This window comes from Pseudomonas sp. Je.1.5.c, assembly GCF_051129895.1.
Lineage (GTDB): Bacteria > Pseudomonadota > Gammaproteobacteria > Pseudomonadales > Pseudomonadaceae > Aquipseudomonas > Aquipseudomonas urmiensis.
Genome location: NZ_JBCPSP010000010.1, coordinates 1 through 112,687 on the forward strand (window position 1 = coordinate 1; position 112,687 = coordinate 112,687).

A 112,687-nucleotide genomic window follows, 5' to 3' on the forward strand; every position below is an offset into this window, starting at 1 on the left:
GGGTTGCCCCCGCTATGAGGCCGGCCCAGATACCATCAGAGGTCGGCATCCTCCACCACCCTCACCTGCCCTGCATCCAGCGCATACGCCGCATCCGCCAGGTCATTGCTGACGGTTTCCACCTTCAACGTCCCGCTGACCCACAGCGGCGTATAGATATCATCGATCTTCAACCCGTGCGGATAGCGCACCAGCACCAGCTGGTTGGGCGGCGGCGGCGGCACGTGGATGCAGGCCCCTGGATACGGCACCAGGAAGAACAATGTGCTGTTGCCCTTGGCATCGCTCTCCAGCGGCACCGGATACCCACCCAGGCGAATCTGTTTACCATTCATCGCCGCTACGGTCTTGGTCGAGTACATCACCGCCGGCAAGCCTTTGCTCTGCTTGAGGCCGCCCTTGTCGGTGAAGGTGCCCATCGCTTCCGGCGAGTTGTGATCGATTTCCGGCATCAGCTCCAGCGCCTTCTGGTCCGACTTGGGCATCAGTTCGAGCCAGTCGGTTTCAGGCAGTTCGGCGTGAGCCAGGCTAGCTACCAGCAACATCGGGATAAGGAAAAACGCACGCATAAAAAATGCCCGGCAACTCAGGTGGAATTGCCGGGCATTCTATCTGGAATCAGCGTTTCTTGATCAGACCGTAGATCACCAGGAGCACGACGGCGCCAACCAGTGCGCCGAAGAAGCCTGCCGCTTGCCCGGCCTGGTAGATGCCCAATGCCTGGCCGCCATAGGTGGCCAGCAGGGAGCCGGCGATACCCAGCAGGATGGTCATGATCCAGCCCATGCTGTCGTCCCCAGGCTTGAGGAAGCGGGCCAGCAGGCCGACGATCAGGCCGATGAAGATGGTTCCAATGATGCCCATGGCAATCCCTCTGATATGAAGATGAAACAAGCCAAAGCCTAGTCAGCGCTTTGGCTTGTTGCCATTTCAGAGGCCTTGCTGGCCACAGAGGTTCAATCAGCCGGCGATCAACGCCTCAACTTCGGCGATCTTGTCTTGCAGGGTGGCCATGTCCGAGCAACGCAGGGTGGCGTGACCGACCTTGCGGCCAACCTTGAAGGCCTTGCCATAGTGGTGCAGGTGGCAGTCGTCGAGGGCGACGATCTTGTCCACTGCCGGCACTTCGCCGATGAAGTTGAGCATGGCGCTCTCGCCGACCTTGGCAGTCGAGCCCAGCGGCAAGCCGGCAATGGCGCGCAGGTGGTTCTGGAACTGGCTGCACTCGGCGCCTTCGATGGTCCAGTGCCCCGAGTTGTGCACGCGTGGGGCGATTTCGTTGGCTTTCAGGCCACCGTCGACCTCGAAGAACTCGAAGGCCATCACGCCAACATAGTCGAGCTGCTTGAGCACACGACCGACGTAGTCTTCAGCCAGCGACTGCAGCGGGTGGTCTTCGCTGGCCACCGACAAGCGCAGGATGCCGCTCTCGTGGGTGTTGTGCACCAACGGGTAGAAGCGGGTTTCGCCATCGCGGCCACGCACGGCCACCAGCGACACTTCGCCCGTGAACGGCACGAAGCCTTCCAGCAGGCATGGCACGCTGCCCAGTTCGGCAAAGGTGCCGACCACGTCTTCAGCGCTGCGCAGCACCTTCTGGCCCTTGCCGTCGTAACCCAGGGTGCGGGTCTTGAGCACAGCTGGCAGGCCAATGCTGGCGACTGCCGCATCGAGGTCCGCCTGGGACAGGATGTCGGCGAACGCCGGGGTGGGGATGCCCAGGTCGCGGAACATGCTCTTTTCGAACAGGCGGTCACGGGCGATGCGCAGCGCTTCGGCGCTCGGGTACACCGGGACGAACTGCGAGAGGAAGGCCACGGTCTCGGCCGGGACGCTTTCGAACTCGAAGGTGACCAGGTCGACTTCGTCGGCCAACTGGCGCAGATGGTCCTGGTCGCCGTAGTCGGCACGCAGGTGCTCGCCCAATGGCGCGGCGCAAGCGTCCGGCGCCGGGTCGAGGAAAGCGAAGTTCATGCCCAGCGGAGTGCCCGCCAGGGCCAGCATGCGGCCCAACTGGCCGCCACCGATTACACCGATCTTCATGTCGTAAGCCTCAAGCCTGACGCGGGTCAGGATTGTCCAGGACGGTTTCGGTCTGCTCCGTGCGGAACTGCTTGAGCGCCGCGTGGAACTGCGGGTGCTTGGCACCGAGAATGCTCGCCGACAGCAGTGCGGCATTGATCGCGCCAGCCTTGCCGATGGCCAGGGTGGCAACCGGAATACCGGCTGGCATCTGTACGATCGACAGCAGCGAGTCGACGCCCGACAGCATCGACGACTGCACTGGCACGCCGAGCACCGGCAGGTGAGTCTTGGCGGCGCACATGCCTGGCAGGTGGGCGGCGCCACCGGCACCGGCGATGATCACCTCGATGCCGCGGCCTTCGGCCTCATCGGCATACTGGAACAGCAGATCCGGGGTGCGGTGGGCGGAAACCACCTTCACTTCGTAGGGAATGCCGAGTTTTTCCAGCATATCGGCGGTGTGGCTAAGGGTGGACCAATCGGACTTGGAGCCCATGATCACGCCAACCAGTGCACTCATCGTCGAGCCTCTTCGCTTGTGCGCCCGCAGGCGCGTCAAAAAACAACAAGCCACGCGGGACGACCGGCGTGGCTTGTTTGCTGATCATGACCGGAATCTATCCGGTCGAGGGGCCGCGCAGTATAACGTAACGCGATAGCATCCCGGCACCCCTGGCGACCAACTGTCGGCCTTATTTTTCGGGGGTTTGGCTGACTTTTGGGTCAACTGCGCCACCTTCGAGCTTGCGCCACAGCAAGCGCACGTTGGCCTTGCGCACCAGGGCGCAGCGGTACAGGCGAATTTCCAGCGGCACGTGCCAGGCGCTGCTGCCGCAAACGGCCAGCTCACCGCGGGCCAGTTCGCCCTGCATCGACAGCCGTGGCACCCAGGCCACGCCCATACCCTCGAGGGCCATGCTTTTAAGGCTGTCGGCCATCGCCGTTTCATAGACAGTGGTATAGCGCAGGTTGCGCTGGCGCAGCAGAAGGCTCACCGAACGCCCAAGGAATGCTCCAGCGCTGTAGGCCAGCAGCGGCACGCTGGCGTCACCCTCCAGATCGAACAACGGTTTGCCGTCAGGGCCAACGGCGCACACCGGCAGCATCTCGGTGGTGCCCATGTGCAATGACGGGAAGATCTCGGCGTCCATCTGCAACGCCGCATCTGGGTCATAGAAGGCCAGCATCAAATCGCAGCCGCCTTCGCGCAAGGCATGCACGGCGTCACCGACGTTGGTCGCGACCAGGCGCGTGGCAATGTTCAAACCATCGTTGCGCAACTGCGCCACCCAACGGGGGAAAAACCCCGACGCCAGCGAGTGCGCCGCCGCTACCTGGATAACCTCACCCTGGCCACCTTCGAGATGATGCAAATGGCGTAGAACTTCGCTCAACTGGTCGACAACCGTACGCGCCGTGACGAGAAACAGCTGCCCCGCTTCGGTCAGTTCGATTGGCGTGCGGGAACGATTCACCAAGGTCAGCCCGAGTGCCGCCTCCAGGCTGCGTATGCGTCGACTGAAGGCTGGCTGGGTGACGAAACGTCGCTCCGCCGCCTGGGAAAAACTACGCGTTGAGGCCAGCGCGCTGAAATCTTCCAGCCATTTGCTTTCGAGGTTCATGAAGCCATCTCCCGGCGTGCACCAAAATGGAACACGCTCGAATGTCAATTGACGTCACATCAATCACTATGCCGTTTGTGCATAGGTTAGCGTCTAACAGCATTGGCCGACAAATCTGCCCCGGCCTAGGATTGGCGCCATTCCGGCAGGTGCCGGGTCAAACTCGAGATGATATCCATCATGTCCTCCGCTGCATCGTTCCGCGTCGAAAAAGATCTGCTTGGTACCCTTGAAGTCCCTGCCGATGCCTACTACGGCATCCAGACTCTGCGCGCTGCCAACAACTTCCACCTCTCCGGTGTTCCGCTGTCGCACTACCCGAAACTGGTAGTCGGCCTGGCGATGGTCAAGCAGGCAGCTGCTGACGCCAACCGTGAGCTGGGGCACTTGAGCGATGCCAAGCACGCCGCTATCAGCGAGGCTTGCGCCCGTCTGATCCGCGGTGACTACCATGAGCAGTTCGTGGTGGACATGATTCAAGGCGGTGCTGGTACTTCTACCAACATGAACGCCAACGAAGTGATCGCCAACATCGCGCTGGAGGCCATGGGTCACCAGAAGGGTGAGTACCAGTACCTGCACCCGAACAACGACGTGAACATGGCGCAGTCGACCAACGACGCCTACCCGACCGCGATCCGCCTGGGTCTGCTGCTGGGTCACGACGCCCTGCTGGCCAGCCTCGACAGCCTGATCCAAGCCTTCGCGGCCAAGGGTAAAGAGTTCGACCACGTCCTGAAGATGGGCCGTACCCAGCTGCAAGACGCCGTGCCGATGACCCTCGGCCAGGAATTCCGCGCCTTCGCCACCACCATGACCGAAGACCTCAACCGTCTGCGTTCGCTGGCGCCGGAACTGCTCACCGAAATCAACCTGGGCGGCACCGCCATCGGTACCGGCATCAACGCCGACCCGGGCTACCAGATGCTGGCAGTACAGCGCCTGGCGACCATCAGCGGCCAGCCGCTGGTTCCGGCTGCCGACCTGATCGAAGCCACCTCCGACATGGGCGCCTTCGTGCTGTTCTCCGGCATGCTCAAGCGTACCGCGGTCAAGCTGTCGAAGATCTGCAACGACTTGCGCCTGCTGTCCAGCGGCCCACGCACCGGCATCAACGAAATCAACCTGCCAGCGCGTCAGCCAGGCAGCTCGATCATGCCAGGCAAGGTCAACCCGGTCATCCCGGAAGCGGTCAACCAAGTGGCCTTCGCCATCATGGGCAACGACCTGGCACTGACCGTCGCCGCCGAAGGTGGCCAGCTGCAGCTGAACGTGATGGAGCCGCTGATCGCCTACAAGATCTTCGACTCGATCCGCCTGCTGCAACGCGCCATGGACATGCTGCGCGAGCACTGCATCGTCGGCATCACTGCCAACGAACAGCGCTGCCGTGAACTGGTCGAGCACTCGATCGGCCTGGTCACCGCCCTGAACCCGTACATCGGCTACGAAAACGCCACCCGTATCGCCCGCGTTGCCCTGGAAACCGGCCGCGGCGTACTGGAACTGGTGCGCGAAGAGAAGCTGCTGGACGAAGCGATGCTCAACGACATCCTGCGTCCGGAAAACATGATCGCTCCACGTCTGGTGCCGCTGAAGGCGTAACCGACGACTGCAACCTGTCTCACCAGGTTTGAGGGACTAGACACCTCTCGACCTTTCAAGGGCCCGAGCGCACGCTCAGGGCCCTTTTTTTATCCCGGCCCTGAACAGACGCCCGGCACACAACTTGCTCCATAATGCCTCCCAACCCACGGGATTGCCGAGCATGCTGCACAGCCACCTGACCACCCTCAACGCCGTTTCGCTGATTCTCAAGGTTTTCCAAGAGAGCGGCTGCGATGCGTCGAGCCTGCTAGCCGGCAGCGGCATTGGCCCAGCGGACCTGGGCCATGCCGATGCGCGCATCACCACCCAGCAAGAATTGCAGGTGTGCGCCAACGCCGTGGCCCGGCGCGAGGAGATCGGCCTGGAGCTCGGCCGGCGCATGCATGTGTCGTGCTACGGCATGCTTGGTTACGCCTTGCTCTCCAGTGCCACTTTGGGTGACGCCCTGCGCCTGGCCCTGCGCTATCCGGCACTGCTGGGAACAGTTTTCGAGCTTCGCCTGATCGACGATGGCCAGCGGATCTGGTTCAGCGCCAGCGATTACCGCGACAGCCCAGCGCTGGCGACCTTCAATGCCGAGTTCTGCCTGGTGTCGCTGAAAACCATCTGCGACGACCTGCTCGGCCGCCCGCTGCCGTTGCTGGCAGCACGCTTCGAACATGCCCAGCCCAGCTATCACGCGCTTTATAGCGGTGCATTCCCCTGCCCGTTGGGGTTTGCCGCCGGCGACAACGCCTTTGCCTTCGAACGGCGCTGGTTGGACATGCCGCTGCCGTTGGCCGATCCGGTGACCCACAAGGCCATGAGCGAGCGATGCCGGCAGTTGAACCTTGAGTTCACCGGGCGCCAGGCCTGGCTGGGGCGGATTCGCCAGTTGCTGATCCAGCAGTTGGACGCAGCGCCTGGGCTGGAAGGTTTGGCGCGACAGATGAACTGCTCGTCGCGCACCCTGCGCCGCCATCTGCAAGCGCTGGGCAGTAGTTATCAACAGCTGCTGGATGAGCTGCGCTTCGAGCGAGCCAAGCAGCTGCTGGCCGAGGACCAAATGCCGATCTATCGGATTGCCGAGACCTTGGGCTTCAGCGAGACCGCCAGTTTCCGCCATGCCTTCCAGCGCTGGAGCGGCGTAGCGCCCAGTCATTTTCGCGGTTGATCGGCAGCGACCCCATCGCGGGGCAAGCCCGCTCCCACGCAGTAGCGTTCACGCGTTGAATCCTCGTTGGAAATCCTCATGTGGAATTCACGTGAGGAATGCTCGTGTGGAATTCACGTGGGAGCGGGCTTGCCCCGCGATAGCGAAAGCACAAACGACAACGGCCATCGAACCTGGCCACATCGATCCCCTTTTGGCCACCACCATCGTTCTCCACCACCGGCCAGCCACTGACAATGGACCAACGCCAGTAACCTTCGGAGAACAACAAATGCTGACGATCTATTCCGATGATCACCGCCTGCACCACGGCCGTTGCGAGCTGATCGATGGCAAGCTGATGCCTTGCTTCGAGATGCCCTCGCGCGCCGATCATGTCCTTGATCAAGTCAAAAAGCGCAACCTGGGCCCAGTCCAAGGCCCGACCGATTTCGGCCGTTCACCGCTGCAGCGGATCCACAGCGCCGACTACCTGAACTTCTTCGAGGGCGCCTGGGCGCGCTGGGCCGCACTGGGCCATGACGGCGACTTGCTGCCGTTCACCTGGCCGGCACGCACCCTGCGCCAGGTCAAACCCACCGGGCTGCACGGCGAGCTGGGCTACTACAGCTTCGATGCCGGCGCGCCGATCACCGCTGGCACCTGGCAAGCAGCCTACAGCGCCGCGCAAGTCGCGCTGACTGCCCAGGCAGCCATCCAGCAAGGCGCCCATTCGGCGTTCGCCCTGTGCCGACCACCCGGGCACCACGCCGCTGGCGAAGTCATGGGCGGCTACTGCTACCTGAACAACGCCGCCATCGCCGCCCAAGCGTTTCTCGACCAGGGCCACAGCAAGGTGGCGATCCTCGACGTCGACTACCACCACGGTAACGGCACCCAGGACATCTTCTACAGCCGCAACGATGTGTTCTTCGCCTCGATCCACGGCGATCCGGTCGATGAGTTCCCGTTCTTCCTCGGCTATGCCGACGAGACCGGCGAGGGCGCTGGCGAAGGCTGCAACATCAATTATCCATTGCCCGCCGGTAGCGACTGGGCGGCCTGGAGCCAGGCCCTGGAAGACGCCTGCCAGCGCATCGATGCCTATGCAGCGGACGTGCTGGTGATATCCCTGGGCGTGGACACCTTCAAGGATGACCCGATCTCGCAGTTCAAACTCGACAGCCCCGACTACCTGCAAATGGGCGAGCGCATCGCACGCCTCGGCAAGCCGACCTTGTTCGTGATGGAAGGTGGCTACGCTGTTGAGGAAATCGGCATCAACGCGGTCAATGTGCTGGAGGGCTTCCAGCGCGCCCAACCAGGAGCCAGGCCATGAAACGACTCAAGCGACTGTTTGCCCCCTTGCTGGTCGCCGGCCTTGCCGCTGGCGCCCTGCAAGCCCATGCCGAACAGCGCACCCTGCGCGTCTACAACTGGTTCGACTACATCACCCCGCAGACCCTGACCGACTTCCAGAAGGACAGCCAGGTCAAGCTGGTCTACGACATCTTCGACACCAACGAGGCGCTGGAAGCCAAGCTGCTCACCGGCAACTCCGGGTATGACGTGGTGGTGCCGTCCAACGTGTTCCTGGCCAAGCAGATCGAGGCTGGCGTGTTCCAGCCGCTGGAGCGCAACAAGCTGCCGAACTGGCAGCACCTGGACCCGGCACTGATGAAGCTGATCGAAGCCAACGATCCCGGTAACAAGTTCGCCGTGCCCTACATGTACGGCACCGTGCTGATCGGCTTCAACCCAGACAAGGTCAAGGCCGTGCTCGGCGCCGATGCCCCGGTGGACAGCTGGGACCTGATCTTCAAGGAAGAGAACATCGCCAAGCTCAAGCAGTGTGGTGTGGCCCTGCTCGATTCGCCGTCCGAGATCCTGCCACTGGCGTTGAAGTACCTGGGCCTGGACCCTAATAGCGGCAAGCCGGATGACTACAAGAAAGCCGAAGCACTGTTGCTGAAGATTCGTCCGCACATCACCTACTTCCACTCCTCCAAGTACATGGCGGACATCGCCAATGGCGATATCTGTGTGGCCGTAGGCTACTCCGGCAGTTTCTCCCAAGCCGCCAACCGCGCGCGCGATGCCAAGAATGGCGTGGTGGTGGATATGCGCCTGCCCAAGGAAGGTGCGCCGATCTGGTTCGATATGCTGGCGATTCCGAAAGGCGCGGCCAATCCTGAGGATGCGCATGTGTTCATCAACTACCTGCTGCGCCCGGAGGTAATTGCGCCGATCAGCGACTTTGTCGGGTATCCGAATCCAAACAAGGATGCGACGCAGAAGGTCAGCCCAGCGATTCGGAATAACCCGAATCTGTATCCGACCGAGGAAGCGATGGCCAAGCTGTACACGCTCAAGCCGCTGCCACGGGATGCCGAACGGGCGCGGACTCGGGCTTGGACGCGAATCAAGTCCGGGACCTGATTGGAGATTTTGGGGCTGCGACGCAGCCCATCGCGGGGCAAGCCCGCTCCCACGCAACGATCCCTAGAGCGCTTGAATCGTGGGAGCGGGCTTGCCCCGCGATAGGCCGCAAAGTAGGCCTGGCTACCTCCAGGCCTTACGCAAGCGCATCAACGCATCGGCAATCTGCGCCTGCGGCACCGCCGCAAACCCCAGCACCAGCCCCGCGCGCTTATCCACAGGCACCTCGCTGTCCTCCAACCAATAACTACTCAGCGGATTCACCTCCACCCCTACCGCCTCGGCCTGTGCGACCAATTCACGCTCGCGGGCAAGGTTATCCACAGCCACTTTCACATGCAGCCCCGCCGACACCTCCGGCATCGCCCCCAAGCCGGCAACCCCCTCCGGCCACCCGGCCTTGAGCACATTGCGCCGGCTCAACGCCGCCCGGCGCATGCGACGGATATGCCGCAGAAAATGTCCCTGGGCCATGAACTGGGCCATCACACACTGGGTACCCACTTCCGAATGCCGCACCGCCAAGGCCCGGGCCTGACTGAACGCCTCAACCAAACGCTGCGGCAACACCAGGTAACCCAAGCGCAGCGCGGGAAAGGCAATCTTGCCGAAGGTGCCGACGTACAGCACCCGCCCCTGCCGATCGAGTGCCGCCAACGGCGCCAGCGGCGCGCCGCTGTAGCGGTACTCACCGTCGTAGTCGTCCTCGATGATCCAGCCATCCTGGCGCTCGGCCCAGGCCAGCAGCGACAAACGCCGGGCCAGGCTCATGGTCACCCCTGTGGGGTACTGATGAGCCGGCGTTACATAGGCCAAACGACAATCAGCCAGTTGTGCGAGCTTGGCGCAATCGAGCCCCTCGTCATCCACTGGCACCCCACGCACTCGCCCACCGGCGATGGCAAAGGCGTGCCCAGCGGCGCGATACCCTGGGTTTTCCACAGCCACCGCCTCGCCGGGATGCAATAGCAACTGTGCACAAAGGCTGATGGCCTCCTGTGCGCCACTGGTGATCACAATTTGTCCAGCGCTGCACGACATGCCCCTGGAGCGGCGCAGGTAGGCGGCAATCAGTTCACGCAGCTGAGGCTCTCCTGCCGGGTCGCCATAGCCTAGCTGCGCAGGCTCTGGATTTCGCCAGAAACCCGCTTGCAGCTTGGCCCACACGTCGAATGGGAATAGATCGAAGGCAGGAATACCCACCCGAAACGCCCGCGGTGGACCGCTTCTGGGCGCAGGCAAATGATGATTTTTCAGACGCTCAAGAGGCTCGCTGGAGCGGTCACTGCTGGACAAATCCACAGTGTCATACACAGGAAATGTGGATAAACCTGTTGATAACCCACGGGATAACCCTGTGGACAGTTGTGTGGATAGTTTTGGCAGCTGGCTTACATAGGTGCCGTCCCCTACCCGGCTTTCGATGTATCCCTCGGCATACAACTGGTCGTAGGCGCGCACTACGCTGTTGCGCGAAAGCGCCAACATACTGGCCAGATCGCGGGTGGCCGGCAGCCGTGTGCCGCTGCTCAGGCGCCCATCCAGCACCCGCGCGCGCAAAGCCTGGTAGAGCTGCTGGCTCAGGCCGCGACGCTGGTCGAGCACGATCCCAGCAGGGTCGAAAGGCAACACGATGGGACGTTCGCTCATGGGATTGGACCTATCAAATCTGTCTTGAATGGCTCTTAACCTAGACCAATAGCCTGCCTAGGATGAAGCCATTCGACAAGGAACCTGCCATGTACAACAGCAAACCCCATCAGGAGCACGACCTTGGGCGCCTGCACCAGCAGATGCTGGAAACCCGCCTGGCCGTGCTGGTGACGCATGGCGAGCAAGGCTTGCTCGCCAGCCACCTGCCGGTGCTGATCGACACAGGCGAAGGCGAGTTCGGCACCGTCTACGGCCACTTGGCCAAGGCCAACAAGCAATGGCAGGCGCTGGAGCAAGGCGGCGAAGCGCTAGTGGTGTTCGCCGGCCCCGACGCCTACGTCAGCCCGAGCTTCTACCCAAGCAAGGCCGAGCACCACAAGGTGGTCCCCACCTGGAACTACCTGGCCGTGCATGCCTATGGCTGCGCTCAAGTGATCCACGATGCAGCCGGCCTGCTGGAGATCGTCAGCCGCCTGAGCGACCTGCATGAGCAAGGGCGCAGCGAGCCGTGGAGTGTCAGTGACGCGCCCAGTGACTACATCGACGGCATGCTGCGCGCGATTGTCGGTTTCCGCTTGCCCATCACCCGCCTGCAAGGTGCGCGCAAGCTCAGTCAGAACCGCTCGGCCGAGGACATCGCAGGCGTGCGCGAAGGCTTGGCCAACAGCGCCGATCATCAGGACCAACAACTTGCCGCTCACATGCGCCCACTCTGAAGGGATAGCCCCATGTCCACCGTCACCATCCGCCCGATCAACGCCAACGACCACGCCGCCTGGCTGCCTCTGTGGCAAGCCTATCTGCGCTTCTACCAGACCGAGCTGCCCGCCGAGGTCAGCGCGGTAACCTGGCAACGCCTGCTCGACCCGCAGGAGCCCACCCGTTCAGCGCTGGCCTGGGTCGATGGCAAGGCGGTGGGCATGGTCAACTGGATCTATCATCGTTCCAACTGGAGCATCGAAAATTCCTGCTACCTGCAGGATCTGTACGTAGACGCAGATCAGCGTGGCCTAGGTGTGGGCCGCCAGTTGATCGAACAGGTCTATGCCACAGCCAAGGCCGCTGGCTGCATCAAGGTGCACTGGCTGACTCACGAGACCAACGCTACCGCCATCAGCCTCTACGAGCAGGTCGCGGAACGTCCGGGCTTCATCCAATTTCGCAAAGCGCTGTAAGACAGGAGCCACCTATGAGTCAGCTGTCGCAATGGAAGCCCGCTATCGTTCCTCAGGCCGAGCCCATCGAGGGGCGGTTCATTCGCCTGGAAAAGCTTGATCCGACACGCCATGGCGAAGACCTGTGGGAAGTGCTGCAAGGCCCCGAGTCTGACCCGGTGCTATGGAACTACCTGCCATACGGTCCATTTGCCGAGCGCGCCGCCTTCGATCGTTGGCTGGAGGGCAACGCGGCCAGCCGCGACCCGCTGTTCTATAGCGTCATCGACCGCACCAACGGCCAGGTACAGGGGATTCTCAGCCTGATGTCGATCGTGCCCGAGCATGGCCGCATCGAGATCGGCCACATCGCCTTTGGTGCAGCCATGCAGCGCACACCGAAGGGTACTGAAGCGGTGTATTTGCTGGGCAAGCTGGGTTTTGAGTTGGGCAATCGTCGCCTGGAGTGGAAGTGCAACAACGCCAACGCCCGTTCCAAGCGGGCAGCAGAGCGCTTTGGCTTTACCTACGAGGGGGTGTTCCGCAATCACATGGTGATCAAGGGGCAGAACCGCGATACGGCCTGGTATTCGATTACCGATCAAGAGTGGCCGGCGGTGGCGGCGGGGTTTGAACGGTGGTTGAGCGAGGACAACCAACCGGCCCAAGGGCAGGTGGAATCACTGCAAGCGTGTCGTGCACAGGTGAAGTGAGGCTGTCAGTACCACCGCTATCGCGGGGAAAGCCCACTCCCACGGGTAGGCTTGCCCCGCGATAGCGGTCAAGCACACAAAAAAAGGGGAGCTATCGCTCCCCAATGAGGTTAACCGCTTGTAGATGAAGGCTGGGCTCAGCCTTCGATCTCGATCAGGATCTCGCCCGGGGTTACCCGGTCACCTTTAGCCACATGAATGGCGACGACTTTGCCTGCGATGGCCGCTTGCACTTCGGTCTCCATCTTCATCGCTTCGGTGATCAGTACCGCCTGACCCGCCTTGACCACATCACCTTCCTTGACCAGCACATCGACGATGTTGCCTGGCATGGTGGTGCTGACGTGGCCCGGACCACTGGCCTGCTTGCGCTTGCTGCCGCCACCGCCAACGAAGTCGTTGAGCGGTTCGAACACCACTTCTTCCGGCATGCCATCGATCGACAGATAGAAGTGCCGCTTGCCTTCGGCCTTGACGCCGACACCAGTGATGTCGACGCGGTAGGTCTCGCCGTGTACGTCGATGACGAACTCGGTCGGTACGCCCTCGCCGCCCACCGACGCAGCAGCGCCCGCTTCAGGGATTGGCAGCAGCTCTTCAGGCTTGAGGCTGCCGGCTTCACGCTCTTCGAGGAACTTGCGGCCAATGTCCGGGAACATGGCGAAGGTCAGTACGTCCTCTTCGCTACGGGCCAGGGCACCGATGTCGGCACGCAGCTTGGTCATTTCTGGTTTGAGCAGATCGGCTGGGCGGACGTCGATCACCTCTTCGCTGCCGATCGCCTGACGGCGCAGCTGCTCGTTGACCACGCCTGGCGCTTTGCCGTAACCGCCTTGCAGGTACAGCTTCACCTCGTTGGTGATGGTCTTGTAGCGCTCGCCGGCCAGCACGTTGAAGAACGCCTGGGTACCGACGATCTGCGAAGTCGGGGTGACCAGCGGCGGGAAGCCGAGGTCTTCACGCACCCGTGGGATTTCCGCCAGCACTTCGTTCATGCGGTTGAGGGCGCCCTGCTCCTTGAGCTGGTTGGCCAGGTTGGAAATCATCCCACCAGGCACCTGGTTGACCTGCACGCGAGTGTCCACCGCAGTGAATTCGCTCTCGAACTGGTGGTACTTCTTACGCACCGCGTAGAAGTACAGGCCGATTTCCTGCAGCAGTTCCAGATCCAGACCGGTATCGAACTCGCTGCCCTTGAGCGCGGCGACCATCGACTCGGTGCCTGGGTGGCTGGTGCCCCAGGCGAAGCTGGAGATGGCGGTGTCGATGTGGTCGGCGCCGTTTTCTACCGCCTTGAGCTGGCACATGGCTGCCAGGCCGGCGGTGTCGTGCGAGTGGATGAACACCGGCAGCGACTGCTCGGCCTTCAGCGCCTTGACCAGCTCGCCGGTGGCGTATGGGGTCAGCAGGCCGGCCATGTCCTTGATCGCCACCGAGTCGCAACCCATGGCTTCCATCTGCTTGGCCTGGGCAACGAAGGCATCGATGGTGTGCACCGGGCTGGTGGTGTAGGCGATGGTGCCCTGGGCGTGCTTGCCGGCAGCCTTGACCGCTTCGATGGCCACGCGCAGGTTACGCACGTCGTTCATCGCATCGAAGATGCGGAATACGTCGATGCCGTTGACCGCCGCCTTGGCCACGAAGGCTTTGACCACATCATCGCTGTAGTGGCGATAGCCGAGCAGGTTCTGCCCGCGCAGGAGCATCTGCAGGCGGGTGTTGGGCAGTGCCGCACGCAGTTTGCGCAGGCGCTCCCACGGGTCTTCCTTGAGGAAGCGCACGCAGGCGTCGAAGGTGGCGCCGCCCCACACTTCCAGCGACCAGTAGCCGACCTTGTCGAGCTTTTCGCAGATCGGCAGCATGTCTTCGGTTCGCATGCGGGTGGCCAGCAGGGACTGGTGGGCGTCGCGCAGGATCGTGTCGGTTACGTGAATTTTCTTGGACATTATGGGGTTCCTCACAGGCCTGCGTGGGCGGCGATGGCGGCGGCGATGGCCAGGGCCAGCTCTTCGGGTTTGCGCTTGATCGAGTAGTTGGTCAGTTCTGGGTGGCTTTCAACGAAGCTGGTATTGAACTGCCCGCTACGGAATTCCGGATTACGCAGGATTTCCTGGTAGTACGCGGCGGTGGTCTTGACCCCCTGTACGCGCATGTCGTCCAGGGCCCGCAGGCCGCGGTCCATGGCCTCTTCCCAGGTCAACGCCCAGACCACCAGTTTCAGGCACATCGAGTCGTAGAACGGCGGAATGGTGTAGCCGGTATAGATCGCCGTGTCGGTACGCACGCCTGGGCCGCCCGGTGCGTAGTAACGGGTGATCTTGCCGAAGCTGGGGAGGAAGTTGTTTTTCGGGTCTTCGGCATTGATGCGGAACTGCAATGCATAGCCGCGATGCTGGATGTCTTCCTGCTTGACCGACAGTGGCAGGCCGGAGGCGATGCGAATCTGCTCACGGACCACGTCGATGCCGGTGATTTCTTCAGTGATGGTGTGCTCCACCTGAACCCGGGTGTTCATCTCCATGAAGTACACCTCGCCATCGGCGAGCAGGAACTCCACGGTACCGGCGTTCTCGTAGTCCACCGCCTTGGCCGCACGTACTGCCAGGTCGCCGATGTAGGCGCGCTGCTCTGGAGTCAGCTGTGGGCTTGGGGCGATCTCGATGAGCTTCTGGTTGCGGCGCTGGATCGAGCAATCGCGCTCGAACAGGTGCACCACATTGCCAAAGCTGTCACCCAGGATCTGCGCCTCGATGTGCTTGGGATTGACGATGCACTTTTCCAGGAACACTTCGGCCGAGCCGAACGCCTTGGTCGCTTCGGAGATCACCCGAGGGAAGGCTTGCTCCAGCTCCTCACGGCTGTTGCAGCGACGAATACCACGGCCGCCGCCACCGGAGGTGGCCTTGAGCATGACCGGGTAGCCAATACGCTCGCCTTCGCTCAAGGCTTCGTGGATATCCGCCACGTTGCCTTCGGTGCCAGGGGTCACGGGCACCCCGGCCTGGATCATGGTGCGGCGCGCTTCGGTCTTGTCGCCCATGCGCCGAATGACGTCGGCGGACGGGCCGATGAACTTGATCCCGCGCTCGGCGCAGATTTCTGCCAGTTCGGCGTTTTCCGAGAGGAAACCGTAGCCAGGATGCAAGGCATCACAGCCGGTTTCCACAGCTAGGTTGACCAGCTTGCGCGGGTTCAAATAGCCGGCCAGTGGCTCGGCACCAATGCTGTAGGCCTCGTCGGCGCGCTTGACGTGCAAGGCATGCCGGTCGGCGTCGGAAAAGATCGCCACCGAGCGAATGCCCATTTCAGCGCAGGCACGCACGATCCGAACTGCGATTTCACCCCGGTTGGCGATCAGGATTTTTTTTATCACTGGAGTCTTCCCAAAGCCGATGGAACATACGATCCGGTTCTACCGGTCGGCGCGTGACCAGATGCAGTTGGCCAGTCGCATATTCACCCTAGCGCTGAAGGACGATAAACAAAAATCAATATTTATTAGGGGCAGCATTAGCAAAAGCTTATAGTCACGTAACAAGGTTTTGCCGGAGCCCGGAGAAAAATGCGTAAGTCATTGATGCGTATGACATTGCGTCAATTGCAGATCTTCAATGAGGTGTGCGATTTGCGTTCTTACAGCCGGGCCGCCGAGGAGATGGCGCTGACGCAACCCGCCGTTAGTCTACAGATCCGCCAGCTTGAAGAGCTGGTCGGTCAGCCACTGTTCGAGTATGTCGGCAAGAAACTCTACCTCACCGAAGCCGCCGAGGCCTTGCAGCGCGCCAGCCGGGATATCTTCGGGAGGTTGGAAAACCTCGATATGCAGCTGTCGGACATGCAGGGTTCACTGCAAGGGCAGCTGAAACTGGCGATCGAGTCCAGCGCCAAGTACTTCGTGCCACACCTGTTCGCCGCCTTCAAGCAGCGTCACCCGGAGGTCAACCTGACCCTGACGGTGGTCAACCGCGCCCAGGCCATTCGGCGCCTTTCGGATAACCGCGACGACCTGATCATCATGTCCATGGTGCCGCAGGACATGGGCCTGGAGTTCTTGCCATTCCTGAACAATCCGATCATTGCCGTGGCGCCGCCGGATCATCCGCTGTGCAAACTTGAACAGCTGCGCCTGCAGGACCTGGAACCTCATACCCTGCTGATCCGTGAACAGGGTTCGGGTACGCGCAAGGCCTGCGAGGAATACTTCAAGGACAAGCGCGTGCACTTCACCCAGACCCTCGAAGTGGCCTCCGCCGATGCCCAGCGCGAATGCGTGATCGCAGGCTTGGGAGTTGCCCTGCTGACGCGACACGCGGTGAACATGGAATTGGCCACCGGAGTGCTCAAGGAGTTGCCGGTCGAGGAACTGCCGCTGTACCGCAGCTGGTGCGTGGTGCAGTCCAAGGCCAAGCGGCAGTCGCCGGTGGCCTTGGCATTTCTGGCGTTCATTCGCAGCGAACGTGCGATGATCAGCGCGCTTGTGGAGCGTTTTTCGGGGAAGCTGCCGCCGATACCTGCCACACGGTGATCTCCCTCAGTTCGGGATAATCGGCGATTTCGCGCAGCAGTTGACGTTGCTCGGAGTAGCTTTCGATCGCGCGGCGAAACTCCATCCGGCGCTGATCTTTCTCAGCTTGCTTGCGAGCCTTGGCGTTGGGTTGGTACGAGCCATCGAAGTCACGAGCCATTGCCTGTCTCCCTGATCGAGTGCGGGAGTTTCAGACTGGCTCGAAGATTTTACGATTTAGCTGCCGAAGGGTGACAGATCGATGAAATTTGCAGTGTCAGTGCCGGTCTCACCTGGGAGCGGGCTTGCCCCGCGATGAAACCGCCACCGGCACCCTGAATCAATCGTCCATGGCCTTGATCGACTTGGGCGACAACCTCAGGCTGCGCAAGCTGCGCTTGACGCTCTTGAGGTGATTGACCAGGCTCGGCCCACGCGCCATGGCCACGCCCATGGCCAGCACGTCGATGACCACCAGGTGAGCGATGCGCGAAGTCAGCGGGGTGTAGATCTCGGTGTCTTCATGCACATCGATCGCCAGATTGACCGTGGACAACTCGGCCAACGGCGTCTGGCTCGGGCACAGGGTAATCAGGTTTGCGCCGCTCTCACGCACCAGGTTGGCCGTGATCAACAGATCCTTGGAACGCCCCGACTGAGAGATACACACCGCCACATCGCCAGGCTTCAAGGTCACCGCCGACATCGCCTGCATGTGCGGGTCGGAATAGGCCGCCGCGCTGAGCAGCAGGCGGAAGAACTTGTGCTGGGCATCGGCAGCCACCGCACCCGACGCGCCAAAACCATAGAACTCCACGCGCTGGGCATGGGCCATGGCCGTTACCGCCTGCTGCAGCGCGTGCGGATCGAGATGCTCGCGCACTTCCATCAAGGTGTGCAGGGTGGTGTCGAAGATCTTCAGGCTGTAGTCGGCGACCGAGTCGTCTTCATGGATCGCGAATTGGCCGAAGCTGGCGCCAGCGGCCAGGCTTTGCGCCAGCTTGAGCTTGAGGTCCTGAAACCCAGAGCAGCCAATCGCCCGGCAGAAACGCACGATGGTCGGCTCGCTGATACCGACGTTATGCGCCAGATCCGCCATGGAACTGTGCATGACGGCAGCCGGATCAAGTAGCACATGGTCAGCCACTTTCAGTTCCGATTTGCGCAGCAGATGGCGCGATTGGGCGATATGTTGCAACAGATTCACGGGCTGGACTCGGTTATGATCGGCTGGCCGGGATGTAGCTTTCTTGTAGTTATACTACATGACCGGCGACCCGCCCAGTTAAACGAACGTGGAGAGTGGTGGCTTGACTATTCCTTGCGACATTCTGGTCTTCGGCGGCACGGGCGACCTGGCCCTGCACAAATTGCTGCCGGCGCTCTACCACCTGTATCGCGAGGCACGTCTGCACAATGCGGTGCGGATCATCTCCCTGGCCCGGCGCAACCTGAGCCGTGACGACTACCTGAAACTCGCCGAGCGCCATTGCCGGGCACAGATCGCCCGCCACGATTTCGAAGAAGACGTCTGGTGGCGCTTCAGCGCCAGGCTCGACTACTTCCCCATGGACGCCTCGCAAAGCGCCGACTTCGGCCGTCTGGCGCGCTATCTCGGCGAGCCGGGAGGACTGGCGCGGATCTACTACCTGGCGACCGCGCCCAACCTGTTCGTACCCATTGCCAACCACCTGCGCATCGCCGGGCTGGCCGATCACGAAGCCCGTATCGTGCTGGAAAAGCCCATCGGCCATTCGCTGGAGTCGGCCACCGCGATCAACGAAGCGATCGGCGCGGTGTTCGATGAATCGCAGGTGTTTCGTATCGACCACTACCTGGGCAAGGAAACCGTACAGAACCTGATGGCGCTGCGCTTTGCCAATGCCCTGCTGGAGCCGGTGTGGCGCAATGGCCAGGTCGATCACGTGCAGATCAGCGTCTGTGAAACCCTGGGGGTGGAGAATCGCGGCGGCTACTACGACCGCGCTGGCGCCACCCGCGACATGCTGCAAAACCACCTGCTGCAGTTGCTGTGCCTGGTGGCGATGGAGCCCCCGGCACAGTTCGACGCCGAAGCGGTGCGCGACGAGAAGGTGAAGATTTTGCGAGCGCTCAAGCCGATCACCGGCCAGGATGTGCAGGACAAGACCGTACGCGGCCAATACAGTGCCGGGCGGATCGGTGGCCAGGAAGTGCCGGCCTACTACTTCGAAAAAGACGTCGACAATGACAGCGACACCGAGACCTTCGTTGCCGTCCAGGCGCAGATCGACAACTGGCGCTGGGCCGGCGTGCCGTTCTACCTGCGCACCGGCAAACGCATGGCACGCCGCACCTCGCAGATCGTCATCCAGTTCAAACCGGTGCCGCATGAGCTGTTCAGCGGCGGCCAGGTCAACCAACTGCTGATCCAACTACAACCCGACGAGCGCATCAGCCTGCGCATGATGACCAAAAGCCCAGGCAAGGGCATGCGCCTGGAACCGGTAGAACTTGACCTGAACCTGGCCCAGGTATTCGGCCAGACCCGCCGTTGGGAAGCCTACGAGCGGCTGCTGCTGGATGTGCTCGACGGCGACTCGACCTTGTTCATGCGCCGCGACGAGGTCGAGGCGGCTTGGGCCTGGATCGACCCGATGCTCAAGGGTTGGGAAGAACACTTCCAGGCACCGCGCCCCTATCACGCAGGCAGTAATGGCCCCGAATCTGCCAACACCCTGCTGACCCGCCAGGGAAGAGCTTGGCATAGCTGAAAGATTTCTGACTGCATGTGCAGATCGAACAAGTGAAATATGGCGACTCCGCAACACACGTTGCATTCATGGTAGGAGTACGCAATATGACTATCGAAACCAAAGGTTGGGTTGCACAAATGGACAACATGCCTGGCAGCGTCAGCTTCCGGGTATATGGCTCCGTTGTGGTTGCACACCCGGGACTCAATCCCACCCTCAGCGTTCGCGACATTCAGGACAAGTCCTTTGCGCTGGCCCTGGAGCTCAAGCTGGAAGCTGTCGAGGGTATCTATCCTCAGGTCGTCACGGAAAAAACCGTGTCCTTCAAAATGCCGGGCGATCACAGCAACATTCCTAAAGTGGATATCTTCTACCAAGGGCAGTTGATCCATAGCATCACCGATATTCTGGTCACCCACTGACCCACGCGGTAGGGGCCCTCCTGGGCTCCCTACCTGGTCACACCTTGCAATGCGCTTTGCAACAGTGCCTTGAACGCCCAAGCATCGACAGGGCGACTGATCAAATACCCCTGAGCCTCATCGCAGCCCTGCTCGCGTAAAAAGCTCAGCTGTTCATTGGTTTCCACCCCCTCGGCCACCACGCCCAACCCCAGGCTCTGGGCCATGACAATGATCGCGCGGGTGATGGCGGCATCCTGACTGCCCTCGTGCAGCCCGCGGATGAACGCCTGGTCGATCTTCACGTAGTCCACCGGGAAGCGCTTGAGGTAGCTCAGTGACGAGTAGCCGGTGCCGAAATCATCGATGGCCAACTTCACCCCCAGCTCATGCAGTTGCTCGAAGGTGGCGATGATGTGCTCGACGCTGTCGAGCAATTGGCTCTCGGTCAGTTCCAACTCCAGCAGATGGGGCGCCAGCCCGGTTTCCTCCAGCACCCGGCGCACCAGGCTGACTAGCTTGCCTTGACGCAGCTGATAGACCGACAGGTTCACCGACACACGAATCTGCAACCCTTCGCGCAGCCACTCACAGGCTTGCCAGCAGGCTTGGCGCAGGACGAATTCGCCCATGGGTGCGATCAAGCCGGTCTCCTCGGCTAGACCAATGAATTCGCCTGGCGGGACCATGCCCCACTGCGGATGCTGCCAGCGCACCAGGGCTTCGGCAGCGTGCAGGCGGCCAGTGCGCAGGCACAACTTGGGCTGGTAATAGACCAGCAGTTGGCCTTCATCGATGGCCTTGCGCAGTTGGTTCTCCAACTGCAGGCGCTCGACGGTACTGGCGCGCAGGCTTTCGGTATAGAACTGGAAGTTATCCCCGCCCAGATGCTTGGCATGCTGCTTGGCCATGTCGGCCTGGCTGATCAGGGTATTGCCATCGAAGCTGGCATCGGCCAGCACACTGATGCCTACCGAGGCGCTGATGACCACCTCGTGGCCATCCAGGCGCTGCGGTACACGCAGTTTGTCCAACAGGCGGGTAGTCACCCGCACCAGGCTGGAAAGGTTGCTGTAGCCATCGAACAATACGGCGAATTCGTCACCAGACAGCCGCGCCACGGTATCGGCCTCCGGCACGGCATTGGCGATGCGCTGGGCGATTTTCTTGATCAGTTGGTCGGCCAGTTCATGACCGAGGCTTTCGTTGAGCAGCTTGAAGCGATCCAGGTCGATGTGCAGCAACGCCAGGCTACGGCCATTGACCCGCACCCGTTGGCAGGCCTCATGCAAACGCAGGCGAAATAGCGCGCGGTTGGCCAGACCGCTCAATTCGTCATAGTGGGCCAAGTAACGCAGACGCTCTTCCGATGCTCGCCGCGCCGACAGATCGGTGAAGAAGCCGACCACATTGCTCAGATTGCCGTGGGCATCGCGCACCCCAGTGAGCTGCAACCATTGTGGGTACAGCTCACCATTCTTGCGGGCCTCCACCAGTTCGCCCTGCCAGTGGCCGTGTTGGCGCAGGGCTTGATCGATGGCCAGGTTGTGACGACGCACATCGCTGCTACAAGGCAGCTCGAGCAGGTCACGCGCCAGCAGTTCGGCACGCGCGTAGCCGGTCATCTGGCAAAACGCCTGGTTGACCGCTAGCAGTGAGAATTCGGCGTTGAGGATAACGATGCCTTCATTGCACGCCTCGAACACCGTCGAGGCGAGGCGCTGCTGCTCTTCGAGGGCTTTTTGCGCATAGATGCGCTGCAGGTCCTCGCTCAGCGCCTGGTTCTGGAAACGTCGCACCAGGCTGCGGTCGATCAACCGGTTGACCTGCCAGGCCACCACCATCAGCGCTGCCAGCAAGATCAGGCCAAGCCAGCCCCAGCCACGCTGGTGACCGGCCTCGAAATAGAACAAGTAGGCAATCGGCGGCAGCAGACAGGGCAAGGCAAAACTGAGAAACGCCGGCAGGCTGACGGCATAGGCGACGCTGGCCGACAACGCCGCCATCCCCAGCAAACCGAAGATCCACGCCTGTTCGGCGAAATTGTCCACAGGCACCCAAGCGATTGCGGCGCAGGCCAGGGTCAGGCCACTGAAGGCAGAGCCTGCCAGGAACATGCGCCACCAGTTAGGGCTGGCTTGGCGCTCAGCCGTGGCCCTGTCGAACGCGGCGACCTGGATCACCCGCAGGGCCACCAGCGCCAACAGCCAGACCAGCCATACGGCAACCAGCAGATAGCGCCCAGGGCTCCACAACAGCCAGGCGCAGAGCAAGCCGTTGAGCAGCATGAACAGTGTTGGCAGCAGCGAGCCTTGGTAGAGCAGGCGGGTGCGCTCGATGGAGAGCTGGGTGGCAAATTGCCGTCGCACGCTCCTGGTCTGCGACGATGCGCCGATCGTCGTGCAATCCTGGGTCATAGGGCTGGTTCTTGTTGTGTTCTTGTTAGGGATGACCGCAAACGTGCTGGGAGAATACACAAACGCTGCTTGCGGCCAAACTGCTCTAAGTCATGCCAGGCACACTGACGCATCGGTCAGCCCGATGAATGGCCAGTCTGCCAGGTGAATATTTATACAGTAGAGGTTTGCCCGTTCCCCGACGCCGCCCTAGAATGGCCGGATGCGCACAGATGACCTCTCCCTCCTGCTGAACTCTCTCAACGATGCCCAACGCCAGGCCGTAGCAGCCTCGGTGGGGCGTCAACTGGTGCTTGCCGGCGCCGGTTCCGGAAAAACCCGCGTGCTGGTGCACCGTATCGCCTGGCTGATCCAGGTCGAACAGGCCTCGCCGCACTCGATCCTGTCGGTGACCTTCACCAACAAGGCCGCCGCCGAAATGCGCCAGCGGATCGAGCAGCTGATGGGGATCAACCCCGCCGGCATGTGGGTGGGCACCTTCCACGGCCTGGCGCACCGCCTGCTGCGGGCGCACTGGCAGGAAGCGCGGCTGGCGCAGAACTTCCAGATCCTCGACAGCGATGATCAGCAACGGCTGGTCAAACGGGTGATCCGTGAACTGGGCCTGGACGAACAACGCTGGCCAGTCCGCCAAGCGCAGTGGTTCATCAACGGGCAGAAGGATGAAGGCCTGCGCCCGCAGCATATTCAGCCGGGTGGCGACCTGTTCCTGGGCACCATGCGCAGCATCTATGTGGCCTACGAGCAGGCCTGTGAGCGCGCCGGAGTCATCGACTTCTCCGAGCTGCTGTTGCGCGCGCTGGACTTGTGGCGCGACAACCCAGGTCTGCTTGAGCACTACCAGCGGCGCTTCCGCCACCTGCTGGTAGACGAATTCCAGGATACCAACGCCGTCCAGTACGCCTGGCTGCGCCTGCTGGCCAAAGGCGGCGACAGCCTGATGGTGGTGGGCGATGACGACCAGTCGATCTACGGCTGGCGCGGCGCCAAGATCGAGAACATCCATCAGTACACCGACGACTTCCCCGACGCCGAGATGATCCGCCTGGAGCAGAACTACCGCTCCACCGGCGGCATCCTCAAGGCCGCCAACGCCCTGATCGCCAACAACAGCGATCGCCTGGGCAAGGAGCTGTGGACCGACGTCGGCGAAGGCGAGCCGCTGACGCTTTACGCCGCCTACAACGAGCACGATGAAGCGCGCTACGTGGTCGAGTCGATCGAAAGCGTGATCAAGCAAGGCAGCGCGCGCAGCGACATTGCCATCTTGTATCGCTCCAACGCCCAATCGCGGGTGCTCGAAGAGGCGTTGCTGCGCGAGCGTATTCCGTATCGTATCTATGGCGGCCAGCGCTTCTTCGAGCGGGCCGAGATCAAGAACGCGATGGCCTACCTGCGCCTACTCGAAGGCCGTGGTAACGATGCAGCGTTGGAACGGGTGATCAACGTGCCGCCGCGTGGCATTGGCGAGAAAACCGTCGAGGCTATCCGCGACCACGCCCGCCACAGTCAACTGTCGATGTGGGAGGCGATGTGCCAACTACTCGCCGCCAAAGGCCTCAAGGGTCGCGCTGCCAGCGCCCTGGGCGCGTTCATCGAACTGATCGAGAACCTCGCCGCCAAAGCTGCTGAGATGCCACTGCACCTGATGACTCAAACCGTTATCGAGCAGTCCGGGCTGATCATCTATCACCAGGAAGAGAAAGGTGAAAAAGGCCAGGCGCGGGTAGAAAACCTTGAGGAACTGGTCAGCGCCGCGCGTAACTTCGAAAGCAGCGAAGAAGACGCCGAGCTGTCCCCGCTGTCGGCGTTTCTTGGCCACGCTTCGCTGGAAGCCGGTGAATCGCAGGCGGACGAGCACGAAGACAGCATCCAGCTGATGACCTTGCACAGCGCCAAGGGCCTGGAATTCCCCTACGTGTTCCTGGTGGGCATGGAAGAAGGGCTGTTCCCGCACAAGATGAGCCTGGAGGAGCCCGGTCGTCTGGCCGAAGAGCGCCGCCTGGCCTATGTGGGGATCACCCGCGCCATGCGCCAGCTGTACATGACCTACGCCGAAACCCGGCGCCTGTATGGCAGCGAGACCTACAACAAGGTGTCGCGCTTCGTCCGAGAGATCCCGCCGGGGCTGGTACAGGAAGTACGCCTGTCCAACTCGGTGAGCCGCCCGTTCGGCGGTGCGCAGACACAATCGAGCAGCATCTTCGCCAATGCCAGCATTCCGCAGACAGCCTTCTCCCTCGGCCAGCGCGTGCAGCACTCGGTGTTTGGCGAGGGTGTAATCCTCAACTTCGAAGGCTCCGGCGCGCAGGCGCGAGTGCAGGTGAACTTCGCCGAGGGCAGCAAGTGGTTGATGCTGGGGTATGCCAAGCTCGAGGCAATCTGAAGCCGTACTGGCCTCATCGCAGGACGGATTTTCCCTTTCCCTGTAGGAGCGGGCTTGCCCGCGATGAGGCCAGAACTGACATGGCACGATTTCTCTTACAACCACGAAGCAAAAGCCCTACAACCTGTTTTCCTCTTTCCGTAGAACCATTCAGGCAAAAGCTGGAAACATTATGGCGCTAGCCATGTCTGCTCCATCGTGTGCACCATGACGCGCGTGCAATCCACAATCAGGGGATATCCCACTTATGCAACGTTTTCTTAGCATCGCCCTGGCGCTGTGCGTCGGCCTGACGCTGAGCCTGGACGCCAACGCCAAACGCTTCGGCGGCGGCAAGAGCTCGGGCTCCGCGCCTATCCACCAGACTCGCCAGGCTACGCCAACCACGCCTGCTGCCGCACCGACCGCTCCAGGTCGCGCGCCGGCCGCCGCCAGCGGTGCTTCGCGCTGGCTGGGCCCACTTGCCGGCCTGGCCGCCGGTGGCCTGCTGGCCTCCATGTTCATGGGTGACGGCTTCCAGGGCATGCAGATCATGGACTTCCTGATCATGGGCCTGATCGCCTTCCTGGTGTTCCGCTTCATCGCCGCCCGCCGTCGCCAGCAGCAGGCTCACGCTGCGCCTGCCGGCCACGCCCCGTTCCAACGCGAAGCACACACCCAGCAACCGGCTCAACCGTCGATCTTCGGTGGCGCCGCCGCACCTGCCGCCGCCGCGCCGGTGATCAACGCCCCGGCCTGGTTCAACGAGCAAAGCTTCCTGGCCGCCGCGCGCAACCACTTCCAGTCGCTGCAGCAGCACTGGGATGCCAACGAGATGGACAAGATCGCCGAGTTCGTCACCCCGCAACTGCTCGAGTTCCTCAAGCGCGAGCGTGCTGACCTGGGTGATGGCTTCCAGTCCACCTACATCGATAACCTCGATGTGCAACTGGAAGGCGTCGATGATCGCGCCGACAAGACCATCGCCACCCTGACCTTCCGTGGTCAGTCGAAGACCTCGCGCTTCGACCAGGGCGAAGCCTTCAGCGAAAGCTGGCACATGGAGCGCGCCCAGGGCGAAAACCAGCCTTGGCTGCTCGCCGGTATCCGCCAGAACGGCTGATCCTGACACGTTGCAACAAAAAAACCCCGGGCTTGCCCGGGGTTTTTGCTTTTGCCTCAGCGGGCTACTAGGGTATAACGCGCAGCGTTGTCATCAAGGTAGAGGATGTGAACCGTGGAAGAAGTGATCGAACAACTGCGTGAAGCCAATGAGCCGGTACCGGTACCCCTGGAGCTTCCTGATGAAGATCAGCTGGTTGAGGTCGAGGAGCAGCTGTTCATCAACATTCCGTTCGTGTTCAAGGAATACCTGCTGACCGTCAGCGACGTGGTCTATGGCAGCCTTGAGCCAGTGACCGCGACCGATCCGCAGTCGCACACCTACCTGCCGGAAGTGGCGGCCAATGCCTGGGACGCTGGCGTCCCACGGGAATTGATCCCGATCTGCCAGGATGGCGACGACTACTACTGCGTCGAAGAGGACGGCACCGTGGTGCTGTGGTCCGGCGAAGAAGAGATCGTCACCGAAGAGAGCTGGGAATCGGTCTGGCATTGGGCGCGTGACGTCTGGCTGGAAAGCTGAACGAGAGTTATCCGCACAAACTAATGGCTCTTAGCCATTAATGGCCGTAAAATCGCCAGGCTTTCTGCGCCTGGCGACTCGCTACCGTGTCATCCCCTCGGACTTCGATGAAATCTCGCGCAGAGAGCATTTCTCTGTCAGTGCGAGTGATCACGGTTGTTTTCCAGGGTCTCCAGCAACGCGATCTGCATGCGCGTATGCACCCGAATCAACCAGCGCCACAGCAGCGCCACGACCACTGCCGCTACCACCACTATCACCAGCAGCAACTCATTGGTCGGCAAAATGCTCGCCGACAACGCCGACAGCAGCAGGAAGATCACCAGCAGCGACAGCAGCGGGATTACCTCGGCGATCACCCGACGCACACGCTGGGTATGCCGCCCGGCCATCTCAGGCTTCACGCCCATCTCCGCCAACAGCATCGATAGCGCCTTGAGCTTGCGATAGGCAGCGATCAGGAATGGCAACGACAACAGCAGTGCCGCGCCCCAGATCAGCGCCTTCTGCTGGCCAATGTCGCCCACCCACTCGCTCAACCAACTACCGAGCCGTTCGGCGAAGTAACCGCCACTGAAGAAGATCGCGATCACCAGCGCCAGATTGACCCCGACCTGCAGCAAGATGCGCCGGATCATCGCCGCCAGCATTGCCCCCTCGCCTTGCGGCTGAATACTGCGCAACCATTCGCCATACAGCGACAGCACCCGCGAAAGGCGGCTCGGGACAATTTTGCCAAGCTTGATCGACAGCGGATCGGCCGCACGAATCAAGTAAGGCGTGAGCAGTGTGGTGATCGCCGAGACAGCCACCGCTACCGGATAGAGGAAGTCGCTAGTGACCTGCAACGTCATGCCCAGCGCGGCAATGATGAAAGAGAACTCGCCGATCTGCGAAAGGCCCATGCCCACCCGAAGTGAAGTGCGACCGTCATTACCGGCGATAAAAGCACCCATGCCGCAAGAGAGCATCTTGCCCAGCACCACCGCCAGGGTGATCACCACGATTGGCCAGGCGTAATCGATCAGGACCTGAGGGTCGATCATCAGGCCGATGGCAACGAAGAAAATCGCACTGAACAGGTCGCGAACCGGCTCGATCAGCCGCTCGATCTTCAGCAGTTGGCGCGACTCGGCCATGATCGCACCGATCAGGAAGGCGCCCAGCACCATGCTGTACTCAAGCTTGACCACCAGCAGGCAGAAGCCGAAACACAAGCCCAGCACGGTAATCAGCAGCATTTCGTTGCTTTCGAACTTGGCCACATAGGCCAACAGCCTTGGCACCAGCAAGATACCAATGACCAGCGCGACGATCATGAACAGCGACAGCTTGCCGACGGTGGAGAACACTTCGCCGGAGCTGACCGAACCGCTGACTGCGATACCCGACAACAGGGCAATGATGCCAATGCCCAAGATATCTTCAACGATGAGCACGCCGAAGATCAGCTGGGCGAAGCGCTCGTTCTTCATCTTCAGGTCGTTGAGCGCCTTGACGATGATGGTGGTCGAGGAAATCGCCAGGATCGCGCCGAGGAACAGCGAATCCATGGTGCTCCAGCCGAACCAGCGACCGATTTCGAAACCGATCCAGATCATCAGGACGATTTCCAGGAACGCCGCGATAAATGCCGTCGCGCCGACCTTGAATAACTTGCGTAGGCTGAATTCCAGGCCCAGGCAGAACATCAGGAAGATTACCCCCAGCTCGGCCAGGGTCTTGATCGTGTCTTCGTCGTGAATCAGGCCAAACGGTGGGGTGTGCGGGCCAATGATGAAGCCGGCAACGATATAGCCAAGCACCACAGGTTGCTTGAAGCGATGGAACAGGATGGTGACCACCCCCGCCACCAGCATGATCACTGCCAGGTCCTGAATAAAGCTGATGGCATGCATGGCGTGGTACTCCTTTTCACGTTGCCCGGGCAGACCGCTCCTCTGCCGAGGTCATCCTTAGCGAGCAGCAGATACATACTGTGTTTAATGCAGGAAAGCCCATGTTGCATGGGCTTGCTCAGGTTAACATCGCGCTTCTGCGCAAAACGTTGGTGCAATATGCAGAAACATGTCGGCCGCTTCGCCTCAGCTAATGGCGCGAACCGCGTGACGATGGAGCGTCTGCCGACGTCCCGTACTAGGATGGGAAATTTCAACAGGGGACGAAGAAGTGTCCGAAGATGCCCGCCCCGTTTCAGCGCAACCTCACCGTGAGCACACTATGGAACCTGGAAACGCCCAGCTGACTATGACCGTCCTGATGACTCCGGACATGGCCAACTTCTCCGGCAACGTACACGGCGGCACCTTGCTCAAGTACCTCGATGAGGTGGCCTATGCGTGCGCCAGCCGCTATGCCGGCACTTACGTGGTGACCCTGTCGGTCGATCAGGTGGTATTCCGCGAGCCGGTCCACGTCGGCGAGCTGGTCACCTTCCTGGCCTCGGTCAACTACACCGGCAACACCTCGATGGAGGTGGGCATCAAAGTGGTGACCGAGAACATTCGCGAGCGCTCGGTGCGCCACTCCAACAGCTGCTTCTTCACCATGGTTGCAGTCGATGACAATCGCCGTCCGGTCCCGGTGCCTGCGCGCCTACCGCAGAGCAGCGAAGAGAAACGCCGCTTCCTGCAAGGCAAGCAGCGCCGGCAGATCCGCCAGGAACTGGAAAAGCGTTACCAGGACCTGAAGACCGACGCCATTTAAACCGTCAGGCGCTGTGCTTCGAAGCGCACGCGCGGATGGGCAATACGATCCTGGGCCCGTACCAGCTGCAATTCGTAGCTGGCGCTGGCCTGGGTTTCGAGCAGAACCTCGTGCACGGCGGCAGCGGTGAACTCGAACGCCTGTACCCAGCTGTCACCCAACAGCACCCGGGCCAGGAACAGCCCAGAGGTGAGGTCGCCGACGCCTACCGGCTGACGCGGGAAGCACAGCAGCGGCCGACGCAGGTGCCAGCTTTCCTCGCGGGTCACCAACAGCATTTCAAAGGCGTCTTCAGCGCGGCCCGGGTAGCTTAGGTGCTTGACCAGGACCACTTGCGGCCCACGCTCGAGCAGGCCGCGCGCCATCGCCACACAATCTTCCAGCGACTGCGCCCGACGCCCACTGAAGCTGTCCAGTTCAAGCTGATTGGGGCAGAGGATATCGGCCTTTGAAGCCGCTTGTTCGAGCAGGAACTCACTGACTTCCTCGGGGACGATGCAGCCCTTCTCGGCATGGCCCATGACCGGATCGCACAGGTACAGCGCCTTGGGGTTGACCGCCTTGATCCGCTCGACGCCAGCGAGAATCGCCCGACCTTGCTCGGCACTGCCCAGGTAGCCGGACAACACCGCATCGCAGTGGCCCAGCTCGCCAATGTTGCAAATGCCTTCTACCAACGCAGGAATTTGCGCTGGAGCAAGCACTTCTCCCGCCCACTGGCCATACTGAGTGTGATTGGAGAATTGCACGGTATTGAGTGGCCAGACGTTGACCCCGATCCGCTGCATGGGAAACACCGCGGCGCTGTTTCCGGCGTGGCCAAAGACCACATGGGACTGGATAGCGAGCAGATGCGGTGTACGTTTCATGCGGAGTTTTCCAAAGACGATTCAGGATGAGAGCGTCGCGCAGTATGAACTCGATTGCCACCTGTACGACAGACCAGGGACGCAGTTAAGCTGGATCTACTTGTTTGGAGCCTACGCAAATGTTGACCCTGGAGAACCTCTTCGTCCTGATGCTGCTCGCCACGGTCGGCGCCTGGCTGTGGCACAACCATGGCCTGCGCGAGAAGGCCCTGGTACGGGTCAAGCAGCATTGCGCCAAACTCGATCTGGAGCTTTTGGACGACGCCGTCGCGCTCAAGCGCATTGCCTTCGTGCGTGATGCCAACGGCCGCAAGCGCCTGGCGCGGATCTACAACTTCGAATTCACTGTCACTGGCGAGCAACGCCACCCCGGCACTGTCACCCAGTTCGGTGCACACACCATGCAGATCGAGCTGGCGCCCTACCCGTTCGAGATCAAGACCCCGCCACGCAGCGATAACGTCATCGAGATGCAGCAGTGGCGCCAGGAGCACAATCGCTGGCGCAACGATCAGCGCTAAAGGCGGCAGGCGGCCAGGGCGCTCTGCAGGGCTGGCGTGGGCTGCGGCTGAGCGAAGATCAGCTCGATGCGTGAATCCTTGCGCCATTCGCTTGAGTGCCAAGCCACGGCACTGGCCTGCAGGCCATTGAAGGATTGCCAGCCCTCTGCGCTGTGGATAACTCCCTTGGCCCTACGCCAGGGCCAAGCGCGGAGAAACGCCTGTAATCGCGACACATCGAACCGCTGGCTGGGATGCCAGCGCCAGCCGATACTCCAACCCCCTTCACCTTGTTGCGCCAGGCAAATCGGCTGGGATGGATCTGTCCACAGGGCTGCAAGCGGCGCAGATGTGTTTTCCACAGGCAGCTCAATCTCCGCAGAATTGGCTATATCGCATGTGGAAAACATTGGCAGCTGCGCCAGGGGAAACTCGCCGTGCTCGGTCCAGTAACTGGGAAGGCCAGGCAGCTGTTGAGTTATCAACAACCTCCGCTGTTCATCCACAGCTTGAGATTTGTTAAATATCAACAAGTTAGCGGCCGACAACGCCTGCTTTTGCGTCTCCGGTAATGGTTCACCTTGGGCCAGAGCAAGGGCATCGAGCACCATGATCATGGGCTGCACATTGAGCACTCCCGTCCACGGTGCCTGCCCCAGCTGCTTGAGCAGCTGGAGTGGATGACCCAAACCAGACGGCTCTATGAACAAGCGATCAGGACGGGCTTTGCGCAGCAAGCGAGCCAAGCCGACCTGAAACGGCATGCCGTTGACGCAACACAGACATCCTCCCGCCACTTCGCCAATCGCCACGCCATCCTCGTCGCGGCTGAGCAGGGCAGCATCGAGGCCGATCTGGCCGAATTCATTGACCAGTACCGCCCAGCGCTCGGTGGCCGGACGTTGAGCGAGCAGCTGCCGGATCAGGCTGGTCTTGCCAGCGCCCAGTGGGCCAGCGATAACGTGGGTAGGAATGTTCTGCAACATGGTTGGGCATCGAGACGGAATCAACCTTCACTATGCCCCGTCATGCCAACCAGTCAAGGCTAAGCAGCAGGCGGCGCTCGCCGGGTGCGGTCATCGGTGAGCGGTGCACCAGCCCTGCCCCTTTATTGCCCAGCCACTTCTCGCCCTTGAGTATTGCAACTTCACCGGCCTGCAAGCGCTGAATGTTATCCACAGCCGGCTGAGCGGTGTGAAGTTGTCCACGGTCTATTGCCTCTTCCTTGAGCCACTCGCTGCCGGCACCGGTATACGTGGTCAACAGTCGCAAAGGGACTTTATCCACATGGAAGCGCGGACACATGGCGCCCTCCAGCACCCGCAAGCGCAGGCCAATCCGGCGCGCGCCCAGCAGGCAGGTGTAAGCGGCCACCAACCAGGCCACGTCGGCGACGAAGCTCTCATAGCCATGCAGATCCGCCGCTTCCGGCAGCAGGCCTGGTAACTGCGGCGGGTGACGTTCATCCACATCGATCACCCGTTCATCTGCCAATAGCGGGTCAAGGCTGAGCAGCACTGTGGAAAAGTCTTCGACCTGCGCTGGCAAGCGTCGCTGCCAAGCCGCGAGGTTAACGCCATCCTGCAGTATTTCAGCCAACACCTGCGGCGATTGGCCGAACACCTGGGAGATATCCACAGTGCGAGTGGTACTCATGCCGCCATCTCGTCATGCCAAGCACCGAACGGATCGGGTAAACGTAGCCAAGCCATTGGACCCGTCTCCATCTCTTCATCAGTCAACAAGCAGGCGTCCAGCTCTGTGGATAACCTGGCAAAGTCGATGTTCTGACCAATGAACACCAGCTCCTGCCGGCAATCGCCTACCTCTGCTGTCCACTGCTTGAGAATCGCCGCAGTATTGTCTTCATCCTGTGGCCATTGCTCGCGCGGCACGAAGCGCCACCAGCGCCCGGCCAAACCATGGCGCATCATGCCGCCTGCCTGGGACCAGCTGCCGGCTTCCTGGTACTTGCTGGCCAGCCAGAAGAAGCCCTTGGAGCGCAGCAAGCGGCCATTGCCCCACGGCTTGTGGATAAAGTCGAAGAAACGCTGCGGGTGTAGCGGACGACGCGCCTGCCAGCTGCTGGCAGCGATACCATACTCCTCGGTCTCGGGCACGTGCTCGCCACGCAGCTCTTGCAGCCAACCCGGCGCCTGCGCCGCCTGATCGAAGTCGAACAAGCCGGTATCGAGGATTCGCGCCAGCGGCACTTGGCCCATCACCATCGGCACGATCTGCGCCCGGGCATTGAGGCTACGCAGGATCGCCGTGAGCTCTTCACGCTGATCCCGGCTGATCAGGTCGATCTTGCTCAGCAGCAGCACGTCGGCGAACTCGATCTGCTCGATCAGCAAGTCGCTGATCGAGCGCTCATCCTCTTCGCCCAAGGTTTCGCCGCGGCTGGCCAAGCTCTCGGCCGCTTGGTAATCGCGCAAAAAATTCAACCCGTCGACCACGGTGACCATGGTATCCAAGCGCGCCATATCGGACAGGCTACGGCCTTGTTCATCTCGGAACGTGAACGTCTCGGCCACCGGCAGGGGTTCGGAAATACCGGTCGACTCGATCAGCAGGTAATCGAAACGCCCTTCCTCGGCGAGCCGCGCCACTTCCTCAAGCAGGTCTTCGCGCAAGGTGCAGCAGATGCAGCCATTGCTCATCTCGACCAGTTTTTCTTCAGCGCGGTTGAGGCTCACGTTGCGCTGCACCTCGCTGGCGTCGATGTTGATTTCGCTCATGTCGTTGACGATCACAGCGACGCGCAAGCCATCACGATTGCGCAGGATGTGATTGAGCAAGGTACTTTTGCCCGCGCCTAGAAAGCCGGACAACACGGTGACAGGGAGACGGTTGGACATGGTAGACCTCTTCAGGCGGACGCATTCGAAACGATGCATTGCACAATGTTATAATATAACAATACAATTTCGCCAAGCCGTGCTGCCCAATGGCATTCCTGGAGAAGCCTATGAAACTGCCCTGTGCCTTGGCGCTATTGCTGATTGTGACGCCGGCACACCTGCTGGCGCTGCCGCAAACCAATCTGGCGCTATGTACGCGAAGCGCCACGCTGCTTGCCTGCAAGGATGGCAACGGCAACTACTACAGTGTGCGCAGCGGAGGTAGCTCTCTATATCTGCGCGGCTTCGAAGCGGCGAGCAAAAGACTGTGGGCGCAAACCAACACCGGTTACGGCCCTACGACCTTCTATACCGGTCTGGCGAGCGACGGAGAGGCTTGGTTCGGCTACAGCCGTCGAGTTGGCTGGACCACCTTGAACCGAGTGTCCAGCTCCAGCGGACAACGCTTCAACTTGCACTGCAGCCTGATTGGCGGATGCCGCTGACGATATTTTTGATGGGTACCCTGATGACCAGCTTGAAACTCCCCGATGTGGCAAAACAAACCACTCAGCGCACCCAGCCTTTGGATTGGGTCGGCATGCAGGGCATCGCCTTGCCCGTACAGTTTGAAGGGCGAACGCTAAGTGCTCGTGCCAGTGCAGGGGTTAACCTGGATGACGGCAAGTCGCGGGGTATTCATATGTCGCGGCTGTATCTGGCCTTGGAGAGCCTGGAGCAAAGCGAACTGAGCCCGCAGGTATTAAGGCGTTTGCTGGCGACCTTTCTCGACAGCCATGCAGGGCTTTCTTCTGCCGCTTACCTGAGCCTCACCTTCGAGCATCTGCTGAAAAGGCCTGCGTTGGTCAGCCCACTCTCCGGTTGGAAAAGCTACCCGGTGACGGTTGATGCCAGCATCAAAAATGAGATGTTCCACGTGGAACTATTTGTGCAAATTCCCTATTCATCCACCTGCCCTTGCTCGGCGGCGCTAGCTCGGCAGCTTATTCAGCAGCAGTTTCTAGCTGACTTCAGCCATGCTGACTTGAATCGCGAGGCGCTTTTGCAATGGTTGGGTAGCAGTCAGGGAATCGTAGCCACGCCTCACAGCCAGCGCAGCGATGCACAAGTAAAAGTGCGCCTGCGTGATGCTATGCAAACGTTGCCGATTACAGGCCTGATCGATCGAGTAGAAGGCGCCTTGCGCACGGCAGTACAAACTGCGGTCAAGCGCGCCGATGAACAGGCCTTCGCATTGGCCAATGGACAAAATCTCATGTTCTGCGAAGACGCCGCCAGGCGAGTCCACCTCGCCCTACGGGAAGTGGAATGGTCGAGCGGATTTAACGTGCGCGTGGAACATGCCGAAAGCCTGCATGCCCATGACGCTGTGGCGGTCAGCGAGTGGCAGTGGTAATTGCCGAGGGGCCGCGCTGCGACCCCAAATGACTTAACTTCAAGAACGTGGTTTGACTGTTCCACAGTCGTTGCCCAACCACACCGCTCGCGTATTCATGCTGCCCTGCTGTTGAACACCCGAAGCATTGAACGTGCCGTTGACCTTGGTGGTGAACTCCCGATCGCTAAGAAAAGTCGCCTCCCCGGTACCCTGCGCCTTTGGGCAGCTAAACTGAAACTTCCAGACATTGCCGCTGCGGTCGGTGATCTTTTGCGTACAGCCCGACTGCGGATCCTGCAACGGGATGTCATCAGTCTTGACCTGCTCCGGCGTCAGGCACGAACGCACTCCATTACCTGCCACGGTAATCCCCTGTTTTGCCAACACACCTTCCATCATGGCGCGCTGCTCGGGCGGTAGGTTCTTCAACTGACCGAGCATGAAGCCCATGTCGGGCAACGGCTTGCCGTCGACCTGCATATTGCTGGTGGTCAGCTCCCACAGGCCGGGTTGCAACATCTGCGCATTGACCAGCGGGCTGGCCAGGCCCACGACCAAGGCGAAAAGTGGCAGACGAATCTTCATCGATGGATGCTCCTTAGCATTACCGGCAATCTGGCCGGACAGAGCTTAGACGTCATTTTCGTGATTGGGTTGCAAGCCAGCCCATTAACGTGGTCTGTTAGCTGAAGTGATTTCGGCAAGCAGGATGCGTATGGATTACCACAGCCCCTACTTCTTCGGTTACGTGCTCGGCCTCATCCATTTGCTCGGCATCATTGCCGCGCTCCATGCAGTATTCACCGTGCGCACTGCCCAAGGTGCAATCGCCTGGGCGATGCCGCTGTTCTTCATTCCCTACCTGACCTTGATCCCCTATCTGGTTTTCGGCGCCCGCTCCTTCAATGCCTACATCCAGGCCAGGCGCCAGGCCAACCAGGAAATGCACGTGGCGATGGCCAACCTCAACTGGCGGCCATGGGTCGAGGAAGCACTCACCGCGCGCGAGTCCGACAGTTATGCGGCGCTGCGGGCAATGCCCAAGTTGGGTCGCATGCCGTGCCTGGCCAACAACGACGTCAAACTGTTGATCGATGGACAAGCCACTTTCGATGCCATCTTCGCTGCCATCGCTCAAGCGCGGCGGGTGGTGTTGGTGCAGTTCTTCATCATCCACGACGATGCTATTGGCCGTGAGCTGCAACAGCTGCTGTTGCGCAAGGCGGCTGAAGGTGTGCAGATTTTCGTCTTGTATGACCGGGTGGGCAGCCACGCCCTACCCGCCAGCTACAGCCAGGTATTGCGCGATGGCGGAGTACAGATCAAGGCGTTCGCAACTCGCAGTGGCTGGTTCAATCGCTTCCAGGTCAACTTCCGCAACCATCGCAAGATCGTCGTGGTCGACGGGCTGGAGGGTTTTGTCGGCGGGCATAACGTCGGCGACGAATACCTGGGGGGCCACCCTCGGCTGTCGCCCTGGCGCGATACCCATGTGCAAATCAGTGGGCCGGTGGTGGCGTGCCTGCAAGAGTCATTCGCCGAAGATTGGTACTGGGCCACCCGCGAGCTCCCCCCTCTGATCCTTCCCGACACCTATCCGGACAACGGTGTGCTGTGCCAATTGCTCGCCAGCGGTCCGGCCGACCCGCAGGAAACCTGTTCACTGTTCTTCGTCGAGGCCATCCAATCCGCCACCCACCGGGTGTGGATCACTACCCCCTACTTCATCCCCGACGAAGCCGTGTTCGCCGCCTTGCGCCTGGCGGTCATGCGCGGAGTGGATGTGCGCATCCTGATCCCCGCTCGGCCTGACCATCGGATTGTCTATGCCGCTTCCAGCCTGTTTGCCTTCGAAGCGGTGCGTGCTGGGGTGCGTATGTTCCGCTATCAGCCGGGCTTCCTGCACCAGAAGGTGGTGCTGGTGGATGACGAGGTCAGCGCGATCGGTAGTGCCAACTTGGACAACCGTTCGTTTCGCTTGAACTTCGAAATCACCCTGCTGACCGTAGACCGGACCTTTGCCGATCAGGTGCAGGCGATGCTGCTCAACGACTTTGACCAAGCCAAGGAGATCACTGCCGAGGACAGCCGCGATACCCATCGCCTGCAACAACTGGGGATGCGTATAGCGCGGCTGATCTCGCCGATCCTTTGAGGGTCAATTAGCGGTAGAGGTCTTCGCGGGTCCAGGGCAGGTCATGGTGACCATCCGCGTAAGGCTTCACTGCTAGAATCTGGTGCAGGTTGATCCAGCCCTTGCTGAAGGCATAGGCGCAGCCTGCCAGGTACAGACGCCAAATGCGCAGGGTCTTCTCCGGCACCAGGGCCGCCGCCCGGTGCAACTGGTGCTCGAGGTTTTCGCTCCAGTGATGCAGGGTCTTGGCGTAGTGCAGGCGCAGGCTTTCGATATCCACTACTTCCATGCCGGCTTGGCAAATGCTGCTGGTGATCATCGACAGGTGTGGCAGCTCACCGTTGGGGAATACATAGCGGTCGATGAACTCGCCCGCCCCTCGACCCACCGGACGCCCATCGACGTGTTTGGCAGTGATGCCGTGGTTCATCACTACGCCACCTTCGCGCACAGCGCCAAACAGCCTCTGGCAATACAGGTCGAGATTGGCGTGGCCGACATGTTCGAACATGCCAACGCTGACCACCTTGTCGAAACGTCCATCCTGCGGCAGGTCACGATAATCGAGAATCTGTAGGTCGACGCGCTTGGCCAGGCCTTCCTGTTTGACCCGCTCGCGCGCCAGCTTGAGTTGCTGCTTACTCAGGGTTATGCCGAAGACCTTGGCGCCATATTCACGCGCGGCGAACCGCGCCAGCCCTCCCCAGCCACAACCGACATCGAGCAGGTAGTCGTCCTGTTGCAGTCGAAGCTTGCGGCACAAGTGGTCGAACTTGTCCTGCTGGGCCTGATCGAGGGTGTTGTCCTGTTCCTTGAAGTAGGCGCAGGAGTAGGCCATGTCCTGATCCAGCCAGAGCTGATAGAACGCATTGGAGACATCATAGTGATAGGCGATGGACTCGGCGTCGGTACTTTTGTCATGAGCGCTGCGTACTGGCGAGGCATCCTGTTCATCAGTCAGCAGGGCATCGCTGAGCTCATCGCAGACCCTTATGGCTTCACCGATATCGCCTTCCAGTTCCAGCTTGCCTTCAACAAACGCCGCTCCCAGTTGCCCCATGCTCGGATGGGTCAACTGACTGATCAGCTGAGGCTCCTTGACCAGTATCGTCACTTGCGGGCTTGGCCCCAGATCGAACTGGTTACCGTCCCAGAGCTTCAGGCGTAGTGGCAAATGCAGGCTCTGCAACGCAGGTGGAAGTTGCGCAAGCATGAAATGACCCTCCCTTTGAATTTCGGACGTCTGCGAAATAGGGTAGTTCATTCATGCGAAGTTTCCGTTTAACCCGACCTTGGTCTAAAACTTCCTGGCTGCCAGTAGCGCCCGAAGGATTGTATACAATCTTCGCTGCGACTAATCTTGTGCCCCTCTGCGCTTCCTCATCCTGGAGTAATCCCATGAAATCTTATGATGTCGTGATCATCGGTGGCGGCCCTGGTGGCTACAACGCAGCCATCCGCGCTGGCCAATTGGGCCTGAGCGTGGCCTGCGTCGAAGGTCGCAGTACCCTCGGTGGCACTTGCCTGAACGTCGGCTGCATGCCCTCCAAGGCATTGCTGCACGCCTCCGAGCTGTACGAAGCGGCCAGTGGTGAGGAGTTCGCTCACCTAGGCATCGAGGTCAAACCGACCTTGAACCTGGCGCAGATGATGAAGCAGAAAGACGAAAGCGTGAGCGGCCTGACCAAGGGCATCGAGTACCTGTTTCGCAAGAACAAGGTCGACTGGATCAAGGGCTGGGGCCGTCTGGATGGCGTGGGCAAAGTCATCGTCAAAGCTGAGGATGGCAACGAAACCACCCTGCAAGCCAAGGACATTGTCATTGCCACCGGCTCCGAGCCCACTCCCCTGCCCGGCGTGACCATCGACAACCAGCGCATTATCGACTCCACTGGCGCGCTATCGCTGCCACAGGTGCCCAAGCATCTGGTAGTGATCGGCGCTGGTGTGATCGGCCTGGAGCTCGGCTCGGTTTGGCGCCGATTGGGTAGTGAAGTCACCGTGATCGAGTACCTGGATCGAATCTGCCCCGGCACCGACGAAGAGACCGCCAAGACCTTGCAGAAGGCGTTGGCCAAACAAGGCATGCGCTTCAAGCTCGGCAGCAAGGTTACCCAGGCCACCCCTTCAGCTGATGGCGTCAGCCTGAGCCTGGAGCCGGCAGCAGGTGGCGCCGCTGAAACCCTGCAGGCTGACTACGTGCTGGTGGCTATCGGTCGTCGTCCGTACACTCAGGGCCTCAACCTGGAAAGCGTCGGCATTCAAACCGACAAGCGCGGCATGCTCACCAACGAACATCACCGCAGCAGCGTGCCAGGCATCTGGGTGATTGGCGATGTCACCTCCGGGCCAATGCTTGCGCACAAGGCTGAGGATGAAGCGGTGTCGTGTATCGAGCGAATCGCCGGCAAGGCTCACGAGGTGAACTACAACCTCATCCCTGGGGTGATCTACACCCGTCCGGAACTGGCCAGCGTCGGCAAGACCGAAGAGCAGCTCAAGGCCGAAGGCCGCGCCTACAAGGTCGGCAAGTTCCCCTTCACTGCCAACAGCCGGGCGAAGATCAACCATGAGACCGAAGGCTTCGCCAAGGTGCTGGCCGATGCCAATACCGATGAGGTCTTGGGCGTGCATCTGGTCGGCCCGAGCGTTAGTGAAATGATCGGCGAGTTCTGTGTGGCGATGGAGTTCTCAGCGTCGGCCGAGGATATCGCCCTCACCTGCCACCCGCATCCAACCCGCTCCGAGGCCTTGCGCCAGGCGGCGATGAATGTGGATGGGATGGCGATGCAGATCTGATAGTGCGCAGCCCAATCGCAGCGGCGCGCCGCCGCTGCGATTTACCCGCGCGTTATCACGCTGGCAACACAGGCTGCTGAAAACGAGCCGCCAAAAACGGGGTGATATCCACCGGCGATGTCTCGTTGTGGATAACCTTGTCCAATATCACCCCGGTAATCGCCGATGTCAGAATCCCGGTACGGAAATGTCCACAGGCATTTAAGTATCCCTCCACCTCATCCACAGCCCCAAGGATCGGCAGCTCATCCGGTGATCCCGGCCGCAGCCCCGCCCAGGTCCGCTTGAGGTTCACCTGCGCCAGCTCCGGCACGCAGCGCACCGCGCCCTGCACCAGTCCACTGATTTCCGGGAAGGTGTTGTTGACATCAAAGCCCTTCTCTTCAGTAGTACTGCCAATCAGGATCTCGCCGTTGTCCTTTTGCGCCATGTAGCAATCGCTGGTGGTAATGCAGCCATCCAGCAGTTTCGGCAGGCGTTCGGTGAGCACGATCTGGCCCTTGACCGGCTTGACTGGAATAGCCGTTCCAGTCGCCCACTCGCTCAGCTCGGCAGCCCAGGCACCAGCCGCATTGAGCAGGGTATGGCAGTGGAAGTCTCCCGCTTGTTCGGTGCGCACACCCTTGATCCGCGCCCCTTGATGCATGACACCCGTGACCCGGGTATTCAGATACAAGTCGACGCCATTCTGCCGAGCCGCCTCCAGATAGGCATCGCCCAGGCGGAACGGGCTCACCTGGTGATCGCAGAGAAACTCGAGCGCTCCGGTTGCCTGCAAGGTCACTGCCGGCTCTGCTTCACGCAACGCCCTGCGATCAAGCCAACGTACCTGCTCGGCCAGGTGGGGGATCTGCTTGACGATGTGTTCGGCGTAGAGCTGGTCCTCTTCATCCTGAATCACGTACTTCAATCCGGTACGCTCGAACTTGAAGTCCATGCCATGGCGCTCGATCAGCTCCTGATGCAGCTGTGGATAAAGCGCGTTCGACTGCAGCGCCAGGTCGAAGAAGCACTGCGGGAGGATATGCGGCGTGCTCGAATCCACGGCCACCGCGGCCCCATGGGCTTCACGCTTGGCCCGCGAAGACAGCATGCGAAAGAAGATCACCCCGCAGCCCAGCCCCACCGATTCACCAATGGCCCACAAACCTCCAGCCGACGCGCGAGTGGCATTGCCGGGGCGCTTGTCATCGATCAAGGCAATGCGCAGGTTGCCGCGCTTGGACAGCTGATAGGCGCACGAAGCGCCGATAACGCCGCCGCCGGCAATCACGATATCGTATGTCTTGGTCATGCTCAGGCCTCCGTGGCCAGGTGCTGAAAGGCTGAGAAAGGCACCGGGTCGACCGGAAACCGGGGGCGCAGCCAGCCGACATCGGCCCGGCCGGTAGCCGCCCGAAGGCGATCAGTGCAATAGCCCACGCACATGCGCCCTTGGCAGTCGCCCATGCTCACCCGAGTGCGCATCTTCAAACTGGCCATGTCTTGCACGCCCTGTTCGAGCGCCAGGTCGATAGCGTCGCGGGTAACCTGCTCACAGCGACAGATCAGCGTATCAGCCTGGGGCAACTCAATCTGCGCTGCGCCGCGTGCGGTAAAGCGCTCGACCCCGGAGCGAAAGCGTTGGATCGAAGCCAGCTTGCCCAAGTACAGCTCACGCCGCTCGATCGCCTGCTCGGCGCTGAGCACCGCCAACTGCTGCAATATCGATACGGCGGCTAGACGCCCGGTCAGCATTGCCGCCTCACCCCCGCGTATACCTGCCATGTCACCCGCCAAGTGGATATGCGGCAGGCTGCTTTGCTGCCATACATTAACCTCAGGCCGCAGGTAGCCGTCGTCGCTGAAACCATGCGCCAGCCCCAGTTGCTGGCTGAGCTGAGTACGGGGAATGAAGCCGTAGCCGACGGCGAGCGTTTGCACCCGTTCCCGCTGCAGGCGAGTCAAATCCGGCTGCCAGTCCTGGGTGTAAGGCGCGACGCTCACCTCATTCAGCTCGCCGTCGCCTTGGGCAGCGACCACGCCCCAGCCATAGTGCATGGGAATTCCATTGAGCTTCATGTAGGCCAGCATGCTCAGGCCGTCGAGAAATAGCTGAGGCTTGTTCAACAGCGCCAGGCTCTCGCGCGCTATGCGGTTGAACGCGCACGCTTCGTAAACCCCCGCAACTTCGGCTCCGGCAGCGTGCAACTGGCAGGCCACCAGTGGCAGCAGTGGCCCAGTACCGGCGATCAAAGTACTGCCCAGCGGCTTGACCACCCCACTCTTGATCTGCAGCTGCAGGCCGCCGAGCAGCATCACGCCGGGTAAAGTCCAGCCAGGGAAAGGCACGTTACGTTCATGACAACCGGCCGCCAGCAGCAGTTGGGCATAGTCGATTTCATGCAGGTGCTCGTCACCATCGAGCACCATCAAGCACTGCTCATTGCCTCCAACCACGCGGCTGTTCAGACGCAGGTCGATATGCTCGGCACACAGGGCGAAATCTTCGTGCAGCGTATTCAACGCCTTGGCATAGCGTGCCCCCAGATAGCCGAGGTCGACGCCCGCCCGCAGCGGACCGCGATAGACCACCCCGCCTGGGCGCGAAGCTTCGTCGAACAGCAGGCTGGCGACGCCATGCTCAGCCAGCTCGATAGCTGCCGCCATGCCTGCCGAACCACCACCAACGATCACCGGACGCAGGCTCATGAGTGCTCCTCCGGCGAGATGCGGTTGAACTGGGTTTCGATGTGCATGCCAGCGCGAACCACTGTCTGACAGGCGCGGCGTTTGGCTCGGCCATCAATGGCGACCAGGCAGCAATGGCAAACGCCCATGCCACAGAAAGCGCCACTGACGTGGCCATGATCATTACGCGCCACTTGGCGCAGGCCAACGGCGTTCAAGACACTGAGTACGGTTTCACCCGGAGCGGCGGCAACGGCAACGCCGTTGAGGTGGAGGGTCAGGTGATCTGCCGGAAGGGGCTGGATATCGAGGATTCTTTCCATTGGGTATTACCTTGTCGTCCATGTTCAACAAGGGACACAAGGTAATTCAACTTCGGATAGGAAATATTGATCTATGCCGTATTAAGCCTGTGAGATATTTCCTATATATGTGAAGGAAAAAGTCACCTACACATGAAGGTTAGAGATATCTATGGAAGCCTGACGGTACAGAGCTCCTGTCGTCCCTTAAACGACCGAGGCTTTAATTACTAACTGCTCCCGCACTACTTCGTTGACAGTAAAATAGAAGACTCGCATGCTCGAATAAGGGAATGAAAACCATTCCCAACTAACGCCTTGCAATGAGTTTACCGCTGGATTTTCTCAATCCACCGATCAAGTTATGGGATGCTACAAGCACTTCATAACATTCTATAACTGAATATTATTACAACTAACGAAAGGCCCCCAGTAATGAACTGTATTTTTTGCCAAATTGCCGAAGGGATTTCTCCATCCCATATTATCTGGGAGGACGAAAAACATTTATCGTTTTTATCAATCTACCCCAATACGCCAGGATTCACGGTCGTTATACCCAAGTCACACCATAGTAGTTACGCATTTGAACAAACTGACTTGGTTATTTCCGAGCTGGTGCTAGCAGCCAAGAACACCGCACTGTTGATTGACCGCGCCCTGCCAAACGTGGCGAGAACCGGTATGATTTTGGAGGGCTATGGCGTTGATCACCTGCACGCGAAGTTATTCCCCATGCATGGGACGGGTGAGGACAGTAAATTTAGAAAAATCAGCTCATGCGTAGACACGTATTTTGACAAGTATGAAGGTTATATTTCTTCGCATGATTCAGCCAGAGCTGATGACAGTGCCCTGTCTGAACTTGCTGCGCATATAAAATCTTTTAGTTGAGCGATTTATAATCCAACATGATTTCCCTATCCCCCCTAAGGTTTACGTGGATCATGGTGGCTTTCACGTAGTTGGTTACGAGGTAAGGTAAGGCAGCTTCGGTTGAAAAAGATTGACCTATGCCGGATTAGGGCTGCGTTGCAGTCCATCGCGGGACAAGCCCGCTCCCACAGAGTGACGCTTTCTTTGGATAGGCGCCGTTTTTGTAGGAGTAGGCTTGCCCCGCGCTGGGCGGCACAACGGCCGCCAAATCTAGACTGCACAGTGCACTAGATCACTCCACGGTAACCGACTTAGCCAGGTTACGCGGCTGGTCTACGTCGGTGCCCTTGAGCACCGCAACGTAGTACGACAGCAGTTGCAGCGGGATGGTGTAGAGAATCGGCGACAGCGCATCGCTAACGTGCGGCACCTTGACCACGTGGGTGCCTTCGCCATTGCTCATGCCCGACTGTTCGTCAGCGAACACCACCAGCTCGCCACCGCGGGCACGAACTTCCTGCAGGTTGGACTTGAGCTTCTCCAGCAGTTCGTTGTTCGGGGCCACGGTAACCACCGGCATGTCGCTGTCGACCAGCGCCAGCGGGCCATGCTTGAGCTCGCCGGCCGGGTAGGCTTCGGCGTGGATGTAGGAGATTTCCTTGAGCTTGAGCGCGCCTTCCATTGCCACCGGGTACTGCGCGCCACGGCCGAGGAACAGGGTGTGGTGCTTGTCGGCAAACAGCTCGGCGATCTTCTCGACCGTGCCGTCCATGGCCAGGGCTTCACCCAGGCGAGTCGGCAAGCGACGCAATTCTTCGACCAACTCAGCTTCGACGCCTGCCTCCAGGGTGCCGCGAACCTGGCCCAATGCCAGGGTCAGCAGCATCAGCGAGACCAGCTGGGTGGTGAAGGCTTTGGTCGAGGCCACGCCGATTTCTGGGCCGGCCAGGGTCAGCAGGGTCAGATCGGATTCGCGAACCAGCGAGCTGATGCCCACGTTGCAGATCGCCAGGCTGCCGAGGAAGCCCAGCTCCTTGGCATTGCGCAGGGCCGCCAAGGTATCGGCGGTTTCACCCGACTGGGAAATCGAGACGAACAGGGTGTCTGGCTGCACCACTACCTTGCGATAGCGGAACTCGCTGGCCACTTCGACCTGGCACGGAATGCCAGCCAGGCCTTCGAGCCAGTAACGGGCGACCATACCGGCGTGGTAGCTGGTGCCGCAGGCGACGATCTGCACGTTACGCACTTTGCCAAACAGCTCGGCTGCCTGTGGGCCAAATGCTTGAACCAACACGTGATCACTGCCCAGGCGACCTTCCAGGGTGCGCTGAACGACGGTTGGCTGCTCGTGGATCTCTTTGAGCATGAAGTGGCGATAAGCGCCCTTGTCCGCCGCCTCGGCACCTTCGTGGTACTGCACTGCCTCGCGCTGGACTTTGTTGCCAGCCTGATCCCAGATGTTGATCTGGTCACGGCGGATCTCGGCGATATCGCCCTCTTCGAGGTACATGAAGCGGTCGGTGACCTGGCGCAGGGCCAACTGGTCGGAAGCGAGGAAGTTTTCCCCATGGCCCAGGCCGATTACCAGCGGGCTACCGCTACGCGCTGCAACCAGGCGGTCTGGCTGCTTGACGCTGATCAGCGCCAAGCCATAGGCGCCGTGCAGGCGTTTGACCGCTACCTTGAGGGCGTCGGCCAGATCTGGCGTGCTCTTGAGGGTGTGGTGAATCAGGTGGACGATCACTTCGGTGTCGGTTTGCGAAACAAACGAGTAGCCCAGAGCTTTGAGCTCTTCACGCAGGGCTTCGTGGTTTTCGATGATGCCGTTGTGCACCACTGCCACTTCGTGGCCGGAGAAATGCGGGTGAGCATTGGTCTCGGTAGGTGCACCGTGGGTAGCCCAGCGGGTGTGGGCGATGCCCAGTTGGCCCGCCAGCGGCTCGGCGGCAACAGCGGCTTCCAATTCGCTGACCTTGCCGATCCGGCGACGACGCTCAAGGGTACCGTCTTGGGTGTAGACGGCCAGCCCTGCGCTGTCATAGCCACGGTATTCCAGGCGCTTGAGGCCTTCGATCAGGATGGTAGTAATGTTGCGCTCGGCTACGGCACCGACGATTCCACACATAATTAATGCTCCTGGCTGATCGCGGCGCAGATCAGGTTAATGCCGCGGGCTTTGAATTCTTCGCGTGCCGCTGCTGGCAGGCGGTCATCTGTAATCAGGGTGTTGATGCTGCTCCACGGCAGCTCAAGGTTGGGAATCTTGCGCCCGACCTTGTCTGACTCGACCATCACGATCACTTCGCGGGCCACCTCCGCCATCACCCGGCTCAGGCCGAGCAATTCATTGAAGGTGGTGGTGCCACGTTCGAGGTCGATGCCATCGGCACCGATGAACAGCTGGTCGAAATCGTATGAGCGTAGTACCTGCTCGGCGACCTGGCCCTGGAACGACTCGGAGTGCGGGTCCCAGGTGCCGCCCGTCATCAACAGTACTGGCTCATGTTCGAGCTCGCTGATGGCACGGGCGACGTTCAACGAGTTGGTCATTACTACCAGACCCGGCTGGCGGCCCAGTTCAGGGATCATGGCGGCGGTGGTGCTGCCACTGTCGATGATGATCCGCGCATGTTCGCGAATCCGGGCAACGGCGGCGCGGGCGATCGCTTGCTTGTAGCGCGACACCGGCTGCACGGCTTCGCCGAGCAACTCCTGGGGCACCGGGACAGCGCCGCCATAACGGCGCAGTAGCAGGCCGTTGGCTTCAAGCGCAGCGAGGTCTTTGCGGATGGTCACTTCCGAAGTTTCGAAACGCTTGGCCAAGTTATCCACACTCACTTCACCCTGCTCGGTGAGCAAGGCCAGGATATTGTGACGGCGCTGGGGCGTGTTTCGTTTCGACATGACAGGTTAAGTTTCGATTCGAAAGATAATGATTGCAATCAAAACCTAAGACGAAGGCTTCGTCAATGCCTAAATAGCTCTGTGGATAAAAAAATCGCGGGGCAAGCCCGCTCCCACGCCTAGCTCCGGATGTGGAGTCCAACGTGGGAGCGGGCTTGCCCCGCGATAGGGTCTGTGGATAACCCTCGGTGAAGCAATCAGCTCTTCTTGATCTTCTCTGGACGTTTCCAGCCTTCAATGTTGCGTTGGCGCGCACGGCCCACGGCCAATTGCTTGTCTTCAACGGTCTGGGTGATGGTAGAACCCGCCGCCGTAGTAGCGCCGTCCTTGATTTCAACAGGGGCTACCAGCGAGTTGTTCGAGCCGATGAACACATCCTCGCCCATCACTGTCTTGAACTTGTTGGCGCCATCATAGTTGCAGGTAATGGTGCCGGCACCGATGTTGGTGCGGGCGCCGACCTCGGCGTCACCCAGGTAAGTCAGGTGACCGGCCTTGGCGCCCTCGCCCAAGTGGGCATTCTTCAGCTCGACGAAGTTACCCACATGGGCCTTGGCATCCAGCACGCTACCCGGACGCAGGCGCGCGAACGGGCCAGCATCGCTGCCCTCGCCCAACACCGCACCATCAAGGTGGCTGTTGGCTTTGACTACTGCGCCTTTGCGCAGGGTGCTGTCCTTGATGACGCAGTTCGGACCGATCTGTACGTCATCCTCGATCACCACCTTGCCTTCGAGAATCACGTTAACGTCGATCAGCACATCGCGACCAACGGTCACCTCACCACGGACATCGAAGCGCGCTGGATCGCGCAGGGTTACGCCCTGGGCCATCAACCGACGGCCCTCGCGCAGCTGGTAGTGACGCTCAAGCTCAGACAGCTGCCGGCGATCATTGGCGCCCTGCACTTCCATCGGATCATGCGGCTGTTCGGTGGCGACCACCAGGCCATCGGCAACGGCCATGGCGATCACGTCGGTGAGGTAGTACTCACCCTGGGCGTTGTTGTTGGACAGCCGCCCCATCCAGTCGGCCAGGCGCGCGGCGGGCATGGCGAGGATGCCGGTGTTGCCTTCCTTGATCGCTTTCTGCGCGTCGCTGGCGTCCTTGTGCTCGACGATTGCCGCGACCTGGCCCTGGGCATCACGCACGATGCGGCCGTAGCCGGTCGGATCTTCAAGATTGACGGTGAGCAGGCCCAACTGCTGCTGGTTGGCCTTGGCCAGCAAGCGCTGCAGGGTTTCTACTTCAATCAGCGGCACGTCGCCGTACAGCACCAGCACGGTGTCGGCGGTGAGTGCTGGAATCGCCTGGGCGACGGCGTGGCCGGTGCCCAGCTGCTTGTCTTGCAGGACGAAGTTCAGGTCATCCGCGGCTAACCGCTCGCGCACCAGCTCGGCACCATGGCCAATGACCACATGGATACCGCTAGGCTTCAGCTGGCGCGCGCTGTGGATAACGTGACCGAGCATGGAGTTGCCAGCCACCGGATGCAGCACCTTGGGCAATGCCGAACGCATGCGGGTGCCTTGGCCGGCGGCGAGAATAACGATATCGAGGGACATTGACTGGCTACCAATCCTGGGCGGTCAGCAATGTGACCGATGAGGGAAATTCGGAAAAAGAAAAAGGGTAGCCGAGGCTACCCTTTTACTCAATCGCAACAGCAGTGATCTGGCCGGGGCCGGATTACTTGCCTCTGCGCATTTGCTGGACGGTACGCAGCTGAGCTGCGGCCTCGGCCAGACGTGCGGCAGCGGCGCCGTAGTCGAAATCAGCGCTTTTGCTGTGCAGGGCGTTCTCAGCAGCCTTGAGGGCTTCCTGAGCCTGAGCCTCGTCCAGGTCAGCAGCACGTTGCACGGTATCGGCAAGCACCTTGACCATGTTCGGCTGAACCTCGAGGAAACCACCAGAGATGTAGAACACCTCTTGGGCGCCACCCTGCTTGGTCAGCGTGATCGGACCAGGCTTGAGATTGGTGATCAGCGGCGCGTGGCCTGGAGCGATACCAAGATCACCCAGGTTACCGTGCGCAACTACCATCTCGACCAGGCCGGAGAAAATCTCTCCTTCCGCGCTGACGATATCGCAATGGACTGTCATAGCCATCTGCTTGCCTCAACCTGATAGCGCCCCTTGCGGGGCGCAGGAATTACAGTTTCTTGGCTTTCTCGATCGCTTCGTCGATGCTGCCGACCATGTAGAACGCTTGTTCTGGCAGGTGGTCGTAGTCACCTTTGAGGATGCCGCTGAAGCCAGCGATGGTGTCTTTCAGGGAAACGTACTTGCCTGGCGAACCGGTGAAGACTTCGGCCACGAAGAACGGCTGCGACAGGAAGCGCTGGATCTTACGAGCGCGGGCTACCAGTTGCTTGTCGGTCTCGGACAGTTCGTCCATACCCAGGATCGCGATGATGTCCTTCAGCTCTTTGTAGCGCTGCAGAACATACTGAACGCCACGAGCGGTGTCGTAGTGCTCGTTGCCGATCACGTTCGGGTCCAGCTGACGCGAAGTCGAGTCCAGTGGGTCGACCGCTGGGTAGATACCCAGGGAGGCGATGTCACGGGACAGAACGACGGTGGCGTCCAAGTGGGCGAAGGTGGTCGCTGGCGACGGGTCGGTCAGGTCGTCCGCAGGTACGTATACGGCCTGGACGGAGGTGATCGAACCTTCCTTGGTGGAGGTGATGCGCTCTTGCAGAACGCCCATCTCTTCAGCCAGGGTCGGCTGGTAACCTACTGCCGAAGGCATACGGCCCAGCAGTGCGGATACTTCGGTACCGGCCAGGGTGTAACGATAGATGTTGTCGACGAACAGCAGAACGTCGTTACCTTCGTCACGGAACTTCTCAGCCATGGTCAGGCCGGTCAGCGCTACGCGCAGACGGTTTCCTGGTGGCTCGTTCATCTGACCGTAGACCAAGGCTACTTTGTCGAGAACGTTGGAGTCCTTCATCTCGTGGTAGAAGTCGTTACCCTCACGAGTACGCTCACCCACACCAGCGAACACGGAGTAACCGCTGTGTTCCATGGCGATGTTACGGATCAGTTCCATCATGTTTACGGTCTTGCCGACACCGGCACCACCGAACAGACCAACCTTACCACCCTTGGCGAACGGGCAAACCAGGTCGATAACCTTGATGCCGGTTTCCAGCAGGTCGTTGCCGCCTGCCTGGTCAGCGAACGAAGGCGCTGGCTGGTGGATACCGCGACGCTCTTCCTCGCCGATCGGGCCGGCTTCGTCGATTGGGTTGCCCAGTACGTCCATGATACGGCCCAGAGTGGCCTTACCAACAGGAACGGAAATGGCAGCGCCGGAGTCAACGACTTCCAGACCGCGCTTCAGGCCTTCGGTGGAGCCCATCGCAATGGTACGAACCACGCCGTCGCCCAGCTGCTGCTGAACTTCGAGGGTGGTTTCCGCGCCTTGTACTTTCAGCGCGTTGTATACACTCGGCACGACGTCACGTGGGAATTCCACGTCGATGACGGCGCCGATGATTTGAACGATACGTCCGCTACTCATAGCTGGATCCTCTGAATTTTTGAACCGTTAAACCGCGGCAGCGCCGCCGACGATTTCCGAGATCTCCTGGGTGATCGCAGCCTGACGCGCCTTGTTGTAGATCAACTGAAGCTCTTTGATCAAATCACCGGCGTTGTCTGTGGCGTTCTTCATGGCGATCATCCGGGCCGCTTGTTCAGCAGCGTTGTTCTCGACCACCGCCTGGTATACCTGCGACTCCACGTAACGCACCATCAAGCCGTCCAGCAGCTCTTTTGCGTCGGGTTCGTACAGGTAATCCCAGTGATGCTTGAGATCCTGATCCGGGGTTGCCACCAACGGTACCAATTGCTCGACCGTCGGTTTTTGGGTCATGGTGTTGATGAACTTGTTCGAAACCACCGAAAGGCGATCGATACGGCCATCCAGGTAGGCGTCCAGCATCACTTTGACAGAGCCGATCAGATCGTTGATCGATGGCTCTTCGCCCAAGTGGCTGATCGCTGCTACGACGTTGCCGCCAAAGATGCGGAAGAAAGTTGCACCCTTGCTGCCGATCACGCACAGGTCGATTTCCACGCCCTGTTCGCGGTTTGCGTTCATGTCCTTGACCAGGGCCTTGAACAGGTTGGTGTTCAAGCCACCGCACAGACCACGGTCACTGCTCACCACGATATAACCGGTGCGCTTTACAGGGCGCTCGATCATGAATGGGTGGCGGTATTCCGGGTTGGCGTTGGCCAGATGACCGATCACCTGGCGGATACGCTCCGCGTAAGGACGGCTAGCAGCCATGCGCATTTGTGCCTTGCGCATCTTGCTTACCGCCACTTTCTCCATGGCGCTGGTAATTTTTTGCGTGCTTTTGATGCTCGCAATCTTACTGCGAATCTCTTTTGCGCCTGCCATGTATCACCTATCAGGTTAGCAAGCGGGGGCCTGGGCCCCCGCTGCGGCTTACCAGGTCTGGGTGGCCTTGAACTTCTCGATGCCGGCTTTCAGGCCTGCGTCGATTTCGTCGTTGAAGTCACCCTTCACGTTGATCTTCGCCATCAGTTCAGCGTGATCACGGTTGAAGAAGGCGATCAGTGCTTGCTCGAAGCTGCCGATCTTGGAGACTTCTACGTCAGTCAGGAAGCCACGCTCAGCGGCATACAGCGACAGGGCCATGTCCGCGATGGACATCGGCGCGTACTGCTTCTGCTTCATCAGCTCGGTAACGCGCTGACCATGCTCCAGCTGCTTGCGGGTCGCTTCGTCCAGATCGGAAGCGAACTGGGCGAATGCAGCCAGCTCACGGTACTGAGCCAGAGCGGTACGGATACCACCGGACAGCTTCTTGATGATCTTGGTCTGAGCGGCACCACCTACGCGGGATACCGAAACACCGGCGTTCACTGCAGGGCGGATGCCCGAGTTGAACATGGCCGATTCCAGGAAGATCTGACCGTCGGTGATCGAGATCACGTTGGTCGGAACGAACGCGGAAACGTCGCCAGCCTGGGTTTCGATGATCGGCAGCGCGGTCAGGGAACCGGTTTTGCCAGTCACAGCACCGTTGGTGAACTTCTCGACGTACTCTTCGGAAACGCGCGATGCACGCTCCAGCAGACGGGAGTGGAGATAGAACACGTCGCCTGGGTACGCTTCACGTCCTGGTGGACGGCGCAGCAGCAGGGAGATCTGACGGTAGGCAACAGCCTGCTTGGACAGGTCATCGTAAACGATCAGCGCGTCTTCACCGCGGTCACGGAAGAACTCGCCCATGGTGCAACCGGCGTATGGCGCCAGGAATTGCAGTGCGGCGGATTCCGAGGCGCTGGCAACCACCACGATGGTGTTTTTCAGTGCGTCGTTTTCTTCCAGCTTGCGAACGATGTTGGCAACGGTGGAACGCTTCTGGCCGACAGCAACATAAACGCAGAAAATACCGGAGTCTTTCTGGTTGATGATGGCGTCGATGGCCATGGCGGTCTTGCCGATCTGACGGTCACCGATGATCAGCTCACGCTGGCCACGGCCGACAGGGATCATGGCGTCGACGGATTTGTAGCCAGTCTGTACAGGCTGGTCTACCGACTTACGCCAGATCACGCCTGGAGCAACTTTCTCGACCGCGTCGGTCTCGGTGTTGCCCAGCGGGCCTTTGCCATCGATTGGGTTGCCCAGTGCGTCAACGACGCGACCCAGCAGTTCCTTACCAACTGGAACTTCCAGGATGCGGCCGGTGCACTTGGCGCTCATGCCTTCGGCGAGGGTGTCATAGGCACCCAGGATCACTGCACCTACGGAGTCTTGCTCCAGGTTCAGGGCCATGCCGTACACGCCACCCGGAAACTCGATCATTTCGCCGTACATAACGTCGGCCAGACCGTGAATCCGCACGATACCGTCAGAAACGCTGACGACGGTACCTTCGTTGCGGGCTTGAGAGGCTACATCGAGGTTATCGATGCGGCCCTTGATGATTTCACTAATTTCGGAAGGATTGAGTTGCTGCATTGCTCTGCTGCCCCTTCAAACTCAAGATTTCAATGCTTCGGCCAGTTTCGCGATCTTGCCGCGAACCGAGCCATCGATTACCAGGTCGCCTGCGCGGATGAGGACGCCGCCGATCAGGCTGGCATCCTCCGACGCGTGCAGGCGAACTTCCTGGCCGAGCCGTGCACTGAGAACCTTGGCGAGTTTGTCTTGCTGTTCTTGGTTCAACGCAAAAGCACTGGTGACTTCCACGTCCACGGATTTTTCCAGTTCGGCCTTGTACAGCTCGAACAGGTCGGCAATCTCCGGCAGGAGCAGGAGACGGCCATTTTCCGCGGCAACATGAATGAAATTCTGTGCCTGTGCATCGAACTTGTCACCGCACACTTCAATGAAAGTGGCGGCCTTTTGTGCGCTCGTCAGTCGCGGGGCCTTGAGCAGGCGCTGCATGGTGTCGTCTTGCGACACAGCAGCAGCCAGGCCGAGCATGGCTGACCAATTGGCCAGTTGCTGATGGGCCTGGGCGTGCTCAAAGGCAGCCTTAGCGTAAGGTCGGGCCAACGTGGTCAGTTCTGCCATGATCGCCCTCGCTTAAATTTCAGCGGCCAGTTTGTTAACCAGCTCCGCATGCGCGTTTTGATCGATTGTGGCGCCAAGGATCTTTTCAGCTCCGCCAACAGCCAGGGCACCCAGTTGGGCACGCAGGGCGTCTTTGACGCTGTTCAGTTCCTGTTCGATCTCGGCCTGAGCCTGAGCCTTCACACGGTCAGCTTCGACGCGGGCCTGATCACGGGCTTCCTCGACAAGCTGAGCAGCGCGTTTCTTGGCTTGCTCAATGATTTCGGCTGCCTGTGCTTTAGCTTCACGCAGTTGCTGACCCGCTTTCTCTTGGGCCAGCTCCAGGTCGCGAGCTGCGCGGTTGGCAGCGTCCAAGCCATCAGCAATCTTCTTTTGACGCTCTTGCAGGGCAGTGATGACCGGAGGCCATACGTACTTCATGCAGAAGACGACAAAAATCAGGAAAGCAACGGATTGGCCAATCAGGGTTGCATTAATGTTCACGCCAACACCTCGCTCGGTCTTTGTTCATCACAGCAATCAACTCGTGGGTACGAGTGATTAGCCGGCGATTTGACCAACGAACGGGTTTGCGAAGGTGAAGAACAGAGCAATACCAACACCGATCATGGTTACGGCGTCGAGCAGACCGGCAACGATGAACATTTTGACCTGCAGCATCGGAACCATCTCAGGCTGACGAGCAGCGCCTTCCAGGAACTTGCCGCCCAGCAGGCCGAAACCAATGGCGGTGCCCAGTGCGCCCAGACCGATCAGCAGAGCAACAGCGATAGCGGTAAGACCAACTACAGTTTCCATCTTTCCTCCCGACTTTTACGTCGTATTGGTTAGGTTTTTAGTTTGAAGCGGTAAAACAAATCGTTTGGTACAACTGCCCTTGCGGACTTTTTACAGCCCTCCCCCCAAACGGGCAGGGAAGGCTATCAGACACGCCAGGCGGTCTTAATGGTTATCTTCGTGAGCCATCGACAGGTAGACGATGGTAAGCATCATGAAGATGAAGGCTTGCAGGGTGATGATCAGGATGTGGAACACAGCCCACGCCCATTGCAGCACCACACCCAGGCCGCTGAGCCAGAGCAGGCCGCTGCCGAACATTACCGCGATCAGGATGAACACCAGTTCGCCGGCATACATGTTGCCGAACAGACGCAGTGCCAGCGAGATCGGCTTGGCGATCAGGGTGACGAATTCAAGCAGGAAGTTCACCGGGATCAGCAGGGCTTGAACGAAGATGTTCTTGCTGCCGAACGGGTGCAGGGTCAGCTCGCCGATGAAGCCGCCGATGCCCTTGACCTTGATGCTGTAGAAGATGATCAGCGCGAACACCGAGAAGGCCATGCCCAGGGTGGCGTTCGGGTCGGTGGTAGGCACAGCGCGGAACGCAATGTGCGGATCACCCGAGATCTTGGCAGCCAGCACCGGGATCCAGTCGACCGGGATCAAGTCGATGGCGTTCATCAGGAACACCCAGACGAAGATGGTCAGGGCCAGCGGGGCGATGACCGGGCTACGGCCGTGGAACGAGTCCTTGACGCTGCCGTGGACGAAATCGACCATCACCTCGACGAAGTTCTGCAGGCCGCCAGGTTGGCCGGAAGTGGCCTTCTTGGCCGCCATGCGGAAGATGAAGAGGAAGATCAGACCCAGCGCAACCGACCAGCCCAGGGTATCCAGGTGGAAGGCCCAGAAGCCCATTGCCTTGGCTTCTGCAGCCGAATGGGCCAAGCCCCAGCTGCCGTCTGGTAGTTGACCGTAGGTCAGGTTCTGCAAGTGGTGCTGGATATAGCCCGAAGCGGTTTCTGCTGCCATGGTTGCCTCAAACGCCCTTAGGTCTCGAAAGTCTTTTATTCATTAGCAGGGGCGCGAACCAGCTGACCAATTGGGTCAGCACGAAGACGCCGAATACTGCTAACGGCGCCAATGGCTTCACTCCTGCGAAGGTCAGTGCAAACAGCACTGCCGTCAAAATCAATTTGCCTGCCTCGCCTGCGTAGAACGACTTGACGATGGCCTGCGCTGCCCGGGCTCCGCTAAAGCGAAAAGCCTTCCAGGCGAAATACACATTCGGCAGCCAGGCAATCAGCCCTCCACAGAGGCCTGAATATCCACTGACTGCTCCTTTCCACTGCCACAACACCAAAGTTGCCAGCAGGACTACGACACATTGCGTCAGCAGTACTGGAAAAACTGCCCAGCGATGGAAAGGCAGGCGGTTTGGCGTGCGGATTTCCATCGCATCTACTCCTGGAAAGTCGACCATCAAGTCAGCAACGACTTGGCATAATTTGTGCCGACAAAATGCGCGCAGAGTATAGGGGGGGATTAACCCCTATTCAACTATTGGGTAGTGATTTCCGACTGCGCGCTACAACGGGAATTGTTTCAGCGGATGTGAGCAAGCACGCCTTGCAACTCGTCGAGCGAGTTATAGCGAATCACCAACTGACCTTTGCCCTTGTTGCCATGGCGGATCTGCACCGCCGAGCCCAGGCGCTCTGCCAGACGCTGTTCGAGGCGAGCGATATCCGGATCAGGTTTGCTCGGTTCGACCGGATCAGGTTTGCCGCTCAGCCACTGGCGCACCAGTGCCTCGGTTTGGCGCACAGTGAGCCCACGTGCGACAACATGACGCGCCCCTTCTTCCTGCCGATCTTCTTCCAGGCCCAGCAAGGCGCGAGCGTGGCCCATCTCCAGGTCGCCGTGGGCGAGCATGGTCTTGATTGCCTCCGGCAGCGAGATCAAGCGCAGCAGGTTGGCCACGGTCACCCGCGACTTGCCGACGGCGTCTGCTACTTGCTGCTGGGTCAGTTCGAATTCCTGCTGCAGGCGTTGCAGGGCAATCGCCTCTTCCAGCGGGTTGAGATCCTCACGTTGGATGTTCTCGATCAGCGCCATGGCGATGGCGGCTTCATCGGGTACATCACGGACCATGGCCGGGATGGTGTCCAGGCCCGCCAGTTGAGTGGCGCGCCAGCGGCGTTCGCCGGCGATGATCTCGTAGCGCTGGTCACCGATCGGCCGAACCACGATCGGCTGCATGACGCCTTGGGTGCGAATCGAGGCAGCCAGTTCTTCCAGCGCCTCCGGGTCCATGTCCCGGCGTGGCTGGTACTTGCCACGCTGGATCAGCTCGACCGGCAGGTGTTGCAGTTCTTTCTGGTCGATCTTGACAGCCTGCTCCTCGAGCGAGCTGACGGAAGGACCACTGAGCAGTGCATCCAACCCACGTCCGAGACCCCGTTTCTTAACGGCCATGCGGATTCCTTAAGTTGTTTGTGCAGTGCGTGATTGACGGCGTTGGCGGCGTACCAGTTCCCCGGCCAGGGCCAGATAGGCCAGTGCGCCACGCGATTGCTTGTCGTAGGCCAGGGCCGGCATGCCAAAGCTTGGCGCCTCGGCCAGGCGAATGTTGCGCGGGATCACCGTATCGTACAGCTGCTCGCCGAAGTGCTCTTTGAGCTGCGCCGAAACATCGTTGTTCAGGCTCAGGCGCGGATCGTACATGGTCCGCAGCAGGCCTTCGATCTTCAGCGCCGGGTTCAGCCGGGCTGCGATGCGCTTGATGTTATCCACAAGGTCGCTGAGACCTTCGAGTGCGTAGTACTCGCACTGCATCGGGATAATCACGCCATCGGAAGCGACCAGGGCGTTGAGGGTGAGCATCGACAGCGACGGTGGGCAGTCGATGAGGATGTAGTCGTAATTCTCGCGGATAGGCGCCAGCGCATTGCGCAGACGGCTCTCCTTGACCTGCATCTCCAGCAGCACCACTTCCGCGGCGGTGAGGTCGCGGTTGGCCGGCAGCAGTTGGAAACCGCCGTGCTCGGAGTAGTGCATCGCCTGGGCCAGGTCGCATTCGCCGATGAGCAGGTCGTAGACCGAATGCTCGAGCTCGTGCTTGTCCACCCCGCTGCCCATGGTCGCGTTGCCCTGCGGATCGAGGTCGATCAGCAGCACACGGCGCTTGGTCGCAGCCAGCGATGCGGCGAGATTGATACAGGTGGTGGTCTTGCCCACACCACCTTTCTGGTTCGCGATTGCGAATACCTTAGCCATTGTTGCGTGTAATCCCAGTCATGCCTTGCGGCGCAGTATCAGCAGATGGCGCTGGCCCTGGCAACCCGGAACGGTCAGGGCCTGCTCGCTTTCCACTGTGAAGTCTGCGGGCAATGCTACCAGTTCGTCGGCAGGATGCAGCCCTTTCATTGCAAGCCAAAGCGTCCGCGTGTCGCCCAGGTGGCGAGTCCAGCCGGTGAAGTTCTCCATGCTGCTGAATGCCCGCGAGATGATCCCGCTGAACGGCTGCGCCGGTTGATACTCTTCGACCCGGCTGTGGATAACCTGCAGGTTGTCCAGTTTCAGCTCCATCTTCACCTGGGTGAGGAAGCGGGTTTTCTTGCCATTGCTGTCGAGCAGCGTCACTTGCTTGTGCGGGTGCAGGATAGCCAAAGGAATCCCCGGCATGCCACCGCCGCTGCCGACATCCAGCCAACTTTGCGTGTCGCTGTGGATAAACGGCATGACGCTGAGGCTGTCGAGCAGATGCCGCGAGACCATTTCGTTCGGGTCGCGCACTGCGGTCAGGTTGTAGGCCTTGTTCCATTTGATCAACAGGGCCAGGTAGCCCAGCAGTTGCTCGTGCTGCTGTGGGCTCAACTCGACACCGAGTTGGCGCGCGCCTGTGGACAACTCTTCTGCGTGTTGCGGGGTGACCAAGGAACTCAAGCGCTTTGCTCCAATTCGCGGCCTGCGCCGCGTTTTTTCAGATGAATCAGCAACAGGGAAATCGCCGCCGGGGTCACGCCGGGGATGCGCGAAGCCTGGCCGAGGGTCTCCGGGCGAGTCTGGCCGAGTTTGCCCTGGATCTCCTTGGACAGGCCGGAGATCGTCGTGTAGTCGATATCCACAGGCAGGCGGGTGTCTTCGCTGGCGCGCAGACGAGCGATCTCATCCTGTTGACGGTCGATGTATCCGGCGTACTTGGTCTTGATCTCGACTTGCTCAGCCACTTGCGGGTCAAGTGCCTCACCGCCAGTAGCCTCGATCAGGCCGGCATAGTCGATTTCCGGGCGAGCCAGCAGGTTGAGCAGGCTGTATTCGTGGCTCAGCGGCGTACCGAACTTATCCACAACGGCTTGGCCCATCGGCGTGCCGGGACGAACCCAAGTCGACTTCAGGCGCTGCTCTTCACGCTCGATGCCTTCGCGCTTGGCGCAGAACGCAGCCCAACGCTGGTCATCGATCAAGCCCAGCTCGCGGCCCTTCTCGGTCAGACGCAGGTCGGCGTTGTCTTCACGCAGGATCAAGCGGTACTCGGCGCGCGACGTGAACATGCGGTACGGCTCCTGGGTCCCCAGGGTAATCAGGTCGTCGACCAGTACGCCGATGTACGCCTCGTCGCGACGCGGGCACCAGCTTTCCCGACCCTGCGCACGCAGTGCGGCGTTGGTTCCGGCCAGCAGACCTTGAGCGCCAGCTTCTTCGTAGCCGGTGGTGCCGTTGATCTGGCCGGCGAAGAACAGGCCGCCAATCACTTTGGTTTCGAGGCTGTACTTCAGGTCACGCGGATCGAAGTAGTCGTACTCGATGGCATAGCCCGGGCGCACGATGTGGGCGTTTTCCATGCCGCGGATCGAGCGGACCAACTCCAGCTGCACGTCGAACGGCAGCGATGTGGAAATGCCATTGGGGTACAGCTCATGGGTGGTCAGGCCTTCCGGCTCGATGAACACCTGATGGCTTTCCTTGTCGGCGAAACGATGGATCTTGTCTTCGATCGACGGGCAGTAACGCGGGCCAACACCTTCGATAACCCCGGAATACATCGGCGAACGGTCGAGGTTCGAAGCAATGATTTCGTGGGTGCGGGCATTGGTGTGGGTGATCCAGCAACTGACCTGGCGCGGGTGCATCTGCGCATTGCCCATGAACGACATCACCGGAATCGGCGTATCGCCGGGCTGCTCGGTCATCACCGAGAAGTCCACAGAGCGGCCATCGATACGCGGCGGCGTACCGGTTTTCAGCCGGCCGACGCGCAGCGGCAGTTCACGCATGCGGTGGGCCAGGGCAATGGCAGGCGGATCACCGGCGCGGCCGCCGGTGTAATTCTGCAAGCCAATGTGAATAAGTCCGGCAAGGAAGGTGCCAGTGGTCAGTACCACCGAGTCGGCGAAGAACCGCAGACCCATTTGCGTGACCACGCCCTTGACCTGGTCCTGTTCGACGATCAGGTCGTCGCAGGACTGCTGGAATATCCACAGGTTCGGTTGGTTTTCCAGGATTTCACGGACCACCGCCTTGTAGATAGCGCGGTCAGCCTGGGCACGGGTCGCACGGACGGCCGGGCCTTTGCGGTTGTTCAACACGCGGAACTGAATGCCGCTCTTGTCAGTGGCCAACGCCATGGCGCCGCCGAGCGCATCGATCTCTTTGACCAGATGACTCTTGCCGATCCCACCAATAGCGGGGTTGCAACTCATGTGACCGAGGGTTTCCACGTTATGGGTCAGCAGCAGGGTTTTTACCCCCATGCGTGCAGACGCAAGCGCAGCCTCGGTACCGGCATGGCCGCCGCCGATGACGATCACTTCAAAACGGGAAGGGAAATCCACCACGCACCTCGTGCCTGTTTTTGCGAATAGAGAAGGTAAGCCGACAAGTATAGGGACTTCCTACCTGCTAAAGAAACCTTTTGAGCAAATTTTGACCAGGCTGTGGATGAACGGGGATAACAGAAATTAAAAAGGAAGAAATTAAAAAAGCTTTGTTTTTATGTTTATTCTTATGCACCGCCTTTTCTGTGGATAAAGCTCTACACACCAATATTCATGGTATGTACAGAGAAATTAAACCCTGTGCTTGAGTGGCCATGAGGGCTATGGATAAGCTCATTTAGCCTGTGGATGAAATGCCTATTTACCCACAGGTGGATTTGTCCTCAGCTCTGAAGGGGGTTTATCAACTGAGCTGAAGGCGAGTTTTCCACAGGGCTTAGACGAACGAAAACGCACCTGTTGATGAAATCAAAGGCGTGGGTCTTCAAAGGAAATTGGAAAATAGATGGGGGTTGGCTGTGGAGGAGCGGTTTATCCACCGACGAAAGCGCAGCCCTCGCTATTCATCGGGGTGTGTTCTTCGCGGGGTGAACCCGCTCCCACAGGTACTACCTTGCGGATCGGCGGTAACTGGAGGGGAGCGGTTGTGGATTACTTGCCGATGCAGAAGCTTGAGAAGATACGCCCCAGCAGATCATCGGAACTGAACGCGCCGGTAATCTCTCCCAGCGCCTGCTGAGCTTGACGCAGATCTTCCGCCAACAGCTCTCCAGCGCCGGCCAGGGTCAGCTGGTCACGACCATGCTCAAGGTGCGCGCTAGCCTGGTTCAAGGCCTCCAGGTGGCGTCGACGGGCGCTGAAGCTGCTCTCTGAGGTCTGTTCATAACCCATGCATGCTTTCAGGTGATCGCGCAGCAGCAGCAAGCCGCTGTCATCGCCCTTGGCGCTGAGGGTAACGGTCACATGGCCATCGTCACATTGCTCCATGGCCACCGCTTCCCCGCTCAGGTCTGCCTTGTTACGAATCAAGGTGACTTTGCCAGGATCTGGGCGCGGATCGAGAAACTCTGGCCACAAGGCGAAGGGATCGCTTGCTTCAGGCGCCGTGCTATCCACAACCAGCAACACCCGGTCAGCCTCGCTGATCGCTTTGAGCGCACGTTCCACGCCGATCTTTTCCACATGGTCGTCTGTGTCACGCAGCCCTGCGGTATCGACCACGTGCAACGGCATGCCGTCGATGTGGATATGTTCCCGCAAGATATCCCGGGTAGTGCCGGCGATATCGGTGACGATGGCCGCCTCACGCCCAGCCAGGCGGTTGAGCAGGCTCGACTTGCCCGCATTGGGCCGTCCGGCAATCACCACGTTCATACCGTCACGCAGCAGCGCGCCCTGGCCAGCTTCCTTCTGCACTGTGGACAACTCGGTGCGCACTGCATCGAGCATCGACAGCACATGGCCGTCGGCGAGAAAGTCGATTTCTTCCTCAGGGAAGTCGATCGCAGCTTCGACGTAGATCCGCAGCGCGATCAGTGCCTCGGTCAGCGAGTGAACGCGCTTGGAGAATTCGCCCTGCAACGAACGCAAGGCATTGCGTGCGGCCTGGGTCGAACTGGCCTCGATCAGGTCAGCGATCGCTTCGGCCTGGGCCAGGTCGAGTTTGTCGTTGAGGAATGCACGCTCGCTGAATTCACCAGGACGCGCCAGGCGGCAGCCCAGTTGCAGGCAGCGCTGCAGCAGCATGTCCATCACTACCGGGCCGCCATGACCTTGTAGTTCCAGGACGTCTTCACCGGTAAACGAGTTCGGCCCCGGGAAGAACAGCACGATGCCCTCATCCAGTACCAGCCCGTCCTGATCGCGGAACGGCCCGTAGTGAGCATGCCGGGGCGTGAGAGTGCGCCCGGTAATAGCTTGCCCGGCCTGGCTCGCCAGGGGGCCAGACAGGCGGACGATGCCGACCCCGCCGCGGCCCTGAGCGGTAGCGATGGCGGCAATGGTTTCACGCACAGTGTTCATGCTCGAAAGCCTCTTACGACAAATTCAACAGACAGATAGCAAAAACGCCCCACGAGGGGGCGTTTTTATTCACAGGCTAGCTTAGCAGCCCGTCAAGCGGCAGCCTTCTTGGCCGCAGCTTCGATGCTACGAGTGATGTACCACTGCTGCGAAATCGACAAGCAGTTGTTCACAACCCAGTACAGCACCAGACCCGCTGGGAACCACAGGAAGAAGAAGGTGAAGATGATTGGCATCATTTTCATCACCTTGGCCTGCATCGGATCCGGCGGAGTCGGGTTCAGGCGCTGCTGGATGAACATGGTCGCGCCCATGATGATCGGCAGGATGAAGAACGGATCCTTGATCGACAGGTCGGTAATCCACAGCAGCCACGGGGCCTGGCGCATTTCTACGCTTTCCAGCAGTACCCAGTACAGGGCCAGGAACACTGGCATCTGCACCAGGATTGGCAAGCAGCCACCCAGCGGATTGATCTTCTCTTTCTTGTACAGCTCCATCATCGCCTGGGACATCTTCTGGCGATCGTCACCGAAGCGTTCCTTCAGCGCGGCCAGTTTTGGCGAAACGGCACGCATGCGCGCCATTGAGCGGTAGCTGGCAGCCGACAGCGGGAAGAACAGGCCCTTGATGAGCATGGTCAGGACGATGATCGACCAGCCCCAGTTACCCAGGATGCTGTGGATATGTTGCAGCAGCCAGAAGATCGGCTGAGCGATGAACCACAGGAAGCCATAGTCGACAGTCAGTTCCAGGCCTGGGGACAACTCTTTGAGCTTGGACTGAATCTTCGGACCTGCGTACAGCATGGCGCTGGTTTCGACTTTACCGCCGGCAGGCACGCTGAGCGCTGGGCCGGTGTAGCCGATGATGTAGTTGCCTTGGCTGTCCTTACGAGTCTGGATAACGTTGTTATCCGACTTGGCAGGAATCCAGGCAGTTACGAAGTAGTGTTGCAGCCAGGCAACCCAGCCGCCGGACACATTTTCTTTCAAACTGCCTTTGTCGATGTCTTTCATCGACACTTTCTTGTACGGCTCGGAAGGCGTCCACAGGGCAGCGCCCAGGTAGGTCGCGGTACCGGTAGCCGTGCTCGACGAAGGATCGGAGCTGGCATCACGCTTGAGCTGGGCGAACATGTTGCCCGACCAGGCTTGAGCGCTTTGGTTGTCGATCAGGTAGCTGACGGTCAGGTCGTACTCACCGCGCTTGAAGCTGAAGCGCTTGATGTAGTTGACGCCGTTCTCGCTGAACTTCAGGTCAACGACCAGCTGCTCCTGGCCATCGGCCAGTTGGAAGCTCTTTTGTTCAGCGGCGTACAGCGGACGACCGGAAGAACGAGCATCCGGCCCATTAACGCCAGTCAGACCACTCTGGGCCAGGTAAACACGCTCGCCACCGTTATCGAACAGCTGGAACGGAATGTCCGGATGGTCCTGGCGACGTGGGTACTTGGGCAGGTTCAGCTGGACGATGTCACCACCGACCGGATCGATAGCCAGTTCAAGGACGTCGGTCTTGACCCGGATCAGGTCCTTGCTGACTGCAACCGGAGCCAGTTCGGCTGGGCTGGATTCAGCATTGGCGCTCGGCACATCGGCGCTGGCGCCGTTGTTACCGCCGGCCGGCACGGTATCGGGCAGGGCCGGGGCAGCGTTGCTGGCAGCAGTATGCTGAGTCGGCAGTGCAGCCTGACCGTAGTCCTGGTTCCATTTGAGGACCAGCACGTAGGCCACGATTGCCAGGGCGACGATCAGGATCGTGCGTTTAATATCCATGATTACTCGGCTATCGAAGAAGTTCGGGAGGAAGGAGCGGGAGGGACGGGATCGAAACCGCCGTCGTTCCACGGATGACAACGCCCCAGGCGACGAACGGCTAGCCACCCACCACGCAACAGGCCATGGTTTTCTATGGCTTCGTAGGCGTAACAGGAGCAGCTGGGGTAGAAACGACAGTGGCTGGCCATCAGTGGACTAATGGCGTAACGGTAAAACTGGATCGGGACGAGGGCCAGTTTACGCATCGTGACTGTCTACCCCTGCAGAATCGGCATTAACCGCTGGAGAGGGCCGATTACGAGCGAGGCGCTTCCAGAGCTTGCCAAAGTGTTGGTGCAATTCTGGGTTTTCTACTTCGCCCAAGCCCTTGCGCGCGACGATCACGATGTCCAATCCAGCAAGACTCTGCTGATTCAGACGAAAGGAATCGCGCATCAAGCGTTTGAGGCGATTGCGTTGAACGGCGAGCTTGACGCTCTTCTTGCCGATCACCAAGCCAAGGCGCGGGTGATCGAGGCCGTTCTCGCGGGCAAGGATTAGCAGGCTTTTACCTGGAACCTTGCCGGTTGGCGAGTCGAAGACCGCTTTGAAATGCCGGGGTGTAAGCAGTCGCTTTTCCCGACTGAAGTCCTGACTCACCACCTGTGCCGAAAAATCAAACGGCCAGACGCTTACGGCCTTTGGCACGACGACGCGACAGAACAGCGCGGCCGTTCTTGGTGGCCATACGGGCACGGAAGCCGTGGGTGCGCGCGCGCTTGATGGTGCTTGGTTGGAAAGTACGTTTCATGGCGTGTTACCTGGGTTCGTCGACTACGGGCCGGAATGGCCCCCGTTTTAAGAGATCGGCGATTCTAGAGAAAGCAAGCCAATAGGTCAATTTCCAACCAACCTTTCCTTATGGATGGCATGGCTTCTACCTGACATCTCGCTGGCTTCTAGAAGAAGGGATCGACAGGCTTGATCGAATCTCAAAGAGTGGACAACATGAAAAAATAAAAGAGACATATAAAAAGCTTTTTTGAATAACTTATAGATCTTAGGCAAGCCACTATCTGTGGATAACCATCTACAGGCCATGATTCACGCCATGTACAGAGTTTTGAAACCTTGTCCGCAACCGGTGCTCCGGCTGTGCTGCGCATGCGGACAAGCTGTGGATTAAAGTGGTCGTTATCCACAGCAGAGTTATCAACAGGCTTGAGCCCAGGGTTGTGCATAGACCTTGGGTGCGGTTATCCACAGAGCTTATTCACATGGCAGTGACGGCGTTTTGGCCATCATTTGACTGCTCTGTCATGGTTCAAGTCGCTGTCTCATGTGGATAAGTAACCGCTCGCCCGGTACAATGGCGGTTTGCTTTTGCCTCATCCGGCTTTCAACTCAGGGGATATCCGTGTCAGTGGAACTTTGGCAGCAGTGCGTGGAGCTTCTGCGCGATGAACTGCCTGCCCAGCAATTCAACACCTGGATCCGTCCGCTACAGGTCGAAGCCGAAGGCGACGAGTTGCGCGTTTATGCGCCCAACCGTTTCGTCCTCGATTGGGTCAATGAAAAATACCTGGGTCGTCTGCTCGAGCTGCTGGGCGAACACGGCAATGGCCTGGCGCCAGCGCTTTCCTTATTAATAGGCAGCCGCCGCAGCTCTGCGCCGCGCGCCGCTCCCAATGCTCCGGTCAGTGCTGCGGTCGCCGCCAAAGCTCAGCCCCAGCAGCCAGCGCCTGTACTCACGCAGAATGAGTCGGTTGCTGTGCAGGCGGTCGAGCCGCTTTTGACCAACGAAGTGGAACAGCCGTCGTCGCGCGACAGTTTCGACTCGATGGGCGATACGCCAGTGGTCCCGAGTGCGACCGCGCGCACTGAGCAACGGACCGTGCAGGTAGAAGGTGCGCTCAAGCACACCAGCTACCTCAACAGAACCTTCACGTTCGATACCTTCGTTGAAGGTAAGTCCAACCAATTGGCTCGGGCAGCTGCCTGGCAGGTTGCCGATAACCCCAAGCATGGCTACAACCCGCTGTTCCTCTACGGTGGCGTGGGCCTGGGTAAGACGCACTTGATGCATGCTGTGGGTAACCACCTGCTCAAGAAGAATCCGAACGCCAAGGTGGTCTACCTGCATTCGGAGCGCTTCGTTGCCGACATGGTCAAGGCGTTGCAGCTCAATGCGATCAACGAGTTCAAGCGCTTCTATCGTTCGGTGGATGCGTTGCTGATCGATGACATCCAGTTCTTTGCCCGCAAAGAGCGCTCGCAGGAAGAGTTTTTCCACACCTTCAACGCCTTGCTCGAGGGTGGTCAGCAGGTAATTCTTACCAGCGACCGTTATCCAAAAGAGATCGAAGGCCTTGAAGAGCGTCTGAAGTCGCGCTTTGGTTGGGGCCTGACGGTTGCCGTCGAACCGCCAGAGCTGGAAACCCGCGTAGCGATCCTGATGAAGAAGGCCGACCAGGCCAAGGTGGAACTTCCTCACGATGCGGCGTTCTTTATCGCCCAGCGTATCCGCTCCAACGTGCGTGAGCTGGAAGGCGCGCTCAAGCGTGTCATCGCTCACTCGCACTTCATGGGGCGCGACATCACCATCGAGCTGATCCGTGAGTCGCTCAAGGATCTGCTGGCGCTGCAAGACAAACTGGTGAGTGTGGATAACATTCAGCGCACCGTGGCCGAGTACTACAAGATCAAGATCTCCGACCTGCTGTCCAAGCGGCGTTCGCGATCGGTAGCTCGGCCGCGTCAGGTGGCCATGGCGTTGTCCAAGGAGCTGACCAACCACAGTCTGCCGGAAATCGGCGACATGTTTGGCGGCCGCGACCACACCACCGTGCTGCACGCCTGCCGCAAGATCAATGAATTGAAGGAATCCGACGCGGACATCCGCGAGGACTACAAGAACCTGCTGCGCACGCTGACGACCTGATGGCCGTCGGCGCAGCTATTTGAAGGCAAGGGACTAGACCATGCATTTCACCATTCAACGCGAAGCCCTGTTGAAACCCCTGCAACTGGTCGCAGGTGTCGTCGAGCGCCGCCAGACCTTGCCGGTCCTGTCCAACGTCCTGCTGGTCTTGCAAGGCCAGCAGCTGTCGTTGACCGGTACCGACCTGGAAGTCGAGCTGGTTGGCCGCGTCCAACTGGAAGAGCCGGCTGAGCCGGGCGAAATTACTGTCCCAGCGCGTAAGCTGATGGACATCTGCAAAAGCCTGCCGAGCGATGTCCTGATCGACATTAAAGTGGACGAGCAGAAGCTGCTGGTCAAAGCTGGCCGTAGCCGCTTCACCCTCTCCACCTTGCCGGCCAATGACTTCCCGACTGTGGAAGAAGGCCCGGGCTCGCTGACCTGCAACCTGGAACAAAGCAAGTTGCGTCGTCTGATCGAGCGCACTAGCTTCGCCATGGCCCAGCAGGATGTACGCTACTACCTGAACGGCATGCTGCTGGAAGTGTCGACCGACACCCTGCGTGCGGTTGCCACCGACGGTCACCGTTTGGCCATGTGCTCCATGCAAGCCGCGATCGGCCAGGCGGAGCGCCACCAGGTCATCGTTCCACGCAAAGGTATCCTTGAACTGGCGCGCCTGCTCACCGATCCAGAAGGCATGGTCAGCATCGTCCTGGGCCAGCATCACATTCGTGCGACCACTGGCGAGTTCACCTTCACCTCGAAACTGGTCGACGGCAAGTTCCCTGACTACGAGCGCGTTCTGCCCAAGGGTGGCGACAAGCTGGTCATCGGTGATCGTCAGGCCCTGCGCGAAGCGTTCAGCCGGACTGCGATCCTGTCCAACGAGAAGTACCGCGGTATTCGTCTGCAGTTGGCTGCTGGCCAGTTGAAGATTCAAGCCAACAACCCAGAGCAGGAAGAAGCCGAAGAAGAGATCAGCGTCGACTACAACGGTAGCTCGCTGGAAATCGGCTTCAACGTCAGCTATCTGCTGGATGTGCTGGGCGTCATGACTACGGAGCAAGTTCGTCTGATTCTGTCCGATTCCAACAGCAGCGCCCTGCTGCAGGAAGCCGGCAACGACGACTCGTCTTACGTTGTCATGCCGATGCGTCTGTAATCTGTAGCAGATAATGTCCCTAAGACGCATCATGGTCACTGCGGTGCGCAACCTGCACCCAGTGACCCTCTCTCCCTCCCCCCGCATCAACATTCTTTACGGCGCCAACGGTAGCGGCAAAACCAGTGTTCTGGAAGCCGTCTATCTATTGGGCCTGGCTCGCTCCTTCCGCAGTACTCGACTGAACCCTGTTATCCAATACGAGCAGCCAACCTGCACCGTGTTTGGCGAGGTTCAGTTGGCCGAAGGTGGTACCAGTAATCTAGGTGTTTCGCGTGAGCGACAGGGGGAGTTCTCCATCCGCATTGACGGGCAGAATGCCCGCAGTGCTGCTCAATTGGCAGAGCTGCTGCCGTTGCAGTTGATCAACCCAGACAGCTTCCGCTTGCTCGAAGGCGCACCGAAAATTCGGCGGCAGTTCCTCGATTGGGGTGTGTTCCACGTGGAACCACGCTTCATGGCGGCCTGGCAACGTCTGCAGAAGGCACTGCGACAGCGGAACTCATGGTTGCGGCATGGTACACTTGACGCTGCTTCGCAAGCCGCCTGGGACCGGGAATTGTGCCTGGCCAGCGCGGAGATAGATGAATACCGTCGCAACTATATCAAGGCCTTGAAGCCCGTCTTCGAGCGAACCCTGAGCGAACTGGTCGAGCTGGATGGATTGACCCTGAGCTATTACCGCGGCTGGGACAAGGACCGGGAACTCAACGAAGTACTCGCCTCTTCTCTTCACCGTGACCAGCAAATGGGCCATACCCAGGCCGGTCCTCAGCGTGCTGATTTACGTCTTCGTATTGGCGCAAACAACGCTGCGGATATCCTGTCCCGTGGGCAGCAAAAACTTGTGGTGTGTGCATTGCGCATCGCCCAAGGCCACTTGGTCAGCCAAGCCCGTCGCGGTCTCTGTATCTATCTCGTGGATGACTTGCCGTCCGAACTGGACGAGCAGCACCGCCGCGCATTATGCCGCTTGCTTGAAGAATTACGCTGCCAGGTTTTCATCACCTGTGTAGATCACGAATTACTGAGGGAAGGCTGGCAGACGGAAACGCCAGTTGCTTTGTTCCACGTGGAACAAGGCCGTATCACCCAGACCCACGACCATCGGGAGTGAAGGCATGAGCGAAAATCAAACGTACGATTCCTCCAGCATTAAAGTGCTGAAAGGGCTGGATGCCGTACGCAAACGTCCCGGCATGTACATTGGCGACACCGATGATGGTAGCGGCCTGCACCACATGGTCTTCGAAGTGGTCGACAACTCGATCGACGAAGCCCTCGCCGGTCACTGCGATGACATTACCGTCATCATCCACCCAGACGAATCCATCAGTGTTCGCGACAACGGTCGCGGCATTCCGGTCGACGTGCACAAAGAAGAAGGTGTATCGGCGGCTGAGGTCATCATGACCGTCCTGCACGCAGGCGGTAAGTTCGATGACAACTCCTACAAAGTTTCTGGCGGTCTGCACGGGGTTGGTGTTTCCGTTGTTAACGCCCTCTCTGAGCAGCTGATCCTTACTGTTCGCCGCAGCGGCAAGATCTGGGAGCAGACCTACGTGCATGGTGTGCCTCAGGCACCTATGGCCGTAGTCGGTGAAAGTGAAACCACCGGTACCCACATCCACTTCAAGCCGTCGGCTGAAACTTTCAAGAACATCCACTTCAGCTGGGACATCCTCGCCAAGCGTATCCGCGAGCTGTCCTTCCTCAACTCTGGTGTTGGCATCCTGCTCAAGGATGAACGCAGCGGTAAAGAAGAGTTCTTCAAATACGAAGGTGGTCTGCGCGCGTTTGTTGAATACCTCAACACCAACAAGACCCCGGTGAACACGCAGGTCTTCCACTTCAATGTCCAGCGTGACGATGGTGTCGGTGTCGAAGTCGCCCTGCAGTGGAACGACAGCTTCAACGAAAACCTGCTGTGCTTCACCAACAACATTCCGCAGCGCGACGGTGGTACTCACCTGGTGGGCTTCCGCTCTTCGCTGACCCGCAGCCTGAACGCTTACATCGAGCAAGAAGGCTTGGCCAAGAAGAACAAGGTCGCGACCACCGGTGACGACGCCCGTGAAGGTCTGACTGCGATCATCTCGGTCAAGGTGCCAGATCCGAAGTTCAGCTCGCAGACCAAGGACAAGTTGGTTTCCTCGGAGGTGAAGACCGCCGTGGAACAAGAGATGAACAAGTACTTCGCCGATTTCCTGTTGGAAAACCCCAACGAAGCCAAGGCGGTGGTCGGCAAGATGATCGACGCTGCCCGCGCTCGTGAAGCAGCGCGCAAGGCACGCGAGATGACCCGTCGCAAAGGCGCATTGGATATCGCTGGCCTGCCGGGCAAATTGGCCGACTGCCAAGAGAAGGACCCTGCCCTCTCTGAACTGTACCTGGTGGAGGGTGATTCGGCAGGTGGTTCGGCCAAGCAAGGTCGTAACCGTCGAACCCAGGCGATCCTGCCGCTCAAGGGTAAGATCCTTAACGTCGAGAAAGCACGCTTCGACAAGATGATCTCGTCCCAGGAGGTCGGTACGCTGATCACCGCACTGGGCTGCGGCATTGGCCGCGAAGAGTACAACATCGACAAGCTGCGCTATCACAACATCATCATCATGACCGATGCTGACGTTGACGGTTCGCACATCCGTACCCTGCTGCTGACCTTCTTCTTCCGTCAGTTGCCGGAGCTGGTCGAGCGTGGCTACATCTATATCGCTCAGCCGCCGCTGTACAAGGTCAAGAAGGGCAAGCAAGAGCAATACATCAAAGACGACGACGCCATGGAAGAGTACATGACGCAGTCGGCCCTGGATGACGCCAGCCTGCACTTGGACGAATCGGCACCTGCGGTTTCCGGCGTACAGCTGGAAAGCCTGGTGAACGATTTCCGCGGTGTGATGAAAACCCTCAAGCGTCTGTCGCGCCTGTACCCACAAGAGCTGACCGAGCACTTCATCTACCTGGATGAAGTCACCCTTGAGCAGCTGGGCGATCACGCGCACATGGAAAACTGGTTGGCCAAGTTCCAGGCGCGCCTGAACAACAGCCAGAAGTCTGGCCTGGCCTACAAAGCCAGCCTGCGTGAAGACAAAGAGCGCAATGTCTGGCTGCCGGAGGTGGAGATCACTTCGCACGGTCTGGCCAGCTACATCACCTTCAACCGCGACTTCTTCGGCAGCAACGACTACCGCACCGTGGTCAACCTGGGTGGCAAGCTCAGCACTCTGCTCGGCGAAGGTGCGTATGTGCAGCGTGGCGAACGTCGCAAGGCGGTCACCGAGTTCAAGGAAGCCTTGGACTGGCTGATGAACGAAACCGCCAAGCGTCACACCATCCAGCGATACAAAGGTCTGGGTGAGATGAACCCGGAGCAGCTGTGGGAAACCACCATGGACCCAACCGTGCGCCGCATGCTCAAGGTCACCATCGAAGACGCGATCGCTGCCGATCAGATCTTCAACACCCTGATGGGTGATGCGGTGGAACCACGCCGCGACTTCATCGAAAGCAATGCCCTGTCGGTGTCCAACCTGGACTTCTGATCAGGTGTAGTTTCACCGACAAGCTGCATGAAAAAGCCCGCGTAAGCGGGCTTTTTCATGAGTGCCAGAGCCATCTGAGCGACAAGTATTGAACTGTCTAATTCAGCGCCCAGCCGCTTCATCCTTTATTTCGCTCCAACTGCTGTCGGGGTCGAAACGCGTTATCGCAGCCGCGCGCTTGGCACTGTCACGGCCGAGGTCTTTCTCGAACAATTCACCGTCGTGGCTGATCATAAAACTCATGACGCCAGTGTCCGCGTAGTTCGCCGGCCAGGCGATCACGGCAAAGCCGCGGGTCATGTGATCGCCGATCTTGTAGTCATAGGCGCCACCTGGTGCCGAAGGGCCTTGGGCGGTGAGAATCCGATAGTGATAGCCATGCCAGTCATCACGCTTGGCGGCATCACCGAATAGCGGCCCGAGTGGACTTTCTTCGACGCCGTCCACTTCCGGCCAGTACAGCCCGTCGAACGCCCCGTCGCTACTCATGAACTTCTGCGCGTACTCGAGCAGCCCATCGCCATTGCGATCAATTTCGGCGTAGTCCATCTGCGCGTCGTGATAGGCACGGGCTGCTTGAATGGTCGCCAATTCGTTGCGGCCGATGCGGCGCTGGCGGATTTCCTCGGCACCTGCTTTGGTGTCGAAAGCCCAACCGCCAGCACTGTGTCTGATGGGAATTGGGAAAATCCAGGGTGTGTTGCCGACCACCAGATGTGCACGCTTCTGGCTATCGGACTGAACCTGGTGGGATTCCTTGTAGAGCGAGAGAAAGGCATCCACATCTTTACGATCGACGTCCTTGGTCGGGATATAAGTGTTCCAGTCGTTGCCGAGCAAGTTTGCCAACTGTTGGCTATCGGCCTTTTCACTACCCAGGGCCTGCACCAACGCTTCGCCTGCCGCCTCCGCGCTTGGGAAGTATTTCTGAGCGTAACTGCTGGAGGTCCAGCAAAGGAGCAGCACCAGCGCAATCCGACTAGCCGTTTTCATGACTGACTCTCCTCTCAGCGGCGACGGCCGCCACCGCTGGATTGCATGCGCACGGGTCGTTGCATCTGATGGCCGGCGGGTGCTGCACTGGGGCGGCGGGCGCTACGTTGACTGATCTGGCCACGGTTGCTTGCCATGCGTGCCTGCGAAGGGTTGCGCACATCGGCCAAGGCATTGTTGCGCGGCGCCTGGGCGCGAGCATGTTGCTGGCGGACTTGCTGGCGTGCTTGTTGATTACGCTCCGACGGCTGATGCTGGCGAGTTTTCAAAGGTGCCTGCGCGCCAGGCTTGTGCTGGCGGTCGGCGACCTGTGCGCGCTCGCGGGCGCTAGCGGGCTGGTTGATGCCCTGTTTTTCCAGGCTTTGTTGAGAGCGCTCACGCTCTGCACTCTGCACCCGTTGGCGGGCTTCGAGGTTGCTGGTTGCCGGTGCTTCGATGCCACGCCGGGCGAGACTTTCTCGGGCGCGCGCGCGATCTTCGACACGCGCCGGGGTGTCACCGCGATAGGCTGTGCGCTCTGCGCTGCCGGGCAAGCGCCGGTCGAACTGGGCTCGACTGGCTTGATCGCGGTAGGGGACGCCGTCGCGATAGGTAGGATTATGGCGCCAGTTGTTCTGGTTGGCTTCGAGCCTGCGGTTGACGTTGTTGATGTTGTTGTAGCGATTGACGTTGATATCAACGTCATGATCGTCCCAGTCGCAATCCCCCCACAGAGAATTGACGATGGCTACGCCGGCACCGAAAGCCAGGCCGGTCGCCAATGCCGTACCAATGGCATACCCCGGCGGTGGCGGATAGTACGCTGGTGGGTAGGACGCAGCGGACCAACTACCGTAGACCACAGAGGGGTTGTAGCTTGGGACGTATACGACCTGGGGGTTGGTCGGCTGGATAATGATGGTTTGTGCCGACGCGCCAGCTTGCCCCTCTGTAGTCGTGCCGCCTGCTTGAGCGTTTGAGGGTTGCACGATAACCCTCTGCTTATCGTTCGACTCCAGGTGGCCAGCAGCCTTGGCCTTAGCGCGCAGGCGCTGTACCGAATTCATCACCGCGTCGGGCTGGGCGAGAAAGGCATCGCCGACTCGCTGCACCCAGACTGGGTCCTGGCCAAGTGTGGCTAGCACCTGCGGGAAAGCCACCAACGATTGCACGCTGGGGTCCCAAGGTTGCTCGGCGACCTGCTGGACGGCGGCATCGCCACTGACGTTCGGATGCGCCTTGGACCAGGCAACCGCGTCGACGACATTGCCGGGATAGGTGGTTGCCATCAGCACCTGAGCCAGTAAAGCATCCGGGTACAGGGCCAACGGTGCAAGCATCTGATCAAGCTGTTCGGTGTTGAACACCTGCTCGCTGGGCGCGGCCGCAGTGGCAGGTACAGCTGCAGGTACCGGCGCCGGGGCCGTTGCCTTAGGTGGTGCATCCTCTTCGGAACAGCCCAAGAGCGCGAGCATGGTGATGGTGAGCAGGATCGCCCTGTGAAGGCAGGCAGACATGACGATGCTCCTGTAGCTGAGGGACAGAGCGGAGCGTCAGGCGCCCAACGGGTTACCGGGTCGGCAATCGACGCATGGAAGGCTCAGAGCAGTATCAGCGTAGAAGAAAATTTCTCTGCCGGCGGTTCGGCGTCCGACAAGCCCGCTCCCACAAGGTGCGCTGAACCCGCTTACAGACCCAGCTCACGCAAGCGCCGATAAAGCGTCCGCTCGCTCAACCCCAGATGTTGGGCCAACTCACTACGCGACCCTTGGAATTGCTCCAGCGCCAGCGCCAGCTCGCCCAGTTCGTTGCGGCTGCGGCGTGGTGTAGCTACGTTCTGCAGGGGGCCAATGTCGTGCGGCAAATGTTCTGGCCGAATCAAGCCGTCGTCGGCAAACAAGCGTGCCCGTTCGAGAATATTGCGCAGCTCGCGAATATTGCCTGGGAACGGATGCAAGCTGAGCCGTTGTTGCGCTTGCGCAGTTAGCGTGGTGGATTGCGCGCCAGCCATGCGCTTCAACAAACTCTCGGCCAGCATGGGCAGATCCTCTACCCGTTCGCGCAGGGCAGGCAGCCGGATTGGAAAACCGCTGATGCGGTAGTACAAGTCTTCACGAAAGGTGCCCGCAGCGACCATTTCCTTGAGTGGTTTGTGGGTGGCAGAGACCAGGCGAAAATCCGAGTGCACCGTGCGCAGGCTGCCGACTGGGCGGAAACTGCCGGACTCGATCAGGCGCAGCAGCTTCACCTGCATGGCCAATGGAACCTCACCAATTTCATCGAGGAACAACGTGCCGCCATGCGCCGCTTCGGCCAAACCGATCTTGCGCTGGGTGGCTCCGGTGAAGGCGCCTTTTTCGTAGCCGAACAATTCACTCTCGAACAGGCTCTCGGTAAGACCAGTGCAGTCGACCACAACCAACGGCCCATTGGCGCGCAGGCTACCCAAATGTAGGGCGCGGGCAAAAAGCTCTTTGCCGGTTCCAGACTCACCCTGGAGCAACACCGGGATCTGCGCTGGGGCGGCTCTTTGCAAGCTGGCCAGGGCCGTCTTGAATGCCGGAGCACGGCCTACCAGGCCTTGCTGTTGCGGCTGGGCGGAGGCGAGCGTCACGGTGTTCAGACGCTCGACGAAGGCGACCACCCTACCCTGTTCATCCAGGATCGGCCGTAACTCGACGTCCACATGCTCAGGCCCACGAGGAGTGTGATGGATGTGCAGCACCCGCTCCGGCACCTTGCTGTCCCACGCCTTGCGCATCGGGCAGTGTTCGCCGGCCTGGTCGCAGGGGACAGCGTAGTGGTGGGATACCCGGTGGCACTTCTCCCCCAGCGGTGCGTTGTCGTTGATGCCGAACTGGCGGCGGTAGGCGGCATTGGCGGCGAGGATGTTGTAGTCGGTATCGAGCACGATGGACGGATGCACGTCGTGTTCCAGATACGACACTAGCGCAAGGATCGCGGGTTGGTTGGCAGAAGCTGAAAACGCGGACATGACCAGGACCGGAAGAGAGTACATCGCGGAGGGTAGCAAGGACTGCCAATCACTGCCATTAGCTGCCAGTCGACTGCCAGGTCTGGCATTGGCAGTCGAGAGCACATGGATAGGAACAGGCTGCGCAGCGTGTTCTTCGGGGTAAACCCGCTGGCTAAAACCCTGATGAGTAGGGCTTGAACACTCACTCTATGCTTAATAGCAAGGCACCCGTGGTTTCGGACCAATGCCCTGGCATGCATCTTGATAAAGCACTGTTTACTGCCTACGCCTCTAACAAGGCGCGGCGGATAAATCTGGAGAGTGCAATGATCATCGGCAGTAACATCTATGTGGAAGCCTTGTTCGACGAGGCCACCTCGACCATCAGTTACCTGGTCATGGATCGCCAGACCCAGGAGTGCGCGTTGATCGACAGCGTGCTCGACTATGACCCCAAGTCCGGGCGCACCAACACTGCCTCGGCGGACAAACTGATTGGCAGGGTCCAGGCGCTGGATGCCAAGGTGCACTGGATTCTTGAAACCCATGTGCATGCCGACCACCTTTCTGCGGCGGCCTACCTCAAGGAAAAGCTCGGTGGCCATATCGCCATCGGTGCACGTATTACTCAGGTACAGAAGACCTTCGGCGCCCTGTTCAATGCCGAGCCTGGCTTTGCCCGCGATGGCAGCCAGTTCGATGTATTGCTCGAAGATGAACAAGTGTTTCTGATCGGCACGCTGCGCGCGCGCGCCCTGCATACCCCAGGGCATACCCCGGCGTGCATGAGCTACGTGGTCGAGGATGCTGGCGAGATTGCGGTGTTCGTTGGCGACACCTTGTTCATGCCCGACTACGGCACTGCCCGCTGCGACTTCCCTGGCGCCGATGCCCGCACGTTGTATCGCTCGATCCGCCGTTTGCTGGCCTTCCCCGATCAGACCCAGCTGTTCATGTGCCATGACTACCTGCCCAATGGCCGCGCACTGCGTTATGTCACCACCGTGGCCGAGCAGCGCGCCAACAATATCCACATTCATCAGGGCATCAGCGAGGACGAATTCGTGGCCATGCGCGAAGCGCGTGACGCGACGTTGGACATGCCGGTGCTGATCCTGCCCTCGGTACAGATCAACATGCGCAGCGGCCAGTTGCCTGAGCCGGAAGATAACGGCGTGCGCTACCTGAAGATCCCCCTCAACAAACTTTGAGCCCGCTATCGCAGGGCCCGCTCCCACGCAGAGACAGAGAGCTAACGTGTGAGCAGGCTTGCCCCGCGATAGAAAAAGAGCAGCTACCTCGATCAACAAGGAACATTTAAATGCCTGCGTCGCCGTCCACTTCCGCCAGCCCGCGCACCGATCACCACAAGGTGGTGATCATCGGTGCCGGGGCTTCGGGCATCGCCACCGCTTCGAGCCTGATAAGCCGTGATCCTTCGCTGGACATCGCCCTGATCGATCCTGCCGAGGTGCATTACTACCAACCAGGCTGGACCATGGTCGGCGCCGGTGTGTTCAACGCACCCAGCACCGCTCGCACCATGGCCTCGACCATTCCGCGTGGGGTGCGCTGGATCAAGGCCAGCGTGCAGGGTTTCGATCCGGTCGCGCAGCTGGTGATGCTCGAGGATGGTCGCGCGGTCAGTTACGAACAGCTGGTGGTATGCCCCGGCCTCAAGCTCGATTGGAACGCCATCGAAGGCCTGAGTGAGACCCTGGGGCGTAACGGCGTCACCTCCAACTACCGCTATGACCTGGCGCCCTATACCTGGGAGCTGGTGAAAAACCTCAAGCAAGGTCGCGCGCTGTTCACCCAGCCACCGATGCCGATCAAGTGCGCTGGCGCGCCACAGAAGGCGTTGTACCTGTCCTGTGATCACTGGTTGCGTCACGGCCATCTTGGCGCGATCAAAGCCAGCTTCTTCAATGCCGGCGCGGTGCTGTTCGGGGTAGCGGACTACGTACCGGCACTGATGAGCTACATCGACAAGTACAGTGTCGACCTCAACTACGCCCAGCGGCTGGTCGCCGTGGACGGCCCCGGCAAGCGCGCTACCTTCCTGCGCAGCTTGCCCGATGGCAGCACGCAGACACAGGTCGAACCCTTCGACCTGTTGCATGTGGTGCCGCCGCAAGTTGCCCCTGACTTCATCCGGAACAGTCCGCTGGCCGATGCGGGTGGCTGGGTCGATGTCGATCCGCACACCTTGCGCCATCGTCAATTCGCCAACATCCATGGTCTGGGCGATGTGATCAACACCAGCAACGCCAAGACCGCCGCCGCAGCGCGCAAGCAGGCGCCGGTGGTGGCGAACAATGTTTTGGTGGCGCTCGGCAGGCTGCCTGCCCTCGCCCACTATGACGGCTATGGCTCCTGCCCTCTGACCGTGGAGCGCGGCAAGATCGTCCTCGCTGAGTTCACCTATGGTGGTAAGGTCGCGCCGAGTTTTCCGCGCTGGTTGCTCGATGGTCGCCAGCCAACCCGATTGGCCTGGCTGCTCAAGGCACGGATCCTGCCGCCGCTGTACTGGCGTGGCATGCTCAAGGGACGGGAGTGGCTGGCCAAGCCGCAGCCGATGGTGATCGAGGGGCAGCAGTGATCGAGCATCAACTGCTCGGCACGCTGCTGGGCACAATCATTGGCGCAGTGCTGGCGCTGACCGGCGCTGGCGGCGGCATCCTCGCAGTGCCGCTGCTGGTGTTCGGCCTGGGCCTGACCATGGTCGAGGCGGCCCCGGTCGGGTTGCTGGCGGTGGGCCTAGCGGCGGCGGTCGGGGCGGTGTTGGGTTTACGCCAGGGCTTGGTGCGCTATCGGGCGGCGCTGTTCATTGCGGTGATCGGCATCGTCGCTGCGCCGTTCGGCTTGATGCTCGCCCACAGTCTGCCCAACACGCCATTGGCGCTGGTGTTCGCTGTGGTGCTGGTTTACGCCTGCCTGCGCATCGGACGCAAGGCGGCGCGCGAACTGCGCGGTCAGTCGCCATGCGGGGAACGGCAGATCATGCCCTGCGTGCTCAATCCGTTGCAGGGCCGACTACGTTGGACCCTACCCTGCGCGCGTGCCCTTGCCTTCACCGGGGCGATGTCTGGATTGCTTTCAGGGTTACTGGGCGTCGGCGGTGGGTTCGTCATCATCCCTGCGTTGAACCGCTACACCAATCTGGACATGAAGAGCATCGTCGCCACCTCCCTGGCGGTGATTGCCCTGGTCTCCACCGGCAGTGTGGTCAGCGCCAGCATTGCCGGCGTCATGCACTGGCAGGTCGGTGCCCCGTTCGCAGTGGGCGCGGTACTTGGCCTGCTGCTGGCGCGACCTTTGGCTGCCAAGCTTGCCGGGCCACGCCTGCAGCAGTTGTTCGCCATCGTCGGCATCGGCGCTGCACTGCTGCTGGCGGGCAAGGCGCTACTCGGCTAGCAGGTCTGCCTGCTCGGCTGCGCACAGGGCGAGCAGGTAATCCCAGACCACCCGCAGGCGTACTGATTTGTGCAGCTCGCGCCGGGTGCAGATCCAGTAGCTGCGCTGGATTGTCTCACTCGGCAGCACGCGCACCAGGGTCGGGTCATGCCGGGCCATGAAGTTCGGCAGCACGGCGATACCCAGGCCAGCACGCGCTGCGTGTTGCTGGGCGATCACGCTGGTGCTGCGGAACACCACATTCGGCGCCCGGCAAAAGCTGTTGAGAAACAGCAGCTCCTGGCTGAACAGCAGGTCGTCGACGTAGCCAATCCAGCTGTGCCGGGCCAGGTCCTCGCGGGTCTGCAGCGGTGGGGAACGGTCGAGATACTCGCGACTGGCGTAGAGCGCCAGGCGGTAGTCGGTGAGTTTGCGGGTGATCAGCAAATCGGCGTTGGGCCGCTCCAGATGGATGCTGATTTCCGCTTCGCGGTTAAGGATGCTGACGAAGCGCGGCACCGCCACCAGCTCTACCTCCAACCCCGGGTAGCGCTCGAACAGATCGCTCATGCGCGGGGTGAAGAACATGATGCCGATGCCTTCGGTGACCCCTAGGCGAATCTTGCCTAGCGGCGTAATCGCCTGGGTGATTTCCTCCTGCGCCAGCAGCGCGACATTTTCCATGGCCTCAGCATGCTTGAGCAGGGCCTGACCGGAAGGCGTCAGTTCATAGCCCTGGGCATGCTGGACGAACAGTGCCGTACCCAAGCTTTTTTCGATGTTCTCGATATGCCGGGCGACGGTGCTGTGGGTGGTATTGAGCCGCTTGGCAGCGCTGAGCAGGCGACCGCTGCGCTGCAACTCGAGGAAAAACCGCAGATCATTCCAGTCGAACATGCTGATCCTTGTGCGTGATGGCGAGGGTTCTGAGCGCGGCCGTCGAGGCACTACGCAGGAGGATGCAGGACTCGTATGGCTCGTGGGACTCGTAGATCTCGTTGGACTCGTAGATCTCGTGGGAGCGGGCTTGCCCCGCGATAGCGATGGTGGCAGCACTACTGCTGTCGCGGGGCAAGCCCGCTCCCACATGCATCCGTCAAATATCGCTCCCACGCGCCTCGCATGCGCCCATACCCGCCCCACACTACCGACTCTCGCAGCTACCTGGGCTGTGCTAAAACGCACAGCCGTTGCGCAAAATCTCGTGTTTCCTCTGCGAAATTACTCACTAAGATGAAGGGCGACAAGAATAATAATCAGGCGCGAGGTTACACATGCCATCAGCCGATTCTGTCTACGACTACGTGGTCGTGGGCGCCGGTCCCGCCGGTTGCCTGCTGGCCAATCGTTTGTCCGCCGACCCTAGCTGCCGCGTGCTGCTACTCGAAGCGGGCGGGCGCGACAACTATCCGTGGATTCACGTTCCCGTCGGTTACCTCTATTGCATCGGCAATCCGCGCACCGACTGGTGCTTCAAAACCGAAGCGCAAGCCGGCCTGGCCGGTCGCAGCCTAGGTTATCCACGGGGCAAAGTGCTGGGTGGCTGTTCATCGATCAACGGCATGATCTACATGCGCGGCCAGGCGGCGGACTACGACCGCTGGGCTGAGCAAGGCAATGCCGGCTGGGCCTGGAGCGATGTGCTGCCGCTGTTCAAGGCCAGCGAGAATCACTTTGCCGGCAGCAGCGACAGCCACGGCGCCGACGGTGAATGGCGGGTCGAGCAACAACGCTACAGCTGGCCGATTCTCGATGCCTTCCGCGATGCCGCCGAGCAAAGCGGGATCGCCAAGGTCGATGACTTCAACACCGGTGACAACCAAGGCTGTGGATACTTTCAGGTCAACCAGCGCAGCGGCGTACGCTGGAATGCGGCCAAGGCCTTTCTGCGGCCGATCCTCAAACGCCCCAACGTCACCATCCTGACTGATGTCCAGGTTGATCAGGTGCTGCTCGACAACACCCGTGCGACCGCGGTCAAGGCCCGTTGGCAAGGCGCCTGGCATGAGTTCAAGGCGCGCCGGGAAATCATCCTCTGCGCAGGATCTGTCGGCTCGCCAGGCATTCTCCAGCGTTCCGGGATAGGCCCACGCAAGCTCCTCGAAGGCTTGGGCATCGGCGTTCGGCATGACATGCCCGGCGTCGGCGGCAACCTGCAAGATCACCTGCAACTGCGCCTGATCTATCAAATTCGCAACACCCGCACCCTCAACCAGATGGCCAACAGCCTGTGGGGCAAGATGGGCATGGGCCTGCGTTATCTGTATGACCGCAGCGGCCCCTTGGCAATGGCTCCAAGTCAGCTGGGTGCGTTCGTACGCTCCAGCCCTGATCAGGCTACCGCCAATTTGCAGTACCACGTCCAGCCGCTATCGCTTGAACGCTTCGGCGAGCCGCTGCACCGCTTCCCTGCTTTTACCGCATCGGTCTGCAACCTGCGCCCAGCCAGCCGTGGACGCATCGATATCCGCTCTGCGGACATGAATGCCGAACCCCTGATCGATCCCAATTACCTCAGCGATCCGCACGACCTGCGTGTCGCCGCCGACGCTATCCGCCTGACCCGGCGTATCGTCCAGGCCCCTGCCCTGGCGGCGTTCGAGCCCCAGGAATATCTGCCAGGCCCCGCCCTGCAGAGCGAGCAACAACTGCACGAGGCGGCCAGCAAGATCGGCACCACGATCTTCCACCCGGTTGGCACTTGCCGCATGGGTAATGGGCCGCTGGACGTTGTGGATAACCAGCTGCGCGTGCATGGCATTCCCGGTCTGCGCGTGGCTGATGCGTCGATCATGCCGCAGATCGTTTCCGGCAATACCTGTTCACCCACACTGATGATCGCCGAGAAGGCGGCACAACTGATCCTCAAGGGGGCTGCTACCCAGACCAACCTCAGCGACGCAAGCGCGATACCGACGCCCTGACCAGGCGCGTGCAACAACCGGCGGCTTGTGGTCAGGGGCTGCCGACAGTGGAACAACAAGAATAATCACTGTGGCCTGTAGGCCGAGGACAGCAACGATGTCGGATTACATCCAAGAGCAGGGTGCAGCGGCGAGCAGCTCCAGTCGTCGCGAGGAACGAAAGATCATTTTCGCGTCATCCCTCGGGACCGTTTTCGAGTGGTATGACTTTTTTCTTTATGGCGCGTTGGCGGCGGTCATCAGCAAGCAGTTCTTCGCCGGGGTCAACGACACCACCGCGTTCATCTTTGCCCTGATGGCGTTCGCCGCAGGCTTCCTGGTGCGGCCATTCGGGGCGTTGGTATTCGGCCGCTTGGGCGACATGATCGGGCGTAAATACACCTTCCTGATCACCATCGTGCTGATGGGCTTGTCCACCTTCGCCGTGGGCTTGCTACCGACCTACGCCAGCATTGGCATTGCCGCGCCGATCATCCTGGTGATCTTGCGCATGCTTCAAGGCCTGGCGCTGGGCGGCGAGTATGGCGGTGCAGCCACGTATGTCGCCGAGCATGCCCCACCTGGCAAGCGCGGTTTCCACACCGGCTTCATCCAATCTACCGCGACCCTGGGCCTGCTGCTGTCGCTGCTGGTGGTGCTCGGCAGCCGCTACATCAGCGGCGATCAGTTCGAGACCTGGGGCTGGCGCCTGCCGTTCCTCTTGTCGATCGTGCTGCTGGGCATCTCCACCTGGATCCGCATGAGCATGCACGAGTCGCCAGCGTTCGTGAAAATGAAGGCCCAAGGCAAGGTGAGTAAATCGCCGATTCGTGAGTCGTTCACCAATTGGCCGAACCTCAAAGTGGTGCTGACTGCCCTGTTCAGTATCAACGCCGGGCAAGCGGTGACCTTCTACACCGCGCAGTTCTATGTGCTGTTCTTCATGACCCAGATGCTCAAGATGGACCCGGCCCAGGCCAACACCCTGCTGATCATCAGCGTGGTGATCGGCGCGCCGTTCTTCGTGTTCTTTGGCTGGCTGTCGGATCGGGTCGGACGCAAGCCGATCCTGATGCTCGGCCTGCTGCTGGCGACAGTGCTGTACTTCCCGATGTTCAAAGCCCTGAGTCATTACGCCAACCCGCAGATCGACGCTGCCAGCCGTCAGGCACCGATCGTGGTGACGGCTGATCCGAACAGCTGCACCTTCCAGTTCGACCCAGTAGGCAAGGCGCGTTTCGACAGCCCGTGCGACAAGGTCAAGACCTTCCTGGTCAAACAGGGTCTGCCGTACAGCTCGGCTGCAGGGGCGAGCAGCGAAGTGGTGGTGAGCATTGGCGAGACCACCATCAATGGCTTCGACGAAGCGGCCATGCGTGCGGCCATCGAGCAGGCGGGCTATCCGGCCAAGGCCGATCCGTCGCAGGTCAACGAGTTCATGGTGGTGGTGCTGATTGTCGCGATGATCCTGATTGCCACCATGACCTATGGGCCGCTGGCGGCGGTGATGGTCGAGCTGTTCCCGACGCGGATCCGCTATACCTCGATGTCACTGCCCTACCACATCGGTAATGGCTGGTTTGGCGGGTTCCTGCCGACGGTTTCATTCGCCTTGGTGGTGTACACCGGGGATATCTTCTACGGGCTGTGGTACCCGGTATTGATCACCGGGATCAGCTTGGTGGTGGGGATCTTCTGCCTGAAAGAGACCAAGGATGTGGATATCGACAAGGTTTGACCTGAAGAGCGAGACGCCTCTATAGCAGGCACAAAAAAACCGGCGTAAAAGCCGGTTTTTTTATCGCTCAAAAAAACTTATGCACGATTTTCAGAAAAACGTCATACAGAGAAATAAATAGCTAATTCAACAACTTAGATCATATCTCTGAGCGTTAATCCAAAAGTTGCTCACAAGTTATCCACAGAACGTCAGGCCGTGCGCTGCTCGGTGTTTTCTGCCGCTGGCGGCAGTGACCCCAAGGCCCGCTGGGTCGCCTCGTTCCACGCTTCGGCGCGGTTATTGAGGTCGGCAATCGCCCGTGGGCCGCTGCCTTCGGCATACATTGGCTGACCAATCACCACCTCGATCACCCCTGCCCGCTTGCCCCAGCCCGACTTGGGCCAGAACTTGCCAGCGTTGTGGGCAATTGGCAGGACTGGCAGGCCGGCATTGACTGCCAGCGCAGTGCCGCCACGGGAGAACTTGCCAATCTGGCCATGGGGCACGCGGGTGCCTTCCGGGAAGATCAACACCCAAACCCCTTGCTTGAGGAGCTCGTCGCCCTTCTTGGCGACATGACGCAAAGCTTCTTTCGGGTTGTCGCGATCAATTGCGATCGGCCGCAGCATGGCCATCGCCCAGCCAAAGAACGGCACATACAACAGCTCACGCTTGAGCACCTGGCTCAGCGGCTGGAAGTAGGCGGAGAGAAAGAACGTCTCCCAGGTGCTCTGGTGGTTGGAGAGGATCACGCACGGCGTATCCGGCACGTTCTCGGCGCCGGTGATTTTGTAGCGGATACCGAGGATCACCCGCGCCAGCAGCACGGCGAAACGGCACCAGTAGACGTTGATGAAGCGATAGCGTTGGCGAAACGGCAGAAACGGCGCAACGAAGAAGCTCAGGGTGCACCACAGCAACGAGCTGGTGCCCAGCAGCAGGTAAAAAAGAAAGATTCTGATCGCCTGCAGGATCGACATAGTGGCAAGTACCGTTGCGGGCATGCCCGCCTAATGAAAAAGTGCGCCAGCGTGGCGCACCCTCTTAAATAAGTGCTCTGGCCACAGCGGCCAGATCGTCAAAAATCAGGGTGTTTTGCGGGACGCCTTTACTCAGGGTCTTCTCACCCTTGCCGGTTTTCACCAGCACTGGTTGTGCTCCGACGGCCAGGGCGGCCTCCAGGTCACCTTTGCTGTCTCCAACAAACCAGATGCCGCTCAGGTCTGCCTGATAATGCTCGGCGATTGCCCGCAACATGCCAGGCTTGGGTTTGCGGCAGTCGCAGCCCTCGTCCGGTCCATGCGGGCAATAGACGATATGACCGACTTCACCACCCTGCTCGGCCACCAGCTCGCGCAGGCGCGCATGCATGGCCTCGAGGGTTTGCAGCGGGTAATAGCCACGGGCAATGCCGGACTGGTTGGTGGCGACCGCCACCGTCCAGCCGGCCTTGCTCAACTGCGCGATGGCCTCGATCGAGCCGGGAATGGGGATCCACTCCTGCAATGACTTGATGTAGGCGTCGGAGTCGAAGTTGATCACCCCGTCACGATCGAGAATCAGCAGTTTCAAGGCTTACCCCAGCAGCGAAATGTCGGCCACGCCCAGGAACAGACCGCGCAGGCGGCTGAGCAGGGCATAACGGTTGGCGCGCACCTTGGCGTCTTCGGCGTTGACCATCACCGCCTCGAAGAAGGCGTCGACCGGATCACGCAGGGCCGCCAGGCGAGCCAGCGACTCGCTGTACTGACGCGCAGCTGCCATCGGTTGCACGGCCTGGTCGGCCTGCTGGATGGCCGAGTACAGGGAGAACTCATTGGCATTGTCGAAGTACTTCGGCTCGACCTGTTCGGCGATAGCGCCTTCGGCTTTGCTCAGCAGGTTCGACACGCGCTTGTTCACCGCCGCCAGGGCTTCGGCTTCCGGCAGCTTGCGGAAGGCCTGCACGGCCTGTACGCGCTGGTCGAAGTCCAGGGCAGAGCCCGGCTTCAGGGCACGCACCGACAGGTAGGTGCCAACGTCGATGCCTTCGTCTTCATAACGCGCACGCAGGCGGTCGAAGATGAACTCCAGGACTTGCTCGGACAGCCCAGCAGCCTTGACCTTGCTGCCGAACTGGGTGACGGCGAAGCTCACGGCGTCGGTCAGGTCCAGGTCCAGCTGCTTCTCGATCAGGATGCGCAACACGCCCAGGGCGGCGCGACGCAGGGCGTACGGGTCTTTGCTACCGGTTGGCAGCATGCCGATGCCGAAGATGCCGACCAGGGTGTCGAGCTTGTCGGCGATGGCCACGGCAGCGCCAGTCAGGGTCTGTGGCAGTTCAGCGCCAGCACCGCGCGGCATGTACTGCTCGTTCAGGGCCTGGGCAACGTCTTCTGGCTCGCCATCGTTGACGGCGTAGTAGTAGCCCGCGATGCCCTGCATTTCAGGGAATTCGCCAACCATTTCGGTGGCCAGGTCGCACTTGGACAGCAGGCCAGCACGCGCGGCACGCTGGGCGTCGCCACCAATGTGCGGGGCAATGAAGGCTGCCAGTTTCGAGACACGCTCGGCTTTGTCGTAGACGCTGCCCAGCTGAGCCTGGAACACCACGTTCTTCAGGCGCTCGTTGAAGGTTGCCAGCGGCTGCTTCTTGTCTTGCTTGAAGAAGAACTCGGCGTCGGTCAGGCGCGGACGCACGACCTTCTCGTTGCCCTGGACGATCTGCTTCGGATCGCGGCTCTCGACGTTGGCCACGGTGATGAAGCGCGGCAGCAGCTTGCCTTCGCTGTCGAGCAGGCAGAAGTACTTCTGGTTGTCCTGCATGGTGGTGATCAGCGCTTCTTGCGGCACGTCGAGGAAACGCTCCTCGAACGAGCACACCAGCGGCACAGGCCACTCGACCAGCGCGGTCACTTCATCGAGCAGCGCCGGCGGCACGATGGCCGTGCCTTCCTGCTGCATGGCAAGTTCCGCGGTGCGCTTGGCGATCAGCTCGCGGCGCTCGGCGAAGTCGGCCAGCACGTAGGCCTTGCGCAGGTCTTCGACGTAGTTGGCCGGGGTGGTGATGACCACGTTTTCCGGGTGGTGGAAACGGTGGCCACGCGACTCGCGCCCGGCCTGTTGCTTGAGGATGGTGCAGTCGACGACCTGGTCACCAAGCAGCATGACCAGCCACTGGGTTGGACGCACGAACTCTTCACGGCTGGCCGCCCAGCGCATGCGCTTAGGAATCGGCAGGTCGTTGAGCGAATCTTCGACGATGGTCGGCAACAGGCTGGTGGTAGCCTTGCCCGGGATGTGCTGGGAGAAGCGCAGCTTGGCGCCGCTCTGGTCGATCTCGGACAGATCGACGCCACATTTCTTGGCAAAGCCCAGTGCCGCCTGGGTCGGTTTGCCTTCAGCATCGAACGCAGCCTGCACAGGAGGGCCGTCGACGTTGATGCTGCGGTCTGGCTGCTGCACGTCGAGCTGACGGATCAGCACGGCCAGACGGCGCGGCGCGGCATAGACCTGCTTGGCGGTGTAGTTCAGGCCAGCGGCCTGCAAGCCTTTCTCGATGCCTGCCAGGAAGGCGTCGCCGAGGCTGGCGAGGGCCTTGGGTGGCAGCTCTTCGGTGCCCAGTTCAACCAGGAAATCTTGAGCACTCATTGTGCAGCCTCCAGCTTAGCCAACACTTCATCACGCAGTTCAGGGGTCGCCATCGGGAAGCCCAGGCGTGCGCGAGCTTGCAGATAGCTTTGCGCCACGTCCCGGGCCAGGGTACGCACACGCAGGATGTAGCGCTGACGCTCGGTCACCGAGATGGCGCGGCGGGCGTCGAGCAGGTTGAAGGTGTGCGAAGCCTTCAGGACCATTTCATAGGTCGGCAGCGGCAGGTCGAGCTTGATCAGACGGTTCGCTTCGCTTTCGTAGAAGTCGAACAGCTCGAACAGTTTCTCGACGTTGGCGTGCTCGAAGTTGTAGGTCGACTGCTCCACTTCGTTCTGGTGGAACACATCGCCATAGGTCACGGTGCCGAACGGGCCATCGGCCCAGATCAGGTCGTAGACCGAGTCGACGCCCTGGATGTACATGGCCAGACGCTCCAGGCCATAGGTGATTTCACCGGTGACCGGGTAGCACTCGATGCCACCGACTTGCTGGAAGTAGGTGAACTGCGTCACTTCCATGCCGTTGAGCCAGATTTCCCAGCCCAGACCCCAGGCACCGAGGGTTGGCGATTCCCAGTTGTCTTCGACGAAGCGAATGTCGTGGACCAGCGGGTCCAGGCCGATCGCTTTCAGCGAGCCGAGGTACAGCTCCTGGAAGTTGGCCGGGTTGGGCTTGAGGACCACCTGGAACTGGTAGTAGTGCTGCAGGCGGTTAGGGTTCTCGCCATACCGTCCGTCGGCTGGACGACGGCTAGGCTGCACGTAGGCGGCGTTCCAGGTCTCTGGGCCGACGGCGCGCAGGAAAGTAGCGGTGTGGAAAGTGCCGGCGCCTACTTCCATATCGTAGGGCTGAAGTACCACACAACCTTGCTCCGCCCAGTATTGCTGCAGGGCGAGGATGAGGTCTTGGAAGGTACGCACGGCTGGCGTAGGCTGGCTCACGAAATTCACCTGTATCTGGGGATGCGGATGTAAAGAGCGGGAGTATAACCTGATTCGCCTCGCCCTCTACTCATTGGAGCCTTATGCCACGCTGCTTTTGGTGTACCGACGATCCGTTGTACCAGGCCTATCACGACCAGGAATGGGGAACGCCACAGCGCGACCCGGCGTTGCTGTTCGAGATGCTTTTGCTCGAAGGGTTCCAGGCGGGGCTGTCATGGATCACCGTGCTGCGCAAACGCGAGCGCTATCGCCAGGTGATGTATGGCTTTGACCCGGTGCAGCTGGCGCAAATGGGCGATGAGCGCATCGAGGAGCTGATGCTCGATGCCGGGATCATCCGCAACCGCCTCAAACTCAACGCCGCCCGGCGCAATGCCAAGGCCTGGCTGGCTGTGGATAACCCCGCGCAGTGGCTCTGGTCGTTCGTGGGTGGTGAGCCGAAGATCAACCACTTCAAGGGCCGCAGCGACGTCCCGGCAGTCACCGACGAAGCCAAGGCGATGAGCAAGGCGCTGCAAAAAGCCGGCTTCATGTTCGTCGGCCCGACCATCTGCTACGCCTTCATGCAAGCCACCGGCATGGTCATGGATCACACCACCGACTGCGATCGCTACGCCGCGTTGCTGCGCTGAGGGGTTACAATGCGCGCCTTGCAGAAATAAGGAATAGGGCTGTGGAAAAATTCAAAGGCGCCCTGATGGTCGGGGTGCTGCGACTGTTCGCCAAACTGCCCTGGGGGGCAGTGCAGCGAGTTGGCGCGGGTATCGGCTGGCTCATGTGGAAGATTCCTAACGGTTCGCGCAACGTGGTGCGGATCAACCTGGCCAAGTGCTTCCCGGAAATGGATCCTGCCGAGCGCGAGCAACTGGTGGGCCGCGCCCTGCGTGACATTGGCAAATCGTTCGTCGAAAGCGCCTGCGCCTGGATCTGGCCACCACAGCGCTCGCTCGAGCTGGTCAAGGAAGTGCACGGCCTGGAAGTGCTGGAGCAGGCCCTGGCCTCGGGCAAGGGCGTGGTCGGTATCACCAGCCACTTGGGCAACTGGGAGGTGTTGAACCACTTCTATTGCAGCCAGTGCAAACCGATCATTTTCTACCGCCCGCCCAAGCTCAAGGCGGTGGATGACTTGCTGCGCGAACAGCGCGTGCAGATGGGTAACCGCGTGGCGCCGTCGACCAAGGAAGGCATCCTTAGCGTGATCAAGGAAGTGCGTCGTGGTGGCCAGGTGGGGATCCCCGCTGACCCGGAGCCGGCTGAGTCGGCGGGGGTGTTCGTACCGTTCCTGGGTACGCAGGCGCTGACCAGCAAGTTCGTGCCGAACATGCTCGCCGGTGGCAAGGCGGTGGGGGTGTTCCTGCATGCCCTGCGGCTGCCGGATGGCTCGGGGTTCCGGGTGATTCTGGAAGCGGCGCCGCAAGAGATGTACAGCGACGATGTGACCGTATCGGCGGCGGCCATGAGCAAGGTGGTCGAGCGTTATGTGCGTGAGTATCCGAGCCAGTACATGTGGAGCATGAAACGCTTCAAGAAGCGCCCGGCGGGCGAGGCGCGCTGGTACTGACATCGAATGCTAGTCAGTTAAGAGAGTGACTGCCTGAGCCATCGCAATCGCGGGGCAAGCCCGCTCCCACGAGGTCTCTGCAAGGCCCACATTTTGGGCTCGGCTCGGACTACGTGGGAGCGGGCTTGCCCCGCGATTGCGGTGGCTCAGGCAAAACGCATTAAGGTCTGGCAGCTTTATCCAGCTTTTTGAGAAACACCGTCATCTCTTTTTCGGCCTGCTTGTCGCCATGCGCCTGCGCGGCGGCAATGCCCTCCTCCCAGGCCTTGCGCGCCGCCTCCAGGTTGCCGTCCAGCTGATACGCCTTACCTAAAAGCTTCCAAGCCGCCGAATACTTCGGATCCTGCTCGACACACCGCGTCAGGTGCACCGCCGCCTCAGCGCCGTTGCCCTCATCCAGCCAAGCCTTGCCCAGACCAAAGCGCAACAGCGCGTTATCCACACCCTTGGCGAGCATTTTTTCCAGCGATTCGCGCATGCCGTTTCTCCTTAGAAGAAGCTCAAGCCCACGTGGAACAGCTTCTCCACGTCACGGATATGCTTTTTATCCACAACGAACAGAATCACATGGTCGCCGGCCTCGATCACCGTGTCGTCGTGGGCAATCAGCACTTGTTCGTCGCGAATGATCGCGCCGATGGTGGTGCCGGGCGGCAGGGCGATGTCTTCGATGGCCTTGCCAATCACCTTGCTCGACTTCGAATCGCCGTGCGCCACCGCTTCGATGGCTTCCGCCGCGCCCCGACGCAGCGAGTGCACGCTGACGATATCGCCGCGGCGCACGTGCGCCAGCAAGGTGCCGATGGTCGCCAGCTGCGGGCTGATGGCGATATCGATATCGCCGCCCTGGACCAGGTCGACATAGGCCGGGTTGTTGATAAGTGTCATGACCTTGCTCGCGCCCAGGCGCTTGGCCAGCAGCGAGGACATGATGTTGGCCTCGTCATCGTTGGTCAGGGCCAGGAAGATATCGGCGTCGGCGATGTTCTCTTCAAGCATCAGGTCCTTGTCCGAAGCGCTGCCCTGCAACACCACAGTGCTTTCCAGGGTGTCGGACAGATAGCGGCAACGCGCCGGGCTCATCTCGATGATCTTGACCTGATAGCGGCTCTCGATGGCCTCGGCCAGACGTTCGCCGATCTGCCCGCCACCGGCGATGACCACACGCTTGTTGGTTTCGTCGATGCGCCGCAGCTCGCCCATCACCGCTCGGATGTGGGCCTTGGCGGCGATGAAGAACACTTCGTCGTCGGCTTCGATCACGGTATCGCCATGCGGCTTGATCGGCCGGTCGCGACGGAAGATCGCCGCCACCCGGGTGTCGACGTTGGGCATGTGCGCGCGGATCTGGCGTAGCTGCTGGCCGACCAGGGGGCCGCCATAATAGGCCTTGACCGCCACCAGCTGCGCCTTGCCTTCGGCGAAGTCGATCACCTGCAGCGCGCCGGGGTGCTCGATCAGGCGCTTGATGTAGTTGGTCACCACCTGCTCGGGGCTGATCAGCACGTCGACCGGAATGTGGTCGTTGTGGAACAGCTCTTCGCGGGTGAGGTAGGCCGACTCACGCACCCGGGCGATCTTGGTCGGGGTATGGAACAGCGAATAGGCGACCTGGCAGGCGACCATGTTGGTCTCGTCGCTGTTGGTGACCGCTACCAACATGTCGGCGTCATCGGCGCCGGCCTGGCGCAGGACCGTTGGCAACGAGCCACGGCCTTGTACGGTGCGGATATCGAGGCGATCGCCGAGGTCGCGCAGGCGTTCGCCATCGGTGTCGACCACCGTGATGTCGTTGGCTTCGCTGGCCAAGTGTTCCGCCAGCGTGCCGCCTACCTGGCCTGCGCCCAGGATGATGATCTTCATCCGCTACTCCTAACCTTTATTTTTATCCGCGCGAAGCGGCAATCTTGATCAGCTTGGCATAGTAGAAGCCGTCGTGGCCGCCTTCCTGGGCCAACAGCTGGCGACCATGCGCCTGGCGCAGGCCGGCTGCGGTGGCCAGGTCCAGCTCGCGAGCCCCAGGGGTGCGGGCCAGGAAGGCATCGATCACTTCGGTGTTTTCCGTCGGCAGGCTCGAGCAGGTGGCGTAGAGCAGCATGCCGCCGACTTCCAGGGTCGGCCACAGGGCATCGAGCAATTCGCCTTGCAGGCTGGCCAAGGCCGGGATGTCGTCGGCCTGGCGGGTCAGCTTGATGTCGGGGTGACGGCGGATCACGCCGGTGGCCGAGCATGGGGCGTCGAGCAGGATCCGCTGGAACTGCTTGCCGTCCCACCAGGCGGCGGTTTCGCGGGCGTCACAGGCGATCAGCTTGGCGTCCAGCTGCAAACGGTCGAGGTTCTCGCGCACACGGGTCAGGCGCTTGGCTTCCAGGTCGATGGCGACCACTTCGCTCAGGCCCTGTTCGGCTTCGAGCAGGTGGCAGGTCTTGCCGCCCGGCGCGCAGCAGGCGTCGAGCACGCGCTGGCCGGGCGCCAGATCGAGCAGATCGGCAGCCAGTTGCGCGGCCTCGTCCTGCACGCTGACCCAACCGTCGGCAAAGCCCGGCAGGCCGCGCACGTCGCAGGCGGCTTCGAGCACGATGCCGTCACGGCTGTATTGGCAAGCGCTGGCAGTGATGCCCGCTTCAGCCAGCAACGCCAGGTAGGCATCGCGGCTGTGATGGCGGCGATTTACCCGCAGGATCATCGGCGGGTGGGCGTTGTTGGCCGCGCAAATCGCTTCCCACTGCTCTGGCCAGAAGGCCTTGAGCGACTTCTGCAGCCAGCGCGGATGGGCAGTGCGCACCACCGGATCGCGCTCCATACCGGCGAGGATCTCTTCCCCTTCCCGCTGGGCGCGGCGCAGCACGGCATTGAGCAGGGCCTTGGCCCAGGGTTTTTTCAGCTTGTCGGCGCAGCCCACGGTCTCGCCAATGGCGGCATGGGCCGGAATGCGCGTGTAGAACAGCTGGTACAGGCCGACCAGCAACAACGCCTGCACATCGCAGTCGGCGGCTTTGAAAGGCTTCTGCAAGAGCTTCTCGGCCAACAGGTCCAGGCGTGGCTGCCAACGGGCGGTGCCGAACGCCAAGTCTTGGGTCAGGCCACGGTCGCGCTCGTCGACCTTGTCCAGTTGAGCTGGCAGCGAGCTGTTCAGCGAAGCCTTGCCGCTGAGCACGGCGGCCAGGGCGCGGGCGGCGGCCAGACGTGGGTTCATTGGCCAAGCACCTTACCGCTGGCGAATTTCTCGCGACGGCTGTTGAACAGGTCGCTGAAATTCAGCGCCTTGCCACCTGGCAGTTGCAGGCGGGTCAGGCTCAGTGCCTGGTCACCGCAGGCGACCACCAGGCCGTCTTTGCTGGCGCTGAGGATCTCGCCCGGTGCGCCCTTGCCTGTGGACAAGTTGGCGGCCAGTACCTTGACGCTCTCGCCATCGAGGGTGCTGTGGCACACCGGCCAAGGGTTGAAGGCGCGCACCAGGCGCTCCAGCTCCACCGCCGGGCGGTTCCAGTCGATGCGTGCTTCGTCTTTGTTCAGCTTGTGCGCATAGGTGGCCAGGGCATCGTCCTGCACTTCACCTTGCAGGCTGCCATCGGCCAGGCCGGCGATGGCCTGGACCACGGCTGGCGGGCCCATCTCGGCGAGGCGATCGTGCAGGCTGCCGCCGGTATCGTCGGCGCTGATCGGGGTGACTACCTTGAGCAGCATCGGCCCGGTATCCAGCCCTGCTTCCATGCGCATCACGGTGACGCCGCTCTGGGCATCGCCGGCTTCCACGGCGCGTTGGATCGGCGCCGCACCGCGCCAGCGTGGCAGCAGCGAGGCATGGCTGTTGATGCAGCCCAGGCGCGGGATGTCGAGCACCGCCTGCGGCAGGATCAGGCCGTAGGCAACCACCACCATCAGGTCGGGCTTGAGCGCGGCCAGCTCCGCCTGAGCCTCGGCATTGCGCAAGGTTGGCGGCTGCAACACCGGGATGTCATGGGCCACAGCCAATTGCTTGACCGGGCTCGGCATGAGCTTCTGCCCACGGCCCGCCGGGCGATCCGGCTGGGTGTATACCGCCACCACTTGGTAGGGGCTGTCGAGCAGGGCTTTGAGGTGTTCGGCGGCAAACTCTGGGGTGCCTGCGAAGACGATGCGCATGGAGTTCTCGCTTAAAAAAGAAAAAGGCTTGCCGGAGCAAGCCTTCTGCAAGGTGGGAATCAGGCTTGCTGGCGGTGCTGCTTTTCCAGCTTCTTCTTGATCCGGTCACGTTTGAGCTGCGACAGGTAGTCGACGAACAGCTTGCCGTTGAGGTGATCCAGCTCGTGCTGGATGCACACCGCAAGCAGGCCCTCGGCCTCCAGCTCGTACGGTTTGCCATCGCGATCCTGAGCCTTGACCCGGACCCGCAACGGGCGGTCGACGTTCTCGTAGAAGCCCGGCACCGACAGGCAGCCTTCCTGGTACTGGCCCATGTCGTGGGTCAGCTCTTCGACCTCGGGGTTGATGAACACCCGTGGCTCGCTGCGATCTTCGCTCAGGTCCATCACCACCAGGCGCAGGTGTACGTTGACCTGGGTCGCGGCCAGGCCGATGCCAGGGGCTTCGTACATGGTTTCAAACATGTCGTCGATCAGCTGGCGCAGGGCGTCGTCGAACTCCGTCACCGGTTTGGCGATGGTGCGCAGGCGCGGGTCAGGGAATTCGAGAATGTTCAAAATGGCCATAGGGGTCAGGCAGTCACTGTGCGGTCGGTTGAAAACTGAGCACACATAATAAAGGGAAACGGGGGATTCAGCACCTGGCAAAGCTCGTCTAGGGTTTCAAAGGACGCCTTATAGCCCATTCGACTGACAGGTTGTCAAAGTATTATCAACACAGTTATCCACAGGTTGTGCCAGGTGGATGACCCTCTGTCGATCAAGGATGATCTGCCATGCCTGAACACCATTCGTCTGCTTGTCCGCCTGCCGAGCTTGAGGCGCGTTTGCGTCTGCATCGGCTGCCCGAGGTGGGTCTGCGGCGCTTTCAAACGCTGATCGAAGCTTTCGGCAGTGCCTCTTCGGCACTCAGTGCGCCGGCCACCGCGTGGCGTACGTTGGGCATTCCCGCAGCCGCCTGCGAAGCGCGCCGCAGCCCTGAGGTGCGCGATGGTGCAAGTGCCGCAATGGCCTGGCTAGAGCGGCCTGGCCAGCATTTACTGATGTGGGACCAGCCGGGTTATCCACCGCTGCTGGGCGAAATCGACGATGCCCCGCCGCTGCTTTTTGTCGCCGGTAACCCAGCCCTGCTCGAGCGCCCGCAGCTGGCGATCGTCGGCAGTCGCAGGGCGACACCGCCTGCGCTGGATAACGCGGCGATGTTCTCGCGCTACCTGGCCAAGGCCGGATTTACCATCACCAGCGGCTTGGCGGTGGGCGTCGACGGTGCCGCTCATCGGGCCGCATTGGAGGCGGGCGGGAGCACGATTGGGGTGCTGGGCACGGGCTTGGAAAAACTTTATCCACAGCGCCACCAGTCGCTCGCCCAGGCGATGATCGAGCGCGGTAGTGCGGTGGTTTCCGAGTTCCCACTGGACGCCGGCCCGTTGCCTGCCAACTTCCCTCGCCGCAACCGGATCATCAGCGGCCTGTCGTTGGGCGTGCTGGTGGTTGAGGCGAGCCTGGCCAGTGGCTCGTTGATCAGCGCGCGGCTGGCAGCTGAGCAAGGCCGTGAGGTGTACGCGCTGCCTGGCTCCATCCACCACCCTGGCGCCAAGGGCTGTCACCAACTGATTCGCGACGGCGCCTTGTTGGTAGAGAGCGTGGAACAGATCCTCGACAGTCTGCGCGGTTGGCAGAACCTGCCTCCTGCGCCTGTGGATAAGCCTGCCCATCCCCTGCTCGCCTTGTTGCATGCCCAGCCGCAGACCAGCGAGGGCCTGGCGCGCAGCAGCGGCCAGCCCATGGCGCAGGTGTTGGCCAGCCTCACCGAGCTTGAGCTTGAAGGGCGGGTCAGCAATGAAGCTGGGCGTTGGTTTGCGCGGTCCGGCTAAGTAAACTGCAGATCAGCTTTATATGCGGAGAGACAGCAATGGTGAGCAGTTGGCGTGTGCAACAAGCCGCACGGGAGATTCGGGCGGGCGCGGTGATTGCCTATCCGACGGAAGCGGTCTGGGGCCTGGGCTGCGACCCGTGGAACGAAGACGCGGTGTATCGCCTGCTGGCGCTCAAGTCGCGGCCTGTGGATAAAGGCCTGATTCTGGTTGCCGACAACATTCACCAGTTCGACTTCCTGTTCGAAGACTTCCCCGAAGACTGGATCGAGCGCATGAGCAGCACCTGGCCCGGGCCTAATACCTGGCTGGTGCCGCATCAAGGCTTGTTGCCCGAGTGGGTGACCGGGCAGCACGATACGGTGGCGTTGCGGGTCAGCGATCATCCGCTGGTGCGCGAGTTGTGTGCGCTGGTCGGGCCGTTGATCTCGACATCCGCCAACCCTGGGGGGCGGCCAGCGGCCAAGAGCCGGTTGCGCGTCGAGCAGTATTTCCGCGGCCAGCTGGACCTGGTGCTGGGCGGGGCGCTGGGGGGGCGGAAGAATCCGAGTGTGATTCGTGATCTGGCCACCGGTGAAGTGGTTCGCGCGGGCTGAAATCGGCATTCTGGGGCCAATGCAGTCAGGTAAGGAATTGCCGTTGCGTGGAGCCTTATCGCGGGGCAAGCCCGCTCCCACGTGGATGCTAAATGGCGCGAAATCGTGCGGGTTGCGGCTATGACGTGGGAGCTATCACGTGGGAGCGGGCTTGCCCCGCGATAGTGTCTGTGTGAACAACGAAACAGTGCTGGCGCAGCGCCCAGATTTTTCTGAATTTGTCTTATATGGCTGTCCCAACGGCATTCAGAGAAATATCCTACGCACGCTGTCGAACGCCGTTACCTTCTCAGTGGGAACTCGTACCTCTAGGCTTCATTTCGTCGCTGAATAACTCGGCGATCGGGTGTGGTAGCCCGGGTGCGTTTCTCCATGACAGTCTATGGCGGCTGTGCGTGGGAGGCTTTCGAGCCTGCCTGGATTGGAAAATGCCCGGGTCTACCACCTCGCGTACAGTCGCCACCCAATTCACGTGGTAGTGATTGGCGGCGGCATTGAGGAGCATTTTCCAATGGCTAAAAAAATCGTTCCCGACCCACCTCTTCCTTGCACCACCGCTCACCCCTTCGGCCGCTGCGATGCCGGCCACCCGCCGCTGTATTCGGTAAACCCCAACATCCCCATCGAAGACGCCTTGGTCCACGTAGCCCTGCACCTGCGCTGTGCCTACGAAACAGGCATGCAGGCCATTGATCATCTGCGCGAAGAAGGCCGCGGCATGTTCTGGGCGAACCTGCATGCGGTCGAGGCGGCTGAGGGGGTGGTTGAAGCGTTGCTCGACAGCTTCGAGTCCGGGACATTGAGCAAGCGATTGGCGGTCTGAGTTGACGCTATCGCGGGGCAAGCCCGCTCCCACGTGGACCATGAGTACCGCGAAAATCCTCGGGGTCACACTTATAACGTGGGAGCGGGCTTGCCCCGCGATTGGGCCGCTAAGCGGCCCCACTGGCGTCAGGGCAGAAGAACCGTCGAACCCACCGTGCGCCGCGCCGACAATTCAGTCTGCGCCTTGGCCGCTTCACTCAGCGGATAACGCTGCTGGATATCCACGGTCAGCTTGCCACTGGCAATCATCGCGAACAGGTCATCGGCCATGGCCTGGGTGTTCTCGGCATTGTTGGCATAGCTAGCCAACGTCGGGCGGGTCACATACAGCGAGCCCTTCTGCGACAGGATTCCCAGGTTCACCCCGCTGACCGCGCCCGAGGCATTACCAAAGCTCACCATCAGGCCGCGCGGTTGCAGGCAATCCAGCGAGGTCAGCCAGGTATCGGCGCCAACCCCGTCGTACACCACTGGCACTTTCTTGCCGTCAGTCAGCTCCAGCACGCGCTTGGCGACGTCTTCGCGGCTGTAGTCGATCGTCTCCCAGGCGCCCAGCGCCTTGGCCCGTTCGGCCTTCTCGGCCGAGCTGACGGTGCCAATCAGCTTGGCTCCCAGAGCTGCCGCCCACTGGCACGCCAGCGAACCGACCCCACCGGCAGCGGCGTGGAACAGAATCACATCGCCCGGCTGCACGGCGTAGGTCTGCTTGAGCAGGTACTGCACGGTCAGGCCCTTGAGCATCACCGCAGCGGCCTGCTCGAAGCTGATGCTGTCGGGCAGCTTGACCAGATTCGCTGCTGGCAGGGTGTGCACATCGCTGTAGGCACCCAGCGGGCCGCCGGCATAGGCCACGCGGTCGCCGACCTTCAGGCGGGTGACGCCCTCGCCCACGGCATCGACCACGCCGGCGCCTTCGGTGCCTAGGCCCGAGGGCAGCGAGGGTGGTGCATACAGGCCACTGCGAAAATAGGTGTCGATGAAGTTCAGGCCGACTGCCTGGTTACGTACGCGCACTTGCTGTGGGCCGGGTGGGGCCGGGTCGAACTCGACCAGTTGCAGGACTTCTGGGCCGCCATGCTGGCTGAACTGGATACGCTGGGCCATCTCGCACTCCTGTTGTCGGGATTGAAGCAGGCCTTCTATCGGACGCCTTTGCTTGATCGCCGTCAACTGCGGCGGGCCAGTTGCCGGTGGTATGCTACGCGGCGAATTCTTCCCCTGCCCCTCCCAGGTGACCCGATGACCAGCCGCACCGAGGCCGTGAAGGCCTATCTGCTCGACCTGCAAGACCGCATCTGCTCTGCCCTTGAAACCGAAGACGGCGGCGCCCGCTTCGTCGAGGACGCCTGGGTGCGCGAAGCCGGTGGTGGCGGGCGCACGCGGGTGATCGGTGAGGGCAAGGTGATCGAAAAAGGGGGAGTCAATTTCTCCCACGTATTCGGTTCAGGCCTGCCGCCTTCGGCCAGCGCTCACCGGCCGGAGCTGGCCGGACGCGGCTTCGAGGCGCTGGGCGTGTCGCTGGTGATCCACCCGCACAACCCGCATGTCCCTACTTCGCACGCCAATGTGCGCTTTTTCATCGCCGAGAAAGAAGGCGAGGAAGCGGTCTGGTGGTTCGGCGGTGGCTTCGACCTGACGCCCTACTATGGCAACGAGGAAGACTGCGTGCATTGGCACCGCGTCGCCGAGCAGGCCTGCGCGCCGTTTGGCGCTGATGTCTACCCGCGCTACAAGGCCTGGTGCGACCGCTACTTCCACCTCAAGCACCGCGGCGAGCCGCGTGGTATTGGTGGGTTGTTCTTCGATGACTTGAACGAGTGGGACTTCGACACCTGCTTTGCCTTCATCCGCGCCATCGGCGATGCCTATGTTCAGGCCTACCTGCCAATCGTCCAGCGCCGCAAGGACACGCCCTATACCGCTGAGCAGCGCGAGTTCCAGGAATACCGCCGCGGGCGCTATGTTGAGTTCAACCTGGTCTATGACCGCGGCACCCTGTTCGGCCTGCAGTCGGGTGGCCGTACCGAGTCGATCCTCATGTCGCTGCCGCCGCAAGTGCGTTGGGGCTACGATTGGAAGGCCGCGCCGGGCAGCGAAGAAGCGCGCCTGACCGAGTACTTCCTGCAGGATCGCGACTGGCTCGGCCAGTGAGCCCTGTGGATAACCGAGGAGCCCTCATGGACCAGTACGTCGTTTTCGGCAACCCGATCGGCCACAGCAAGTCGCCGTTGATCCATCGCCTGTTCGCCGACCAGACCGGCCAGGACATCGAGTACAACACGCTGCTGGCGCCACTGGATGACTTCAGCGACTGCGCCCGGGGCTTCTTCAAGCAGGGCAGCGGCGCCAACGTCACGGTGCCGTTCAAGGAAGAGGCCTATCGCCTGTGCGACAGCCTGACCCCACGAGCCCAGCGCGCTGGCGCGGTGAATACGCTGAGCAAGCTGGCCGATGGCACGTTGCAGGGCGATAACACCGACGGTGCGGGCCTGGTGCGTGACCTGACAGTGAATGCTGGGGTCGAGCTGACGGGCAAGCGCATCCTCATCCTCGGTGCCGGCGGCGCCGTGCGTGGGGTGTTGGAGCCGCTTCTGGCGCATAACCCGCAGTCGGTGGTGATCGCAAACCGCACGGTGGAAAAGGCTGAACAGCTGGCGCAGGAGTTCGATGAACTTGGGCCTGTGGTCGCCAGTGGTTTTGCCTGGTTGCAGGAGCCGGTCGACCTGATCATCAATGCAACTTCCGCGAGCCTGGCGGGCGAGATGCCAGCGATTGCCGAGAGCTTGGTCGAGGCGGGGCGCACGGTGTGCTACGACATGATGTATGGCAAGGAGCCAACCCCGTTTTGCCAATGGGCCAGCCGGTTAGGCGCCGCGCAGGTACTGGATGGGTTGGGGATGCTGGCGGAGCAGGCGGCTGAGGCGTTTTTCATCTGGCGTGGGGTTCGTCCCGAGACCGGGCCGGTGCTCGACGAGCTGCGTCGGCAGTTGGCGCGCGGCTGAATTTGAGATGTTGGGGCCGCTTTGCGGCCCTTCGCGGGTCAAGCCCGCTCCCAGGTGGGTTCACGTTGTCCCTGTGCGAGCGGGCTTGCCCCGCGATGTGGGTCTCACTCTTCAAAGCGGATCGGACACAACTCAGCCCCTTCCAGCTTCTGCAACTCTTCAACCACCTGCGGCCGCGCCCTTTGCAGGGTCAGGCTGCCGCCATTACGGCCTAATCTCCGCGCCTCGCGGTGCAGCATGTCGACCCCTGAGTAATCGATGAAGTTGACCTGCCGCGCATCGATCACCACATGCGGCCCCTGGCAGCGCTGCAAGCGCACCTGCAGGTAATGCGCGGCACCAAAGAAGATCGACCCGCCCACCCGCAGCACATCCGCCTGCCCTTCTCGACTCTGCTGCACCCGTGGCCGTGAAGTGCGCTTGAGGTAGAAGAACAGCGACGCCAGCACCCCTGCATAGATCGCTGTCTGCAATTCCAGGAGCAGCGTGGCGGCAGCTGTCAGCGCCATCACCAGAAACTCGGCACGGCTGACCCGGAACAACGCACGAATGCCGCGATGATCCACCAAGCCCCAGCAGATCAACAAAATGCTCCCGGCCATGGCCGGAATCGGCAAATGCGCGATCAACCCGGCGCCGGTTACCGCGAACAGCGCCACCCACAGTGCCGAGAACACCCCGGCCATGGGCGAGCGGGCGCCGGCCTCGTAGCTCAGGCCGGAACGGGTGAAAGACCCCGACGACAGGTAGCCGGAGAACACCGCCCCGACCATGTTCGACAGGCCTTGGGCGCGGATCTCTTGGTTGGCGTCGATCAGTTGTTCGGAGCGCGCCGACAGCGAGCGGGCGATGGACAGACTGGTCACCAGGCCGAGCATGCCGATCGCCACGGCGCTGGGGAGCAGGCGCAGGATCAGTTCCAGGTCCAGCAGTGGCAGCGGGCTCAGTGGCGGCAGTTGGCCAATGAACGCCGGCACCCGTGGCACGTGGCCGAACATGCTCGGCATCAGCCAAGCAGCCAGGCTGACCACGATCAGACTTATCAACAGGCTGGGCCAGCGCGGGCGCAGCAGCTTGATTACGATGCCTATCAACAATGTGGCCAGGCCCAGGCTTAGCGATGGCAGGTCGACCTCCCCGGCATGGGCAAGCAGATCCTGGAGGGTTTTTAGCGCTGTAGCCTGGCTGGGCAGGTCCATGCCCAGCAGATTCGGCAGTTGGCCCAGGGCGATGACGATAGCCGCGCCGAGGGTGAAGCCGAGGACCACCGAATGCGAGACGAAGTTGACCAGCGCACCGAAGCGCAGCAGCCCGAGTAATAGCTGAAAGGCGCCGCCCAGGAAGGTCAGCAGCAGGATCAGGGTGACGTAGTCGGCGCTGCCGCTGACGGCCAGGGGGCTGATGCTGGTGTAGAGAACGATCGAGATTGCCGCGGTGGGGCCGCAGATCAGGTGCCAGGATGAGCCCCACAGGCAGGCGATCAGCACCGGCACGATGGCGGCGTACAAGCCGTATTCAGCGGGCAGGCCGGCGATCAGGGCGTAGGCGATCGATTGCGGCAGAGCCAGGATCGCGCCGCTGAGGCCGACCAGCAGGTCCTGGCGCAGGCTACGGCGCGATTGCCGGGGGAGCCAGGCGAGGAACGGCAGCAGGTGGGTCAGGCGGGGCATGGCGATCTATCCAAGGTTTGCGGTGTTTGAGCGGGCGCTATCGCGGGGCAAGCCCGCTGCCACGAATTACCCCTAGGTAAAGGGATGTTGCGTGGGAGCGGGCTTGCCCCGCGATGAAAGCGCCACTATAGCTTGGCTTTGACCGCCGTCAGCGCATCACCACCCTCTTTCGCGGTCACTCCAGCCAACCACCCCTGCAGCCGCTCGGGATGCACCTTCAGCCAGTCCTTGGCCGCCACATCGAAGCTCACTTTGTTATCCACAACCTGCGCCATGATGCTGTTCTCCATGTCCAGATCGAAGCTCAGGTTCGCCAGTAGCTTCGCTGCATTGGGGCAGGCTTGTGGATAACCCTTGCGCACCAAGGTGTACACCTCGCCTTTACTGCCAAACCACTGCTCGCCGCCGGTGAGGTAATGCATCTTCAACTTCACATTCATCGGATGCGGGGTCCAGCCGAGGAAGGTGATGAATTGGTGCTTCTTCACTGCCCGCTCAACCTGGGTGAGCATTGCCTGTTCACTGGACTCAACCAGTTTCCATTTGCCCAGGTCGAACTGGTTTTTATCGATGATTTCTTTGAGCGACAGGTTAGCCGGCGCGCCAGAGCCGATCCCATACAACTTATTGTCGAACTGCGCGGCATGTTTTTGCAGGTCGGCGAAGTCCTTGACCCCGGCATTCCACACGTAATCAGGTACCGCCAGGGTGAATTCGGTGCCTTGCAGGTTGCGGCTGAGTTTCTGCACATCGCCGTTGGCGATGAACTTGTCATGAAAGCCTTGGTGCGCGGGCATCCAGTTGCCGAGGAAGGCATCGACCTTGCCGTCCTTGAGGCCGCCATAGATGATTGGCACCGCCAGGCTGTCGATCTTCACCTGATAACCCAGGCTTTCCAGGAGCAAGCGGGCGACGGCGTTGGTCGAGGCGATATCGCTCCAGCCAGGGTCGGCCAGTTTGACCGTGCTGCACTGTGCGTCGCTGTCGGCGTTGGCGGTGACCGCGCCCAGGCTCAGGGCCAGGCTGATCATGGCGGTGGAGAATGTGTTCATGGCGGCCTCTTTACTCAATCGATAGGTGCGGGCTGTGGATAACGTGCCTTGCGCTCGAGGTCGTCGAGATCGATGTGATTGCGCATGTACTGTTGGCTGGCGTCGACCATCGGTTGATGGTCCCAGCTGTTCAGCTTGCCGATGGCCAACGCTTGCGCCACCAAGCGGCGGCGGCGCTGGCTGGCCAGCACCTGCTGGCGCAGGCTGGGGATATCCCAGCGTTGGCGGGCCTGATCGACAAATGCCTGCAGCAGCGCCTGGTGTTCCGGGCTGCTGGTGAGGTTCTCCCGCTCGTGCGGGTCGCGGCTCAGGTCATAGAGTAAACAGGGGTCGTCTTCGCTGTACACGAACTTGTATTGGCCGCGGCGAATCATCATCAGTGGACCGACCGTTCCTTCGGCCATGTACTCGCCGATCACTTCGTCATGGCCGCCCTGCCCTTGCAGATGGCCCAGCAGCGAGCGGCCGTCCAGGTGCAGATCGGCCTGCACCTGGCCACCGGCCAGTTCGACCAGGGTTGGCAACAGGTCACAGGTAGACACTGCCGCGCTGACCCGCCCGGCAGCGAACCGCTTGGGTGCATGCACCAGCAGGGGGACGCGCGCCGACATCTCGAACCAGTGCATCTTGTACCAAAGGCCACGCTCGCCAAGCATGTCGCCATGATCGCCGGAGAACACGATCAGGGTGTCATCGCTCAGCCCGCATTCCTCCAGGGTTTGCAGCAGCTTGCCGATGTTGTCGTCGATGTAGCTGCAAGCACCGAAGTAGGCACGGCGGGCGTCGCGGATCTTATCCACAGGCAGCGGTTTGTCCCACAGGTCGTAGACCGTGAGCAGACGTTGCGAATGCGGGTCTTGCTCGTGCTGCGCCAGCACCTCGTCCGGCATCGGGATATCCACAGCCTGGTACAGATCCCAATAGTGCTGGGGAATGGTGTACGGATCGTGCGGGTGGGTCATCGACACGGTCAGGCAGAACGGCTTGTCGTCGCCTGCACGGACATGGTCATAGAGGTATTGGCGGGCCTTGAACACCACCTCTTCATCGAAATCCAACTGGTTGGTGCGCACGCACGGCCCGGCTTGCAGCACCGAGGACATGTTGTGGTACCAGCTGGGGCGCTGCTCGGGCGCGTCCCAGTTCACCGCCCAGCCGTAGTCGGCCGGGTAGATGTCGCTGGTCAGGCGTTCTTCGTAGCCATGCAACTGGTCCGGCCCACAGAAGTGCATCTTGCCTGACAGCGCCGTGCGGTAGCCGAGGCGGCGCAGGTAGTGCGCGTAGGTAGGAACGTCGGCGGGGAAATCGGCCGCGTTGTCGTAGGCGCCAATGCGGCTGGGCAGCTGGCCGCTGACCAGGGTGAAGCGCGAGGGCGCACACAGTGGGCTGTTGCAGTAGGCGGCGTCGAACACCACCGCCTGCTCTGCCAGGCGGCTGAGGTTCGGCATCTTGATCGGCGAAGGGGCGTAGATCGGCAGCATGGGCGCGGCCATCTGGTCGGCCATGATGAACAGGATATTGGGTCGTTTCATGGTGGCTTCCATCGTCGAGAGTTATGCGAGCGGCTTGCGATCGAGGATGCGACTGTGGATAACATGGGTAAAGCCCATGGCGGGCAATGACTGGGATTAGCTGAGCTTATGTTTGAGCACCTTGCCGAGTTGTCGCTGGATACCTTGCGGGTGTTCGAGGCCGCTGCCCGTTTGCGCAGCTTCACTGCGGCGGCGCTGGAGTTGGGTACAACCCAGCCGGCGGTGAGCCAGCAGGTCAAGCGCCTGGAGGCGCAGCTAGGCGCGCGGCTGTTCGACCGGATCTACCGGGGCATTACCCTGACTGAAGCGGGGCAGCTTCTGTTCGAGCAGGTGCATCAAGGTTTGCAGGCGATGGATGAAGGTGTGGCCCAGGCCAGCGGCCACAGCCAGCGTGAAGTGCTGCAGGTGGCGACTGACTTTGCCTTCGCCGCGTTTTGGCTGATGCCACGTTTGCAACGTTTCCATGAGGCCTATCCACAGGTGGATGTGAGCCTGGTGACCGGCGAACGCAGCCAGGGCATGTTGCGCCCGGATATCGATGTGGCTGTGTTGTTTGGAGATGGGCGCTTTCATCAGGGCGAGAGTCGCTGGCTGTTCAATGAAGAGGTTTTTCCGGTTTGCAGCCCACGGCTGATTCATGGCAAACCCTTGTCAGCCGTGGCTTTGCAACGATTGCCATTGCTGCATTTGCGCGGTGAGCAGGCCAGCCGCTGGTTTGATTGGGCGGGGGTATTTCGCGGCTTGGGTTTGTCCAGCCCGCCGCCGGCTGGGCAGCTGCGGTTCGACAATTACACCTTGCTGATCCAGGCGGCGATTGCTGGGCAGGGGGTGGCGATTGGCTGGGCGCATCTGGTCGATGGGCTGGTGGAACAGGGCTTGCTGTGTCGGCCATTGCTGGGCAGTTTGCGCTCGGAGCGTGGCTATTACGTGGTGCTGCCACCGCGTAAGCGCCGTGGGGCGTTGATCGAGCGGTTTGTCGATTGGTTGGAAAGTGAGCGGCGCATGTGAGGTTTTGGGGCTGCTGCGCAGCCCTTCGCGGGCAAGCCCGCTCCCACAGGTTTTTGGCGCCGAACCGCCATGAAGGGCTGCACAGCAGCCCCAGAAGCTATGACACGAAGTTCACATGCTCGCCCCGATGCAGATCCAGCTCCAGGCAATCGACCATCCCCGCCGCGACCCCGGCCAAACGCCGCAAAGGCCCAGCGAGCCCCGGCTCCAGCGTTCCATCGGCACTGCGAAAATGCTCGATACCCAGCCCTGGCACGTCTTGCGGCGCGTTGATCAACGTCCAATGCAGCCCACTGCGTTGCAGCACATCGACGATCTGATTGGCCTCCTCGACCTGCTGCCCCGGCGTATCCAGCACAGCAAAATCGCCCACCAGCAACAGCCGGCGTATAGTCGTGCGCTCAAGCCCAGCCACCAGTGCCTGGCTCATCTGCCGCTGCGCCGGCCAATCGCCGGGTGCCAGCGCCGAGAGCAAGACGATCACCGCTGACCCTCCAGCCACGCTTTGTTGCGCCTGGTCAGCACTGCCCAGCCCGCCTATCTTGAAGTGCAGGCCCGGGCGCGGCGCCTGGCGGTTGAGGTCGTCGACCACTGCGGTAACCTCGTGCTGGCGCGACAGCAACTCGACCGCCAGTGCACTGCCAAGGCTGCTCTGGATCCCGAACAGGACCAGTTTGAAGACTGGGGTTTCGGCATTTTTCACCTGATCGCTCCCTGTGCCGGTGGGGGTGATCGTTGGACCGCATTCAGGAGTTATCGTGCAAAGGATCAAGGGCTATCACGCCCATATTTACTACGATGCGCAGACCATGGAGCAGGCCCGGGCGCTGTGCGAGGAGGCTGCGCGGCTGTTTGGGGTGAGCATGGGGCGTATGCACCAGAAGCCGGTCGGGCCGCATCCGGACTGGAGCTGCCAGCTGGCCTTCGAGCCGGAACTGGTGGGGGTGGTGCTGCCGTGGCTGGCGCTGTATCGCAAGGGACTGGTGGTGTTTCTGCATCCACTGACGGGGGATGAGTTGGCCGATCATCGCGATCATGCGATCTGGATGGGAGCGATCAGGCCGCTGGACCTGGCCATCTTCGAAGATTAATCGTGGCCTTTCGCCGGCAAGCGCGCCGCCACAGCGATAGCGCTAATTATCACAGCTGCGCATTCCCTGTGGGAGCGGGCTTGCCCGCGAACGAGGGCGAAGCCCTCGCAAGACAGGCGACTCAGTTATGCGCCGAGCGCACCCCTTCAGCCAGCGCCGAGCACAGGCTCAACACATCGCTGACGGCCTGATCGGCATCTTTGGCCTGGGCAATCTTGTCGACCAGCGCCGACCCTACCACCACCCCTTCCGCCAGGCGGGCGATCGCAGCCGCTTGTTCTGGAGTACGGATACCAAAACCAACGCTGACCGGCAGATCGGTATGCCGACGCAGACGCGCGATAGCCTCGCTGACGTGCTCGGTAGTCGCCGAACCTGCGCCGGTCACACCCGCTACCGAGACGTAGTAGACGAACCCGGAGCTACGCTCCAGCACGCGCGGCAGGCGCGCATCGTCGGTAGTCGGCGTGGTCAGGCGGATGAAGTCGATGCCCGCCGCCTGGGCCGGGGTGGCCAGCTCGGCATCGTGCTCTGGCGGCAGGTCGACGATGATCAGGCCATCGACACCGGCTTCTTTCGCTTGGGCGACGAATTGCTCCACGCCGAAACGGTGGATGGGGTTGTAGTAGCCCATCAGCACGATTGGCGTGGTCTGGTTGCCGACGCGGAACTCACGGACCATCTGCAGGGTTTTTGCCAGGGTCTGACCGGCTTCCAGGGCGCGCAGGGTGGCGAGCTGAATGGCCACGCCATCGGCCATGGGATCGGTGAACGGCATGCCCAGCTCGATCACGTCGGCGCCAGCGCCAGGCAGGCCCTTGAGGATCGCCAGCGAGGCGTCGTAGCCGGGGTCGCCAGCGGTGATGAAGGTGACCAGCGCCGAGCGGCCTTCGGCCTTCAGGTCGGCGAAGCGTTGTTCAAGACGGCTCATGCCTGTTTCTCCTGGGCGGCCATGTGGTTCATCACGGTTTGCATGTCTTTGTCGCCACGGCCGGACAAGCACACGACCATCAGGTGGTCCTTGGGCAGGGTCGGCGCGCGCTTGATCGCTTCGGCCAGGGCGTGGGAGCTCTCCAGGGCCGGGATGATGCCTTCCAGGCGGCAAGTGGCGTGGAAGGCGTCGAGGGCTTCGTCGTCGGTGATGCTGACGTACTCGACTCGCTTCACTTCATGCAGGTAGGCGTGCTCCGGGCCGATGCCTGGGTAGTCCAGGCCCGCCGAGATCGAGTGGGCGTCGGTGATCTGGCCATCGGCGTCCTGCAGCAGGTAGGTGCGGTTGCCGTGCAGCACGCCGGGTACGCCGCCGTTGAGGCTAGCGGCGTGTTTGTCGGTGTCGACGCCGTGGCCACCGGCTTCAACGCCGATGATCTGTACGCTGGCGTCATCGAGGAAGTCGTGGAACAGGCCCATGGCATTGGAGCCGCCGCCTACGCAGGCAACCAGGCTGTCAGGCAGACGACCTTCTTTTTCTTGCAGCTGGGCGCGGGTTTCCTTGCCGATGATCGACTGGAAGTCACGGACCATCGCTGGGTAGGGGTGCGGGCCGGCAACGGTGCCGATCAGGTAGAAGGTGTCGTCGACGTTGGTCACCCAGTCGCGTAGCGCTTCGTTCATGGCGTCCTTGAGGGTGCCGGTGCCGGCAGTGACCGGAACGATTTCGGCGCCGAGCAGCTTCATGCGGAACACGTTGGCTTGCTGGCGCTCGATGTCGGTGGCGCCCATGTAGATCACGCAAGGCAGGCCGAAGCGTGCGGCGACGGTGGCGGTGGCCACGCCGTGCATGCCAGCGCCGGTTTCAGCGATCAGGCGTTTCTTGCCCATGCGCTTGGCCAGCAGCACTTGGCCGATGCAGTTGTTCACCTTGTGCGCGCCGGTGTGGTTGAGCTCTTCACGCTTGAAGAAGATCTTCGCGCCGCCGCAGTGCTCGGTCAGGCGCTCGGCGAAGTACAGGGGATTGGGGCGACCGATGTAGTCGCGCTGGAAGTAGGCCAGCTCTTCGAGAAATTTCGGGTCGGCCTTGGCCGCTTCGTACTCGCGGGCCAGGTCCAGCACCAGCGGCATCAGGGTTTCAGCCACGTAGCGGCCACCGAACGAGCCGAACAGGCCGTTGGCGTCGGGGCCGGCGCGGAATTGGGTCTGGGTCATGGGGCGCTCCAGGGCGTTATGAATGAGTGATGGGCTTTACTCTAACCACGACAGGCTCGGCTGAAAACCGATAAGATTGCTACAACATGTCAGGAAATCTCACACGTCCCATGCGCCAGGATCTGCCTCCTCTCAATGCCTTGCGGGCCTTTGAAGCAACCGCCCGGCTCAACAGCGTCAGTCAGGCCGCCGAAGTGCTGCACGTGACTCATGGGGCCGTGAGTCGGCAGATCAAGGTGCTCGAGGAGCATCTAGGGGTGGCGCTTTTCGTCAAGGACGGGCGTGGCGTCAAACTCACAGATGCCGGCGTGCGCCTGCGCGATGCCAGCGTTGATGCGTTTGACCGGCTGCGTGGGGTTTGCGCCGAATTGAGCCGGGATGTCAGCGAGGCGCCGTTCGTCCTTGGCTGCTCGGGCAGCCTGCTGGCGCGCTGGTTCATCCCCCGCCTGGGGCGGCTCAAGGCAGATTTGCCGGAGTTGCGTTTGCACTTGTCGGCGGGTGAAGGCGACCTTGACCCGCGCCGTCCCGGGCTGGATGCCTTGCTGGTGTATGCCGAGCCGCCGTGGCCGGCAGATATGCAGGTGCATGTACTGGCCGAGGAGCGTATTGGACCGGTGCTCAGCCCGCACTTCGCAGGCTCCGAGCGTTTACGTAATGCGCCCGCGCAGGCGTTGCTCGGCGAGGCCTTGCTGCATACCACCTCGCGTCCGCAGGCGTGGCCGGCATGGGCGATGCAGCACGGTCTGGACGCTGGCGCGTTGCATTTCGGCCAGGCCTTCGAGCATTTGTATTACTTGTTGGAGGCGGCAGTTGCAGGCTTGGGCGTGGCCATCGCGCCGCAACCGCTGGTGGCGGACGACCTGCGCGCCGGGCGTTTGATCGCCCCGTGGGGCTTCTCGCCCACCCAGGCTGCCTTGGCGCTGTGGGTGCCGCGGCGCGCCGCAGATGGGCGCGCCGAGCAGTTGGCGCTGTGGCTGCGCCGTGAGTTGGACCAGCAGGCGGTTTAGTTGCGCTTGGTCAACAGATAAGCGGCCAGCAGGCCCAGGGCGCCGACGGCAACGCCAGCGGCGGTCCAAGGGTGTTCCTGGGCATAGTCGCGGGTGGCGATACCGGTCTGGCGCGTGCGGGTCTTGACCTCGTCATACGCATCGCTGAGCACGCTGCGCGAGTGCTTGAGCGCGTTTTCCGCATTGCCACGGATCGCCTTGATGGTCTTGTGCGACTCCTCGGATGCGTCGTGCTTGAGGGTCTCCAGGGTCTTGAGCAGGCTCTCGATCTCGGCTTCCATGTTTTCCAGTGAGGTTTTACGCAGGGCGTTGCGGGCCATGTTGACTCTCCTTCGCAGTGGATTGGCTGTTAGGGTTGCGACTGCGCGGTGTGGCGAAAGTGCGATCGAACTTTCACCGGTGGCGATGGCTCGCAGGTAAACCAGGCCTGCGCTGCTAGGCTCAATCCGACACTTCACTCAAGGAGAGCGCTCATGTCCGATCACCACACCTACAAGAAGATCGAACTGGTCGGGTCGTCGCCCACCAGCATCGAAGACGCGATCAACAATGCCATTGCCGAAGCCGGCAAGAGCATCAAGCATCTGGAATGGTTCGAGGTAGTGGATACCCGTGGGCACATTCGCGATGGCAAGGCCGCGCATTTTCAGGTGACCCTGAAAGTCGGTTTCCGCATCGCCAATAGCTGAAATAGTGCCGGGCTAGCGTGTCCCGGCGCGATGGGGTAATACAGATACAGGGCGCCCAGCCGGCGCCCTTTTCGACTTTGATCTGAACAAGGAAAGCGATCGATGAAGAAACTGCTATTAGCGATGGGTTTGCTGGCGGTGGCAGGTGGCGCGATGGCGGCGGGTAAGCCGTGCGAGGAGCTCAAGGCTGAGATTGCGGCGAAGCTGGATGCCAAAGGGGTTACTGGCTACACGCTGGAGATCGTCAACAAGGGTGAGCCGGCGGGCAAGGTGGTTGGGAGCTGTGAAGGTGGGACCAAGGAAATTGTCTACCGCCGGGGTTGAGGCCATCGCGGGGCAAGCCCGCTCCCACGGCAAATTGAGCTGCGCCCCAAATGTTGGACACCCATCCATCATCCGGGGCGCAGCTCAAATCACTGGCGTGGGAGCGGGCTTGCTCCGCGATGAGTCTCACTCAGTCTTCAAGGCCTGAGCCAGCAGCTCATAAGACCTGACTCGGTCGGCATGTTCATACAGATCACAGGTAAAGATCAGCTCATCCGCCCCGGTCTGCTCCAGCAGCACCTCGACTTGGGCCCGCACCTTCTGCGGGCTACCAATCATCGCCAGCCCCAGGAAGCTCATGACCGACTCGCGCTCATGCGGCAGCCACAACCCATTCATGCTCTCGACCGGTGGCCGCTGCATCAGGCTCTGGCCCCGCATCAGGGCAAGAATGCGCTGATACACCGAGGTGGCGAGGTATTGAGCGTGTTCGTCGGTCTCGGCCACCACCATCGGCACGCCGAGCATCACGTAGGGCTTGTCGAGCACCGTCGAGGGCTTGAAGTGATCGCGGTAAATCCGAATCGCCTCGTGCATCAGGCGTGGCGCGAAATGTGAGGCGAACGCGTAGGGTAAACCACGCATCCCCGCCAATTGTGCGCTGAACAGGCTGGAGCCCAAAAGCCAGATCGGCACTTCGGTGTCATGCCCTGGCACGGCGATTACACGCTGGTCCGGCGTGCGTGGACCCAAATAGCGCACCAGCTCCTCGACATCATCCGGGAAGTCATCAGCGCTGCCTGAGCGCTCACGGCGCAGCGCGCGGGCTGTCATCTGGTCGGAACCGGGGGCGCGGCCCAGGCCCAGGTCGATGCGGCCCGGATACAGGCTGGCCAGGGTGCCGAACTGTTCAGCGATGACCAGCGGCGCATGGTTGGGCAGCATCACCCCGCCTGCGCCCAGACGAATGGTCGAAGTGCCGCCGGCCAAATAACCGATCAGCACCGACGTTGCAGAGCTGGCGATACCGTCCATGTTGTGGTGTTCGGCCACCCAGAAGCGGTTGTAGCCGAAACGCTCGACGTTGCGCGCCAGATCCAGCGAGTTGCGCAGCGACTGGGCGGGGCCGGCATCAGCGCGCACCGGTACCAGGTCGAGGGTGGATATCTTCAGGTCACGCAGGTGCGTCATTGGAGCCTCCGCAGAAGTGGTTGGCCAAGGGCCTTTTAGACTCTGTATGGGCAGATTCGACGGATTCAATCCAAGGCCTGCGATTGTTCTGAACTTGCCGTAGGCACAGTCCTCTCAACCTTAGGCACACGAACCCATGCCCAGGAGGCAACAATGAAAAAGACAGCATCGGCGGTTTGGCAAGGTGGTCTCAAGGATGGCAAGGGCCTGCTGTCTACCGAGAGCGGCGCCCTCAAGCAGAATCCGTATGGCTTCAATACCCGCTTCGAAGGGACCCCAGGCACTAATCCGGAAGAGCTGATTGGCGCGGCCCATGCCGGCTGCTTTTCGATGGCGCTGTCGATGATGCTCGGTGAGGCGGGGCTGACCCCGGAGCGGATCGATACCATCGCTGAGGTGACCTTGGACAAGCAGCCCGACGGCTTCGCCATCTCGGCGGTGCACCTGATTCTCAAGGCGAAGGTGCCCGGCGCCAACGACGCGCAATTCCAGGAAATTGCCAACAAGGCCAAGGCCGGTTGCCCGGTATCCAAGGTACTCAACGCGCAGATCAGCCTGGACGCCACCTTGGTGCCGTAGGCGGCGCAACGGCGGACGTTTGCTGTAGTCTAAAGGGCGTTGGCAGTTTGCCTGCCCTTTCAGGAGCCGTTCCATGATCCGCGTTGCAATCGCCGTGCTGGCTTCCCTGCTCGCAACGTCCGCGTTGGCGGCGGTCAAGCCGTGTGAGGAACTCAAGGCTGAGATCGAAGCGAAGATTCAAGCGCGAGGGGTAGCCTCATACACGCTGGAGATCGTCCCTAATAGCGAGGTCAAGGATCAGAACATGGTCGTTGGCAGCTGTGATGCTGGAACCAAGAAGATCATTTACCAGAAGAATGATCAGTAGTGTCTGAGCCAAGGGCCGCTTGGCGGCCCTTGGCGAGTAAGCTTGTCGTTCCAGCGGGCTGCCTGAACAGCGCTAGGGAATGCAGAAGATGTCGCTAGGCTCATCGACCAACACCTTGCGGCTGTTGTCGTACAGGTACACCTGCGGCTGCATCGCTGGCGCCCGGGCTTCCAGGCGATAACGCTGGCCAGCCTCGAAATTATCGAAGCGCACGGTCAGGTAGCAGGTGCGTTCGGTGGGGTCGGTGGTAAACAGCCCGCTGGTCACTTCGTAGTCAAAGCGCACGACCAACTCGTGTTTGCCAGGGGTGACCTGGAAGTAGCGCCCATCGTTGAGTCGCTTGCCATCCAGGCGATCGGCCATGATCACTCGACCTGGCGTGATGGTGTACAGGTCGATCCAAGCTTGCTTGGGGTCGGCGGGGGGCAAGGGGCTGGCGCAAGCCCCCAGTGCACTGAGGGCGATCAGCATCATGGGCTGGCGCATGGTGAAACTCCCACTTGCACGTTCACAAGGCACAAGCATAGCGCCAATCAGCACGTTCAGGTGCGTTGGCAGCCTGCCGGTTCGCCCTGCCCCACCAGTTTTTGCTGCTGGTCATACAGCTTGATCCACGGGCGGAAGCCAATGCTGCCCGCTTGCAGGCGATAGCGCTGGCCAGCGTTGAACT

109 protein-coding genes (1 of these 109 cut by a window edge) are annotated in these 112,687 nt (G+C 60.9%); 43 read left to right on the forward strand and 66 right to left on the reverse strand.

Translation table 11 applies throughout. The features are described 5' to 3' along the window. Positions 1 to 35 precede the first annotated feature (35 nt). The 5 genes from AAZU54_RS10420 to AAZU54_RS10440 form a co-directional block, all read right to left on the reverse strand. Entirely contained in the window at positions 36 to 569 is a 534-nt protein-coding gene (locus AAZU54_RS10420; protein ID WP_392467431.1) for a DUF3299 domain-containing protein, read from the reverse strand. 49 nt (positions 570 to 618) lie between these two features. Beyond that, on the reverse strand, positions 619 to 864 hold the full coding sequence (locus AAZU54_RS10425) for a GlsB/YeaQ/YmgE family stress response membrane protein (RefSeq protein ID WP_119137131.1): 246 nt from the start codon (positions 862 to 864) through the stop codon (positions 619 to 621). 96 nt (positions 865 to 960) lie between these two features. Further along, on the reverse strand, positions 961 to 2,043 hold the full coding sequence (locus tag AAZU54_RS10430; protein ID WP_186553058.1) for a 5-(carboxyamino)imidazole ribonucleotide synthase: 1,083 nt from the start codon (positions 2,041 to 2,043) through the stop codon (positions 961 to 963). Positions 2,044 to 2,053: 10 nt separating this feature from the next. Beyond that, on the reverse strand, positions 2,054 to 2,545 hold the full coding sequence (gene purE / locus AAZU54_RS10435) for a 5-(carboxyamino)imidazole ribonucleotide mutase (RefSeq protein WP_264234062.1): 492 nt from the start codon (positions 2,543 to 2,545) through the stop codon (positions 2,054 to 2,056). A gap of 172 nt (positions 2,546 to 2,717) precedes the next feature. Next, complete coding sequence (locus AAZU54_RS10440) at positions 2,718 to 3,647, reverse strand: LysR substrate-binding domain-containing protein (RefSeq protein WP_186553060.1); 930 nt, start codon at positions 3,645 to 3,647, stop codon at positions 2,718 to 2,720. Positions 3,648 to 3,827: 180 nt separating this feature from the next. On the opposite strand from AAZU54_RS10440, the gene aspA reads away from it, so the two are divergent. The 4 genes from aspA to AAZU54_RS10460 all read left to right on the forward strand — a co-directional run bounded on the left by aspA (position 3,828) and on the right by AAZU54_RS10460 (position 8,826). Then, positions 3,828 to 5,252: an aspartate ammonia-lyase gene (gene aspA, locus AAZU54_RS10445; RefSeq protein ID WP_186553061.1), complete on the forward strand. Its 1,425-nt coding sequence runs from the start codon at positions 3,828 to 3,830 to the stop codon at positions 5,250 to 5,252. Between the two features lie 163 nt (positions 5,253 to 5,415). Then, positions 5,416 to 6,408, forward strand: coding sequence for an AraC family transcriptional regulator (locus AAZU54_RS10450; RefSeq protein ID WP_186553062.1), 993 nt, complete (start codon positions 5,416 to 5,418; stop codon positions 6,406 to 6,408). A 271-nt stretch (positions 6,409 to 6,679) separates the two neighbouring features. After that, positions 6,680 to 7,726 (forward strand): histone deacetylase family protein, encoded by a 1,047-nt coding sequence (locus AAZU54_RS10455; protein WP_312151839.1) that lies wholly within the window; start codon positions 6,680 to 6,682, stop codon positions 7,724 to 7,726. After that, positions 7,723 to 8,826, forward strand: coding sequence for a polyamine ABC transporter substrate-binding protein (locus AAZU54_RS10460; protein WP_434727126.1), 1,104 nt, complete (start codon positions 7,723 to 7,725; stop codon positions 8,824 to 8,826). The genes AAZU54_RS10455 and AAZU54_RS10460 overlap by 4 nt, the downstream gene beginning before the upstream one ends. A 123-nt stretch (positions 8,827 to 8,949) precedes the next feature. On the opposite strand, the gene AAZU54_RS10465 is transcribed toward AAZU54_RS10460, so the two are convergent. Beyond that, positions 8,950 to 10,476, reverse strand: a complete 1,527-nt coding sequence (locus AAZU54_RS10465) for a PLP-dependent aminotransferase family protein (RefSeq protein WP_405129181.1) — start codon at positions 10,474 to 10,476, stop codon at positions 8,950 to 8,952. A gap of 89 nt (positions 10,477 to 10,565) precedes the next feature. Here AAZU54_RS10465 and AAZU54_RS10470 point away from each other — a divergent pair, with 89 nt between their 5' ends. The 3 genes from AAZU54_RS10470 to AAZU54_RS10480 are packed head-to-tail and all read left to right on the forward strand — an operon-like array spanning position 10,566 to position 12,346. After that, complete coding sequence (locus AAZU54_RS10470) at positions 10,566 to 11,195, forward strand: FMN-binding negative transcriptional regulator (RefSeq protein ID WP_434727127.1); 630 nt, start codon at positions 10,566 to 10,568, stop codon at positions 11,193 to 11,195. Positions 11,196 to 11,207: 12 nt separating this feature from the next. Next, a complete protein-coding gene (locus AAZU54_RS10475) occupies positions 11,208 to 11,654 on the forward strand; it encodes a GNAT family N-acetyltransferase (RefSeq protein ID WP_434727128.1) in 447 nt (148 codons plus the stop codon). A gap of 14 nt (positions 11,655 to 11,668) precedes the next feature. Next, complete coding sequence (locus tag AAZU54_RS10480; protein ID WP_312151846.1) at positions 11,669 to 12,346, forward strand: GNAT family N-acetyltransferase; 678 nt, start codon at positions 11,669 to 11,671, stop codon at positions 12,344 to 12,346. 137 nt (positions 12,347 to 12,483) lie between these two features. Here the strand turns inward: AAZU54_RS10480 and oadA are convergent, their stop codons facing one another. Next, positions 12,484 to 14,292: a sodium-extruding oxaloacetate decarboxylase subunit alpha gene (oadA, locus tag AAZU54_RS10485; protein WP_434727129.1), complete on the reverse strand. Its 1,809-nt coding sequence runs from the start codon at positions 14,290 to 14,292 to the stop codon at positions 12,484 to 12,486. 11 nt (positions 14,293 to 14,303) lie between these two features. Then, positions 14,304 to 15,719: an acetyl-CoA carboxylase biotin carboxylase subunit gene (locus AAZU54_RS10490; RefSeq protein ID WP_186553070.1), complete on the reverse strand. Its 1,416-nt coding sequence runs from the start codon at positions 15,717 to 15,719 to the stop codon at positions 14,304 to 14,306. 189 nt (positions 15,720 to 15,908) lie between these two features. On the opposite strand from AAZU54_RS10490, the gene AAZU54_RS10495 reads away from it, so the two are divergent. Beyond that, a complete protein-coding gene (locus AAZU54_RS10495; protein ID WP_186553071.1) occupies positions 15,909 to 16,871 on the forward strand; it encodes a LysR family transcriptional regulator in 963 nt (320 codons plus the stop codon). On the opposite strand, the gene AAZU54_RS10500 is transcribed toward AAZU54_RS10495, so the two are convergent. Together AAZU54_RS10500 and hexR are read right to left on the reverse strand one after the other, a co-directional pair. Beyond that, on the reverse strand, positions 16,813 to 17,031 hold the full coding sequence (locus tag AAZU54_RS10500; RefSeq protein WP_186553072.1) for a PA3496 family putative envelope integrity protein: 219 nt from the start codon (positions 17,029 to 17,031) through the stop codon (positions 16,813 to 16,815). The two genes, AAZU54_RS10495 and AAZU54_RS10500, sit on opposite strands and share 59 nt — an antisense overlap. A 159-nt stretch (positions 17,032 to 17,190) precedes the next feature. Beyond that, positions 17,191 to 18,057: a transcriptional regulator HexR gene (hexR, locus tag AAZU54_RS10505; RefSeq protein ID WP_186553073.1), complete on the reverse strand. Its 867-nt coding sequence runs from the start codon at positions 18,055 to 18,057 to the stop codon at positions 17,191 to 17,193. A 103-nt stretch (positions 18,058 to 18,160) separates the two neighbouring features. Here hexR and zwf point away from each other — a divergent pair, with 103 nt between their 5' ends. Beyond that, positions 18,161 to 19,603, forward strand: a complete 1,443-nt coding sequence (zwf, locus tag AAZU54_RS10510) for a glucose-6-phosphate dehydrogenase (protein ID WP_312153637.1) — start codon at positions 18,161 to 18,163, stop codon at positions 19,601 to 19,603. A gap of 86 nt (positions 19,604 to 19,689) precedes the next feature. Further along, positions 19,690 to 20,007 (forward strand): hypothetical protein, encoded by a 318-nt coding sequence (locus AAZU54_RS10515; protein WP_312153639.1) that lies wholly within the window; start codon positions 19,690 to 19,692, stop codon positions 20,005 to 20,007. A gap of 29 nt (positions 20,008 to 20,036) precedes the next feature. On the opposite strand, the gene AAZU54_RS10520 is transcribed toward AAZU54_RS10515, so the two are convergent. Beyond that, complete coding sequence (locus tag AAZU54_RS10520; protein WP_434727130.1) at positions 20,037 to 22,355, reverse strand: putative bifunctional diguanylate cyclase/phosphodiesterase; 2,319 nt, start codon at positions 22,353 to 22,355, stop codon at positions 20,037 to 20,039. A 250-nt stretch (positions 22,356 to 22,605) separates the two neighbouring features. Between AAZU54_RS10520 and uvrD the strand changes: the two genes are divergently transcribed. The 3 genes from uvrD to AAZU54_RS10535 all read left to right on the forward strand — a co-directional run bounded on the left by uvrD (position 22,606) and on the right by AAZU54_RS10535 (position 26,413). Next, positions 22,606 to 24,789 (forward strand): DNA helicase II, encoded by a 2,184-nt coding sequence (gene uvrD / locus AAZU54_RS10525; RefSeq protein ID WP_186553076.1) that lies wholly within the window; start codon positions 22,606 to 22,608, stop codon positions 24,787 to 24,789. A 247-nt stretch (positions 24,790 to 25,036) separates the two neighbouring features. After that, on the forward strand, positions 25,037 to 25,891 hold the full coding sequence (locus AAZU54_RS10530; protein WP_186553077.1) for a Tim44 domain-containing protein: 855 nt from the start codon (positions 25,037 to 25,039) through the stop codon (positions 25,889 to 25,891). Positions 25,892 to 26,005: 114 nt separating this feature from the next. Further along, positions 26,006 to 26,413, forward strand: coding sequence for an SMI1/KNR4 family protein (locus AAZU54_RS10535; RefSeq protein WP_312156650.1), 408 nt, complete (start codon positions 26,006 to 26,008; stop codon positions 26,411 to 26,413). Positions 26,414 to 26,550: 137 nt separating this feature from the next. Here the strand turns inward: AAZU54_RS10535 and AAZU54_RS10540 are convergent, their stop codons facing one another. Then, a complete protein-coding gene (locus AAZU54_RS10540) occupies positions 26,551 to 28,311 on the reverse strand; it encodes a cation:proton antiporter (protein WP_186553079.1) in 1,761 nt (586 codons plus the stop codon). Between the two features lie 322 nt (positions 28,312 to 28,633). Between AAZU54_RS10540 and AAZU54_RS10545 the strand changes: the two genes are divergently transcribed. After that, the gene (locus AAZU54_RS10545) at positions 28,634 to 29,119 is read left to right on the forward strand and encodes an acyl-CoA thioesterase (protein ID WP_186553080.1); all 486 of its coding nucleotides are present in this window, start codon (positions 28,634 to 28,636) and stop codon (positions 29,117 to 29,119) included. Here AAZU54_RS10545 and pdxY read toward each other — a convergent pair. Next, complete coding sequence (gene pdxY, locus AAZU54_RS10550; RefSeq protein ID WP_186553081.1) at positions 29,116 to 29,988, reverse strand: pyridoxal kinase PdxY; 873 nt, start codon at positions 29,986 to 29,988, stop codon at positions 29,116 to 29,118. The genes AAZU54_RS10545 and pdxY overlap by 4 nt on opposite strands. 119 nt (positions 29,989 to 30,107) lie before the next feature. On the opposite strand from pdxY, the gene AAZU54_RS10555 reads away from it, so the two are divergent. Beyond that, entirely contained in the window at positions 30,108 to 30,509 is a 402-nt protein-coding gene (locus AAZU54_RS10555; protein ID WP_186553082.1) for a DUF3301 domain-containing protein, read from the forward strand. Here AAZU54_RS10555 and AAZU54_RS10560 read toward each other — a convergent pair. From AAZU54_RS10560 to zigA, 3 genes are read right to left on the reverse strand one after another with little or no spacing between them, the layout of a single operon-like run. Further along, a complete protein-coding gene (locus AAZU54_RS10560; RefSeq protein WP_434727131.1) occupies positions 30,506 to 31,474 on the reverse strand; it encodes a CobW family GTP-binding protein in 969 nt (322 codons plus the stop codon). The two genes, AAZU54_RS10555 and AAZU54_RS10560, sit on opposite strands and share 4 nt — an antisense overlap. 40 nt (positions 31,475 to 31,514) lie before the next feature. Then, positions 31,515 to 32,144 carry a DUF1826 domain-containing protein gene (locus AAZU54_RS10565; RefSeq protein ID WP_434727132.1) on the reverse strand — a complete coding sequence of 210 codons (630 nt, stop codon included), beginning with the start codon at positions 32,142 to 32,144 and terminating at the stop codon, positions 31,515 to 31,517. Continuing rightward, positions 32,141 to 33,349, reverse strand: a complete 1,209-nt coding sequence (gene zigA / locus AAZU54_RS10570) for a zinc metallochaperone GTPase ZigA (protein ID WP_434727133.1) — start codon at positions 33,347 to 33,349, stop codon at positions 32,141 to 32,143. Before zigA ends, AAZU54_RS10565 begins: the two co-directional genes overlap by 4 nt. A gap of 110 nt (positions 33,350 to 33,459) precedes the next feature. Between zigA and AAZU54_RS10575 the strand changes: the two genes are divergently transcribed. Then, positions 33,460 to 33,837 (forward strand): glutamine synthetase, encoded by a 378-nt coding sequence (locus AAZU54_RS10575; protein ID WP_434727134.1) that lies wholly within the window; start codon positions 33,460 to 33,462, stop codon positions 33,835 to 33,837. Positions 33,838 to 33,860: 23 nt separating this feature from the next. After that, the gene (gene folE2 / locus AAZU54_RS10580) at positions 33,861 to 34,748 is read left to right on the forward strand and encodes a GTP cyclohydrolase FolE2 (RefSeq protein ID WP_186553238.1); all 888 of its coding nucleotides are present in this window, start codon (positions 33,861 to 33,863) and stop codon (positions 34,746 to 34,748) included. Between the two features lie 39 nt (positions 34,749 to 34,787). Here the strand turns inward: folE2 and AAZU54_RS10585 are convergent, their stop codons facing one another. Beyond that, a complete protein-coding gene (locus AAZU54_RS10585; protein WP_186553087.1) occupies positions 34,788 to 35,315 on the reverse strand; it encodes a DUF3617 domain-containing protein in 528 nt (175 codons plus the stop codon). Between the two features lie 130 nt (positions 35,316 to 35,445). Between AAZU54_RS10585 and cls the strand changes: the two genes are divergently transcribed. Continuing rightward, the gene (gene cls / locus AAZU54_RS10590) at positions 35,446 to 36,885 is read left to right on the forward strand and encodes a cardiolipin synthase (RefSeq protein WP_186553088.1); all 1,440 of its coding nucleotides are present in this window, start codon (positions 35,446 to 35,448) and stop codon (positions 36,883 to 36,885) included. A 7-nt stretch (positions 36,886 to 36,892) separates the two neighbouring features. Here cls and cfaB read toward each other — a convergent pair whose 3' ends face one another. Continuing rightward, the gene (gene cfaB / locus AAZU54_RS10595; protein WP_312156669.1) at positions 36,893 to 38,077 is read right to left on the reverse strand and encodes a C17 cyclopropane fatty acid synthase CfaB; all 1,185 of its coding nucleotides are present in this window, start codon (positions 38,075 to 38,077) and stop codon (positions 36,893 to 36,895) included. A gap of 185 nt (positions 38,078 to 38,262) precedes the next feature. Here cfaB and lpdA point away from each other — a divergent pair, with 185 nt between their 5' ends. Next, positions 38,263 to 39,663 carry a dihydrolipoyl dehydrogenase gene (gene lpdA, locus AAZU54_RS10600; protein ID WP_312156672.1) on the forward strand — a complete coding sequence of 467 codons (1,401 nt, stop codon included), beginning with the start codon at positions 38,263 to 38,265 and terminating at the stop codon, positions 39,661 to 39,663. Between the two features lie 55 nt (positions 39,664 to 39,718). Here lpdA and hcnC read toward each other — a convergent pair whose 3' ends face one another. Genes hcnC through hcnA form a run of 3 tightly spaced genes read right to left on the reverse strand, consistent with a single transcriptional unit; the run spans position 39,719 to position 42,656 of the window. Then, entirely contained in the window at positions 39,719 to 40,957 is a 1,239-nt protein-coding gene (gene hcnC, locus AAZU54_RS10605; protein WP_186553091.1) for a cyanide-forming glycine dehydrogenase subunit HcnC, read from the reverse strand. Positions 40,958 to 40,959: 2 nt separating this feature from the next. Continuing rightward, positions 40,960 to 42,354, reverse strand: coding sequence for a cyanide-forming glycine dehydrogenase subunit HcnB (gene hcnB / locus AAZU54_RS10610; protein ID WP_434727135.1), 1,395 nt, complete (start codon positions 42,352 to 42,354; stop codon positions 40,960 to 40,962). After that, the gene (gene hcnA, locus AAZU54_RS10615; protein WP_186553093.1) at positions 42,351 to 42,656 is read right to left on the reverse strand and encodes a cyanide-forming glycine dehydrogenase subunit HcnA; all 306 of its coding nucleotides are present in this window, start codon (positions 42,654 to 42,656) and stop codon (positions 42,351 to 42,353) included. Before hcnA ends, hcnB begins: the two co-directional genes overlap by 4 nt. 414 nt (positions 42,657 to 43,070) lie before the next feature. Here hcnA and AAZU54_RS10620 point away from each other — a divergent pair, with 414 nt between their 5' ends. Then, positions 43,071 to 43,529, forward strand: coding sequence for an HIT family protein (locus tag AAZU54_RS10620; RefSeq protein WP_186553094.1), 459 nt, complete (start codon positions 43,071 to 43,073; stop codon positions 43,527 to 43,529). A 274-nt stretch (positions 43,530 to 43,803) separates the two neighbouring features. Here the strand turns inward: AAZU54_RS10620 and glmS are convergent, their stop codons facing one another. The 21 genes from glmS to rpmH all read right to left on the reverse strand — a co-directional run bounded on the left by glmS (position 43,804) and on the right by rpmH (position 64,139). Further along, entirely contained in the window at positions 43,804 to 45,639 is a 1,836-nt protein-coding gene (gene glmS / locus AAZU54_RS10625) for a glutamine--fructose-6-phosphate transaminase (isomerizing) (RefSeq protein WP_405129188.1), read from the reverse strand. A gap of 2 nt (positions 45,640 to 45,641) precedes the next feature. Further along, positions 45,642 to 46,418, reverse strand: coding sequence for a DeoR/GlpR family DNA-binding transcription regulator (locus AAZU54_RS10630; RefSeq protein WP_186553110.1), 777 nt, complete (start codon positions 46,416 to 46,418; stop codon positions 45,642 to 45,644). A 197-nt stretch (positions 46,419 to 46,615) separates the two neighbouring features. Next, positions 46,616 to 47,983 carry a bifunctional UDP-N-acetylglucosamine diphosphorylase/glucosamine-1-phosphate N-acetyltransferase GlmU gene (gene glmU / locus AAZU54_RS10635; RefSeq protein WP_186553111.1) on the reverse strand — a complete coding sequence of 456 codons (1,368 nt, stop codon included), beginning with the start codon at positions 47,981 to 47,983 and terminating at the stop codon, positions 46,616 to 46,618. Positions 47,984 to 48,107: 124 nt separating this feature from the next. Further along, positions 48,108 to 48,527 (reverse strand): F0F1 ATP synthase subunit epsilon, encoded by a 420-nt coding sequence (locus AAZU54_RS10640; RefSeq protein WP_186553112.1) that lies wholly within the window; start codon positions 48,525 to 48,527, stop codon positions 48,108 to 48,110. A 43-nt stretch (positions 48,528 to 48,570) separates the two neighbouring features. Then, on the reverse strand, positions 48,571 to 49,947 hold the full coding sequence (atpD, locus tag AAZU54_RS10645) for a F0F1 ATP synthase subunit beta (protein ID WP_016502294.1): 1,377 nt from the start codon (positions 49,945 to 49,947) through the stop codon (positions 48,571 to 48,573). Between the two features lie 27 nt (positions 49,948 to 49,974). Further along, complete coding sequence (atpG, locus tag AAZU54_RS10650) at positions 49,975 to 50,835, reverse strand: F0F1 ATP synthase subunit gamma (protein ID WP_016489911.1); 861 nt, start codon at positions 50,833 to 50,835, stop codon at positions 49,975 to 49,977. Between the two features lie 48 nt (positions 50,836 to 50,883). Beyond that, positions 50,884 to 52,428 carry a F0F1 ATP synthase subunit alpha gene (atpA, locus tag AAZU54_RS10655; protein WP_186553113.1) on the reverse strand — a complete coding sequence of 515 codons (1,545 nt, stop codon included), beginning with the start codon at positions 52,426 to 52,428 and terminating at the stop codon, positions 50,884 to 50,886. 21 nt (positions 52,429 to 52,449) lie between these two features. After that, positions 52,450 to 52,986 carry a F0F1 ATP synthase subunit delta gene (locus AAZU54_RS10660; RefSeq protein ID WP_186553114.1) on the reverse strand — a complete coding sequence of 179 codons (537 nt, stop codon included), beginning with the start codon at positions 52,984 to 52,986 and terminating at the stop codon, positions 52,450 to 52,452. A 12-nt stretch (positions 52,987 to 52,998) separates the two neighbouring features. Then, positions 52,999 to 53,469 carry a F0F1 ATP synthase subunit B gene (locus AAZU54_RS10665; protein WP_186553115.1) on the reverse strand — a complete coding sequence of 157 codons (471 nt, stop codon included), beginning with the start codon at positions 53,467 to 53,469 and terminating at the stop codon, positions 52,999 to 53,001. Positions 53,470 to 53,526: 57 nt separating this feature from the next. Then, entirely contained in the window at positions 53,527 to 53,784 is a 258-nt protein-coding gene (gene atpE / locus AAZU54_RS10670; protein ID WP_003097235.1) for a F0F1 ATP synthase subunit C, read from the reverse strand. Positions 53,785 to 53,928: 144 nt separating this feature from the next. Continuing rightward, a complete protein-coding gene (gene atpB / locus AAZU54_RS10675; RefSeq protein ID WP_186553116.1) occupies positions 53,929 to 54,798 on the reverse strand; it encodes a F0F1 ATP synthase subunit A in 870 nt (289 codons plus the stop codon). A 7-nt stretch (positions 54,799 to 54,805) separates the two neighbouring features. Next, positions 54,806 to 55,222, reverse strand: a complete 417-nt coding sequence (locus AAZU54_RS10680; protein ID WP_186553117.1) for a F0F1 ATP synthase subunit I — start codon at positions 55,220 to 55,222, stop codon at positions 54,806 to 54,808. 149 nt (positions 55,223 to 55,371) lie between these two features. Next, the gene (locus AAZU54_RS10685; protein ID WP_186553118.1) at positions 55,372 to 56,244 is read right to left on the reverse strand and encodes a ParB/RepB/Spo0J family partition protein; all 873 of its coding nucleotides are present in this window, start codon (positions 56,242 to 56,244) and stop codon (positions 55,372 to 55,374) included. A gap of 9 nt (positions 56,245 to 56,253) precedes the next feature. Beyond that, the gene (locus AAZU54_RS10690; protein ID WP_186553119.1) at positions 56,254 to 57,045 is read right to left on the reverse strand and encodes a ParA family protein; all 792 of its coding nucleotides are present in this window, start codon (positions 57,043 to 57,045) and stop codon (positions 56,254 to 56,256) included. Positions 57,046 to 57,063: 18 nt separating this feature from the next. After that, positions 57,064 to 57,714, reverse strand: coding sequence for a 16S rRNA (guanine(527)-N(7))-methyltransferase RsmG (gene rsmG / locus AAZU54_RS10695; protein WP_186553120.1), 651 nt, complete (start codon positions 57,712 to 57,714; stop codon positions 57,064 to 57,066). Then, positions 57,711 to 59,603, reverse strand: a complete 1,893-nt coding sequence (gene mnmG / locus AAZU54_RS10700; RefSeq protein WP_186553121.1) for a tRNA uridine-5-carboxymethylaminomethyl(34) synthesis enzyme MnmG — start codon at positions 59,601 to 59,603, stop codon at positions 57,711 to 57,713. Before mnmG ends, rsmG begins: the two co-directional genes overlap by 4 nt. Positions 59,604 to 60,197: 594 nt before the next feature. Then, the gene (mnmE, locus tag AAZU54_RS10705) at positions 60,198 to 61,568 is read right to left on the reverse strand and encodes a tRNA uridine-5-carboxymethylaminomethyl(34) synthesis GTPase MnmE (protein WP_312151372.1); all 1,371 of its coding nucleotides are present in this window, start codon (positions 61,566 to 61,568) and stop codon (positions 60,198 to 60,200) included. 92 nt (positions 61,569 to 61,660) lie between these two features. Further along, the gene (gene yidC / locus AAZU54_RS10710; protein ID WP_434727136.1) at positions 61,661 to 63,346 is read right to left on the reverse strand and encodes a membrane protein insertase YidC; all 1,686 of its coding nucleotides are present in this window, start codon (positions 63,344 to 63,346) and stop codon (positions 61,661 to 61,663) included. A gap of 2 nt (positions 63,347 to 63,348) precedes the next feature. After that, the gene (gene yidD, locus AAZU54_RS10715; protein WP_011536514.1) at positions 63,349 to 63,594 is read right to left on the reverse strand and encodes a membrane protein insertion efficiency factor YidD; all 246 of its coding nucleotides are present in this window, start codon (positions 63,592 to 63,594) and stop codon (positions 63,349 to 63,351) included. Then, complete coding sequence (rnpA, locus tag AAZU54_RS10720; protein WP_186553240.1) at positions 63,587 to 63,991, reverse strand: ribonuclease P protein component; 405 nt, start codon at positions 63,989 to 63,991, stop codon at positions 63,587 to 63,589. Before rnpA ends, yidD begins: the two co-directional genes overlap by 8 nt. Positions 63,992 to 64,004: 13 nt before the next feature. After that, on the reverse strand, positions 64,005 to 64,139 hold the full coding sequence (gene rpmH, locus AAZU54_RS10725; protein ID WP_002551315.1) for a 50S ribosomal protein L34: 135 nt from the start codon (positions 64,137 to 64,139) through the stop codon (positions 64,005 to 64,007). Between the two features lie 606 nt (positions 64,140 to 64,745). Between rpmH and dnaA the strand changes: the two genes are divergently transcribed. The 4 genes from dnaA to gyrB are packed head-to-tail and all read left to right on the forward strand — an operon-like array spanning position 64,746 to position 70,955. Next, positions 64,746 to 66,269 (forward strand): chromosomal replication initiator protein DnaA, encoded by a 1,524-nt coding sequence (dnaA, locus tag AAZU54_RS10730; RefSeq protein ID WP_434727137.1) that lies wholly within the window; start codon positions 64,746 to 64,748, stop codon positions 66,267 to 66,269. A gap of 40 nt (positions 66,270 to 66,309) precedes the next feature. Further along, a complete protein-coding gene (dnaN, locus tag AAZU54_RS10735; protein WP_434727138.1) occupies positions 66,310 to 67,413 on the forward strand; it encodes a DNA polymerase III subunit beta in 1,104 nt (367 codons plus the stop codon). 13 nt (positions 67,414 to 67,426) lie between these two features. Next, a complete protein-coding gene (gene recF / locus AAZU54_RS10740) occupies positions 67,427 to 68,530 on the forward strand; it encodes a DNA replication/repair protein RecF (protein WP_186553126.1) in 1,104 nt (367 codons plus the stop codon). A 4-nt stretch (positions 68,531 to 68,534) separates the two neighbouring features. Continuing rightward, positions 68,535 to 70,955 carry a DNA topoisomerase (ATP-hydrolyzing) subunit B gene (gyrB, locus tag AAZU54_RS10745; RefSeq protein WP_186553127.1) on the forward strand — a complete coding sequence of 807 codons (2,421 nt, stop codon included), beginning with the start codon at positions 68,535 to 68,537 and terminating at the stop codon, positions 70,953 to 70,955. Between the two features lie 102 nt (positions 70,956 to 71,057). Here gyrB and AAZU54_RS10750 read toward each other — a convergent pair whose 3' ends face one another. The 3 genes from AAZU54_RS10750 to AAZU54_RS10760 form a co-directional block, all read right to left on the reverse strand. Next, positions 71,058 to 71,948 carry a DUF2950 domain-containing protein gene (locus AAZU54_RS10750; RefSeq protein WP_186553128.1) on the reverse strand — a complete coding sequence of 297 codons (891 nt, stop codon included), beginning with the start codon at positions 71,946 to 71,948 and terminating at the stop codon, positions 71,058 to 71,060. A 14-nt stretch (positions 71,949 to 71,962) separates the two neighbouring features. Further along, the gene (locus AAZU54_RS10755) at positions 71,963 to 73,444 is read right to left on the reverse strand and encodes a DUF3300 domain-containing protein (RefSeq protein ID WP_434727139.1); all 1,482 of its coding nucleotides are present in this window, start codon (positions 73,442 to 73,444) and stop codon (positions 71,963 to 71,965) included. A 170-nt stretch (positions 73,445 to 73,614) separates the two neighbouring features. After that, complete coding sequence (locus tag AAZU54_RS10760; RefSeq protein ID WP_225915640.1) at positions 73,615 to 74,922, reverse strand: sigma-54 interaction domain-containing protein; 1,308 nt, start codon at positions 74,920 to 74,922, stop codon at positions 73,615 to 73,617. Between the two features lie 308 nt (positions 74,923 to 75,230). Between AAZU54_RS10760 and AAZU54_RS10765 the strand changes: the two genes are divergently transcribed. The 3 genes from AAZU54_RS10765 (at position 75,231) to AAZU54_RS10775 (ending at position 78,321) form a co-directional block, all read left to right on the forward strand. Next, positions 75,231 to 76,115, forward strand: coding sequence for an MBL fold metallo-hydrolase (locus AAZU54_RS10765; protein ID WP_186553131.1), 885 nt, complete (start codon positions 75,231 to 75,233; stop codon positions 76,113 to 76,115). A 110-nt stretch (positions 76,116 to 76,225) separates the two neighbouring features. Beyond that, positions 76,226 to 77,506 (forward strand): NAD(P)/FAD-dependent oxidoreductase, encoded by a 1,281-nt coding sequence (locus tag AAZU54_RS10770; RefSeq protein ID WP_186553132.1) that lies wholly within the window; start codon positions 76,226 to 76,228, stop codon positions 77,504 to 77,506. Next, positions 77,503 to 78,321: a sulfite exporter TauE/SafE family protein gene (locus AAZU54_RS10775; RefSeq protein WP_392467377.1), complete on the forward strand. Its 819-nt coding sequence runs from the start codon at positions 77,503 to 77,505 to the stop codon at positions 78,319 to 78,321. Before AAZU54_RS10770 ends, AAZU54_RS10775 begins: the two co-directional genes overlap by 4 nt. On the opposite strand, the gene AAZU54_RS10780 is transcribed toward AAZU54_RS10775, so the two are convergent. Continuing rightward, positions 78,310 to 79,197 carry a LysR family transcriptional regulator gene (locus AAZU54_RS10780; protein ID WP_186553134.1) on the reverse strand — a complete coding sequence of 296 codons (888 nt, stop codon included), beginning with the start codon at positions 79,195 to 79,197 and terminating at the stop codon, positions 78,310 to 78,312. The two genes, AAZU54_RS10775 and AAZU54_RS10780, sit on opposite strands and share 12 nt — an antisense overlap. Before the next feature lie 377 nt (positions 79,198 to 79,574). On the opposite strand from AAZU54_RS10780, the gene AAZU54_RS10785 reads away from it, so the two are divergent. Together AAZU54_RS10785 and AAZU54_RS10790 are read left to right on the forward strand one after the other, a co-directional pair. Beyond that, positions 79,575 to 81,224, forward strand: coding sequence for a GMC family oxidoreductase (locus tag AAZU54_RS10785; RefSeq protein ID WP_405129191.1), 1,650 nt, complete (start codon positions 79,575 to 79,577; stop codon positions 81,222 to 81,224). 97 nt (positions 81,225 to 81,321) lie between these two features. Next, positions 81,322 to 82,941 (forward strand): MFS transporter, encoded by a 1,620-nt coding sequence (locus tag AAZU54_RS10790; RefSeq protein ID WP_186553136.1) that lies wholly within the window; start codon positions 81,322 to 81,324, stop codon positions 82,939 to 82,941. Between the two features lie 191 nt (positions 82,942 to 83,132). Here the strand turns inward: AAZU54_RS10790 and AAZU54_RS10795 are convergent, their stop codons facing one another. From AAZU54_RS10795 to glyQ, 4 genes are all read right to left on the reverse strand, one after another. Continuing rightward, positions 83,133 to 83,903 (reverse strand): lysophospholipid acyltransferase family protein, encoded by a 771-nt coding sequence (locus tag AAZU54_RS10795; RefSeq protein ID WP_186553137.1) that lies wholly within the window; start codon positions 83,901 to 83,903, stop codon positions 83,133 to 83,135. A gap of 64 nt (positions 83,904 to 83,967) precedes the next feature. After that, positions 83,968 to 84,495 (reverse strand): D-glycero-beta-D-manno-heptose 1,7-bisphosphate 7-phosphatase, encoded by a 528-nt coding sequence (gene gmhB, locus AAZU54_RS10800; RefSeq protein WP_186553138.1) that lies wholly within the window; start codon positions 84,493 to 84,495, stop codon positions 83,968 to 83,970. Between the two features lie 3 nt (positions 84,496 to 84,498). Continuing rightward, on the reverse strand, positions 84,499 to 86,553 hold the full coding sequence (gene glyS, locus AAZU54_RS10805; protein ID WP_186553139.1) for a glycine--tRNA ligase subunit beta: 2,055 nt from the start codon (positions 86,551 to 86,553) through the stop codon (positions 84,499 to 84,501). Beyond that, positions 86,550 to 87,497: a glycine--tRNA ligase subunit alpha gene (gene glyQ / locus AAZU54_RS10810; RefSeq protein WP_186553140.1), complete on the reverse strand. Its 948-nt coding sequence runs from the start codon at positions 87,495 to 87,497 to the stop codon at positions 86,550 to 86,552. The genes glyS and glyQ overlap by 4 nt, the downstream gene beginning before the upstream one ends. Before the next feature lie 83 nt (positions 87,498 to 87,580). On the opposite strand from glyQ, the gene AAZU54_RS10815 reads away from it, so the two are divergent. After that, positions 87,581 to 88,132 (forward strand): DNA-3-methyladenine glycosylase I, encoded by a 552-nt coding sequence (locus AAZU54_RS10815; protein ID WP_434727140.1) that lies wholly within the window; start codon positions 87,581 to 87,583, stop codon positions 88,130 to 88,132. Positions 88,133 to 88,173: 41 nt separating this feature from the next. Then, positions 88,174 to 89,061, forward strand: a complete 888-nt coding sequence (locus AAZU54_RS10820; protein WP_312152473.1) for a lysophospholipid acyltransferase — start codon at positions 88,174 to 88,176, stop codon at positions 89,059 to 89,061. 160 nt (positions 89,062 to 89,221) lie between these two features. On the opposite strand, the gene AAZU54_RS10825 is transcribed toward AAZU54_RS10820, so the two are convergent. The 5 genes from AAZU54_RS10825 to def are packed head-to-tail and all read right to left on the reverse strand — an operon-like array spanning position 89,222 to position 93,752. Beyond that, complete coding sequence (locus AAZU54_RS10825) at positions 89,222 to 89,539, reverse strand: tetratricopeptide repeat protein (protein WP_434727141.1); 318 nt, start codon at positions 89,537 to 89,539, stop codon at positions 89,222 to 89,224. 11 nt (positions 89,540 to 89,550) lie between these two features. Then, the gene (gene trkA / locus AAZU54_RS10830) at positions 89,551 to 90,924 is read right to left on the reverse strand and encodes a Trk system potassium transporter TrkA (protein WP_186553144.1); all 1,374 of its coding nucleotides are present in this window, start codon (positions 90,922 to 90,924) and stop codon (positions 89,551 to 89,553) included. Between the two features lie 22 nt (positions 90,925 to 90,946). Beyond that, positions 90,947 to 92,257, reverse strand: a complete 1,311-nt coding sequence (rsmB, locus tag AAZU54_RS10835; RefSeq protein WP_434727142.1) for a 16S rRNA (cytosine(967)-C(5))-methyltransferase RsmB — start codon at positions 92,255 to 92,257, stop codon at positions 90,947 to 90,949. Next, the gene (gene fmt / locus AAZU54_RS10840) at positions 92,254 to 93,186 is read right to left on the reverse strand and encodes a methionyl-tRNA formyltransferase (RefSeq protein WP_264234173.1); all 933 of its coding nucleotides are present in this window, start codon (positions 93,184 to 93,186) and stop codon (positions 92,254 to 92,256) included. Before fmt ends, rsmB begins: the two co-directional genes overlap by 4 nt. A 59-nt stretch (positions 93,187 to 93,245) precedes the next feature. Continuing rightward, a complete protein-coding gene (gene def, locus AAZU54_RS10845) occupies positions 93,246 to 93,752 on the reverse strand; it encodes a peptide deformylase (protein ID WP_186553147.1) in 507 nt (168 codons plus the stop codon). 209 nt (positions 93,753 to 93,961) lie between these two features. Here def and dprA point away from each other — a divergent pair, with 209 nt between their 5' ends. From dprA to AAZU54_RS10860, 3 genes are all read left to right on the forward strand, one after another. Further along, entirely contained in the window at positions 93,962 to 95,059 is a 1,098-nt protein-coding gene (dprA, locus tag AAZU54_RS10850; RefSeq protein ID WP_312151875.1) for a DNA-processing protein DprA, read from the forward strand. Between the two features lie 38 nt (positions 95,060 to 95,097). Further along, positions 95,098 to 95,655, forward strand: coding sequence for an L-threonylcarbamoyladenylate synthase (locus AAZU54_RS10855; protein ID WP_186553149.1), 558 nt, complete (start codon positions 95,098 to 95,100; stop codon positions 95,653 to 95,655). Between the two features lie 511 nt (positions 95,656 to 96,166). Beyond that, the gene (locus AAZU54_RS10860) at positions 96,167 to 96,478 is read left to right on the forward strand and encodes a DUF3077 domain-containing protein (protein ID WP_312151877.1); all 312 of its coding nucleotides are present in this window, start codon (positions 96,167 to 96,169) and stop codon (positions 96,476 to 96,478) included. Between the two features lie 128 nt (positions 96,479 to 96,606). Here AAZU54_RS10860 and AAZU54_RS10865 read toward each other — a convergent pair whose 3' ends face one another. Beyond that, complete coding sequence (locus AAZU54_RS10865; protein ID WP_186553151.1) at positions 96,607 to 97,584, reverse strand: NADPH:quinone reductase; 978 nt, start codon at positions 97,582 to 97,584, stop codon at positions 96,607 to 96,609. Positions 97,585 to 97,719: 135 nt separating this feature from the next. On the opposite strand from AAZU54_RS10865, the gene hemF reads away from it, so the two are divergent. Then, positions 97,720 to 98,631 carry an oxygen-dependent coproporphyrinogen oxidase gene (gene hemF / locus AAZU54_RS10870; protein ID WP_186553152.1) on the forward strand — a complete coding sequence of 304 codons (912 nt, stop codon included), beginning with the start codon at positions 97,720 to 97,722 and terminating at the stop codon, positions 98,629 to 98,631. A 26-nt stretch (positions 98,632 to 98,657) separates the two neighbouring features. Continuing rightward, positions 98,658 to 99,482 carry a shikimate dehydrogenase gene (gene aroE / locus AAZU54_RS10875; RefSeq protein ID WP_186553153.1) on the forward strand — a complete coding sequence of 275 codons (825 nt, stop codon included), beginning with the start codon at positions 98,658 to 98,660 and terminating at the stop codon, positions 99,480 to 99,482. 104 nt (positions 99,483 to 99,586) lie between these two features. Here aroE and AAZU54_RS10880 read toward each other — a convergent pair whose 3' ends face one another. From AAZU54_RS10880 to betC, 3 genes are all read right to left on the reverse strand, one after another. Next, positions 99,587 to 101,152, reverse strand: coding sequence for a SulP family inorganic anion transporter (locus tag AAZU54_RS10880; protein WP_186553154.1), 1,566 nt, complete (start codon positions 101,150 to 101,152; stop codon positions 99,587 to 99,589). Positions 101,153 to 101,277: 125 nt separating this feature from the next. After that, entirely contained in the window at positions 101,278 to 102,204 is a 927-nt protein-coding gene (choX, locus tag AAZU54_RS10885) for a choline ABC transporter substrate-binding protein (protein WP_434727143.1), read from the reverse strand. Positions 102,205 to 102,218: 14 nt separating this feature from the next. After that, entirely contained in the window at positions 102,219 to 103,736 is a 1,518-nt protein-coding gene (betC, locus tag AAZU54_RS10890; RefSeq protein WP_434727144.1) for a choline-sulfatase, read from the reverse strand. Positions 103,737 to 103,844: 108 nt separating this feature from the next. On the opposite strand from betC, the gene AAZU54_RS10895 reads away from it, so the two are divergent. After that, positions 103,845 to 104,744 carry a choline sulfate utilization transcriptional regulator gene (locus AAZU54_RS10895; RefSeq protein WP_434727145.1) on the forward strand — a complete coding sequence of 300 codons (900 nt, stop codon included), beginning with the start codon at positions 103,845 to 103,847 and terminating at the stop codon, positions 104,742 to 104,744. A gap of 97 nt (positions 104,745 to 104,841) precedes the next feature. On the opposite strand, the gene AAZU54_RS10900 is transcribed toward AAZU54_RS10895, so the two are convergent. Continuing rightward, positions 104,842 to 105,447: an NAD(P)-dependent oxidoreductase gene (locus AAZU54_RS10900; RefSeq protein WP_428628411.1), complete on the reverse strand. Its 606-nt coding sequence runs from the start codon at positions 105,445 to 105,447 to the stop codon at positions 104,842 to 104,844. Between the two features lie 55 nt (positions 105,448 to 105,502). Here AAZU54_RS10900 and AAZU54_RS10905 point away from each other — a divergent pair, with 55 nt between their 5' ends. Then, the gene (locus AAZU54_RS10905; RefSeq protein WP_392467346.1) at positions 105,503 to 105,835 is read left to right on the forward strand and encodes a DOPA 4,5-dioxygenase family protein; all 333 of its coding nucleotides are present in this window, start codon (positions 105,503 to 105,505) and stop codon (positions 105,833 to 105,835) included. A 121-nt stretch (positions 105,836 to 105,956) separates the two neighbouring features. Here the strand turns inward: AAZU54_RS10905 and trpA are convergent, their stop codons facing one another. Both trpA and trpB read right to left on the reverse strand, forming a co-directional pair. Next, complete coding sequence (gene trpA / locus AAZU54_RS10910) at positions 105,957 to 106,766, reverse strand: tryptophan synthase subunit alpha (RefSeq protein ID WP_434727146.1); 810 nt, start codon at positions 106,764 to 106,766, stop codon at positions 105,957 to 105,959. Next, positions 106,763 to 107,980: a tryptophan synthase subunit beta gene (gene trpB / locus AAZU54_RS10915; protein ID WP_186553161.1), complete on the reverse strand. Its 1,218-nt coding sequence runs from the start codon at positions 107,978 to 107,980 to the stop codon at positions 106,763 to 106,765. The genes trpA and trpB overlap by 4 nt, the downstream gene beginning before the upstream one ends. A 110-nt stretch (positions 107,981 to 108,090) precedes the next feature. Between trpB and AAZU54_RS10920 the strand changes: the two genes are divergently transcribed. Then, positions 108,091 to 108,987 carry a LysR family transcriptional regulator gene (locus AAZU54_RS10920; protein WP_434727147.1) on the forward strand — a complete coding sequence of 299 codons (897 nt, stop codon included), beginning with the start codon at positions 108,091 to 108,093 and terminating at the stop codon, positions 108,985 to 108,987. On the opposite strand, the gene AAZU54_RS10925 is transcribed toward AAZU54_RS10920, so the two are convergent. After that, positions 108,984 to 109,307 (reverse strand): DUF883 family protein, encoded by a 324-nt coding sequence (locus AAZU54_RS10925; RefSeq protein ID WP_186553163.1) that lies wholly within the window; start codon positions 109,305 to 109,307, stop codon positions 108,984 to 108,986. The genes AAZU54_RS10920 and AAZU54_RS10925 overlap by 4 nt on opposite strands. 153 nt (positions 109,308 to 109,460) lie before the next feature. Between AAZU54_RS10925 and AAZU54_RS10930 the strand changes: the two genes are divergently transcribed. Both AAZU54_RS10930 and AAZU54_RS10935 read left to right on the forward strand, forming a co-directional pair. Next, positions 109,461 to 109,676, forward strand: a complete 216-nt coding sequence (locus AAZU54_RS10930; RefSeq protein WP_186553164.1) for a dodecin — start codon at positions 109,461 to 109,463, stop codon at positions 109,674 to 109,676. A gap of 102 nt (positions 109,677 to 109,778) precedes the next feature. Further along, a complete protein-coding gene (locus AAZU54_RS10935; protein ID WP_186553165.1) occupies positions 109,779 to 110,000 on the forward strand; it encodes a DUF1161 domain-containing protein in 222 nt (73 codons plus the stop codon). A 126-nt stretch (positions 110,001 to 110,126) separates the two neighbouring features. Here the strand turns inward: AAZU54_RS10935 and AAZU54_RS10940 are convergent, their stop codons facing one another. Further along, positions 110,127 to 111,131 carry an LLM class flavin-dependent oxidoreductase gene (locus tag AAZU54_RS10940; protein WP_186553166.1) on the reverse strand — a complete coding sequence of 335 codons (1,005 nt, stop codon included), beginning with the start codon at positions 111,129 to 111,131 and terminating at the stop codon, positions 110,127 to 110,129. Positions 111,132 to 111,284: 153 nt separating this feature from the next. Here AAZU54_RS10940 and AAZU54_RS10945 point away from each other — a divergent pair, with 153 nt between their 5' ends. Together AAZU54_RS10945 and AAZU54_RS10950 are read left to right on the forward strand one after the other, a co-directional pair. Continuing rightward, a complete protein-coding gene (locus tag AAZU54_RS10945) occupies positions 111,285 to 111,710 on the forward strand; it encodes an OsmC family protein (protein ID WP_186553167.1) in 426 nt (141 codons plus the stop codon). Positions 111,711 to 111,783: 73 nt separating this feature from the next. Then, positions 111,784 to 112,017: a DUF1161 domain-containing protein gene (locus AAZU54_RS10950; protein WP_186553168.1), complete on the forward strand. Its 234-nt coding sequence runs from the start codon at positions 111,784 to 111,786 to the stop codon at positions 112,015 to 112,017. A gap of 72 nt (positions 112,018 to 112,089) precedes the next feature. On the opposite strand, the gene AAZU54_RS10955 is transcribed toward AAZU54_RS10950, so the two are convergent. After that, entirely contained in the window at positions 112,090 to 112,503 is a 414-nt protein-coding gene (locus AAZU54_RS10955; RefSeq protein WP_186553169.1) for a hypothetical protein, read from the reverse strand. A gap of 56 nt (positions 112,504 to 112,559) precedes the next feature. Continuing rightward, positions 112,560 to 112,687: the end of a hypothetical protein gene (locus tag AAZU54_RS10960; protein WP_186553170.1), read on the reverse strand. The gene runs 286 nt beyond the window's last position; 128 of the gene's 414 nt are visible here — the last part of the coding sequence; its start codon lies off the right edge, out of view; it ends in the stop codon at positions 112,560 to 112,562.

Coding starts and splice junctions, on each gene's coding strand:
- AAZU54_RS10420 (WP_392467431.1), bottom strand. CDS start 569: ATGCGTGCGTTTTTCCTTATCCCGATGTTGCTGGTAGCTAGCCTGGCT.
- AAZU54_RS10425 (WP_119137131.1), bottom strand. CDS start 864: ATGGGCATCATTGGAACCATCTTCATCGGCCTGATCGTCGGCCTGCTG.
- AAZU54_RS10430 (WP_186553058.1), bottom strand. CDS start 2,043: ATGAAGATCGGTGTAATCGGTGGCGGCCAGTTGGGCCGCATGCTGGCC.
- purE (WP_264234062.1), bottom strand. CDS start 2,545: ATGAGTGCACTGGTTGGCGTGATCATGGGCTCCAAGTCCGATTGGTCC.
- AAZU54_RS10440 (WP_186553060.1), bottom strand. CDS start 3,647: ATGAACCTCGAAAGCAAATGGCTGGAAGATTTCAGCGCGCTGGCCTCA.
- aspA (WP_186553061.1), top strand. CDS start 3,828: ATGTCCTCCGCTGCATCGTTCCGCGTCGAAAAAGATCTGCTTGGTACC.
- AAZU54_RS10450 (WP_186553062.1), top strand. CDS start 5,416: ATGCTGCACAGCCACCTGACCACCCTCAACGCCGTTTCGCTGATTCTC.
- AAZU54_RS10455 (WP_312151839.1), top strand. CDS start 6,680: ATGCTGACGATCTATTCCGATGATCACCGCCTGCACCACGGCCGTTGC.
- AAZU54_RS10460 (WP_434727126.1), top strand. CDS start 7,723: ATGAAACGACTCAAGCGACTGTTTGCCCCCTTGCTGGTCGCCGGCCTT.
- AAZU54_RS10465 (WP_405129181.1), bottom strand. CDS start 10,476: ATGAGCGAACGTCCCATCGTGTTGCCTTTCGACCCTGCTGGGATCGTG.
- AAZU54_RS10470 (WP_434727127.1), top strand. CDS start 10,566: ATGTACAACAGCAAACCCCATCAGGAGCACGACCTTGGGCGCCTGCAC.
- AAZU54_RS10475 (WP_434727128.1), top strand. CDS start 11,208: ATGTCCACCGTCACCATCCGCCCGATCAACGCCAACGACCACGCCGCC.
- AAZU54_RS10480 (WP_312151846.1), top strand. CDS start 11,669: ATGAGTCAGCTGTCGCAATGGAAGCCCGCTATCGTTCCTCAGGCCGAG.
- oadA (WP_434727129.1), bottom strand. CDS start 14,292: ATGTCCAAGAAAATTCACGTAACCGACACGATCCTGCGCGACGCCCAC.
- AAZU54_RS10495 (WP_186553071.1), top strand. CDS start 15,909: ATGCGTAAGTCATTGATGCGTATGACATTGCGTCAATTGCAGATCTTC.
- AAZU54_RS10500 (WP_186553072.1), bottom strand. CDS start 17,031: ATGGCTCGTGACTTCGATGGCTCGTACCAACCCAACGCCAAGGCTCGC.
- AAZU54_RS10515 (WP_312153639.1), top strand. CDS start 19,690: ATGACTATCGAAACCAAAGGTTGGGTTGCACAAATGGACAACATGCCT.
- uvrD (WP_186553076.1), top strand. CDS start 22,606: ATGCGCACAGATGACCTCTCCCTCCTGCTGAACTCTCTCAACGATGCC.
- AAZU54_RS10530 (WP_186553077.1), top strand. CDS start 25,037: ATGCAACGTTTTCTTAGCATCGCCCTGGCGCTGTGCGTCGGCCTGACG.
- AAZU54_RS10540 (WP_186553079.1), bottom strand. CDS start 28,311: ATGCATGCCATCAGCTTTATTCAGGACCTGGCAGTGATCATGCTGGTG.
- AAZU54_RS10545 (WP_186553080.1), top strand. CDS start 28,634: ATGGAACCTGGAAACGCCCAGCTGACTATGACCGTCCTGATGACTCCG.
- pdxY (WP_186553081.1), bottom strand. CDS start 29,988: ATGAAACGTACACCGCATCTGCTCGCTATCCAGTCCCATGTGGTCTTT.
- AAZU54_RS10555 (WP_186553082.1), top strand. CDS start 30,108: ATGTTGACCCTGGAGAACCTCTTCGTCCTGATGCTGCTCGCCACGGTC.
- AAZU54_RS10560 (WP_434727131.1), bottom strand. CDS start 31,474: ATGTTGCAGAACATTCCTACCCACGTTATCGCTGGCCCACTGGGCGCT.
- AAZU54_RS10565 (WP_434727132.1), bottom strand. CDS start 32,144: ATGAGTACCACTCGCACTGTGGATATCTCCCAGGTGTTCGGCCAATCG.
- zigA (WP_434727133.1), bottom strand. CDS start 33,349: ATGTCCAACCGTCTCCCTGTCACCGTGTTGTCCGGCTTTCTAGGCGCG.
- AAZU54_RS10575 (WP_434727134.1), top strand. CDS start 33,460: ATGAAACTGCCCTGTGCCTTGGCGCTATTGCTGATTGTGACGCCGGCA.
- folE2 (WP_186553238.1), top strand. CDS start 33,861: ATGACCAGCTTGAAACTCCCCGATGTGGCAAAACAAACCACTCAGCGC.
- AAZU54_RS10585 (WP_186553087.1), bottom strand. CDS start 35,315: ATGAAGATTCGTCTGCCACTTTTCGCCTTGGTCGTGGGCCTGGCCAGC.
- cls (WP_186553088.1), top strand. CDS start 35,446: ATGGATTACCACAGCCCCTACTTCTTCGGTTACGTGCTCGGCCTCATC.
- cfaB (WP_312156669.1), bottom strand. CDS start 38,077: ATGCTTGCGCAACTTCCACCTGCGTTGCAGAGCCTGCATTTGCCACTA.
- lpdA (WP_312156672.1), top strand. CDS start 38,263: ATGAAATCTTATGATGTCGTGATCATCGGTGGCGGCCCTGGTGGCTAC.
- hcnC (WP_186553091.1), bottom strand. CDS start 40,957: ATGACCAAGACATACGATATCGTGATTGCCGGCGGCGGCGTTATCGGC.
- hcnB (WP_434727135.1), bottom strand. CDS start 42,354: ATGAGCCTGCGTCCGGTGATCGTTGGTGGTGGTTCGGCAGGCATGGCG.
- hcnA (WP_186553093.1), bottom strand. CDS start 42,656: ATGGAAAGAATCCTCGATATCCAGCCCCTTCCGGCAGATCACCTGACC.
- AAZU54_RS10620 (WP_186553094.1), top strand. CDS start 43,071: ATGAACTGTATTTTTTGCCAAATTGCCGAAGGGATTTCTCCATCCCAT.
- glmS (WP_405129188.1), bottom strand. CDS start 45,639: ATGTGTGGAATCGTCGGTGCCGTAGCCGAGCGCAACATTACTACCATC.
- AAZU54_RS10630 (WP_186553110.1), bottom strand. CDS start 46,418: ATGTCGAAACGAAACACGCCCCAGCGCCGTCACAATATCCTGGCCTTG.
- glmU (WP_186553111.1), bottom strand. CDS start 47,983: ATGTCCCTCGATATCGTTATTCTCGCCGCCGGCCAAGGCACCCGCATG.
- AAZU54_RS10640 (WP_186553112.1), bottom strand. CDS start 48,527: ATGGCTATGACAGTCCATTGCGATATCGTCAGCGCGGAAGGAGAGATT.
- atpD (WP_016502294.1), bottom strand. CDS start 49,947: ATGAGTAGCGGACGTATCGTTCAAATCATCGGCGCCGTCATCGACGTG.
- atpG (WP_016489911.1), bottom strand. CDS start 50,835: ATGGCAGGCGCAAAAGAGATTCGCAGTAAGATTGCGAGCATCAAAAGC.
- atpA (WP_186553113.1), bottom strand. CDS start 52,428: ATGCAGCAACTCAATCCTTCCGAAATTAGTGAAATCATCAAGGGCCGC.
- AAZU54_RS10660 (WP_186553114.1), bottom strand. CDS start 52,986: ATGGCAGAACTGACCACGTTGGCCCGACCTTACGCTAAGGCTGCCTTT.
- atpE (WP_003097235.1), bottom strand. CDS start 53,784: ATGGAAACTGTAGTTGGTCTTACCGCTATCGCTGTTGCTCTGCTGATC.
- atpB (WP_186553116.1), bottom strand. CDS start 54,798: ATGGCAGCAGAAACCGCTTCGGGCTATATCCAGCACCACTTGCAGAAC.
- AAZU54_RS10680 (WP_186553117.1), bottom strand. CDS start 55,222: ATGGAAATCCGCACGCCAAACCGCCTGCCTTTCCATCGCTGGGCAGTT.
- AAZU54_RS10685 (WP_186553118.1), bottom strand. CDS start 56,244: ATGGCCGTTAAGAAACGGGGTCTCGGACGTGGGTTGGATGCACTGCTC.
- AAZU54_RS10690 (WP_186553119.1), bottom strand. CDS start 57,045: ATGGCTAAGGTATTCGCAATCGCGAACCAGAAAGGTGGTGTGGGCAAG.
- mnmE (WP_312151372.1), bottom strand. CDS start 61,568: ATGAACACTGTGCGTGAAACCATTGCCGCCATCGCTACCGCTCAGGGC.
- yidC (WP_434727136.1), bottom strand. CDS start 63,346: ATGGATATTAAACGCACGATCCTGATCGTCGCCCTGGCAATCGTGGCC.
- yidD (WP_011536514.1), bottom strand. CDS start 63,594: ATGCGTAAACTGGCCCTCGTCCCGATCCAGTTTTACCGTTACGCCATT.
- rpmH (WP_002551315.1), bottom strand. CDS start 64,139: ATGAAACGTACTTTCCAACCAAGCACCATCAAGCGCGCGCGCACCCAC.
- dnaN (WP_434727138.1), top strand. CDS start 66,310: ATGCATTTCACCATTCAACGCGAAGCCCTGTTGAAACCCCTGCAACTG.
- recF (WP_186553126.1), top strand. CDS start 67,427: ATGTCCCTAAGACGCATCATGGTCACTGCGGTGCGCAACCTGCACCCA.
- gyrB (WP_186553127.1), top strand. CDS start 68,535: ATGAGCGAAAATCAAACGTACGATTCCTCCAGCATTAAAGTGCTGAAA.
- AAZU54_RS10750 (WP_186553128.1), bottom strand. CDS start 71,948: ATGAAAACGGCTAGTCGGATTGCGCTGGTGCTGCTCCTTTGCTGGACC.
- AAZU54_RS10755 (WP_434727139.1), bottom strand. CDS start 73,444: ATGTCTGCCTGCCTTCACAGGGCGATCCTGCTCACCATCACCATGCTC.
- AAZU54_RS10760 (WP_225915640.1), bottom strand. CDS start 74,922: ATGTCCGCGTTTTCAGCTTCTGCCAACCAACCCGCGATCCTTGCGCTA.
- AAZU54_RS10765 (WP_186553131.1), top strand. CDS start 75,231: ATGATCATCGGCAGTAACATCTATGTGGAAGCCTTGTTCGACGAGGCC.
- AAZU54_RS10770 (WP_186553132.1), top strand. CDS start 76,226: ATGCCTGCGTCGCCGTCCACTTCCGCCAGCCCGCGCACCGATCACCAC.
- AAZU54_RS10780 (WP_186553134.1), bottom strand. CDS start 79,197: ATGTTCGACTGGAATGATCTGCGGTTTTTCCTCGAGTTGCAGCGCAGC.
- AAZU54_RS10785 (WP_405129191.1), top strand. CDS start 79,575: ATGCCATCAGCCGATTCTGTCTACGACTACGTGGTCGTGGGCGCCGGT.
- AAZU54_RS10790 (WP_186553136.1), top strand. CDS start 81,322: ATGTCGGATTACATCCAAGAGCAGGGTGCAGCGGCGAGCAGCTCCAGT.
- AAZU54_RS10795 (WP_186553137.1), bottom strand. CDS start 83,903: ATGTCGATCCTGCAGGCGATCAGAATCTTTCTTTTTTACCTGCTGCTG.
- glyS (WP_186553139.1), bottom strand. CDS start 86,553: ATGAGTGCTCAAGATTTCCTGGTTGAACTGGGCACCGAAGAGCTGCCA.
- AAZU54_RS10815 (WP_434727140.1), top strand. CDS start 87,581: ATGCCACGCTGCTTTTGGTGTACCGACGATCCGTTGTACCAGGCCTAT.
- AAZU54_RS10825 (WP_434727141.1), bottom strand. CDS start 89,539: ATGCGCGAATCGCTGGAAAAAATGCTCGCCAAGGGTGTGGATAACGCG.
- trkA (WP_186553144.1), bottom strand. CDS start 90,924: ATGAAGATCATCATCCTGGGCGCAGGCCAGGTAGGCGGCACGCTGGCG.
- rsmB (WP_434727142.1), bottom strand. CDS start 92,257: ATGAACCCACGTCTGGCCGCCGCCCGCGCCCTGGCCGCCGTGCTCAGC.
- fmt (WP_264234173.1), bottom strand. CDS start 93,186: ATGCGCATCGTCTTCGCAGGCACCCCAGAGTTTGCCGCCGAACACCTC.
- def (WP_186553147.1), bottom strand. CDS start 93,752: ATGGCCATTTTGAACATTCTCGAATTCCCTGACCCGCGCCTGCGCACC.
- dprA (WP_312151875.1), top strand. CDS start 93,962: ATGCCTGAACACCATTCGTCTGCTTGTCCGCCTGCCGAGCTTGAGGCG.
- AAZU54_RS10855 (WP_186553149.1), top strand. CDS start 95,098: ATGGTGAGCAGTTGGCGTGTGCAACAAGCCGCACGGGAGATTCGGGCG.
- AAZU54_RS10860 (WP_312151877.1), top strand. CDS start 96,167: ATGGCTAAAAAAATCGTTCCCGACCCACCTCTTCCTTGCACCACCGCT.
- AAZU54_RS10865 (WP_186553151.1), bottom strand. CDS start 97,584: ATGGCCCAGCGTATCCAGTTCAGCCAGCATGGCGGCCCAGAAGTCCTG.
- hemF (WP_186553152.1), top strand. CDS start 97,720: ATGACCAGCCGCACCGAGGCCGTGAAGGCCTATCTGCTCGACCTGCAA.
- aroE (WP_186553153.1), top strand. CDS start 98,658: ATGGACCAGTACGTCGTTTTCGGCAACCCGATCGGCCACAGCAAGTCG.
- AAZU54_RS10880 (WP_186553154.1), bottom strand. CDS start 101,152: ATGCCCCGCCTGACCCACCTGCTGCCGTTCCTCGCCTGGCTCCCCCGG.
- choX (WP_434727143.1), bottom strand. CDS start 102,204: ATGAACACATTCTCCACCGCCATGATCAGCCTGGCCCTGAGCCTGGGC.
- betC (WP_434727144.1), bottom strand. CDS start 103,736: ATGAAACGACCCAATATCCTGTTCATCATGGCCGACCAGATGGCCGCG.
- AAZU54_RS10895 (WP_434727145.1), top strand. CDS start 103,845: ATGTTTGAGCACCTTGCCGAGTTGTCGCTGGATACCTTGCGGGTGTTC.
- trpA (WP_434727146.1), bottom strand. CDS start 106,766: ATGAGCCGTCTTGAACAACGCTTCGCCGACCTGAAGGCCGAAGGCCGC.
- trpB (WP_186553161.1), bottom strand. CDS start 107,980: ATGACCCAGACCCAATTCCGCGCCGGCCCCGACGCCAACGGCCTGTTC.
- AAZU54_RS10920 (WP_434727147.1), top strand. CDS start 108,091: ATGCGCCAGGATCTGCCTCCTCTCAATGCCTTGCGGGCCTTTGAAGCA.
- AAZU54_RS10925 (WP_186553163.1), bottom strand. CDS start 109,307: ATGGCCCGCAACGCCCTGCGTAAAACCTCACTGGAAAACATGGAAGCC.
- AAZU54_RS10930 (WP_186553164.1), top strand. CDS start 109,461: ATGTCCGATCACCACACCTACAAGAAGATCGAACTGGTCGGGTCGTCG.
- AAZU54_RS10935 (WP_186553165.1), top strand. CDS start 109,779: ATGAAGAAACTGCTATTAGCGATGGGTTTGCTGGCGGTGGCAGGTGGC.
- AAZU54_RS10940 (WP_186553166.1), bottom strand. CDS start 111,131: ATGACGCACCTGCGTGACCTGAAGATATCCACCCTCGACCTGGTACCG.
- AAZU54_RS10945 (WP_186553167.1), top strand. CDS start 111,285: ATGAAAAAGACAGCATCGGCGGTTTGGCAAGGTGGTCTCAAGGATGGC.
- AAZU54_RS10950 (WP_186553168.1), top strand. CDS start 111,784: ATGATCCGCGTTGCAATCGCCGTGCTGGCTTCCCTGCTCGCAACGTCC.
- AAZU54_RS10955 (WP_186553169.1), bottom strand. CDS start 112,503: ATGCGCCAGCCCATGATGCTGATCGCCCTCAGTGCACTGGGGGCTTGC.